This is a genomic window from Pseudomonas sp. TREG-RG-20F-10-E-6-01, assembly GCF_022662455.1.
Classification (GTDB): domain Bacteria; phylum Pseudomonadota; class Gammaproteobacteria; order Pseudomonadales; family Pseudomonadaceae; genus Aquipseudomonas.
The window spans coordinates 54,370-169,018 of record NZ_JAKNQP010000003.1; the positions used below are offsets into that span (position 1 = coordinate 54,370).

Consider the following 114,649-nt stretch of genomic DNA (forward strand, 5'->3'; position numbering starts at 1 on the left):
TGGATGAACTTGCGCCGCGTCGAACTGACGGTGTACGCCGACAACGAAGCGGCGCATAACCTCTATCGCAAGTTCGGCTTCGAGGTCGAAGGCCGGATGCGCGATTACGCCCTGCGTGACGGCGTCTTCGTCGACACCCTGAGCATGGCGCGCCTGCGTCAGTCGGCTTAACCCTGCAGCGCAAACGCCACCGCAGCCTGCGCATGCAGCTCGGTGGTGTCCAGCAATGGCAGGTTGCTGTGCTGCGGTTTGATCAGCAGACCGATTTCCGTGCAGCCCAGAATGATCGCCTGGGCGCCACGTGCGGCCAGCGACTCGATCACCCGCTGATAGACCTGGCGTGACGCGGCGCTGATCACGCCGACACACAACTCCTCATAGATGATTCGGTGCACGGCCTGGCGCTCGTCTGCGTCGGGCACCAACACGGTCAAGCCCTGGGCGGTCAGGCGCGAGGTGAGAAAGTCCTGCTCCATGGTGAATGCCGTGCCCAGCAAACCGACCGTCAGCGTACCGGCCGCTACCGCAGCGGCACCGGCCGCATCGGCGATATGCAGGAACGGAATCGACACGGCCGCCTCGATACGCGGCGCCACCCGATGCATGGTGTTGGTACACAGCACCACGCAGTCCGCACCGCCGGCCTGCAAGCGGCGCGCCGCATCCTCGAGGATCAGCGCGGCGTCATCCCAGCGGCCGGCATGCTGGGCCTGTTCGACCGGGCCGAAATCCACGCTGTACATCAACAGTTGCGCCGAGCGCAGCGGGCCCAGCTGGTCACGCACGCGCTGATTGATAATGCGGTAATACTCGGCGCTGGACTCCCAGCTCATGCCGCCGATAAGGCCGATGGTGCGCATGCGATGCTCCTGACAGGGGATGTCGACTCACCTTACCCATCGGCTGCGCATTAGTCATACGCAGTTGCCGGCCAAATGACCGGTGCAGTTTTAAGCCGCACGCTGAACCGCCGCATCTGCCATGATCACCGTCCGCAACCTGGCCCACCCAAGGAAATCAGCAATGGACGATGTACAGCAATTGGGCGAGATGCTTCGTCATTACGCCGACAGCGAAGCGCACAAAAAACAGCAATTCGACCTGCAGTCCGCGCGCTGGGCGCAGAAGCTCGGTGAGCTGTTCGGGCAGATCGAGCAATGGCTGGAACCCGTCAAGACCACTGGCCTGCTGGAAGTCCATCGTGAGGCCTATGTCGCCAGTAGCCCGAGCCTGCCGATTGAAACGTCGACCTTCAAAACAGAGAAACTGACGGTGCACATCACCGGCAAAACCGTGGAGTTCGTGCCGGACGTGATGGGGGCGGGCGGCTCGATTGCCGTGTCGGTGATGGGCTTGACCGCCGCCCGGCACGGCAGCGTATCGCTGGTGCTGCCGGCTGATAAAAACGACTGGCTGTGGAAAAAAACCAACGGCCTGAAGGACCCGGACACGTTCGCCTTCGACGCTAATTTCCTGGCGTCGCAGTTGCAGAGCCTGATCCCGCGCGATCGCGCTTGAGCGGGCTCGTTCAGCGTCGGGTGCCCCGGCGCAATCCTGCCCAAACGCGCTTGCAGCACAGCCCGTTGCTCAGTTGAGCTGACGCTGGTAGGCAAGCCGCGTGTCTCGGTCAACGCACGCGTGCCTGGCGCTTGTACGCGCCGACGGCAGCCAGGACCGCCACCAGTGTCAGGCCGGCGACGGGCCCGAACCGAGCGCTGATGGCAATGCTCATGGCCGCACCCGGAATCAGGTCGCGCACCGGCAATAATGGCAGGCGGGTGGGGCTCAACCCGCGCGGCAGTTTCGCACCAAGACGTTCATCCAGCACGCGCAGCCAATGCGCCAACGGGCGCCACACCTGCCAGGCCAGTGCGCCAACGGCCATGTAGGCCATCGACCAGGCCAATGCGTCGCCCGCAGCGTCCACTAATGCGCCCGCTTGCCAGGGCGACTGGAACAGCGCTCCGACGAGGCAGCCCAGCACAATCGCGTGCAACAGCGGCAAGGTGTCGAAGGCGGTTTGCCAGCCTGTAGTGCGCCTGCAAGGTGTCAGCGGCCAAGGCCGTCGGCACGGTTACCACTGCCAGCTCGGCGCTGTTGTCTTCCTGCGCCCATTGTTGCCAACTCAACGCGTGTTCGTACGCTTCACGCAGGCGTTGAAAGCCTTGCGGATCATCATCCGGTCGGGTTTTCTTCAGCAGGGTGGCGTATTGGCGTTTGATCGTGCGGCTATCGGCATTCGGGGATAGGCCGAGGACATCCCAGCAAGTCATGTGCGGTACAACTCCATAAATAACGCGCGCACCTTACCCGGTTTCGTGTCCGCTGAACCAGTGGGAGTGAGGGAGGTCGCGGTCTTGCTGGAGTGCTTGGCGCAAGCGCTTGGAAGACCCGGAAGGTGCGTGCCCGGTCGCAAACCGGGGGCGAACGGGCACGTTGCTGTTAGCCGAGGATTATTTGAGCGGCGTCAGCGGTGGCAATTTCCATTGGCCGTTACTCGCTTCAGGCTTGGGCAGGTAAATGCGCAGGACTGCGTAAAACGGGCCGGGCGGTGCCGGTAGCCAGTTGTTCTGTTCGGCTTTCGGTGGCTCGTGGTGCTGCAACGCCAGGGTCAGGCCGCCGTCGGCGTCCAGTTTGAGGTTGGGCAACATCCGCGAATTGATCAGGTAGCGCTTCTTGAGGTTGGGCGCCAGCAGCTTGGTCTTGGCGTCGTACATGGTCAGCGACCAGAACGCTTCGGCGGGCGGCAGTTGGTCCTTGTCAAAGTGCACGGTGTAGCTGTGACGTGCGCCATTGGCCGGTTTGCCTTCGCTGTCGACGAAGTAGCTCAGGTAAATGGCCTCATCGGAGGAGTTGCCGAAAATTCCCAGGTCCGCACCGGCGTAGCGGTACAGATAGTTGTTTTTCAGGCGGTCGCGGCTGCCGAACAGGTCGCCGCTGGTCACTTGGTGGGTGTCGATTTTGTCTTTCTTGAAGGCGGCGAATTCTGCGCGGCCGTCGGCAATCCCGTCTTCCAGGGCTTTGCGTTGTTCTGCGGTCAAGTCCTTGACCTTGAACGGCGCACCCGGGGCGATGCCGATCTTGGCGAAGCGCGCCAGCAGGTCTTTTTCGCTGTCCTGAGGGGCAGCGAAGGCCAACATGAAATTCAGGTAACGAAACAGCTGCGGGCCTTCGGTCATTGTGGCCATCGGCTTGGGCCATTCAATCTTCGGCACCGCAGCCGGCGCAGGCTGTTTCACGTAGCTGCTCAGGGGCTGCACTTTGTAGCCGCTCTGGATCTGCTTGACCTTGTTCAAGTCCTTTTCATCAAACAGCTGCGTGCGGTACAGGGCGTAGGCGATATTGCTTTCGCTGTACACCACGCGGTCCACGTCAACCGGCTGCTGACCTTTCCAGTCCGGGCCGGCGATCATGTAGTGGCCGCCGTTGTTGCCGGTGCTGCGGGTGCCCAGGTAGGCGATGTTCTGCGTATAGAGGTCGATCAACTGCACCGAGTAGTAACGGTTGTCTTCGATCTTGGGCAGGGTCAACACCAACGGCTCTTTGCGCAGGTCCATCCATACGAAAGAGTAGGGCGTGTCCGAATTCGGTGTGGCGAAAGCCGTGTCCTTGGGGGTGAACACCTGCGCGGTGTTGCCGATATGGTTGAACGGCGCCTTGAAATTGGCCCCGCCTTTATCGACGGCCTGGGTGTAGAGCGTCTTGTACATTGCCACGACCGGGTAGCCATACAGGTAGGCTTCCTTGGCAATCGCCCGCGCTTCGGCGGGGGTTGCCGTGAAGTCAGCCCAGGCGCCGGTGCTCATGAATATCGAGAGGCTCGCCAACAGCAGGCGCGTCGGTTTTCCAATCATGTTGTTGCGTCCTTCCAGAGTTCTTTTGACTGACGGGAGTTGAAGGCGACGAGTTTCCAGTTTTATTTCCCGAACGTCACGTTAATCCCTGCAAACCAGGTCAACTGAGGCCAATCATCGCCTTGGCACGCCCCTGTCTGTTGCGGTTCGACACAGGTGTTGACGATGACGCGCTCGGGCCTTCACGGATGATATCGATTGAAGCTAGCAGCAAATCCCTGACGCGCGAGTGGCTCAGTCAAATGAGCGCTGGAGTGCCAAGGGAAGACGAAAGACGCTGAGGCCTCAAGGGCCGCCCGCTTCAGGCGGCCTGAGGCAGATAAGGGACTAGGCGTGGGGCAGCATTGATTTGACTTTGTCGCGCAATTGATCGATCGAGAAGGGTTTGCCAATCACCTGCATGCCGGACGGCACATCAATGCTTTCGGCATAGCCGCTGGCGAACAGGATTGGCAGGTCAGGGCGTAGCTCACGCACCTTGGCGGCCAGTTGTTTACCGTCCATATCGGGCAGGCCAACATCGGTCATCATCAGGTCGATCACCTGAGCGGTGTTTTCGACCACCTTCAAAGCTTCTTCAGCGTCCGCCGCTTCGATTACTGTGAACTCCAATTCTTCGAGTACATCGACGATCAGCATGCGCACGATGGCGTCGTCTTCGACTACAAGGAGGGTGGAGGGGGTGGCGGACATAATCAAAATTCCCGAAAAAATGAAATGGGCAGGTCTTTGGCGGTTGAAAGACCATTCTCTAATGAGTCGCGTCAATCTCGGCAAGTTCCGTAGGTGCAGGCATTGTGAAGGGAATGGGCGCAAATGTCGCGTGCAAGTCCGTGGCACGGGGGATGACGTGATGCGTGAATGGCACCGTTCAACAGTGCCATTCACGCAAGGGCGTCACAGGTGGGTCAGAGCGCTGTATTGAACAGTGCGAACGGGTTGTTGTAAGGAACCGTCGCCAGAAAGTCGAAGTCATTGAAGGTGCTGACGTCGTACTCCGGAATGCCGCGGTTAATGGCGACCGGTTGAAGCGTGCCGGCGCTCCAGCCGCTATTCAAGGTAGCGTCCAGACCCCGACGCATTGAAGCTTCGTCCGGGAACTTCGCCAGGCCAAAGTTGGGATCAAAGAAAAACCATTCCTTCTGGTTGTTATTGACAATGACGCCCGCCAGAAGCCCGTGATTTTGGGTGCTGATCTTGAAGGTGGTTGATGTCGGTCTATTACTGAGGTCAGTAATAATGTCGGTGTACGCTAGTCGGGAAACCGGTTTGGTGCCGTGAAAGTTCACGCTAAGCACTTGGTGCATGCTGTTCAGTTGTCGGCGGAAACCAGCAATGGTGGGGTCGATGGAATTTAAGCTGGCTTTGAAGAAATTATCGATCAGTACACGCTCTTTACCATACTGAATAGCCAACGCCATGGTGTTAGCCAACGCAGCACATTCTCCTGATGACGTAAGGTCGTTTGAAGCCAGGTAGAAGTTTTGCGGCATACCGGTGGCTTTACCGCCTGCCTTTGTTATTTCTTCGCTAAATATCCTGGCGTACTCAAGACTGTTTTTGGTCTGCAGATCTTCTATCAGTTTGGCCAGTGCGCCTGTCTCTTCGGGGGTTCGGCGGGGGAGGATGGCCAACTCTTTAAGGTCAAGCACGTTCATGGAGGGGTCGTAGCCGTCTATGGTTTGGCCCTTTGGGTTTGCGTAGCCACGGTTGTAACCAGCGATATCGTTAAGCTTGACGTCCTCTATGGTCCTCTTAAACGCTTCGCGAAGATTAGGGGTCCGGGGGGTTGGCGCCACCCACGTGGACAACCAGTTAAGAAAGTTGTGGTTTATCTCACCATTCCCAGCAACAGTGACGGGTTTGAAGTCAAGCAGCGGTTGCCCAAAGGGCTTCTGGCTGATGGGGTCAAGTGCATACCATTTATTGTTTTGCAGGGTCGCACCCACGTCCACCCTTTGCTCTAAAAACTTGTAGGTGCCCGTTGCTGTTATACCCTGACTTTTACTCGCGGCTTTAAGCAAGTCATAGTTGCCGGTAGCCCCTTTGAGTTTGTTAACGGCTTCAAGACTTTTGTCCAGTGCGTAACGTCCGCCTTTCAGCAGCAGTTTGCCTCCCTGCGCCGCCAGTTCATTCAAGCCACTGAAAGGGTTAAGTAGGGAAATGGCTTCGGCGCCGATGACTCGGGTGCCGTTCAGTACCTTGGAACCAATGGACAGCGCTGAGCGACCGATCTTGATCAGCTTGCCTGCGACTGCAGCGCCGGCAGTGAGAAAGCCGAATATATCCATTGTGAGGTCTTGGGCTGCCTCACCGTAGTTGCCGCTATTGAAATTGACAATGGCTGATCTGAACGGGATCAGATTTAATAAAAATTCGTCAAGTGGCTTGGGACCGCCTTGTAACTCATCCAGGGTGGTTTGCCCGCGGGCTTCTTCTTTGATGCTGGGGTCATCAAGTTCGAGGTGCTCGACAAATGCGCTGGCAATCAGGTTGGATCGAATGCTGTTAAAGCTATCCATAGGTGCCGCCAGCACGCCACGTTCGGTGCCCAAGTCATGCACGTGGTGGTTGAACGTGATTTCCTTAGTCTCAGACACCAGGTTGGCTGCTCTCGACACCTTGGTTTTTGCCCGGCTCAGATTGATCTGCTTGATCGTGCTGTCATTTAAATTGATTTCGTAGGCTTGAGACTTACCATTCAGTTCTGTTCGGAGTAACAGCCCCGGTTGTTTTTGGTGCTCTGTGTTATTGGGTAAAAAACCCGTGCCCAGCCGATGTGAACTCTCTTCAAATACAGTGACTTTTCCAAACTCCAGGTTTTGTCTGTCTTCGAGTGGAAGCTGCGCGATCATGTGCCTGATCGTCGCGTTAATCCCGGTCTTTTTATTCCAGATGGCTTTGGTGAACTGCTCCTCGAAGGCTTCCTGCACACCCACTATCGGGGTGGCATTCAGCTGCTCCAATGGGATGCTGGGGTCGTCTGACTTGAAAGGTCGTGGATTGGGCATGTCCATCATGGCGATATCCAACATCGAATGTCGGCCGACCAGCCCAGTTTGGTCCGCGGTGCCTCGATAACTATCAGTACCCAGTACTTTCTTTTCGAATACTGGGCCAAGGTCCCCGAAGCGTTCCTTTAATTGGGCCAGCGCAATTTCTTTTCGTGTAGGGATTGCTTCGTAGAGCATTTGGGAACCGGAGAGTCGTTCTTCCAGTTGTTGGTTGAAGCTGGCTTTTATGCTGTCAAGTTGGGCCGGGGTGTAGTTGTCGTCAGCACTTTTTGCGATCACGCCGTTGGCGACAGCCCAATCGACCAGCGCGGTACTTTGGGCGTATTCAGTAGCGGGTGATCGGCCTTTGGAGGCGTTGTACTCCAGCATGACCTCGGCGAACGTCATGTGCCTCACAGCGCCAGGTCGCTCGGCTTCTATAGTTGCCGCTGCAATCGACAGGAAAGCCCACGCCTGGCTGCCGACGGTCAGGTTCTCGGGAATATCTTTAATCAGAAACTGCGGTGCCGTATGGCCTAGCAACAGGTGAGTGGCGAGCTTTGCGGTATCTACCGTTGCTTTTTGGGTGGCGACAAGATGCTCGCCAAGGCTTTCAATGACCGAGGAGGGTGAATGACCTCAATGCTGTGAGTCCGCCAGGTCAAATTCGCCCACGACGTTGCGTTCGCGCGAAACAGACGACTTGGGATCCATTCCAAGGTTGAGCGCGGTCAATAGATAGTCGTAGATACTGGTGTCCGAGGAGGCGCCTTTCATCTGCGTTTGCAGAGTTTCACCCAGCGCCTGGGCCCTGGGCGTGTCGAGCAGTTTTTGCAGGGCCTTTTCCGGGTCCTGCAGATCGCTCGCCGTCAATGCACTGCCTCTGATCAAGTAACCGAGCGTCGCCTGGCTGTCAGGTGACAATGCCCCGCCCGGCGCACCGGGCTCGGCGCTGTAGAGGAAATCCAACATTTTTTGTTGATCGGCTTGCGACATCGGGATTGGCCAGGACAGTGCGCCACCCAGATTGCCCAGCGGGCTCAATAGCGACCGCTGCTCCAATGTGTTCGCCAACGCATTGAGCTCTTCCATGGTCCGCGGAAGAGCAATGCCGAGGTCGTTCAGCGCTACTGCCAATGTTGGCGCCGGGCCTTGCGCCATGGCATATGACGACCCTACGAAAGGGACTAACCGTTCGTTGTTCAAGCTGTATTCGATCTGGGCGGGGGTAGCAGGCTGGCCATCACCCTGGGTGGCCGCGTACCGGAGCTTGACGGCCAAATCGTAAAGGTCTGCCTTGTCTGCTATGAGGTGTTTTACCGTTTTGGTCTGTACCCTGGTGGCTGTGGCGCTGCTGTCCTGGGGTTTGTCGGCATAAAACGTTTCAGCACTTAAACGTTGATCTGCAAGGGCCTGCGCAGAGCGGGTCGCGGCAGGTCGCAACGGGTCGCCTGCAGAGATAGGGCGCAAGCGCTTGGTGGCGATCAATATCTTGATTTCACGTTCTGTCTGAACCTCGTCATCGTCGATGCGCGGTTGGCCATAAAAATCGCCGACCACCGCCAGAGGCACCTTCAGGACGCCATTCTCGAACGACAGGTGCAACGGGGTTTCCGGCGTGGGCGTTATAACGCGCGCCGCTGCCAATATTGGCTCGGCGATAGCTTTCCAGCCCGGGGTGTCGCTCAGGGTAAATCTTCTGGCTACGCCATCGACCGTGGCATGCAACACGCCTGTGCTGGCAACGATGCTGACGGTGGCGGGATCGATGTGCTGCTGGCGCATCCACTCCTGTACAACCGGACGCTCAAGCTGGGTGTGATAGAGGGTCAACCACTGCCCCAACAGCGTGTTTTTTGGCACCTCGATCTTTTCATCGACGCCTTTCAACTTGTTTTGCAGGCCAGCGATATATTCGGCGAGCAGCGTGACGTCATCGTTCGCGGCGCCGTGCGCGGCGTTCAGCGCAGCCGGTATAGGCGCTTTGGCCATCGGCGCCAACTGTGGCCTGAAGGTTTGCTGTACTGCATTCGTGTTGGTCATCTGGTTTACCTTGCTGGGTTAAAAAGACGCCTTCCCAAAAGATCTTCCGTGTTCCTGAGGCGCACACCTGAGTGCTGAAACGAGGAAATTTCGTTCCAGAACGGCGCCACGCACCTGTATTTATTTGTGTAAATGAAATGATGAATTCGGACAGAATCCGTTGGAAATTCACGTCTAGAGCGTAGGAAGTCACCTCAAATCAATGCAGAAACATAGCCTTGGCCGTCGATATTCGGGCAAACTCCCAGTTTTTCCGTTCCTGGCCAAGGCATGCCCATGACTCCCGCGTCGTCTGTCGATGAAAAGAGCTTTCGTAACCTCCTGAGCCGCAACGTGGCCCTACCTTTGAGCGTGGGCGTGGTCAGCGCGGTGTTTTTCGTCGTGCTGATCAGCTACTTGTTGTCGGTGATCCAGTGGGTAGAGCACACCGACCGGGTCATCAATAACCTCAATGAGTCTTCGAAGCTGACGGTCGATCTGGAAACCGGGCTGCGCGGCTTCCTGATCACCGGCGACGAGCATTTTCTGGACCCGTATGAAGTCGCAAAGCCGCGGATCATTGGCGATTTGCGCAATTTGCAGGAGCTGGTGGCGGATAACCCGCAACAGGTGGATCGCCTCAAGCGTCTTGAGGCCATGCAGGTCGAATGGAACAAATACGCCCAATCGATGGTTGACCTGCAGCGCCAGAGCGGTGACTACCGCGCCGCGGTCAAGGCCGGCCGTGGCAAGAGCCTGACCGACGCGATTCGCCAGGAATACGCGAACGCGGTGGACATGGAGCAGCAGTTCCGTGTGACCCGCAACCAGGATGTCACCCGTACTACGATTGTCAGCGTCACGTTGTACCTGGTCTTTGTGCTCGGTCTGAGCGGCTTCCTTGCCTATGTGGGTCGCAAGAATTTAATCGCTCTATCAGACAGTTACAGCGCAAACCTCGCGTCACAGCAGACGATTGCGCGACGCCTGGAACAACAAGCCTGGCTGCGCAACGGCCAGACCGAATTGGCCGAACAAGTGCTGGGGCAACTCAGCCTGAACATGCTGGGCCGTAACATCCTGCAGTTTTTTGCCCAGTACATGGGCTCCGCGGTCGCCGCGCTGTATGTGCGTGAAGAACACGGTGGTCTCAAGCGTGTGGCCACGTATGGTTTTTCCCGCGAACAGGAACAGCAGGAGCAGTCGATCTACAGCGACGAAGGCATCGTTGGGCAGGCCGCCCAGCTCGATCGTCTGATTCGCCTGGACGATGTGCCGGTGGACTACTTCAAGGTCAGTTCCGGCCTGGGCGAAGGGGCCACCCGCAGCGTGCTGGTGATGCCGACCAGCGACGATGACCGTGTCAACGGCGTGATCGAACTGGGTTTCCTGCGCCCACTGGAAGAGCGTGACGTCGAACTGCTGGAGCTGATTGCCGGCAATATCGGCACCTCCATCGAAGCTGCGCGCTATCGCCAGCGCCTGCAGGAAGTGCTGGCCGAAACCCAGCAGCTCAACGAAGAGCTGCAGGTGCAGCAGGAAGAGCTCAAGACCGCCAACGAAGAACTCGAAGAGCAGTCGCGCATTCTCAAGGAGTCCCAGGCCCACCTGGAAACCCAGCAGGCCGAACTTGAGCAGACCAACGAGCAGTTGGCCGAGCAGACGCAAACCCTGGCCGAGCAGCGCGACGCCATGGACCGCAAGAACGTCGAGCTGAACCAGGCCCAGCTTGAACTCGAAGACCGCGCCGACGAACTGCAGCGCTCCAGCAAGTACAAATCCGAGTTCCTCGCCAACATGTCCCACGAGCTGCGCACGCCGCTGAACAGTTCGTTGATTCTGGCCAAACTGTTGGCGGAAAACCCGCAGGACAACCTCAGCGCCGAGCAGGTCAAGTTTGCCGAGTCGATCTATTCGGCGGGCAATGACTTGCTCAACCTGATCAACGACATCCTGGATATTTCCAAGGTGGAAGCCGGCAAACTCGAAGTGCGCCCGGAAAACTCCAGCGTTGTACGCCTGGTGGACGGCCTGCGCGGCATGTTCGAGCCGCTGGCTGCCGACCGCAAGCTGGGTTTCCAGGTGGAGGTTCAGGCCGATGCGCCGACCCTGATGTTCACCGACCGCCAGCGTTTGGAGCAGATCCTCAAGAACCTGCTGTCCAACGCGGTCAAGTTCACCGAGCAGGGCGAAGTCAGCCTGTCGGTGTCCCGCGCGCCGGGCGAGGGCATTGCCTTTACGGTGCGCGACTCCGGCATCGGCATCGCCCCGGATCAGCAGGAAAGCATTTTCGAAGCGTTCCGCCAGGCAGATGGCACCACCAACCGCCGTTACGGCGGCACCGGGCTGGGCTTGTCGATCTCCCGCGACCTGGCAACGCTGCTCGGCGGCTATATCAGCGTGAGCAGTGAGCCGGGCAAGGGCAGTGTGTTCACCCTGGTGTTGCCAGAGCAGTACGTCGAACGCGAGGAGGGCGCTGCGCCTGTCGAGCACCCGCGCCAGGCCGTGGCCGCCCCTGCGCCCAAGCCCGTGGCGGTCTCGCCGCTGCCGGTGGCTGACGTCAAACAGATCCCGCGGTTTGCCGATGACCGTGACAAAGCGCCGTTCACCACCCGATGCATTCTGGTGGTGGAAGACGAACCGAATTTCGCGCGCATCCTGTTCGACCTGGCCCACGAGCTGGGCTACAACTGCCTGGTGGCGCACGGTGCGGACGAAGGTTACAGCCTGGCCGAGGAATTCATCCCCGACGCGATCCTGCTCGACATGCGCCTGCCTGACCATTCCGGGCTGACCGTGCTGCAACGCCTGAAAGAACACGCCAGTACCCGCCACATTCCGGTGCACGTGATCTCCGTCGAAGACCGCGTCGAAGCCGCCATGCACATGGGCGCGATCGGTTATGCCGTCAAGCCCACCACCCGCGAAGAGCTTAAGGACGTGTTTGCACGCCTGGAGGCCAAGCTGACGCAAAAGGTCAAGCGCGTGCTGCTGGTGGAAGACGACGATTTACAGCGTGACAGCATTGCCCGCCTGATCGGCGACGATGACATTGAAATCACCGACGTCGGTTACGCCCAGGCCGCCCTGGACCTGCTGCGCACCAATGTCTACGACTGCATGATCATCGACCTCAAGCTGCCGGACATGCTCGGCAACGAGCTGCTCAAGCGCATGGCCACCGAGGACATCTGCTCGTTCCCGCCGGTGATTGTCTACACCGGACGCAACCTGACCCGCGATGAAGAGGCCGAGCTGCGCAAGTATTCGCGCTCGATCATCATCAAGGGCGCGCGCTCACCCGAGCGCCTTCTGGATGAAGTGACACTCTTTCTGCACAAAGTCGAATCCCAGCTGTCCCATGACCGCCAGAAGATGCTCAAGACCGCCCGCAGCCGCGACAAGGTCTTCGAGGGCCGCAAAATCCTGTTGGTGGACGACGATGTGCGTAACATCTTCGCCCTGACCAGCGCCCTGGAGCACAAAGGTGCGGTGGTGGTGATCGGGCGTAATGGCCGTGAAGCCATCGACAAACTCAATGAAGTTGACGACATCGACCTGGTGCTGATGGACGTGATGATGCCGGAGATGGACGGTTACGAGGCAACCGCCTTGATTCGCCAGGATCCGCGCTGGAAAAAGCTGCCGATCATTGCGGTCACGGCCAAGGCCATGAAGGACGATCAGGAACGCTGCCTCGCGGCGGGCTCCAACGATTACCTGGCCAAGCCGATTGACCTGGACCGCCTGTTCTCGCTGATTCGCGTCTGGCTACCGAAGATGGAACGTATTTAAGTGGAGCAACGTTTTTTGGATAAAAGCAGCGATATTGAGCTGCGCCTGTTGATTGAGGCGATTTACCTCAAGTACAGCTACGACTTTCGCGACTATTCCGGTGCGTCGGTCAAACGGCGCGTGGCCCATGCTTTGCGCCAGTTCGATTGCGCCACGATCTCGGCGTTGCAGGAGCGCGTACTGCACGACCCGTCAGCGTTCATGCAGTTGCTGCAGTTCCTGACGATCCCGGTGAGCGAGATGTTTCGCGACCCGTCGCACTTCCTGGCGATCCGCCGCGAAGTGGTGCCGCTGCTCAAAACCTACCCGTCGATCAAGGTCTGGATTGCCGGCTGCAGCACGGGCGAGGAGGTGTACTCCATGGCGATCCTGCTGCGTGAGGAGGGGTTGCTGGAGCGCACGATCATTTACGCCACGGACATCAACCCGGCGTCGCTGGACAAAGCCAAGCAAGGTATTTTTTCCCTGGAGAACGTGCGCGCCTACACCGCCAATTATCAGCAGGCCGGCGGACAGCGTTCATTTGCCGACTACTACACCGCGGCCTACGATTACGCGATCTTCGACAAATCCCTGCGTGAGAACGTGACCTTCGCCGACCACAGCCTGGCGACCGATAGTGTATTCTCAGAAACTCAATTAATTTCGTGCCGTAACGTACTGATTTACTTCAATAAAAAATTGCAGGATCGAGCGTTTGGACTGTTCCACGAGTCGCTGTGTCATCGCGGCTTCCTGGTGCTGGGCAGCAAGGAAACCCTGGATTTTTCCGCCTACAGCAAACAGTTCGACCCCCTGGTCAAGCAGGAACGGATCTACCGCAAATCATGACCGACGTTGCAGCCAACCCGATTGTCGGGATTGAAGCCATCGTCGTCGGCGCTTCTGCTGGCGGCGTCGAGGCGTTGCTGACTATTTTTGGCGGATTGCCCCAGGGCTTTGGCTTGCCGATCGTCGCCGTGCTGCACCTGCCGGACGAACGCCGCAGCCAGTTGGCGGAAGTCTTTGCCCGGCGCCTGCGAATCCCGGTGCGTGAAGCGCGTGACAAAGAAGTGATCGAGGCGGGCACCTTGTATTTCGCCGGGCCCGGTTATCACCTCTCGGTGGAGCATGACCGCAGCCTGTCCCTGAGCCAGGAAGACCGCGTACACCATTCGCGGCCCTCGATTGATTATCTGTTTGCGTCGGCCGCCGATGCCTACGGCGAAAGTCTGCTGGCCATTTTGCTGACCGGCGCCAACCAGGACGGTGCCCGCGGGCTGGCGCACGTCAAGCGCTCTGGCGGGACGACCGTTGTACAAGACCCCAAGGATGCACGCATCGCCGTGATGCCGCTGGCGGCCCTGGCCCTGCACACACCTGACTATATTCTGACTCTGAGCCAAATTGGCTCGTTGCTGGCTTTGCTGGAATCTTCCCCATGTTAAGTACCGTCCAGGCCAAACTGCTGATCGTCGACGATCTGCCGGAAAACCTGCTGGCCCTCGAAGCGCTGATCAAGCGCGAGGACCGCCAGGTCTACAAGGCATTGAGCGCCGACGAGGCCTTGTCACTGTTGCTGGAGCACGAGTTCGCCATGGCGATTCTCGACGTGCAGATGCCCGGCATGAATGGTTTCGAGCTGGCCGAACTGATGCGCGGCACCGAAAAGACCAAAAATATCCCGATTGTGTTCGTCAGTGCCGCCGGCCGTGAACTCAACTATGCCTTCAAGGGCTATGAAAGCGGCGCCGTCGACTTCCTGCACAAGCCGCTGGACATCCATGCGGTCAAGAGCAAGGTCAACGTGTTCGTCGACCTGTACCGCCAGAGCAAGGCGATGAAGCTGCAGGTCGAAGCGCTGGAACGCAGCCGCCGTGAGCAGGAACTCTTGCTGACCCGCCTGCAGGCCACCCAGGCCGAGCTGGAGCAGGCGGTGCGCATGCGTGACGACTTCATGTCGATCGTCGCCCATGAGGTGCGTACGCCGCTCAACGGGCTGATCCTGGAGACTCAACTGCGAAAAATGCACCTGGCCCGGGACAACGCCGCCGCGTTCACCCTGGACAAGATGCACGCCATGGTCGATCGCGATGAGCGGCAGATCAAAAGCCTGATTCGGCTGATCGAAGACATGCTCGATGTGTCACGCATCCGCACCGGCAAGCTGTCGATTCGCCCGGCGCGCTTTGACCTGACCCAGTTGGTGCACAACCTGGTGGAAAACTTCGCGCCGCAAGTGGCCGCCGCCGAGTCGTCGATGCACCTGGAGGTTCAAGGGCCGGTAGAAGGCAACTGGGACGAGTTCCGCATCGAGCAGGTGATTTCCAACCTGCTGACCAATGCGCTGCGCTACGGGGCCAAAAGCCCGGTGGAAGTACGGGTGTATACCGAGCATAGTGAGGCAAGGGTTGAGGTGCGTGATCACGGGATCGGCATCAGCGCAGACAACCAGAAGCGAATTTTCCAGCAGTTCGAGCGCGTTTCGGCCAGCCATGTGGCGGCTGGCCTGGGCTTGGGGCTGTTTATTTCCGAGCAGATCGTGGCGGCCCACGGGGGCACCATCGAGGTGGAAAGCCAGATAGGCGAGGGCGCCTTGTTTCGGGTGTGCCTGCCCCTTGAGACACCGGCGTGAAATCTATCGTCAGCTCGACGCAACCTCTGCGTGACCCGATGGTCGTAACTGCAGCAATTGACCGGACAAAGGCTTCCCATGAGTGAAGATGCACAAGATGTTGTTCTGATCGTCGAGGACGACGAATCGATTATGTTCGTGCTGGGTGAATACCTGGCCGGGCTGGGGTATCGAGTACTGAAGGCAATTGATGGGGAGCAAGCCTTCGAAATCCTCGCGACCAAGCCGCACCTGGACCTGATGGTCACGGACTACCGCCTGCCGGGCGGGATTTCCGGGGTGCAGATCGCTGAACCGGCGATCAAGTTGCGACCGGAATTGAAAGTTATCTTTATCAGCGGTTATCCGCAGGAAATCCTCGACTGCAACAGCCCGATCACGCGCAACGCGCCGATCCTGGCCAAGCCGTTTGATCTGGATACGCTGCAGGAGCATATCCAGCGATTGTTGGCTTGAGTACGGGTTGTGCCAGGGACGCGTATCACCGTCCCCGGCAGCATTCACCGGCTTCAGTCGCGCGCCCAGTCCAGAATTTCGTTGATCTTTGCGCGGTCAAAGACGCCCGCACCGTCATCATCGCGCAGCTTGAAATTGCCATCGGGATAGACTTCTACCCCGACGGAGCTGGCATAGGTCACGGACACATCGTTCTTTTGCAGGATCGATAACAACGGCTTGTTACCGTTGCTATCGACTTGGCCTATGACCCTGCCGACCATCAGCGGTGAGCGGGTTGCCGTGCCGCCGACAAAAATGACCTTGCCGCCATTCTCCAATGCGCTGTTCAACTGCTGGAGCAGGGCGAAGGCATTGTCCTCAGACCCCACTGGCGCCTCCAGATTGCTGCCGTTCAAGTGCACCAAGGTGCGTTTGCGGTAAACCCCATTGTGCAGATCGCTCAGCACCACCAGTGCCGAACAGTCACCGAGTCCATGGGTGCTGAGGATGCTGGTGGGGTCATTGAGGGTTTTCGCCTCGGCCATGAACACTTCAACGTTTTGCACGGCGGGCTTACTGGCGCTATTGGGTTTGAGCGGTGGCTGCACAGGCGCATCAGCGACTGAAGGCTTCGCGCCCAGGGCGTCGTCGAGCAGCGACTGAACATGTGTGTCAGCAATATGGTTGGTTTTCTTCCACGCATCACTGTGAGTGCTGACGTTGAACTCCAGCCTGGTCGGGTCGCTGCCCGCGGTTTTGTAGGGCAACGGCAGGTGTTTGTCGGTAAATAGCTTGCCCAGGCTCTTCTTCATGGCGCCAGCGCTCGCAAACTCGGCGAGGCCGTAGTTGGGGTCGTAATAAAAAAACCGCTTCGCGACGCCTTCGCCCTGCGTGCCGATCATCATCGCGTGGTCGGCGGTGCCGATCATCATGATTTTGGGGGCGCTGGCGTCAGCGATTTCATCCATCAGTTGGGCATAGCCCATTTTGCGAACGGGCGCACCGGCATGAAACTGCGTGGGTGTATCCAGTTGCTTTTGAATGTGCGTCAGGTTCGCCACGAACTGCCTGGACTCGGCGGCGGTGGGGTTGGCCGCAGCGCTGAACAAATTGGCGGCGAAACGGGTGTGCTTGCCTTGCTCCATGGCCGTCGCCATGACGCGCGACATTGCCGCACACTGGCCTTTGCTGAGCGGGGTGGTCTGGCTGAGATAGAACAGTTGAGGAACAGGGGTGAACGTGCCGCCGCCCACGCTGATGTGCTGGTAAAACGCATTGACCCCGCTGAAGCTGTGCTGCACCGCCAAACGCTCGCGCTGGCGTACCAGGGCGCCGACCTCGGCCGGTGTGCGGCCAGGCGCGCGCGCAAGCGCCATCACTTCGGCGGATTTCATCCCGGCGTGATAGCCGCTGATCGTCAGCGGGTCGACCTGGGTATACCCATGGTTGAACTGCACGCTGTCTGCACCGTTTTTCTGTTGTTCAACCCAGGCGGGCCAGGCGCTTGCACCGGCCATCTGCTGAGCCTCGTGTAATTCCCCGCTGGCCCTGATCGAGGGTTGAAAATCCTCCAGAGCCTTGCCGTACGGCTGGCCACTCAGCGTATCGAAGGCAAACCACTTGCCACGTTGAAGCACTGCCGGCCCTTCAGCGATGGCGCCACCCAGTTTGAAGGTGCCCACTGCGCTGGCCTCAAAATGTCGACTTGCATGGATCAGGCTGTAACTGTCGGCACTGCCGCGCAGTGTGTTGTAGGCATGCAGCCCGCCTTTTTGCACCCCACGCGCGGTGCGGGAAACCAGGCTGCCCACGCCATCCAGCGGGTTGAGTGCGCCCAGTGCAGCACGGCCCACGATCTTCACGCCCTGGGCCAGCCTGGCCGCAGCGCTGGTACCTGCTTGCAGGGCCTTGGCGCCTTTGGCTGCAACGCCTAGGCCCACGACGAACCCGAAGGCGTCGAACGCCAAATCAAGGATGCCGTCACCCACCGCGCCGGCTCGAAAATTCTGGACTGCCGAGCGCAGGGGAATCAGGTTCAGCATGAATTCGCGGGCTTTTTTGTAGAACGGCACCTCTGTTTCAAACGTCGTCACACCCCGCGCCTCAGTCTCCAGCGCCCGAATGTTCAGGTCTTGCACCAGGGCGTCGGCAATGTAGCGGGTCCTTTCGCTGGCAAAGCTGTCGGGCGTGCCCGCTCGATGGTTTTCCTCAGCGACATGCGCCGAGTAACGGCCGGAAGGTTTAACCTCCAGCAGCATTTTCGAATAGCGCCACTTATCAGCTTCATCGGTCTGACGCCCGATCGGGTGGTCTTTGAGCTCCTCGCGCCGGCGGATGCTGTTGTCTCTTACATTGACTTCATAAACAGTGACGGCGCCGTCGAGCTCTGTTTTGAGCAGCACGCTATTGGGCACTTTGGTTTCGACACGGCTCTGGCTGAAGGCGGTATGAGTGATGCTGTGCTCGGTGAGCAGGGTCACTTTCCCGTACTCGATGGCTTTTCTATCTTCCAGAGGCAGTGTGGCGATCAGGTGTTTGACGTGCGTGCTCGTCGCCTGTTCTGCCGCGTGGAAGTAGCGCTGAAGTTCAGCGTTGAACAGAGCATTGATGTCGGAAAGCTTGTTCACATGGCCCGCAATCGTGCGTGTGTCGACCTCACCGGACGATGACGTCCATGCCGTTGCCTCGAGTTGCCCGTGCAGGTAAAGGTCCAGCACCGAGTACGGGCCGGGGAAGTCGCGACTCTGATCAAGTGGGGTGATGCATTTTTTCTCGAAGGGCAGGTCACCATACACACGCTCGAGTTCCTTCAGCGCCATCTCCCTGCGCTCGGGCATTGCGGTCGAGTGGGCTTGTGAGGCTTGGCCCAATGCTGAAATTCGCGCGCTGTAGGCGACAGAGACGCGGTTGATCTGCTCGTCGGTGTAGTCATCCAGGGTGTTCAGCGCGATCAAGCCTTGGGCAACCCCCCAATCTTTGAGTGCATCGCGCTGCGCCCTGCGTTCAACCTGCCGGTCCTGGTCGGTAACAGGTGCCAGATCGGCTCGCTGCATGACCTGCGCAAAGGTCATACGCGCCGTTGAACCGGGCGCCTGGCGCTCAAGGCGCGCTACCGCCGTGCTGAAGCTGACCCAGGTGTGTGAGCCACACGTCACCTTGTCGGGAATGTCGTTGACCAAAAAAGCAGGGGCTCGGCGTGACAGCAACAGATGGGCCGCAACGGGTGCTAACTCGGCGCTGGCACGGCCCGTGGAAACCAAGTGCGTCACCAGCCCCGCAACCACCGTTGAAGGATGCTGGCCCCAATGTTGATGACCGGCGATATCAAAACCGGCAATGCCGGTTCTGGCTGGCGCCCCGGTGTTTGCTGCCTCGGATTCTTTATCCAGGGTCGCGCCAAGGGCTGCCAGCGTCCAGTCGTTAAGGCTCTGCGGGGTCGAGACGCCATTGAATTTTTCCTGCAGCGCCAGCCCCAGTGCCTGGGCATCAGGCGTAGCGAGAAGATTTTGAATAAACCACCGCGGGTCATGCAGTTCGGACGGGGCAAAACGCTGGTTGCGCGTCAGGTAACCGAGTGCACCGGTACCCTCGTCATAATCTTGCAGACCACTGAGCCCCAGCGTGTTCTGGCGCAGGGAATTTCTCAAATTGTGGCAATCGTCATCACTCAATGGCGTTGGCCAGGACAAGGCTCCGCCGAGATTGCCGTCTGGAAGCTGGGAAAGGGCTGGTGTTGTCAGTAACCGTCCCAGGTTGAACAGTTCGTCACGGCTGCGGGGCCTGTCCCAGCCGTTGTCGCTGAGGTGTGTGTCCAGGCTGACCGTGGGGGCCGCCTGCAACAACCTGATGGGCGAATCGGCATGCAACGTGATGTGGGTGCTGCTCATTTTGTCGCGGATAAGTTGCTCAATCCGGCTTTGAACATACGCGGGTGGCAGGTACAAGCTGTCCAGGGGATCTTTGGTGGTGCGGTATAACAACTGTTCGGATAAGTCGTCGATTTCCTGAATGATAGCGATCAGTTTCAAGGCCACGTTGCTGTGGTCATCGACATTGGCCAGCTTGACGCGTTCTTGTCGCAACACCTGCGCAGAGCGTTCTGGCCTGGACCGGGAAGGGGTGAACGCTTTAGCCGCTTCGAGCTGTGCTGCACGGGCTTCAGCGGATTCCCGGGTTTGCCCAGTGATGGCTTCGCCATAAAAGTCCGCGACTGCCCGGTAAGGCGCCGATGTGCTACTTGAGGGGCTGAGAATATAGCCAGAGTCTGACGTCAGGGCTTTTGCCGCCCGCATGATCGGCGCCATCATCGAGGTCCAGAGATGGCCATGCTCAAAGCCTGAAAAGGGTTTGCGCTGACCGCTAACGAATGCGCTGATGAGGTTGTCTCGGGGATTGATCTCGATAGGCTTTGAAAGATCAATCTGCTGACGCTTTGCCCAACTGACAAAGTGCGGGCTCTTCATCAAATCGTGCAGGTGTGACCACCATTGGCCGAAGGCAGAGGCGGGCGGAAGGTGGTCGATGTCGCCCAGTCGTCCGGTACTTGCCGCGGTGCGCAGCGTTTGCGCCAGATACCCTGCCAGCTCACTGTCGCCTTCGACTTGCGTACGGTCGGCTGCGTGCGGGGCCGCCGGGTTGCTCTGCCGATCCGCCAAGCGTGGCCGGCGTATTGTGGGGGGCTCGGGTGCAGCAGTCAGCGGCCATTGATGCAGGGGATTAACATTGCGCGAAGCGATCATGATGGGACTCGTGAGGTAAGTTTCAGGTTAACCACGGGCAGCTTTCATGCGTCGCGATTTGAAACTTCGTGTCGAATCCCTCAGTACCGGTTCCGGCCTGTCAGCCACCAGATATTGCGGAAACGTGCAGTCACTGGCTTACGCCTGAATCATTTCCCGCACCTTCGCTGTCAACAAATCAAAGGTAAATGGCTTGGTGATCAGCTGCATCCCAGGATCAAGGAAGCCACCGCGCACCGCCGCGTGTTCGGCATAACCGGTGATGAACAGTACCTTGAGCTGAGGGCGGATCTGCCGACCAATTTCCGCCATTTGCCGGCCGTTCATGCCCGGCAGGCCAACGTCGCTGATGAGCAAGTCGATACGCTGGTCGGACTCGATGATCGGCAGCGCTGTGTCCGCATCACCGGCCTCGACAAAGGCGTAACCCAACTCTTTGAGCACGGCGCTGACCAGCACGCGTACCGCCGGGTCATCCTCGACGATCAATACCGTTTCACCCGCATTGGCATAGGGCGTCAACGCAGGATTGAGGTATTCCGGCGCCTGCATTTCACCGACAAAACGCGGCAGGAACAGGCTTACCGTGGTGCCTTTGCCCACTTCGCTGTGGATGGTGACGTGGCCATGGGACTGGCGGGCAAAGCCATAGATCATCGATAACCCCAGGCCTGTGCCCTGGCCGATGGGCTTGGTGGTAAAAAACGGATCGAACACGCGTCCCATCAGGTGTTCTGGAATGCCGCAGCCGGTATCGCTGACGCTCAGCTCTACATAGTCGCCGGGCTTTAAAGTGCCGTAGGCCGCAGTAAACACGTTGTCCAGGTGGCGGTTGGAGGTTTCAACCACCAACTTGCCGCCGCCCGGCATGGCGTCGCGCGCGTTGATCACCAGGTTGAGCAGGGCGCTTTCGAGTTGATTGGGGTCAGCTTCGGCGGTCCAGAGCTGAGCGTCCAGGCGCATGTCGAGGGCAATGCTTTCGTTGATGCTGCGTTGCAGCAGCTCACCCATGGAGGTCACCAGTTGGTTGATCCCCACGGGCTTGGAATCCAGCGATTGGCGACGGGAGAACGCCAACAGGCGATGGGTCAACCCGGCCGCGCGGTTGGCCGAGGTCACGCCCAGGTCGATAAGGCCGTCCAGATCATCGAGTTTGCCGCGCGCAATGCGTCGTCGCAGCAGCTCCAGGCTGCCAATAATCCCGGTGAGCATGTTGTTGAAGTCATGCGCGATGCCGCCGGTCAATTGACCTACGGCCTCCATCTTCTGCGATTGGCGCAAGGCTTCTTCATTGCTGCGCAGTTGCGCGGTGCGCTCCTCGACTTGTTGCTCAAGGGTTTCCATGGTGCGTTGCAGGCGCAGTTCACTCTCGCTCAAGTCAATCAAGCGGTCGCGGGCGTCGTACTGCCGGCGTCGGCCGCGCAGGGCCGCGCTCACCAGGCTGATCAAGGTGACGGGATGGAAGGGGCGCTCCAGAAAGGTCACGTTGCCCAGCAGCTCGCTCAGGTGCGACGAACCGTTCTGCTCGCTGCCGCCGTGATGGGTCATCAGCACGATCGGCAAGTCGGACCACGCGGGCTGCTGATGCAGGTGCTCCAGCAACGGCTCCAGATCCACGCCGCGCAACGCTTCCGCCGCGATCACCAACAAGCCGGCGCCTTCTTCCAGCAATTCGCACAGGTTTGCCAGGTTGCTGGCAACAATGCCGCTGTAGCCAGCTTCGTTCAGCATCATCAGCGCCAGTGAGCCGTCGCGACCCATTGGCGCCAGGATAATCGCGCGCTCGGAGGCAGAGGAAACGCTGATCACGATCCCTCTTCCTTGAGCAAAGGTGAGCCGCTGCCGTTGAATGTCGGAATGCCGCGCAGCACGCCCTGGAAGTTGTCGAGCGGCTCGCCCACCGTCATGCCACGGCTGCCAATGCGGTACTCGCGAATCGTCGACTCATGGGTGCCGGTGCGTTTTTTGATGATCGAAATGGCCCGGCGCACTTTGCCCAGTGCTTCGAAGTAACGCAGCAAAATCACGGTATCGGCCAGGTAGGTAATGTCGACGGGCGCTTGCATGTCACCGACCAGCCCATGCTGGGCGACGGTCATGAAGGTGGCGGCGCCCCGGCGATTGAGGTACAGCAGCAGTTCGTGCATGTGCAGGATCAGCGCGTTTTCTTCCGGCATGGCCGCCTGGTAGCCGTTGATGCTGTCGATGACCACGGTTTTGATCCCGCGCTCGTCAACACAACGGCGCACTCGGTGCGAGAACTCGCCGGGCGACAACTCGGCCGCGTCCACCTGCTCGATCAGCAGGTTGCCGGTGTCCTGCAGGGCGGCGAGGTCGATGCCCATGTTTTTCATGCGCTCGAACAACAACCCCAGTTCTTCGTCGAAGATAAACAGCGCCGCTTTCTCACCACGGGCCACAGCCGCTGCGGCAAAAATCATGGAAATCAGGGATTTACCGGTGCCCGCTGGGCCAAGAATCAAGCTGCTGGAGCCGGTTTCGACGCCGCCGCCCATCAGCCTGTCCAGTTCTACAATGCCGCTGCTCAGGGTCTGGCGGACATACCCGCCGCGATGCTCGGCCGCGACCAAGCGCGGGAATACATGCACGCCGTCGCCCATGATGGTGAAGTCGTGAAAGCCGCCGCGGTATTTTTGGCCGCGGTATTTCACCACCCGCACGCGGCGGCGTTCGGCGCCGTAGTTGGGGGTCAGTTCTTCCAGGCGGATCACGCCGTGCGCCACGCTGTGTACGGTTTTATCCAGGGATTCGGTGGTCAGGTCATCCAGCAGCAGCACGGTGGCGTCGTAGCGCACGAAGTAATGCTTGATTGCCAGGATCTGCCGACGATAACGCAGTGAGCTTTGCGCGAGCAGACGGATCTCCGAAAGGCTGTCGATGACCACTCGGGTTGGCTTGACCCGCTCCACCACTTCAAAAATCTGCCGCGTGGCTTCGCCCAGCTCCAGGTCGGAGGAGTACAGCAGGCTTTGCTGATGATTGGCGTCGAGCAGGCTCTCTGGCGGGGTCAGCTCGAAGATGTGGATATTGTCATCCAGGTCCCAACCATGGGACTTCGCACCCTGGCGCAATTCGCGCTCGGTTTCGGAGAGGGTGATGTACAGGGATCGCTCACCGTTTTTCGCGCCGGCCTGCAGAAAATGCAGCGCAACGGTGGTTTTGCCCGTGCCGGGTTCGCCTTCCAGCAGGAACAGGTGGCTGCGCGATAACCCCCCGGAAAGAATGTCATCAAGACCTTCAATGCCGGTGGCCGCCTTTTCACTGAACAGCTCGTTGGATGTAGACAAGAAGTGCCCTCAGGTCACGTACAAATAGAGGAACGCGCCGCCTCGGACGCGCCATATTCACTTGACCGTGGAGGCCCGTAGCGGTTCAACGTTTCGCGAAAATTGTACAAGCCCCAGTATCGATTACAACTTTTTGCAACGCCCTACAGGCCTTGCTGCAACGCCGGGTCATCCGGGTTCTGTTGCTCAAGTTGCGCAAGCAATACCTGCACGTTTTGCAGCTGGCCGCTTTCTTTCCAGTAATTGACCAGCAGCACCCGCGCCTTGCGGTTGGCCGGGTGGCGCTGAATGATGTCTTCGAGCTGACGCTGGGCGGCTTCCAACTCTTCCTGGGCGTGCAGGGTCGTGGCGAGGTCGTAACGGTAATCCTGATTGTCCGGCTCAAGCTCTACCGCTTTGGACAAACCAAGCAGGGCGTACGGGCGCTCGCCATGGTGCAACAGCCACATGCCCAGCGCATGCTGCAGGTAAGCCGAGTCGGGATGGGCCGCCAACTGACGTGCCAGCAGTTGTCGCGATTCATCGGTCTTGCCTTGTTTGTCCAGCAGTTCGATTTGCGCGACCACCGCCTGCAGGTTGTCCGGTTGCAAGCGCATGGCCTGTTCGAGGGCATTTTGTGCGTCTGGCAGCAGCGCACTGTGTATATAGAGGCGCGCCAGTTGAATCCAGCCTTCGGCCGTTTCCGGCTGACCCTTGAGGGTTTTCACAAACTCATCGAGCACTTGCTGCAACGGCCCGAAGTACAGCCCCAGGGTGTCCGGCGACAGACCGAGCAAGGCATTGGCGGCAGCAAAGCGCACCGCCTGTTCGGGATCGTCGAGCACCGGCCCCAGCAACAAGACGCGCTGGCCGCTGGGCACCAGGCCGACAATGCTGTGGATCGCCGCCTCGCGCACCACTGGCGAATCATTGGCCAGGTCTTTGTCGGCGAGCTTCAGCGCCTGCGGGCTTGGGTAGTTGGGCAATTCGGCGTGCAAGGCCGCGCGACGTTCAGGCGACAGGTCCGGCCGGCCAAGCTGTTGGTACAGCACGCGCGCGGCGCCGGGTTCGCCGTTATGCGCCTGCTTCAAGGCTTTGGCGTAACCATGGGCAATCGCCGGCGGCACGGCCACCGGGGTTGAGCGGGAGAAAAACCAGGTGAGCAACACAATCAACAACAAGGCGCACAGGCCGATGATGGAGTAACGGCGTGACTTTGACATGCAGGCGTCCAAAAGCTGGTGGCAGCTAGTGCAAAGCCATCAGCTTCGGTCAGACCACGGCGAGTGTCAAACCCGCATCAGCTCAGCACGTAATCAATGGGTTCCAGGGCTGGCGGCAAGTCGCTTTCGCCCAGAGCGGCAAGGATCTCGCGCTCCAATGTGCGCACGATGGCATTGCACGGCAGGTCGTTTTCATCAAAGCCGAACGGGTCTTCCAGGTCGTCGCCGATTTCGTCCAGGCCAAAGAAGGTGTAGCTGACGATGGCGGTGAACACCGGCGTCAGCCAGCCCAACGGCTCGGCCATGGCAAACGGCAACAGAATGCAGAACAGGTAGATGGTGCGGTGCAGCAGCAGCGTGTAAGGGAAGGGCAGCGGCGTGTGCTTGATCCGCTCGCACGAAGCCTGCACCTGGCTGAGGCTGACCAGTCGGGTTTCCAGCTGGGTGTAGCGCCATTCGCTGATGACGCCTTGCTCGGCCAGCCCGCAAAAGCGCGCGCCCAGTTGTTGCAGCACAGCGTCAGGCAGGTTCGGGTGCGCGCGATCAACGCCGATCCACGGCGTTATGGCGCAGGCCTCGTCTTCATGGCGAAGGCGGGCAATCAGGCCATGGGCAAAACCGCACAAGCCGCGCAGTAACCCACTGCGCTCAACCGGGTCAGTCAGCACCTGGGTTTCGCGGATCAGCGAGCGCACATCGATGATCATTTGCCCCAGCTGCTTGCGGCCTTCCCACCAGCGGTCATAGCAGGCGTTGTTGCGAAAGCTCATGAAGATCGACAACGACAAGCCCAGCAAGGTGAACGGCGTGGCGTTGACCTTGGAAAAGTACGCCGGGTGCAGGGTTTCAATCAGCACGATCACCGAGGCCAGCAAGGTCACCAGCAGGCTGCGCAGCGCGATGCGCTTGGCAATCGAGCCCTTGAGGGAAAACAGGATACCCAGGAGGTTGGGTTTGGGACGAACGATCATTGCAGGCAAGCTTCTTCGGTGGCGCAGGCCCCAAGGTTAGAAGCAACCCCGGCGAGCGTCCAATCACTTGAACTGACCGGCTGATCAGCGCGATCAATGATTGGCCAAACCAGTCAGCCAAGTTGAAGGCTTTGACCATTGCTGCTGTAACGCTGCAGAGCGACTATTTCCACGGTTTACGTGCTCAAAAACGTCCTGAAAATAAAAACCACAAGGATTTGAAGCGATGCGTGAGTATTTGGCTGCCACTACCGAGTTTGATTACCAGCACACCGTCGACGCCGCACTGGCCGGCAACCTGCAGGCGCTCAATGCCTGCGTGGAATGCTGCGACCGGCACGCACTGCCGGGCCGCATCGCGCTGTTCTGGGAAGGCAAGGACGGGCGCAGCGCCACGTCCACCTTCACCGACTTGCAGGACCAGGCCACCCGCTTCGCCAATTTCCTCCTGGCCCAGGGCGTCAAACCCGGCGACAAGGTGGCCGGCCTGCTGCCGCGCACCGCAGAATTGCTGGTGGTGGTGTTCGCCACCTGGCGCATCGGCGCGGTCTATCAGCCGCTGTTTACCGCTTTCGGGCCCAAGGCCATTGAACATCGCTTGAGCAGTTCCGGCGCCGCGCTGGTGGTCACCGACGCGGTGAACCGGCCCAAGCTTGTCGAAGTGGAAGGTTGCCCGACTATCGTCACCGTCGCCGGGCCCAAAGGCGAAGGCATCGTGCGCGGCGACTACAGCTTCTGGGCTGAATTGCCGAATTACTCCAACGCCTGCGAGCCGGTGATGCTGGACGGTGACGCGCCGTTTCTGCTGATGTTCACCTCGGGCACCACCGGCCCGTCGAAAGCCCTGGCGGTGCCGCTCAAGGCCATCGTTGCCTTTCAGCGCTACACCCGCGACGCAGTAGACCTTCGCCCCGAAGACGCGTTCTGGAACGTTGCCGACCCGGGTTGGGCTTACGGCATCTATTTTGGCGTGACCGGGCCGTTGTCCATGGGCCACCCGATCACCTTTTACGATGGGCCGTTCACCCTGGAGAGCACCTGCCGGGTGATCAACAAGTACGGCATCACCAACCTGACGGGCTCGCCGACCGCGTACCGCCTGCTGATTGCCGGCGGCGAGCAGTTCGCCCGCGCGATCAAGGGCAAGCTGCGCATTGTCAGCAGCGCCGGCGAACCCCTGAACCCGGAAGTGATCCGCTGGTTCGCCGATAACCTGGGCGTGACCATCCACGACCACTATGGCCAGACCGAACTGGGCATGGTGCTGTGCAACCACCACGGCCTGGCGCATCCGGTGCATGTCGGCTCAGCCGGGTTTGCCTCGCCGGGGCACCGCATCGTGGTGCTCGATGACAACCATCAGGAACTGCCCGCCGGCCAGCCGGGCATTCTCGCCATTGACCGCGAACAGTCGCCGATGTGCTGGTTTGCCGGTTACGACGGCGTGAAGACCAAGGCCTTTGTCGGCAAGTACTACCTCAGCGGCGACACCGTGGAGCTGAACCCGGACGGCAGCATCAGTTTTGTCGGGCGCAGTGATGACGTGATCACCACCTCTGGCTACCGCGTCGGGCCCTTCGACGTGGAAAGCGCGTTGGTCGAGCACCCGGCCGTGGTCGAAGCCGCGGTGGTCGGCAAGCCGTGCCCGGAACGCACCGAGCTGGTGAAAGCCTTTGTGGTGATCAACGAGCAATACCGCGCCACGCCTGAGCTGGCCGAAGAGCTGCGCCTGCACGTGCGCAAGCGCCTCGCCGCGCATGCCTACCCGCGAGAAATCGAATTTGTCAGCGACTTGCCGAAAACCCCGAGCGGCAAGCTGCAACGTTTTATTTTGCGTAATCAGGAAATCGCCAAGGCTCAAGCAGCCTTGGCGTGATCCCTTTCAAAGGAAATCAAGATGCAGATTGAAAACAAGGTATTCCTGGTCAGCGGCGGCGCTTCGGGCCTCGGCGCGGCCACCGCTGACATGCTGGTAGCCGCCGGCGCCAAGGTGATGCTGGTGGACCTCAACGCCGAAGCCGTCGCGGCCAAGGCCCGGCAGTTGGGCGATAACGCCCGCAGCGCGGTGGCGGACATCAGCCAGGAAGCCGCTGCCGAAGCGGCCGTGCAAGCCGCCGTCGCCGCGTTCGGCGGTTTGCATGGGTTGGTGAACTGCGCCGGTGTGGTGCGTGGCGAAAAAATTCTCGGCAAGAACGGCCCGCACGCGCTGGCAAGCTTTGCCCAAGTGATCAACGTCAACCTGATCGGCAGCTTCAACCTGCTGCGCCTGGCCGCCGCCGCCATCGCTGAAACCGAGGCGAATGCCGACGGCGAGCGTGGCGTGATCATCAATACCGCGTCGGTGGCCGCCTTTGACGGGCAGATCGGCCAGGCGGCGTATGCCGCGTCCAAAGGCGCCATCGCCAGCCTGACGCTGCCTGCCGCTCGCGAACTGGCGCGTTTCGGCATCCGGGTCATGACCATCGCCCCGGGCATTTTCGAAACGCCGATGATGGCCGGCATGACCCCAGAGGTGCGCGATTCCCTGGCCGCCGGTGTGCCATTCCCGCCACGCCTGGGCAAACCGGCCGAGTACGCCGCGCTGGTGCGACACATCATTGAAAACAGCATGCTCAATGGCGAGGTCATCCGTCTCGACGGCGCCTTGCGCATGGCCGCCAAGTAAGGAGAATTTTTCATGCACGATCCGATTGTTATCGTCAGCGCCGTCCGCACGCCCATGGGCGGTTTCCAGGGCGACCTCAAGGGCCTGACTGCGCCGCAACTGGGGGCCGCCGCGATTCGCGCCGCCGTCGAACGCGCCGGCATCGCCCCGGACGCGGTGGATGAAGTGCTGTTTGGCTGCGTATTGCCCGCAGGCCTCGGCCAGGCGCCTGCGCGTCAGGCAGCATTGGGCGCCGGGCTGGACAAGGCCACGCGCTGCACCACGCTGAACAAAATGTGCGGTTCGGGCATGGAGGCGACCATTCTCGCCCACGACTCACTGCTGGCCGGCAGCGTCGAGGTAGTGGTGGCCGGTGGCATGGAAAGCATGTCCAACGCGCCGTACCTGCTGGACCGCGCGCGCAGCGGCTACCGCATGGGCCACGGCAAGGTGCTCGACCACATGTTCCTCGACGGCCTCGAAGACGCCTACGACAAGGGCCGCCTGATGGGCACCTTTGCCGAAGACTGTGCCGAGCACAACGGCTTTACCCGTGAAGCCCAGGACGCCTTCGCCATCGCCTCGCTGACCCGTGCCCAAGAGGCAATCACCCACGGCAGCTTCGCCGCCGAAATCGTCCCGGTGCAGGTCACCGTCGGTAAAGAGCAAAAAACCATCCTGCATGACGAACAGCCCCCCAAAGCCAAGCTGGACAAGATCTCCAGTCTGAAACCGGCTTTCCGCGAAGGCGGTACGGTGACGGCGGCCAACTCCAGTTCGATCTCCGACGGCGCGGCGGCGCTGCTGCTGATGCGTCAGTCTGAAGCGCAAAAGCGTGGGCTCAAGCCGCTGGCAATCATCCATGGGCACGCGGCGTTCGCCGACGAGCCGGGACTGTTCCCGGTGGCGCCGGTGGGGGCGATTCGCAAGCTGATGAGCAAGACCGGCTGGCACCTTGGCGACGTGGATTTGTTCGAGATCAACGAAGCCTTTGCGGTGGTTAGCCTGGTGACCATGAGCAAGCTGGAAATCCCCCACAGCAAGGTCAACATCCACGGCGGCGCCTGCGCGCTGGGGCATCCGATCGGCGCTTCGGGCGCGCGCATCCTGGTGACCTTGCTCTCGGCGCTGCGCCAGAAAGGCCTCAAGCGCGGCGTTGCGGCCATTTGTATCGGCGGCGGTGAAGCCACGGCCATGGCCGTCGAATGCGTGTATTAAGGATTTTTTATGCTGCCCAATGACGAACAACTGCAAATCAGCGACGCGGCCCGGCAATTTGCCCAGGAGCGCTTGAAACCTTTCGCTGCCGAGTGGGACCGCGAGCACCGCTTTCCCAAGCAAGCCATCGGCGAAATGGCCGAGCTGGGCTTTTTCGGCATGCTGGTGCCGGAACAGTGGGGCGGCTGCGACACCGGCTACCTGGCCTATGCGATGGCGCTGGAAGAAATCGCCGCCGGTGACGGCGCCTGCTCGACCATCATGAGCGTGCACAACTCGGTGGGCTGCGTGCCGATTCTGAAATTCGGCAACGATCAGCAGAAAGAACAGTTCCTCAAGCCGCTGGCCAGCGGTGCCATGCTCGGCGCCTTTGCGCTGACCGAACCGCAGGCCGGTTCCGATGCCAGCAGCCTGAAAACCCGCGCGCGCCTGGACGGCGATCACTACGTGCTCAATGGCTGCAAACAGTTCATCACCTCCGGGCAGAACGCCGGGATCGTGATTGTGTTTGCGGTCACCGACCCGGCCGCCGGCAAGCGCGGGATCAGCGCGTTTATCGTGCCCACCGATTCCCCCGGTTACACCGTGGCGCGGGTCGAAGACAAACTCGGCCAGCATGCGTCCGACACCTGCCAGATTCTGTTTGAAGACGTGAAGGTGCCGGTTGCCAACCGATTGGGCGAGGAGGGCGAAGGCTACAAGATCGCCCTGGCCAACCTTGAAGGCGGCCGCGTCGGCATCGCTTCGCAATCGGTGGGCATGGCGCGCGCGGCATTTGAAGCCGCGCGTGACTATGCACGCGAGCGCGAAAGCTTCGGCAAAACCTTGATCGAACACCAGGCCGTGGCGTTTCGCCTGGCGGACATGGCCACGCAAATTGCCGTCGCCCGGCAGATGGTGCATTACGCCGCCGCCCTGCGTGACAGCGGCAAGCCTGCCTTGGTCGAGGCCTCGATGGCCAAGCTGTTCGCCTCGGAAATGGCCGAAAAAGTCTGCTCGGCCGCCTTGCAAACCTTGGGCGGTTACGGTTACCTGAGCGACTTTCCCTTGGAGCGGATCTACCGCGATGTGCGGGTCTGCCAGATTTACGAAGGCACCAGCGATATCCAGCGCATGGTCATCTCACGCAATCTTTAAGGAGCCATTACATGAGTTACGAAACCATTTTGCTCGAGGTCCAGGACCGCGTCGGGCTGATTACCCTTAATCGCCCGCAAGCCCTGAACGCCTTGAATGCGCAACTGGTCAGCGAGTTGAACCAGGCGCTGGACAGCCTGGAAGCCAACCCGCAAATCGGCTGCATTGTGCTGACCGGCTCGAAAAAAGCCTTCGCCGCCGGGGCCGACATCAAGGAAATGGCCGAGCTGACCTACCCTCAGATTTACCTGGATGACCTGTTCAGCGACAGCGACCGCGTGGCCAACCGCCGCAAGCCGATCATTGCCGCCGTCAACGGCTTTGCCTTGGGCGGCGGCTGTGAGCTGGCGTTGATGTGCGACTTCATCCTCGCGGGCGACGGCGCCAAGTTCGGCCAGCCGGAAATCAACCTCGGCGTGCTGCCGGGCATGGGCGGCACCCAGCGCCTGACCCGCGCGGTGGGCAAGGCCAAGGCCATGGAAATGTGCCTGACCGGGCGCTTTATCGATGCGGTGGAAGCCGAGCGTTGCGGGATTGTGGCGCGTATCGTGCCGGCGGATGAGCTGCTCGAAGAGGCGCTGAAGGTGGCGACGCTGATCGCCGGCAAATCCGTGCCGATCAGCATGATGGTCAAGGAAAGCGTGAACCGCGCGTTTGAAGTGAGCCTTTCCGAAGGCGTGCGCTTTGAGCGCCGGGTGTTCCATGCGGCGTTTGCAACGCAGGATCAGAAGGAAGGGATGGCAGCGTTTGTGGCCAAGCGCGCGCCGGAGTTCAAAGATAAGTAACCGGCTTCAGGACTACTGAAACGCAACTTGTGGGAGCGGGCTTGCTCGCGAATGCGCTGGATCAGTCGATCCATTCGCTGACTGATACGCCGTATTCGCGGGCAAGCCCGCTCCCACTTTGGTTTGCGGCGTGTTGATTAGCCTGGTGAGCGCTTGATGTGGGAGCTGGCTTGCCTGCGATAGCCTCACCTCGGTCCCGCAGGTGAACCGAGGTGCCTGCATCGCCGGCAGGCCAGCGCCTACACAGCCGGTATTGGCTTAGAGCTGGTAGTTTTTCAGCTCGCGCGCGATCACCATCCGCTGAATCTCGCTGGTGCCCTCGTAAATCTGCGTGATCCGCGCGTCCCGGTAGTAACGCTCCACCGGATAATCCTCCAGATACCCATACCCACCGTGAATCTGCATCGCGGAGGAGCAGACCTTTTCGGCCATTTCCGAGGCGAACAGCTTGGCCTGGGACGCCTCCGACAGGCACGGCTTGCCGGCACTGCGCAGGCGCGCGGCGTGCATGATCAGCAACCGTGCGGCATTCAGGCGGGTTTGCATGTCGGCCAGCAGGTTGGCGACACTCTGGTGCTCGATAATTGCCTGGTTGAACTGCACGCGATCGCGCGCATACCCCAGCGCCGCCTCAAAGGCCGCGCGGGCGATGCCCAGGGCCTGGGCGGCAATGCCGATGCGCCCGCCCTCCAGGTTGGACAGGGCAATGGCCAAGCCTTTGCCACGCTCACCGAGCAAATTGGCTTCGGGCACCGTGCACTGGTTGAGGGTGACGGCGCAGGTATCCGACGCGCGAATGCCCATCTTGTGTTCTGTGCGGTCAACCACGAACCCTGGCGTACTGGTGGGCACCAGGAACGCGGAAATGCCGCGTTTGCCCAAATCCGGATCCGTCACCGCAAACACAATGGCCAGCTTGGCGCGTTTGCCGTTGCTGACAAACTGCTTGGCGCCATTGATCACCCACTGGCCATCGCGCAGTTCGGCGCGTGTGCGCAGGTTATGGGCTTCGGACCCCGCCTGGGGTTCGGTCAGGCAAAAGCAGCCGATGGCCTGGCCACTGGCAAGGTCGGGCAGCCAGGCTTCTTTCTGCGCTTGTGTGCCGTAGTTGAGGATTGGCCCGCAACCGACTGAATTATGGATACTCATCAGCGCACCGGTGGCGCCGTCGCCGGCCGAGATTTCTTCAACCGCCAGGGCGTAGGCGACGTAATCGACATAGGTGCCGCCCCATTCTTCGGGCACCACCATCCCCAGCAGGCCCAGTTCGCCCATCTTGGCGACCAGGGCATCATCGATCCAACCGGCTTTCTCCCACGCTTGGGCATGGGGCGCGATTTCACCGCGGGCAAAGTCGCGCGCCATGTCGCGAATCATCACTTGTTCTTCAGTGTATTCAATATCTTGCATGGCTTATCTCCCAAACTGCTTGAAGTCGTGGAAGAAGCTCTCCACATGGCTGGCGTCCAGGTCGTGGATCGTGGCTGGCCGCCAGCGCGGCGTTTTGTCCTTGTCGATGATCAACGCGCGCACCCCTTCGATCAGGTCGCCGCGCTCGAACCACTGGCGATCCAGGTGCAATTCCAGCGCGAAGCACTGCTCCAGCGGCAGGCGGCGGCCACGGCGCAACATTTCCAGGGTAACGGCCATCGCCAGCGGTGAGCGGGTCTGCATCAGGGCGACGGTGTTCAGCGCCCACTCATGGGTGTCGGCGACGGTGACTTGCTGCAACTGCTCGACGATGCTTGGCACGTCCGGCAGGGCGAAGAAATGGTCGATAGCCGGGCGCAATGCTGCCAGCGGCGCGTCGGGCAATTGCTGGACGGCCAGTTTGGCGAGCACGCCTTGCAAGTCCTTGAGCGGCGAGTCCTGCCATTGCAGGTGGTCGAGTTTCTGGTCCAGGTCAGTGAGCCGGGTGCTCTCCAGATACCAGTCCGCCAACCCGCAATACAACGCGTCGGCCGCGCGGATCTGTACGCCGGTGACGCCCAGGTAAATCCCCACCTCGCCGGGTATGCGCGGCAGGAAGTAGCTACCGCCCACATCCGGAAAATATCCAATGGCCGTTTCCGGCATCGCCAGGCGGCTGCGCTCGGTGACCACGCGCAGATCAGCGCCTTGCACCAGGCCCATGCCGCCGCCGAGCACAAACCCGTCCATCAGCGCCAGGACGGGTTTGCGGTAATGGTGGAGGGCCAGGTCGAGGGCGTACTCCTCGACGAAGAAGTCGGCGTGCAGGCTGTCGCCGTTCTTGAAGCTGTCGTACAGCGAACGGATGTCGCCACCGGCGCAAAAGGCTTTTTCGCCAGCCCCGCGCAGCACCACGGCGTAGACCTGCGGGTCATCCGCCCAGGCCTGTAACTGCGCCGTCAGGCTGCGAACCATGTCCAGAGTGATGGCATTCAAGCCAGCGGGGCGATTGAGGGTAAGGTGGCCAATGTGGTTGCGAACGTCGGCCAGCACTTCGTCCTGAAGAATTTCGGCGCGGCTTGCTTCGGATGAAACCTGAGCAGTCATCTGTAACTCCCTGCTTTTATTGTTCTTTATCAAGATGTTCGCGGAGGAACCATCTCGCGATCGTACCAGTGCAAATTTGCCCAGTACAACCCGGAATCATGCAGGTCGTTTTTGCATTTATGCACGCAGGCTCAGGCGGCGCGACGGGCCAGTACTTCGCCGATGCTGCGGCGTCGTGCATGGCCTTCTGCGGCATGGATCAACTGTTCGAGTTCGCTCGGTTGCACATCGTAAAACTGCTCCATCTCGGCCAGCGCCAGCTTCAAGTCGGCCGCCGTGATTGCCGGGTCTGTTGCGGCCGCCGCACTGCCAATGACCGCCGCAGGCGACTCGACCGCGCCTCTGGGATAGCGCGTGCGCGTGGCGTTGTTATACGCCAATGCACACGTCAGCAGCGCACCCGCGCCGAGCATGACCGGCGCCAGTTCCTGCCATCCAAGGGCCATGGAGGCCGGGTCTGCCAGTACCAGCGTCATCGCCAGGCCACCGGCCGGCGGGTGCAGGCAACGCAGCCAGCAAATCAGGATAACGGTCATGCCCGCCGCCAGGCACGCGCTGCCCAGCGTACGCCCCAATACACGGGCGACCAGCAGTGCCACCACGCCCGCGCACAAATAGCTGCCGATGATCGACCAGGGTTGAGCCAGCGCACCGGAAGACACCGCAAACAGCAACACAGCCGAGGCACCCAGCGGGCCGAGCAGGTGCAGCGCGACCTGCATGCCAAACACTTGGGCGCACAGCCAGACACTGAACAGCGTGCCCAAGGCCATGCCGATCGCGGCACGGCTCCATTCAGCAGGGCGGGTATTGATTGCAGCAGGTAACCAACGGGTAAGCATTCAAAGGGTCCTGAACGTGCGGGCGAAAAAAAAGGCTTGCCTGGTTGCCCGGAAAAGCCCTTTCCAACGTTTGGGGGAGGAACCTGCACAGTGTGCCGACCTTTGCTGATGGGCTCCACTGCATATTAATGAGGGTTGAGTGCAAGCTTATTGAACTCAAATCGCTTTGCGTGAGCTTAAATGACTTCGCCGAAAGGAATCAGGCGCGTCATCTGCGCAAAGGGTGGGCTGATATGGCCCAGTACGCGCCTGTCGATCTCTTCATTGAACAGCTGTTTTTGCAGGTTTTGCTGCAGTGTCAGGTCGCTGGCCAGTGGCCCCTTCAACGCCACCAGGGCGTCGCGCAGTGCCATCAACCGATCCAGCCTCGGCACGGGAATTGACATCGGATCTTCCGCCACGGCATTGCCCTCGTATGCGTACGCCGCCGTGTGTATGGGCAGCCTACTGCGTCCTTGTTATCCAGGGTGCGCCAGCCTCGAGCTGGCGAGATAAGCCACACGTTGGGGCTGTAATGGGTTACCGCACCTGGCAAACGAGTCTACATTTGGGTTCCAGGCGCCGGAAGACAAAGTGCACCAGCCATTACGCATAGCTGTGTAGGTGCTTTCTCGGTTGCAGCAACGAAAACGCCCACTCTTGTTGAAGTGGGCGTCGTCTTGTACACGGGGCCAATACTGCGATCAGGGCGCCGGGGTTTTCTCCAGATGCAGCAACACATAAGGGTCTTTGTCGAACTCCCCGGTGAGCGTCGGCGTAACCGATTTCAAGCGCGGATCCTGCAGGTTTTCGAAATCCTGCGCGCTCATCACCAGCCAGGCAGGCCCTTGCAGCGGCGCCAGGTCCGCTGAGGAATGGGTAAACAACGGCACCTTGTCACAGTTGAAGTTGACCATGAACTTGATGGCTTTCGCATCCTTGCCCAACCCGTGCAGTACCACAGGCGCCGGCTGCTGCGTGATCTGGTCTTTGACCGCAAGGGTGAAGGTGCGCGTGTCGTAAAGCGCACGCTCCAAGGGTTCAACCACCACGATGTAAGTCGTCCAGAGCGCCAGCACCGCAGCGAAGGCCGGCCCCGTCGCGCGTAACCGCACGTTGAAGACCGCCAGCAGCGCCACTACCTGAAGCACGCCCAGTACGCTAAAGACCAACCCCAGGCTGCCCAGTTGCTCTGCGTAACGTCGGCGCGCTACCACCAGCCCGACGGCCAGCAGTGCCGGCATCAGCGTCCAGATGCCCAGCATCAAGGCGCGCAGCCCTGCAAACAGCCGCCCCTGGGTGACCTGGAACGGGTAGGCCGCCAGGATCGCCGCCATCGGCAACATCGGCAGGATGTAGCGCGCCTTTTTTGCCTGAGGCACCGACAAGCCCAGCATCACCAGCAACCCGGCCGCTGCGCAATACAACACCAGCTGCAAGGCCGGGTCTGGCGTGCGGCGCCCGCCGATGGCCACCGCCACCAGCACCAACAGTGCCAGTGGATAGGCCAGGGCGTAATTGCCCAGGGAGCTGGTGAAGTAATACAGCGCGCCGCTGGAACCTTCGGTGCCATCCATGCGCCCCAGGAACTGCATGCGGATCACGTCCTGCATGAAGTCCTCGCCACCGCTGAGCTTGGCCAGCAGCAGCAACAGGCCCACACAGGCCGCCAGCAGCGCCAGGGCAATCAGGCCGAAGGTGAACAGTTGGCGCCACTGCCGGTTGAGCAAGTAATAGCTGCACAGCACGCCCGTTGGAATTACCAGGCCGATCGGCCCACGGATGGCGAAGCCGATGATCAGCAACAGGAACAACCAGTGCAGGCGTTTCGGGCTGGCGAAATGATCATGCGCATAACCCAGGTAAAACACCGCCAAGGCTACCGCCGCGAGCATCTGGTCGAGGGACACCGCCCGGGTTTCACTGATGAACGTGCTGCTGAGCAGCAACATCGCAATACTCAGCAGGCCCCAACGCACGGAGTAGGGCGCCGTCAGCCGATACACCAGCACCACGATCAGCGCCGAAGCGATGGCCGTGGGCAACCAGGCGGTCAAGCTGGTGACCTGGCCCAGGGGCAACGAGAACAGCCACGTCAACACGGTCGAGGTGGCCAGGTAATCGGCGTAGGGCTGCCCGTAGGTCGTGGGGAAAAAACTCGGCCCATGACGCAGCATTTCCTGGGCAAACACCACGAAGCGCGAGTCAAACCCGATAATCGCCTGGTGCCAGTTGCCGGCAATAAACAGCACCAGCGCCAGGAGCCCAAGCCCCAGCGACTGGTGACGGATCGTTGCAGTGAGCAGGGGCGGATAAGCTTTGTTCACGTATCAGGCTTCCTTGACCTGCTCTACCCAGTTTTGCTGAGGGATCGGCAGTTCACACGAGTCGCCACGGCCCATCGGGAAGTACTTGAAGCCTTTGCGTGCCAGGCGTTCGCCGTCATACAGGTTGCGACCGTCGAAGATCACCGGGTTTTTCAGGCGAGCGTGGATCAGGTCGAAATCCGGCGCCTTGAACTGCTGCCATTCGGTGCAGACGATCAGCGCATCGGCGCCGCTCAAGGCCGATTCCGGTGTGCCCAGCAGCGTCAGGCGTGACTCGTCGCCGTAGATGCGCTGGGTTTCCTGCATGGCTTCCGGGTCAAATGCACGGACATTGGCGCCGGCGGCCCACAAGACTTCCATCAGCACGCGGCTCGGTGCATCGCGCATGTCATCGGTGTTGGGCTTGAATGCCAGGCCCCACAGGGCAAAGGTCTTGCCCTGCAGGTTGCCCTTGAAGTAAGCGTTGATGCGCTCGAACAGCTTGCTCTTCTGGCGCTGGTTGATGGCTTCCACGGCTTCCAGCAAGTCACTGGAGCAGTTGGCTTGCTTGGCGCTGTGGATCAAGGCGCGCATGTCCTTGGGGAAGCAGGAGCCGCCGTAGCCGCAACCGGGGTAGATGAAGTGGTAACCGATCCGCGAGTCGGCACCGATGCCCAGGCGCACGGCTTCGATGTCCGCGCCCAGGTGTTCGGCCAGCTCGGCGATCTGGTTGATAAAGCTGATCTTGGTCGCCAGCATGCAGTTGGCGGCGTATTTGGTCAGTTCGGCGCTGCGCAGGTCCATGAAGATGATGCGGTCATGGTTGCGGTTGAACGGCGCGTAGAGGTCGCGCATCACTTCACGCACTTCCTCGCGCTCACAGCCGATGATGATGCGGTCCGGACGGCGGCAGTCGGCAACAGCCGAGCCTTCCTTGAGAAATTCCGGGTTGGAGACGATATCGAACTCCAGGTGCCGGCCGGCGGTGCGCAGGTTCTTTTCGATGTGCGCACGCAGGGTGTCGCCGGTGCCGACGGGAACGGTGGATTTTTCCACCAGGATCACCGGCTCCACGCGGTGGCGGGACACGGCATCACCCACCGACAGCACGTATTTGAGGTCGGCCGAGCCGTCCTCGTCCGACGGCGTGCCCACAGCAATAAACAGCACTTCACCGTGTTCGACCGCGAGCTTTTCATCGAAGGTAAAGTGCAGGCGCCCGCTTTCCAGGTTTTCCTTGACCATGGCCGCAAGCCCCGGCTCGAAGATGGTCACATGGCCTTTCTGGAGCGACTCGACCTTGCTCTTGTCCACGTCCATGCAGATCACATCGTGACCGACTTCGGCCAATACGGTGGCCTGCACCAGACCGACGTAACCGCTACCAAATACACTGATTTTCATGGGGCATTCCTGGGGCTTGCAACGCTAGCACGACGAGAGTTAATAACCAGAACACCGAGGATGACCAACGCCACCCCCAGGGTTTTTGAAAGCGAAAAAGCTTCGTTGAACACCGGCAGGCTGGCAGCCAGCAGGTAGACCAACGCGTAGCTGATGCTGAGCAGCGAATAGGCGCGGCCCAGCGGCAAGTGCTTGAGTGCGCCGAGCCAGCAGAGCATCGACAGCGCATAGGCGATGATCGCCAGGATCACCACGCCCAAGGCGCCAAGGTCGATGGCATTGCTGTTGAACGCGTTCAGCCAGTCGGCTGGCAGCGGCAGGCGCGTCATGCTCCAGCGCATGCCCAATTGGGCGGCGCTGACCAGGCCGACACTGCCAAGGGCCAGGGCAAAGCCTTGAGCCCGGCTCATACGTGACGCCCCAGCAACACCACACCGCCGATCACCAGCGCCACGCCCAGCCAGTGCCGGCCGTCGATGTGTTCATGAAAAACAAAGCGCGCCATCAGCGTGACCAGTACAAAATTCAGGCTGAGCATCGGGTAGGCGATGCCCACTTCCAGGCGCTGCAGCACCAGCAGCCAGACCAACAGGCCCAGGCCCAGGCACACCAGCGCCGACCACAGCCACGGCGAGCGCAATTTGTGCGCCCAACCGTCCGGCTGGTCGCGCCAGCTTTCCACGGCAAACTTTTGCGAGACCTGGCCCATGCACGTCAGCAGGCATGCGCCCAGCAATAGAAGCAGGGTGATCATTGCGCGGCCTGTGGGAAAATCAGGATCACAATGTTGCCTTGCTCATAGCGTTTACCGTCCTTGGGCAGCAGGTTGACTTCGGCGACTTCATCGTCACCCTTGACCCGCATCACCACACCGACAGAACCTTTCTTGCGCGCCTCGCTCATCCATTGCTGGACTTCGTTGGTGTCGATCCTGCGGTGCGCAGTGTCCGGGTAGGCGATGCCGTATTTCACTTCGCCGACCGTGTTGTAGAGGCTGACGTCCGGACGCCCCATGCGCCACGACAGCGCCGATGCTGCGCCAAGGTCATTGCTGAGCAGGGAGGCAGTGGGTTGCAGTTCGTCCAGGTGATCGATGATGAACTGGTCCGGGGTCTTGTTGTAAACCACCGAATGCGGCAACGCGGCGGGCACCAATGCCACCAGCAACCAGCTGCCGATTACCGGCGCGGCCCACAGCTTCAGCGGTCGCGCCGCCTGGAGCAGGTTGACCACGATCCAGCCGAACAGGAAGGTGAACAGCAGCACCAGGCTGAAGGTTTCTTCGCCGTGTTCATACACGGGCTTTTTCAGTTGGAACCAGCTGAGCGCCAGCAACGCCAGCACACCCAGCGCCAGGTTCAACCCGCCGTTGATGCGCAAGGCGCGGCCGTGGCCCAGGGCAAGCTTGTCGCTCAGGGTCGAGCCCATCAACAAGGCCAACGGCAGCAGGCACGGCATGATGTAAGACGGCAGCTTGCCTTTGGCCAGGCTGAAAAATGCCAGGGGCATCAGCAGCCACAGCAACAGGTAGGCGGTCTGCGGCAGGCGCTTTTGCAGCCACGCCTGTTTGATTGTGGACGGTAACAGGGCAATCCACGGCAGCGAGAACGCGACCATCAGCGGCAGGTAGAACCAGAACGGCTCGGCGTGCTGGGCGTCGTCACCGGCAAAGCGCTGGATATGTTCGTGCCAGAAGAAGAAGTTCCAGTAATCCGGCTCTTGCAGGTGCACGGCCAGTGCCCAGGGCAGGCTGACGATAATGGCGACGACCACGGCAACCACGCCGTACCCGAGCAGCTCACGAAAACGCTTCTGCCAGATCGCATAGGGCAGGGCGATCAACACCGGCAGCAACCAGGCCAGAAACCCCTTGGTCATGAACCCCATGCCGCAGGCAAAACCCAGCAACGCCCAGGACCACAGGCGGCCCTGGCGGGTGTGGCTGTCAAAGCAGAACCACAGCGCAACGCCGGTCAGGTTGACCCAGAAGGTGAATTGCGGGTCCAGGTTGGCGTAGCCACCCAGCAAGGCCACGCTGACAAAGCTCATGTACAGCACGGTGCTGACCAGGCTTTTTTGCGGGTCATTCCACAAGCGGCGCGACACCAGGTAAACCAGCACAATGCTCAGCCCGGTGCTCAAGGCCGAGGCAAAGCGCACGCCGAACAGGTTCTGACCGAAGATCGCCTGGCCCAGCGCGATCATCCAGTAGCCGGCAGCGGGTTTCTCGAAGTAGCGGATGCCCATGAAATGCGGCGAGGCCCATTTGCCGGTCAGCAGCATTTCCTGGCTGATCTGCGCATAACGGGTCTCATCGGGAATCCACAGGCCGTGGCTGGCCAGCGGTAACAGGTAAAACACACCAAACGCCAACAGGAGCAGGGGCAATGCCCAGCGCCGGATCATGCCTGCTGCACTCCGAGCCAACCCTCGCGGCCGCTCAACGCGCCGCGCACCAGGTGTTGCTGGGGCAGGGTGGTCACATCCGCAGGCAGCAGCTCGCCCAGGGGTTGGAAGTCGATGCCGCGCTGCCCGGCCTGGGCAAGCAACTGGCGAAAATCATCAGCCATCAGAATCCCTTCTACTTCTGCGTGGATCGTGTAGACGTTCAGCTTCGACGCGCTAAACCGGTCAAGAATGAAGCTGTTGAAGTCTTTGGCAGCCACTACCGGCCCGACGACTTCGTCGAAGGTCGGCAGGTCTACCGGAATTTGTGGGGTGCCCGCACTGCCATCGGCCAAAGTCGGACGAAACAGGCTGGTGCCCCGGCAATCGCTGTTGTAGCGAAAATTGAACGCTTGTTTGGCTTGCACCACGCGCTCATCGGCACGCCAACCGGCGGCAGCTGAACAGTCGATGCGTTCACCCAGGATGTCGCTCAGGGTGTCAACGCCACGACGGATCTGCTCGATGAGTTGTGCCTCGCTCCAGCGCCCGGTGTTGGCCTGCCAGCCGTGGTGATCCCACGCGTGCAGGCCGACTTCATGGCCGGCAGCCTTGGCCTGGCGCATCAAGTGCCCCAGGTCACGGCCAATCGGTTTGCCCGGCCAGGCGGTGCCGGCCAGCAAAATATCCCAGCCATACAGCCCGGCGGCATTGGAACGCAGCATCTTCCACAGAAATTGCGGGCGGATCAGGCGCCACAAGTGGCGCCCCATGTTGTCCGGCCCAACGCTGAAGAAGAACGTCGCTTTAACCCCGGCTTCATCCAGGGATTCGAGCAACCGCGGCACACCTTCACGGGTGCCACGGTAGGTGTCGACGTCAATGCGCAAGCCTGCCTTCATTACTTCTTGTCCGCGATTTCGAGCATGGCTTCTTTGAGGAAGAAGTCCAGGGTGTTGCCGATGGTTTCGCTCATCTCAACGGTAGGCTCCCAGTTCAGCAGACGCTTGGCGTTTTCGATGCTTGGCTTGCGGTGTGCCACGTCCTGGTAACCGGTGCCGTAGAACGCCTTGCTCTCTACGTCGCGGAAACCGGCAAACGGCGGGAAGTTGCTGCGCAGCGGGTGAGCTTCGAACTGACGCAGCAGTTCTTCGCCCAACTGACGGATGCTGGCTTCGTTTTCCGGGTTACCGATGTTGATGATCTGGCCGTTGCAGTTGTCATTGTCGTTATCAATGATGCGCGCCAGGGCTTCGATGCCGTCGGCGATGTCAGTGAAGCAGCGCTTCTGCTCGCCACCGTCGAACAGACGGATCGGCGTGCCTTCCACCAGGTTGAGGATCAACTGGGTGATGGCGCGGGAGCTGCCGATACGCGCAGAGTCCAGACGGTCAAGGCGCGGGCCCATCCAGTTGAACGGACGGAATAGGGTGAACTTCAGGCCTTTGTCGCCGTAAGCCCAGATCACGCGGTCCAGCAGTTGCTTGGAGACCGAGTAGATCCAGCGTTGCTTGTTGACCGGACCGACGACCAGGTTGGAGGTGTCTTCGTCGAAGTACTGGTCCTGGCACATGCCATAGACTTCGGAGGTCGACGGGAAGATCACGCGCTTGTTGTACTTGACGCAGTAGCGAACCAGTTTCAGGTTCTCTTCGAAGTCCAGTTCGAACACGCGCAGCGGGTTGCGGGTGTATTCGATCGGCGTGGCGATGGCCACCAGCGGCAGGACCACGTCGCACTTCTTGATGTGGTACTCGATCCACTCGGAGTGAATGCTGATGTCGCCTTCCACGTAATGGAAGTTCGGGTGGCTGCGCAGGCGCTCGATGGCGTCGGAGCCGATGTCCAGGCCGTAGATTTCGTAACGGTCGTCACGCAGCAGGCGCTCGGACAGGTGGTTACCGATAAAGCCGTTCACACCCAGGATCAGTACACGGGTACGGCGTGGCTTGCGGCCGGACTCGGCGCCGCGCAGCACGGAACCGTCCACCAGGCCCAATTCATCGGCCAGGGAAGGGCCGGCCAGGTACAGGCCGTTTTCGTTGCGCTGGCCGAACTTGACCACCAGCGAGTCTTCGCCGCAGGCAATACGCAGCGGGTTGACGCTGATCACGCGGCCTGGTGCCAGGCCTTCGTTGCCCTTGACCACTTCAGCGTGCCAAACGATCAGTTTGTGCTCGCCCACAGCGCAGAAGGCGCCCGGGTACGGTTGGGTGACGGCGCGAACCAGGTTGAACAGCTCTTCAGCCGGTTTTTTCCACTCCAGCTTGCCATCGGCGGCGGTGCGACGGCCGAAGTAGGTGGCCTTGGTCTCGTCCTGTGCGGTTTCAGCCAGTTTGCCCTGGGCCAGTTGCGGCAGCGCGTCGCGCAGCAGGCTGGTGGCGGCGTCACGCAGCTTGGCGTGCAGGGTCAGGCCGGTGTCGGTACGGTCGATGACGACTTTCTGCTGGGCCAGGATCGGGCCGGCATCGGCGCGCTTGACCATACGGTGCAGGGTCACGCCGGTTTCGGTTTCGCCGTTGACCAGCACCCAGTTGGCCGGCGCACGGCCACGGTATTGCGGCAGCAGGGAGCCGTGCAGGTTGAACGCGCCTTTTTTGGCGGTGGCCAGCAAGGCTTCGCTGAGCAGGTTGCGGTAGTAGAACGAGAAGATGAAATCCGGGTTCAGCTTGGCGATGCGCTCGATCCACAGCGGGTGGTTGGCGTCTTCCGGTGCGTGCACCGGGATGCCGTTGCGGGCGCAGAGTTGGGCGACGGAACCGTAGAAATTGTTTTCCTTGGGGTCGTCGGCATGGGTGAACACGGCAGCAATGTCGTAGCCGGCGGTCAGCAGGGCTTCAATGCCTGCACAGCCAATATCGTGGTAAGCGAAGACAACAGCTTTTGAATTCATGACGAAACCTGATCGGAAGGAGAAGTAGAAGTGGAGGTATGGGAGGACACCAGGCCGTCAACAACGACCACGGGTGCCGGTGCTGCCGGTTGGTTGCGCAGCACTTTTTCAATGAAGAAACGGGGACGGGCGCGCACATCACTGTACATGCGACCCAGGTATTCACCCAGCAGGCCCATGCCGATGAACTGGCCACCGGTGAACACGAACAGCACCGCGAACAGCACGAACATGCCATCGCCGGCCCACTGAGCACCAAAGGCCAGGCGCAGGACGACCAGTGCAAAGGCGAACAGCACGCCCAGGGCGGCCAGGCTGAAACCGACAATCGACAGCAGGCGCAGCGGCGTGGTGGTCATGCACGTCAGCAGGTCGAACATCAGGCTGATCAGGCGCATGGCGCTGTATTTGGATTCGCCGTGCTCACGCTCAGCGTGATGCACCAGGATTTCCGTGGTGTGGCGGGCAAAACCGTTGGCCAGGATCGGGATAAAGGTGCTGCGCTCGCGGCAGGCAAGCATGGCGTCGACGATGGTGCGCCGGTAAGCGCGCAGCATGCAGCCGTAGTCGGTCATGGCCACGCCGGTGGAACGTTGCACGGCCAGGTTGATCAGGCGCGAGGGCCAGCGACGGAAGGCCGAGTCCTGGCGGTTGTTGCGTACGGTGGCGACCACGTCGTAGCCCAGAGCGGCTTGCTCGACGAGACGCGGGATTTCTTCCGGCGGGTTTTGCAGGTCGGCGTCGAGGGTAATCACCACCTCGCCACGGCACTGCTCGAAGCCGGCCATGATCGCCGCATGCTGGCCGTAGTTACGGTTGAGGATCACCGCCACTACATGGCTGCCTTCTTGCGCGGCAGCGTCTTCCAGCAATTGGGCCGAGTTGTCGCGACTACCATCATCCACCAGGATGATTTCGTATTCGTAGGCCAGTTGCTTGCAGGCTGCGCTTGTGCGACGCAGCAATTCAGGCAGGCTCTCTTGTTCGTTGTAGACCGGGATGACGATCGACACGCAATGAATAGGGTAGGGTTTCAAAGATTCATGACCTCGGGGCTAGAGCAGGTTGGCGCGTGAAAACAGCAGTCATCAGCGGCTGAAGGTTCAGAAAACTGATTAAACATAGCGTGGGTTTGCGGTGTTCATTCGACCTTCCTGAGACTGGCAATAATTTCTTCCATGGGCAAGCGTAGTAAAGACGAAATGTCTCAAAGGTAAAGCGTAATCAACAAGTTAGTTCGATAACACGCGCCTCGTTCTCAAGTCCTGGGGCCAAGATTAAGCGGAAAAATGTTGAACGAATATGAAAGGCGGATGAAAAACTCGTTTATTTGACAGGTAGACAGCTAGGGTTCAGCTAACTAACTGAGGCGTCAGGGGATACCTTGAACAGGTAAAACCGCGGCGTTTTTTGCAGCTTGCAGTGTGCGGCCTGTTTTATTCAACAAACTGCTCTGCATTGCCCCTCAAGTGCCGGTAAAGTAAGCCATCTCTTGCCAGGGTACTCGGATGAATAGCGTGCAGCTTTTACGCGGCCAATTGCGGCCCGCGTTGATGGGATTGTTGATGGCTGTGGCCTGCGTCACAACCGTACGCGCCGACGATGGCGTGGCGCTCACCTCGGTCGATCAGGTGCCCGAAGGCGTCGAAGTGCGCGGCAAACAGGTCGCGGCCTACACCTGGGACGACAGCCAGGGCAAGAACCTGCTGGTGCTCGCCGAGCAGGTCAGCGAACGCGATGACGATGGCACCCAGTCGGCGTTCGTCTACGCGGCGCAATACCTGCTCGCTGGCGACCATCCCAAGCGCGTGTGGATGCTCTACGACGATGTGCAGCATTGCCAGTTCGACGCCGCGCTGCGCTTTGACATGGCCGCCACCAAAGTCACCGACCTCACCGGCGACGGCATCACCCAGGCCACTGTGGGCTATTCGCGTACCTGCACCAGCGATGTCAGCCCGAACGAATTCAAGCTGATCATGCACGTCGGTAAATCCCAGAAGTACCGCCTGCGCGGCGTCGATCGCGTTGGCGCGAGCTGGTGGGACGAGGAAGCCGGCGCCTTGCGGGGCATGCCGCTGCCCAAGGATTGCAGCGTGGCGGCGCAACAGGCGCTGGTCAGTCAGTACAAGGAGCAGGGCACCGAGTTACCTCTGCCGGGCTGCTATGGCGATGAAAAGGACTTTGCCAAGGCGCCGGACAGCTACCTGGCGTTCATGCGCCAGCATTGGTTCGCGCTCATGCAGAAGCAAGACACCGAGTGGAGTCAATCCCAGACCCAGCCTCAGCCCGACGACCCTACCGGGGATGACGAAACGGCCCCGTGATTTTGTGCCAGCGCCGGTCCTGCGCTAGACTCGGCCCTCGCCAATTCACTAAATACCTCTATTAAACAATGGCTTGATCGAGGTATTTAATCCAAAGGCTGATCTCCCTTGACTGAGTCTATCCGCAACCCGCTGACCCTTTATCTCACCCGCCTGGCGCCCTCCAGCCAGCTGACCATGCGTTATGTGTTGCAGGACGCCGCTGACCGCCTGGGCTTCGAAGACATCAACCTCGAAGACATTGACTGGCACCTGCTGCAGCCTGAACACGTGATTGCCCTGGTCGCCGCACTGCGCGAGGACGGCTACGCGCCCAACACCTCTTCGCTGTATGTGAATGCCGTGCGTGGGGTGATGAACGAGGCCTGGCGCATGAGCCTGATCAGCCAGGATCACCTGCTCAAGATGCGCTCGGTCAAGGCGGCACCCGGTACCCGACTGGGCCAGGGGCGCAATTTGCGCCGCAGCCTGATCCGCGAACTGATGGAAGTCTGCGCCGCCGACCCACGCCCACAGGGCCTGCGGGATGCGGCGGTGATCGGCATTTTGTATGGGTCGGGCATGCGCAAGTCGGAGTCGGTGAACCTCGACCTGACGCAGATCAACTTCCAAGAACGCAGCCTGCGCGTGACCGGCAAAGGCAACAAGGCGTTGATCAAGTACGCGCCCGCTTGGGCATTTGAAAAGCTGACAGCCTGGCTGGACTTTCGTCGCGAGCAGCTCAAGGACGGCGAGCAGGACGACACGTTCCTGTTCAACCGCATTCGCCGGGGCAGCCATATCACCCGTGAGCGCATTACCAAACACGCGATTTATTACATCGCCCGTCAACGCGGCGAACAGGTTGGCGTGAAAATCATGCCGCATGACTTCAGGCGTTCATTCATCACCCGGGTGATTGAAGAACATGACCTGTCAATTGCGCAGAAACTGGCGCATCACAGCAATATCCAGACTACCGCCAGCTATGACGTACGCGACGACAATGAACGGCGGCGGGCCGTGGACCGGTTTGATTTATAACTTCAGCCAAAAATGCGAGAGGGTGCTTGCTCCCGAAGACGCAGGGTCAGCGACTCACTGACTGACCCTCCGCTATCGGGAGCAAGCCCCCTTCTTTACTTGGTTGTGTACCGGGTTTAAAGGATTGGCTTACCGCCGGTGACCGCGTAGCGCGAACCGGAGATATAGCTGGCTTCATCCGAGGCCAGCAACACATAGATCGGCGCCACCTCTACCGGCTGGCCGGGGCGACCCAGCGGGGTTTCGCTGCCAAAGCTCTGCACGTCTTTGTCAGTCATGGTCGACACGATCAGCGGTGTCCAGATCGGGCCCGGCGCCACGCTGTTGACGCGGATGCCTTTGTCACCCAGCAATTGCGCCAGGCCGCCGGTGAAATTGGCGATGGCGCCCTTGGTGGCGGCATAGGCCAGCAGCGTCGGCTTGGGCATGTCGGAATTGACCGAACTGGTATTGATGATCGAACTGCCGGCTTTCATGTGGGGCAGGGCGGCCTTGCAGATGCGAAACATCGCGGTGATGTTGATATCGAAGGTGCGTACCCATTCCTCGTCTTCGATCTCTTCCAGGGTTTCGTGAGTCATCTGGAACGCGGCGTTATTCACCAGGACGTCAATGCGCCCGAACTGCTCGACAGTCTTGTCGACCAGCGCCTGGCACGTGGCCTTTTGCGCAATATCGCCGGGCAGCAGCAGGCATTGGCGGCCCGCTTCTTCAACCCAGCGTGCGGTCTCCCTGGCGTCCTCATGCTCGTCCAGGTAAGCGATGGCCACATCGGCGCCTTCACGGGCAAACGCAATGGCGACTGCGCGGCCAATGCCGCTGTCGGCACCGGTGATCAGCGCGATTTTGTTGGCCAGCCGGCCCGCGCCCTTGTAGCTCTTCTCGCCGCAGTCGGGGTACGGGTCCATTTTTTTCTGGGAGCCGGGTACGGATTGGGCTTGTGGGGCGAAGGGTGGGCGAGGGTAGTCAGTCATCTCAGTCTCCATAGGTCTTTAAGGGTGCTATGGAGTTAGTAGTTTTGCCGGCGGCGATAGTTGTAGTGAATGTCGGCCGAGCCCGACGAATGGTTTCAGCCAGCCGCAGGCAAGAACTCAAGGCCTGGCAAATCCAGGGTTGGAACGAGCGCGGTCAGGCACTCGTACAGTTCACGCAACTTGGGTGAGTGGCGGCTCTCTCTGGGCCAGACCAGATAGTAGCCATCGCCCGAGGCGACGGCCGCTGCACAGGGCAGCCTGATCAGGCCGTCGCGCACATCGTTGGCCACCAGGTGCAGGTCGCCGATCGAGACACCATGGCCGCGCATGGCCGCCGAGATCGCCTGGTCGAGCGTATCGAAGACCTTGCCACGGTCCAGGTCGATACGCGCGTCAGACGGCTGGGCGGCCAGCCAGCGTCGCCAGTCCCGGCGATCGGCAGTGGGGTGGATCAGTTCGGCCTCGGCCAGGTCAGTGCCAACCCAGCCGGGCGCGCAAATAGGGATCAACCATTCATCAAACAATTTGTGTGCGTGCACATCGGCGCCGAACTGACCGTTGCCGAGCAAAATCGCGCAGTCGTAAGGCTCTGCGTAAAAATCCACACTGTCGAAATCCATCCAGACACTGGCCAGCTGTATCGTCAGTTCAGGCGCGCTGAGCTTAAGGAGGTCCAGCGTGTGCAGCAGCCAGCGCATGGTCAGCGTCGATGGGGCCTTTAAACGTAAATCGCCAGTGCCTGCGCGGAAGGGCGCGCACGCTTGCTCGATGATGCGAAAGCCGACCTTGAGTTCCTGCGCGAGCCGTTCGCCCGCAACGGTGAGTTTCAGCCGAGGCCCATGGCGTTCGAACAAGCGGCAATCGAGGAGGCTCTCGAGGGTTTTGATATGGCGGCTAACCGCACTTTGAGTCAATGACAGGGCTTGCGCCGCGCGTGTAAACGAAGACGTGCGAGCCGCCACTTCAAAGGCGCGCAGGGCATACAGCGGTGGAAGGCGTTCGGCCATGGGCGTCATTCATTGTGATTAATACTCATAGTAGGGCACAGGCTTTTACATTTTTCAACGCGCGCGGCCTGGCGCAAGCTCGCACGCCTTACCTCACGAGGCGTTTTAGCGCGATGAATAGCTCGTTACTTCTGATTTACGTCTTCAGTGTGTTGGCTCTGATCGTCACGCCCGGGCCGGTGGTGGCGCTGATCATCAATACCAGCCTGCAATCCGGAAGCCGGTGCGCGCTGTTGACGGCAGCGGGCACCAACCTGGCATCGCTGATGCTGGCCCTGGTGGCGGTACTGATTTTGTCGGGGAGTTTTTCCGTCAGTCCAGGTGTGCTGAGCGCGATCAGCTTTCTGGGCTGCCTGTTCATTTTGTACCTGGCGGTCCAGGGGCTGCGTTATCCACCTGGGCAAGTTCCCCAGGCCCGCCGCGCGCGAAGCGGTATCAGCACGGGGTTTGTGGTGGGGATTTCCAACCCCAAGGACATCATTTTCTTCGTCGCCTTCTTCCCTCAATTCATCCACGTGGCTGACTCGTTCAGCGCCAGCGTGGCGTGGTTGACCGGGCTGTAGGTGCTTATCGACTTTATGGTGCTGGCGGGGTACATCGCCCTCGCGCGCCAGGCATTCGCGCTCAAATACCGCGTGGGTATCAATCGCGTGGCATGCCTGGTGCTGCTGGCCGTGGCCCTGATGGGAATCGTGCATTCAGGGCGTTGGCTGCTGGGATGACGAGGCGTATCAGCGCCGTGGAGAAGGCTGTAGATGTGCGGGCAAACGGCGCAGTGTCCACCAGGTGGTCAGCATTGCCGCGACTGCGCAGAGGGCGATGCCGATCAGCATCGGTGCCGGCGTGTGGTCGGCGTACAGCCCGATCAGGGTCATGGACACGGCAGCGGTGATCATCTGGATGGCGCCCAGCAGGGCTGACGCGGAGCCCGCGACGGCGCCGTGGTCCTCCAGGGACAATACGCCGGCCGCTGGCAACAGCAGGCCGAGAAAGCCGAAGCCGATAAACAGCAGCGTCATCATCACCGCCAGGTGATTGCCCCACAGCGTGGTGGCGGCCAGCAGCACCATGATCGCCGCCACCGCCATGACCGACCAGCGAATCACCGGCGCCAGACCAAAGCGCGCGCTCAGGCGTGCGGTCATTTGGCTCATGGCGAAGAACGACGCGGCATTGAGCGCAAAGCACAGGCTGAATTGCGTCGGCGTCAGGCCGAAATATTCGATGTACACAAACGGCGCGCTGCCGATGAACACAAAGAAGGTCGCCAGTCCAAAGCCGCTGACCACCGCCAAACCGATAAACACCGGGTCGCGCAGCAGTGCGCCGTAGCTGCCGATGGCGTCGCCCAGGGTCTTGCCCAATCGGCGTTCGGCCGGGTGGGTTTCCGGCAACTGCACAATGGTCATCACCAGGCACAGCACGGACACCACAGCCAGTACGGCAAACACTTCGCGCCAACTCCAGAGTGAAATCACCACGCTGCCGGCCAACGGCGCCAGGATCGGCGACACGCTCATCACCAGCATCAGCAAGGCCATCAGGCGCGCGGCTTCGTGGCCTGTGTACAGGTCACGCACAATCGCCCGCGGGATGACCATGCCGGCGCACGCGCCGAAGGCTTGCAGGGCGCGAAAGCCAATCAGCACTTCGATGCTCGGTGCCAGGGCACAGCCGACACTGGCCACGGCGAAAATCACCAGGCCGGCATAGATCGGCGGCTTGCGCCCGTACACATCGCTGAGCGGACCGTAGAACAGCTGGCACACGCCGATGATCATGAAAAACACTGTCAGGCTCATCTGCACCGCCGCCGGCGAAGCCTGCAGGCTCGCGCCCAGGGTGGGCAAGGCGGGCAGGTAACTGTCGATGGCGAAAGGGCCGATGGCGGTGATCAACCCCAGCAACAGGGCGAGGTGGGCGATGCTTCGAGACATGGGGTGTTCCGGGTGACGGCGAAAGACCGGCCAGCTTAGAGAGCCGCCCGAGGGGTTACAAGGTGGCGTTTACACAGGCGCTACATTTTTTGGCAGTGAACCTGTCGCGACGGCCCATTCGAGCTGACCATTGATCTTTGCGCTGAAAAATAGATTGAATATTCACACTTAATGTTATTTAAATAACAAAACAAAAGCGCCACGACCTGCCTGGTCGTGCTGCAACAAGGTGGGATAGCAATGAGCAAGATCGCAGTCATCGGCAGCAATATGGTGGATCTGATTACCTACATCGACCGCATGCCGGCCCAGGGCGAAACCCTCGAGGCGCCGGGATTTGCCCTCGGGTGTGGCGGCAAGGGCGCCAATCAGGCGGTGGCGGCAGCCAAGCTTGGGGCCGATGTATTGATGCTGAGCAAGGTCGGCGACGACATGTTTGCCGACAACACCCTGGCCAACTTCCAGCGCTTTGGCATCGACACGCGTTATGTGCAACGGGTGCCTGGCGTTTCCAGTGGTGTGGCGCCGATTTTTGTGCGGGCCGACTCCCACAACAGCATCTTGATCGTCAAAGGCGCCAATGCGTATTTGTCGCCGGCGGACATCGAGGCGGCGGCGGCTGATTTGCGTGACTGCACGCTGATTGTGTTGCAGTTGGAGATCAACCTGCAGACGGTCTACTACGCCATCGAATTCGCCCACCGACATGGCATTGCCGTGCTGCTCAATCCAGCGCCGGCGCTGCCTGGTCTGGAGGCCGACTACTTGGCAAAACTGGATTTTCTGATCCCTAACGAGTCGGAGCTTGCGCTGATCACCGGCCTGACCGTGGACTCACCGGACTCGGCCCGCGTCGCCGCGCAAACCCTGGTGGCCAGCGGCATTCGCCACGTCATCGTCACCCTCGGCGAGCAGGGGGCGTTGTACGTAGGCGAGGAGGGCACGTTCCAGGTGCCGGGCCAGCGGGTTGTCGCCCGTGACACCACCGGTGCCGGCGACGCCTTTATCGGGTGTTTCATTCAGCACTGGACCCTTGACGGCGATATTCGTCATGCCATGGAGCAGGCTGTGGCGTATTCCGCGTGCTCGGTGACGGCGCTGGGTACGCAGACCTCCTATCCCGACAGCGAAGCGTTCACGCGCTTCCAGCAACAGCGCTAAGCCGTCTAACTCGGCTCCTTAATCCAGCCCGGAGAACAATAATGAACAAACCTGCGCTGCAACAGACACCCGATGGGTTCTACCTGAACCGCACGCCCTGGTTCGCGTTTATTCTGCTGTGCAGCATCTTCGCGTTGTGGGCCGCGGCGGCGAGCATGAACGACGTGCTGATCGCACACTTCAAGAAAGCGTTTTTGCTCAGCGATTTCCAGACCGCCTTTGTGCAATCGGCGTTTTACCTGGGCTACTTTTTTGTGGCGATTCCGGCAGCGATGGTGGTGCGCCGCCTGAGCTACAAAAGTACGATCCTGATCGGCCTGTCGCTGTACATGCTCGGCTGTTTGCTGTTTTTCCCGGCGGCGTCGACGGCCAAGTACGGCATGTTCTTGCTGGCTCTGTTTGTGATCGCGGCCGGGCTGTCGTTCCTGGAAACCGCGTGCAACACCTACTCGACGTTGATGGGCCCACGGGAAACCGGGACGCGGCGCTTGAACATCTCGCAGACATTTCACCCGTTCGGCGCCATGGCCGGGGTTTACGTGGGCAGCTTTGTGATGTTCAAGGACACCGATGCCACCACTGCACAGCTCAATCAGATGAGTGCCACCGATGCGGCGGTGCAGCAGTTGCAAATGATCCAGTCCACGCTGTTGCCTTACAAGTGGATGATCGCCGTGCTGGTGTTGATGTTCATCCTGATCGCCATTACCCGTTTCCCGGCCTGCAAAGGCAACGCACCCGTCGACAACACCTCGGGCAGCTTGCGCAAAAGCCTGGGGCGGCTGTGGCGTAACCCGCGGTTTACCTTTGGCGTGCTGGCGCAATTTCTGTATGTGGGTGCCCAGGTGGGCGTGTGGAGTTTCACCATTCGCCTGGCCATGCAAATGGGCGGCATGAATGAGCGCAGCGCTTCATGGTTTCTGCTGACCACCTTTGCCGCCTACTTTGTCGGCAAGTTGATCGCCAATCTATTGATGCGGCGCCTGCACCCGGCCAAGGTCTTGGCGATCTACGGGGTGCTGTGCATTGTGCTGCTGGCCTACACCATTCTGGTGCCGAATATTTCCGCGGTGTACGCCGCCGTCGGCGTGAGTATTTTTCTCGGTCCGTGCTGGCCGACCATTTACGGCCTGACCATCGATGGCCTGGGTGAAGACACCGGTGTCGGCGGTTCATTGCTGGTGATGAGCATTGTTGGCGGCGGGGTGATTCCGATCTTCCAGGGCCTGTTGTCCGACGCCAGCGGTGGCAACATGCAATTGGCCTACAGCGTACCGCTGCTGTGCTTTATCGTGATTGTGATGTACGCGGTCAAATGCCTGCGCCAGCCGGGCGCGTTGCCCTCAAATGCAGCCGCGGCGGTGGCCTCATGAATACGCGTATCCCGTTGTACCGGGCGGTGTTTGCCGAGCAGGAAAGGGTGCTTTTGCAGTCTGAGGATTTCAAGGTCAGCGCCTGGACTTATCCGTCCGGCGTGCTGGCGGTGAGCATGGAGAACAGCCGTGGACGTCTGGTCGTGTTGCCGTATCAAGGGCAGATGATCTGGTCGGCCGTATTTGACGGCTGCGACCTGACCATGCGCAACCTGTTCGACGAGCCCCGGCCAAGCCCGACGGTCATCGACACTTACGGCTGCTTCATGTTTCACAGTGGCCTGTTGCGCAACGGATGCCCAGCGCCGGATGACACGCATGCCTTGCACGGCGAAATGCCCTGCGCGCCCATGGACACGGCCTGGCTGGAACTCGGCGAGGGCTTTATGCGCCTGGGCGGCTCGTATCAATACGCCAAGGGATTCGGCGATCGCTACCGGGCGAGCCCCAGTGTGACGCTGCGCGCCGACTCAGCCTTGTTCGATATCGACATGGACGTGACGAACCTGGCCGGCAAGCCGATGGACCTGATGTACATGGCCCACATGAACTACGCATACGTGGACGGCGCGCGATTCGTCGAGCCACTGGGCATGCAGCGCCTGCGCCTGCGCACCAGTGTGCCGGACCACGTCAAGCCGACGCCGGACTGGAGCGCCTACATGGCGCAACTGGCCGAGCATCCAACCCAGTTGGCCAGCCTCGACACGCCTGCGCTGTACGACCCTGAGGTCGTGTTTTTCTTCGACGACGTGGGCACAGACGCCACGGGCTATGCGCATTTTTTGCTGGACCATCCGGCGGGCACGGCGTTCTACACCCGTTACCGCCCCGAACAATTCGCGCACGCGGCACGCTGGATTCTGTACACGCCGGATCAGCAAGTGGCGGCGTTCGTGCTGCCATCGACCTGCGAACCCGAGGGCTATAACGCCGAGAAAGCCAAAGGCCACGTGCGCTGCCTGGCGGCCGGGGCCAGCGCCTCGTTCAGCGTGACCACCGGCTTCTTGAATGCGCAGGAACGCCAGACATTATTGGGTTAGATCAGCAGCTGCGCGCCGCTGGCCTGGATGACTTCTTTATAGGCGCGCGGGATTTTCTTGTCGCTGACCACGTACTGGAAGTCTTCCAGGTTGGCGAAGTGAGCGGTGCGCACCGTGTCGAACTTGCTGAAGTCGGCCAGCAACACGCGTTGCTGGGCCTGGCGCAGAACCTTTTGTTTGACCTCGACTTCATTGAAGTTGAAGCACGTCACGCCGAACGCCTGGCTGACGCCGGCGGCAGTCACGAAGGCCCAGGTCAGGCGCACGCTGTCGAGGATGCTGCTCTCGGCGCTGCTTTCAAAGACCTGGTTCTTGCGGTGAAAAGTACCGCCGCACAGCACGATGTGGCAGTTGGCTTTGTTCTGCAGCCTGAGCAGCACGTTCAACGAACTGCACACGGCGGTGAACTCCAACTCATCGGGGATGAAATCAATGACAAAGGGCGAGGTGGTGCCGCAGTCGAAAAACACCGTGTCGCCGGGCTGTATCAGCCGCGCGGCGAGTTTGCCGATACGGCGTTTCTCTTCGACGTGGCGCGTGTCCTGGTCGGCTACGCGGTAATCGCTGGCCTCGCTGCTGACCCGGGTGATGTAGCCGCCCAACAGGCGCACATGCTCGGAGAAGTGGTTGAGGTCGCGGCGCAGGGTCATCTCGGACACTTCCAGCAGCGCAGCCATTTCCCGCAGGTGGATGGCGTTCTGGTCCTGCAAAGCTTGTTGGATAAGCTTGAGTCGCTCGGCTTTTTTACTGTCCACGCGTATTCCAGGGCTTGATTGTTGGTGTTAGATAAGTAACATTTAATGATATTATTGTAACGTATTAATGTGGGCATTGTGACAACCGCGTCCCACGATCATTGGCAACATACAGGCAAGGGCACGTTAAATGAACTCTCTTCAACCCGCAGCATTGGCCAAGTACATCGATCACACCTTACTGGCGCCCGACGCCTCCCGTGAGCAAATCCGCACCTTGTGCGAGGAGGCCATGGAGCACGGTTTTTATTCAGTGTGCCTGAACTCCGCGCAAGTGCCTTACGCCGCCTCATGGCTGACTGACAAGAACGTGGTGATCTGTGCGGTGGTGGGCTTTCCACTGGGCGCCGGCTTGAGCGACACCAAGGCCTTTGAAGCTGAACGGGCGATTGCCGCCGGGGCAGGGGAGATCGACATGGTGCTCAATATTGGCTGGCTGAAAGAAGGGCTGCTCGAGGCAGTGCGTGAAGACATCGCCGCGGTCCATAGGGCCTGCGGCGCCGTGCCGTTAAAGGTCATCCTGGAAACCTGCCTGTTGAACGACGAACAGAAAGTCCAGGCGTGTGAAATCTGCCGGGACCTGGGTGTGGCCTTTGTCAAAACGTCCACCGGGTTCAGCCGTAGCGGCGCGACAGCAGAAGACGTGGCGCTGATGCGCAAAACCGTGGGCGCCGGCGTTGGCGTAAAAGCATCCGGTGGCGTGCGTGATTATCCGACGGCGGTGAAGATGATTGAGGCCGGGGCTACACGCCTGGGCAGCAGTTCGGGCATTGCGATAGTCGGTGGGGCAACGACGGCGGCGAGCGGTTATTGAATGCTTTTAATATAACTCAACTAAATAGATATTTAGTTGAGTTATGCTCTTTAATTATATTTAGGGGCGACTTTCAAGACGGGCGAGGGCAGCCATTCGACGCTCGCTGATGCGTTCAACCGCGTCCATGTGTTCTGTTCCCCACACACACAGCGCCCCCAGTGCCGTGGCCAGCGAGCGCCCGAACGGCGTCAGCGAGTATTCAACCTTCGGCGGGATTTCCTGATAGTCGACGCGCGCGATGATCTCATCACGCTCCAGCTCCTTGAGTTGCTGGATAAGTACCTTATCAGTCACGCCACCGATCGCACGCCGTAGCTCACCATAGCGGTGAACGTTCTTTGCCAGATGATAAAGAACCAACGGCTTCCATTTCCCGCCAATCACCGCCAGGGCCGCAATCGGCCCTGAAGCCATTGCCATTCAGGGCGATATTTCAAACCTGGACGACCTGGATCGCATCTTCACATAAGTCAAAGCTGCAAAAGGCCGAATTGACGTGTTGTTCGCCAATGCGGGCCTGGGGGATTTCCAGCCGATTGGATCGATCACGGAGGAATCGTTTGACCGTACGTTCGGCATCAACGTCAAAGGCACCTTGTTCACCGTGCAAAAGGCCTTGGCATTGATGGGCGCCGGAGGCTCGGTAATCTTGACGGGTTCAACCACAGGCACCATGGGCACACCAGCGTTCAGCGTGTATAGCGCCACTAAGGCCGCGCTGCGTAATTTCGCCAGAAGCTGGGCGCTGGACCTCAAAGGCACCGGCATTCGCGTCAACGTACTTTCGCCCGGACCGATCGCGACGCCTGGCCTGGACCTGGCGTTGTCAGGCACTGGTCAGAAGGATGCGATCATTGACGGCATGACTGCACAGGTTCCCCTGGGGCGCATCGGCCAGGCAGAAGAAGTTGCGGCTGCAGCGTTATTTCTGGCATCGGATGAAAGCAACTTCATGACCGGCAGTGAAATGTTCGTGGATGGAGGGTTTGCTCAGGTTTGAAACCAATAGGGGTTTTGCCCGTTGAAATCTGACGGGCACTGCCCATGATTATGTAACATGATATTACGCATAATGTATATTATGTTAAATTATATGTCATGCCTTGTGAGTCTCTGCGTCGGCGTACCCCCTATGCCGCAGTCCGACGCTAGTTAGCTTGTGACTTTGATAAGGCCGCGGACAATATGCGTAACGAGGGTCGAGCCCTTCATGAGTTGGAAAGCCTGCGTTGCGCTTCGGCTCATTGGCTTCAGTCGAAATGCAGTCGATCGGTTTTGCGAAAACCTTCAAACCACCTGATTTAGAAACCCAAGACCACCCAGCTTTAGTGGACTGTCAGGTGCAACGCCAATCCCCACACCGCCTCCTCATCGGCAGTGCAGGTAACTTGGCAAGCTGGAGGTGGCTTCAGTGGCGCAGCAGTTTGCGCAGGGGCACGCCGTCCTTGAGCACGGGCGACTTGATGACGATATAGCTGAAATACTTGGAGATACCAATGTTCTTGTCCAGCAGGCTCTCCACCACTTCCTGGTAATGCTGGATGCTGCGGGTCATGAAGCGCACCAGGTAGTCGTAGCCACCACTGATCAGGTGGCATTCGAGCACTTCGTCTACCAGACGGATATTGGATTCGAACTTGGCGAAGTCTTCGCGCTTATGGTCGCTGAGGGTGATCTCGGTGAACACCGTGACCGAATCGGTAATCTTGGCCAGGTTCAAGTGCGCCTTGTAGCTGGAAATATACCCCGCCGACTCCAACCGCTTGACCCGTTGCAAACACGGGCTGGCAGACAAGCCCACGGCGTCGGCGAGACTGACATTGGTCATCCGGCCGTCCTTTTGCAGTTCAACCAGAATACTGATATCGATCCGGTCCAGTTTCACTTGCCCTTCCATTGCGTACCTCTTGACTGCCGTTTGTAAGACAATCTTCTAGCAAAATCAGCGCCGTAAAGACAGCTGATGCTGAGCCACCAGATCCGCCATGCTGCTGATGCAGTAATCCGCCGCGCACCGCGAAGGCTGCCGGGGCCGCTGGCGGCCGATCAAACAGCGGTCCAGCCTCCCGTGCGCCGCGACCGACGGTCGTGTCACATGCAGCACGGGATGCACATCCTCCGCTTGCTCGCTGAGCCATTGCAGGTCATCGGCCAGGGAAATGAAATCTTCCGGTGCAATACCCAGCCGCTCACACAACACACCACGATCCTCTGCGTCACGGTCGCCACGCACCAGTAGCCGATAGAACTTGCGCAAATACAGCATAGCCCCCGGTGCATCCTCGAACAGCGCCCAACTGCCGGCGCTGCGGGCAAAGCTCATGCCCTCCTCCCAACTGGCGTGGAGCCCCCAGCGTTCGGCGAGTTGGCGGTGGGCAAAACACAGCAGGCCACTGAAGCCCAACTCGGCGAAGCGCGGGTAGAGATTCGCGACCACCGTGTTGTACTCGGCCAGCACCTGCTCCCTGGGCGGCTGCCCGCTACGGCTGTCGAGCAGCGGTTGCAAGGCGGCCAACACACCCGAGTCGCGGTCCACCAGCACTTCATCGCAATCGATCAGCAGCGCTCGATAATCTGTCAGTCCCATGTGGGGTCAAGTCTCCAATGATGCAGTCCACCCTGAACAAGCAAAGGCTCAGTTCAAGACCCGTGCCAAGGCGCCGTCGAGTATCTGCAAGGCTTCGTCGACCTGGGCCTCGCTGGCCACCAACGGCGCGAGAAAGCGCAGCACGTTGCGATGCACGCCGCATTTGATCACCAGCAACCCGCCAGCGCGGACTTCATCGATCAGCCGTTGGTTGAGGTCGGCATCCGGCGTGCGCGCCGGGTCATCCTGGATCAGCTCGATCGCCAACATGAAGCCGGTGCCGCGCACATCACCGATACGCGGGTAGCGCGCCTGCAAACCAAGCAGGCCTCGGCGCAGGCGTTCGCCCAGCCGTTGGCCGCGTTCGAGCAGTTGCTCCTGCTCGAACGCGCTGATCACCGCCAGTGCCGCCGCGCACGCCAACGCATTACCGCCGTAGGTTCCGCCCAGGCCGCCAGGCAGCGGTGCATCCATGATGTGCGCCTTGCCGACTACACCGGACAACGGCAAGCCACCGGCCAGGCTCTTGGCCACGGTGACCAGGTCAGGCTGGATGCCCGCATGCTGGTAGCCGAACCAGGTCCCGGTACGGCCGAAACCGGTCTGAATCTCATCCAGGATCAACACGATGCCGTGCTTGTCCGCCAACCCACGCAGTGCCTGGAGAAACTCCACAGGCGCGGCAAGGAAGCCGCCGTCACCCTGCACCGGTTCGATGATGATTGCCGCGATCCTCTCTGGCGCCACCTGGGTCGCCAGCAGTTCATCCAGGGCTTTGAGTGCCAGCTCGCTGGTCACCCCGCGATAAGCATTCGGATACGGCGTGTGGAACACCTCCGGTGCAAACGGCCCGAAGTTCTGTTTGTAGGGTTGGCTCATACCGGTGAGCGTGGTGCCAAGCAGCGTACGACCATGGAAGCCGCCCCGAAAGGCGATCACCGCCGAGCGATTGGTGTGGGCGCGGGCGATCTTCACCGCATTTTCCACAGCCTCGGCGCCGGAGGTGAAAAACGCGGCCTTATAGGCTTCCTGCCCGCCGACCATTTCGCACAGCCGCTGTGCCAGGTCGAGGTATGGCTGGTAGGCCACCACCTGGAAGCAGGCGTGGGAGACCTTCTGCAACTGGGCCTGCACCGCAGCCACCACCTTGGGATGGTTATGCCCGATGTTCAGCACGCCGATCCCGCCGACGAAGTCCAGGTAACGCTTGCCATCCACGTCCCACAACTCGGCGCCCTGGGCACGGTCGATCACCAGCGGGTGAGCGGTCACCAGGCCACGGGGAACGAATTGATCGCGCTGACGGAGCAAATGAGGGGTTTCGTCGACCTTGCTATTCATGGCAGTTCCCATCGTGAATGCAGCAACCCGGAAAGTGGTTGCGATGTGGTTCAGAGTAAGGCTTGCAGGCAACCAACTACGCCGAACTTGGCCCGTGAGAAATTCGGATCGACTGTTTTGCCCCCACCTTTCAACAGATCCTGCGCCGGGCTTGGGGGATGATGAGGGCTACCCAAACCCTGCAGGAAATGCCCATGGCCTTGCTCTACAAAGCTGACCCGGTGCGCGGCCAACATTGGCAGGCACTGTTCGCCGCACACGCGCCGCAGATTGAATGGCGCGCCTGGCCCGACATCGGTAATGCCGAAGACGTGGACTACCTGGCCGCCTGGCAGGCGCCCGACAACCTCATGCAATTACTGCCCAACCTGAAAGTGCTGTTTGCTTTGTCGGCCGGGGTCGACCAACTGGACCTCTCCCGCCTCCCGCCCGGCCTGCCCGTGGTGCGCCTGCTCGACCCGGGCATCACCCGCGGCATGTGCGAATACGCCAGTTGGGCGGTGCTCAGCCTGCACCGCGATATGTTGCGCTACCGCCAGCAGCAAGCAGCGCGCTGCTGGCAGGCACACCTGTTGCAACCGGCCGTGAATCGCAGGGTCGGCGTGATGGGCTTGGGCACCCAGGCCCAGCAGATTCTGGCAACGTTGGCGCCGTTGGGGTTTGCGCTGTCGGGCTGGGCGCGCAGCGCTCATCAGTTGCCAGGTGTGGACTGCTACGCCGGTGAACACCAATTGCCGTCGTTTCTCAGCCAGTGCGATATTCTGTTGTGTGTGCTGCCGTTGACCGAGCAGACCCAAGGCATTCTCGACCGGCAGCTGTTTGCACAGTTACCGCGTGGGGCGGCGCTGATCAACATGGGCCGTGGCGGGCACCTGGTGGAGGAAGACTTGCTGGAGGCATTGGGCAGTGGGCAACTGAGCGGTGCAGTGCTGGATGTGCTGCAGGAGGAACCTGCGCCAGCGGATCATCGATTCTGGGATCACCCGCAGATTGTGCTGACGCCCCATATCGCAGCGATGACCCAGCCGGCGAGTGCGTTTGGGGTGTTGCTGGAGAATATCCGGCGTTATGAACGTGGGGAACAGATGGTGGGTGAGGTGGATCGGCGCAAGGGTTATTGACGCGTGGAGGTCCAAATGCGGGAGCACCTGTCTTGATGTGGGAGCCGTCGAGCTTTAGCGAGGCCGCGATAGCGGTGGGTCACGCAACATCGATGTCGATTGTGCCGACGTCATCGCAGCTTCGCTGGGGCTCGGCAGCTGCTACGGTGTTAGTGCCAGGCCGCGCTCCTCCAGCAACCGCACAAAACTGTTCAAACTCGGCGACGCCTTGCACCGGCGCCAGATCAACCGAATGCGGGGGGTCAGCCAAAGATATTTCAACTGCCCCCTGCATTCGCGAGCAAGCCCGCTCCCACATTTTCGAGCTTGCTCGCTTTAGATCTGAAGCCTTTGGGCAATCGCCAGCCCGACATCCTGAGTAGAGCCCTTCCCGCCCAGATCTGGCGTCACCACGCCCTCGGCAATGACCGCCTCAATCGCCCGCAAGATCCCGTCATGGGCCGCCCGATACCGCGCCTCCCCATTGCCAAGGAAATCCAGCATCAACGCCCCCGACCAGATCATCGCTATGGGATTTGCAATGTTCTGCCCATAAATATCCGGCGCCGAACCGTGCACCGGCTCGAACAACGACGGAAAGCGCCGCTCGGGGTCGAGGTTGGCCGAAGGCGCAATACCGATCGTCCCGGCGCACGCCGGCCCGAGGTCGGAGAGGATGTCACCGAACAGGTTCGACGCCACCACCACATCAAACCGGTCCGGTTGCAGCACAAACCGCGCACACAGGATGTCGATGTGCTGCTTGTCCCAGCTCACTTCGGGGTAGTTGGTGGCCATCAATGCGGTGCGCTCATCCCAGTAGGGCATGCTGATGGAAATGCCATTGGACTTGGTCGCCGCCGTGAGCTTTTTGCGCGGGCGGGACTGGGCCAGGTCGAAGGCAAACTTGAGGATGCGGTCGACGCCGCGCCGGGTGAATACCGACTCCTGCAGCACGAATTCATGCTCGGTGCCCTCGAACATCTTGCCGCCCACTGACGAATATTCGCCCTCGGTGTTTTCGCGGATCACCACAAAATCGATGTCCCCCGGCTCGCGCCCGGCCAAGGGGCACGGCACCCCAGGGAACAGCCGCACCGGGCGGATGTTCACATACTGGTCGAAGTCGCGGCGGAACTTGAGCAACGAGCCCCACAGGGAAATATGGTCGGGCACCTTGTCCGGCCAGCCCACGGCGCCGAAGTAAATCGCGTCAAAGCCCTTGAGCTGCTCAAACCAGTCCTCAGGCATCATCTGCCCTTGCTCCAGGTAGTAATCGCAGTGAGCCCAGTCGAGCACCTCGATGCTCAGGTTCAAGTTCCAGAGACTGGCCGCCCGTTCCAGTACCCGCAGCCCTTCGGGCAGCACTTCCTTGCCAATGCCATCGCCGGCAATCGCGGCGATTCTGAATGCCTTGCTCATGGTGCATGCCTCGTGGGAATTCAGTTGAGCCCGCCGATGTGGAAGGCTTTGACTTCAAGGTACTCATCCAGGCCATATTTGCTGCCTTCACGGCCCAGGCCCGATTGTTTGATACCGCCAAACGGCGCCACTTCCATGGAGATGATCCCGGTGTTGAGCCCGACCATGCCGAACTCCAACGCCTCGCCAAAACGCCACGAGCGCTGCAGGTCCTGGGTGAAATAGTAGGCGCCCAGGCCATACGGCGTGGCATTGGCCAGGGCCAGCGCCTCGGCCTCATCCGTAAAGCGCATCAGCGGGGCCACCGGGCCGAAGGTTTCTTCATTGGCCAGCAACATGCCGGCGTGGGTGTCACTCAGCACCGTGGGCTGCACAAACTGGCTGTCACCCGTGGGGATCGCGCCACACAACAGCTTCGCGCCCTGGCTCAGGGCATCGTCGATATGCCGTGCGACCTTGTTCACCGCCGCCAGGTTGATCAGCGGGCCGATGCTCACGCCCTCCTCCAGACCGTTACCGACCTTGAGCTTGCTCACCTCCTCCACCAGGCGCGCGGCGAAACGCGCGTAGATACCGGCCTGTACCAAGATGCGGTTGGCGCACACGCAGGTTTGCCCGGCATTGCGGAACTTGCTGAGCATCACCCCGGCCACGGCCTTCTCCAGGTCGGCGTCGTCAAATACGACAAACGGCGCATTGCCGCCCAGCTCCAGGCTCAGGCGCTTGATGTGCTCGGCGCTCTGGCGCATCAGCAAGCGGCCAACGGCGGTGGAACCGGTAAAGGAGATCTTGCGCACCGCCGGGTTGCCGGTCAGCGCCTCGCCGATGCCGGCAGGCAACCCGGTGATCACGTTGAACACCCCGGCCGGAATGCCGACTCGCTCAGCCAGCACCGCCAGGGCCAATGCCGACAACGGGGTAAGATCCGACGGCTTGACGATGATCGGGCAACCAGCGGCTAACGCCGGTGCGCATTTGCGGGTGATCATCGCGTTGGGGAAGTTCCACGGCGTAATGGCAGCGCACACGCCCACCGGCTGTTTGAGGGTCAGCAGGCGTCGGTCGCCGCTGGGCGCCGGCATGGTTTCGCCATAGACCCGGCGCGCTTCCTCGGCGAACCATTTGACGAAACCGGCACCGTAGCGAATCTCGCCCTTGGCTTCAGCGAGCGGCTTGCCCTGTTCCCAGGTCATGATCAGCGCCAGGTCATCGAGGTTGTCGAGCATGGCCTGGAACCAACGTTCCAGCAGTGCCGCACGCTCTGCTGCCGGGCGTGCGCGCCAGGCGGGCCAGGCCCTTTCGGCGGCGGCGATGGCGCGGTGGGTATCCACGGCGTCCATGGCCGGCACCCGCGCCAGCAGGTGGCCGGTGGCAGGGTCGCGGATGTCCAGGGTGGCGCCGCTGTCGGCAGCGATCCACTGGCCATCCACATAGGCGAGTTCAGCCAGGAGGCTGGGGTCTTGCAAGCGATTATTGAGCATGGTCGAGTCCTGATCCGAGACACGCTCCAGTCTAGGGAGGTGCCGCGAATCAGGATGCCGAAAGCGCAGATTAAGCAGCGTCCCGTGCTGAAATTGGCCCCAGGACGGCAGGCTCTGCTAGGCCGTAAGCGAACCCAGCAAACCTTGCAAAAAGCGCTCACCGGCGTCCATTTGGCTGATCTCGATAAACTCGTCGGGCTTGTGCGCCTGCTCGATCGAACCCGGCCCGCACACCACCACCGGCACATCCAGGCGCTGCTTGAACAGGCCGCCCTCGGTACCGAACGAGACCTTGGAAGTGCCGGTGCCTGGCGCGGCGAATTGCTTGAGAAAACGCACGGCTTCTACACTGGGGTGGGTGTCGAGGCCGGGATACACGTTAACGGTTTCGATCTCGATGGCCGCCACGCTGGACAACTTCTGTGCCTCGCGCACGATCACTTCAGCGCGCTCGCGCATCTGCTCCAGGAATTGCTCCAGATCGTCGGCCGGCAGGTTGCGCACTTCGAAATCCAGGGTGCACAGGTTAGGCACGATATTCAGCGCCTTGCCGCCGATGATCTGCCCCACATGCACGGTGCTGTAGGGCACGTCGTAGTCGCTGTCCTGTGCGCCATGGCGTTGCAGTTGCTGCTGGCTCTCGCGCAGGGCAGCGATAAAGTCGCACGCCACATGAATCGCATTGACCGAGCGTGGCGCCAGGGACGAATGGGCTTCCTGGCCCCGGCAATACGTGCGGTAAGAGCCCTTGCCCTTGTGGCCCAGCACAAACTGCATGTTGGTGGGTTCTCCGATCACGCACAGAAACGGCCGCACCGGCGCCAGGTGCAGCACGTCGAGCAGGCGCCGTACGCCGACGCAACCGATCTCTTCGTCATGGGAAAGGGCCAGTTGCAGCGGGCGGTTCAGGCGGTGGTCGGCGGCATCCAGCATGGCGTCGATGGCCAGGGCGATAAAGCCCTTCATGTCGCAACTGCCGCGCCCATAGATGCGCCCGTTCTGCACGGTGGCGGCGAAGGCGGGAAAGGTCCAGGCCTGCCCCGCTGCCGGTACCACGTCGGTGTGCCCGGACAGCAACACTCCTGGCTGCTCCTTGGGCCCGGTGCTGGCGAACAGGTTGGCCTTCTTGCCGCTCTGGTCTTTGACGATCAGCGACTCGATGCCTTTGGTCAGCAGCAGGTCGCGCACGTAGTCGATCAGGGCCAGGTTGGATTCCGACGACACGGTGTCGAAAGCCATCAGCTGTTTGAGAATCTCGAGAACCCGGGGTTTCATGAGGCTTGGCTCCGTTGCTCGACAGGTGGGGCGAACCGGGAGATGGAGAACGGTTCGATCGGGGTACTGGTGCTCCCGGTGCCAAGCAGTTCGGCCATCACATCGCCGACGCCCGGGCCGAGCTGGAAGCCGTGGCCGCAAAAACCGAAGGCATAAAACAGGCCGTCGACGGTGCCGCTGGCGCCCATCACCGGCAGCGAGTCCGGCAGGTAGCCCTCGATGCCGCTCCACACGCGGATGATATTCAGGTTACCCACGCCCGGCAGCAGGCGGCGCATCTGGCTGACTTGGTTGAGGATGCTGCGCGGTTCCACATAGGCACGGCGGTTGAGCATGTCGGGCTTGCTACGGTAACCGCCGCCGATGACGATATTGCCCCGGGGAATCTGACGGAAGTAGATCACTTCTTCCGGGATCTTGGTGTAGACGCCGATCACTGTCGGCAATGCGTAGGGCACCGGCTCGGTCACCGCCATTTGCGGGCCGTGGGTGTCCAGCGGTACCGGTTCACCGAACTGCGCCGAGAGTTTCTGACCCCAGGCGCCGGCGGTGATCAACAGTTGCGCGGCGTGGAACTGGCGACCGTCGGTGGTGGAGACATGAAAGTCAGCGCCGACCTTCTGCACCTCAGCGACTTCAGTGCGTTCTTCAATTTGCGCCCCCAGGCGTCGTGCAGCCCGGGCAAAGGCTGGTGCGGCCAGGCGCGGGTTGGCGTGGCCATCGTGGGGCGCATAGGAGCCGCCCTTGACGTCCGGGCCGAGGAAGCCGAAGCGTTGATGCAGCTCGGCGCCACGATAAATTTTCAGGTCCAGCTGTTCAGCTTCCGGCGCGGCCGCGTAGGCTTCCAGCTCGGCGATTTCATCTTCGCGATAACACACGCGCATGTGGCCACTGGGAATGAACTCCAGGTCATCATCGATCAGCTCCGGCAGGCGCTTCCACAGCGCCCAGGAGCGGTTGGCCAGGGCCAGTTGACCAAGGAAGCGCCCTTGCCGGCGCACGTTGCCGAAGTTGACGCCACTGGCGTACTGGCCGATCTGGTCGCGCTCCAGCAGGATCACCGACAGCCCGCGACGCCGCAGAAAAAACGCGGTGGCCGAGCCCATCACGCCGCCACCGACAATCACTACATCGGCTTTTTGTACACTCATGAAGGCACCTCCTCGGTGATCAGCATCGACAAGGGTTTGACCGGCGCCTGGCCGCGCTGGCGCCCCACCTCCTGGACCTGCACGCCGGCAGCGGCGGCGATCACTTCAGCCCCGGCTTGGGAGCAATAACGCCCCTGGCAACGGCCCATGCCCACGCGGCTGAACGCCTTGGCGCGATTGACCTCGCAGGCGCCCTTCTCCTTCACCGTGCGGCGCAACTCGCCGGCACTGATCATCTCGCAGCGGCACACGATGGCGCTGTCTGGCAGGGCCCTGGCCTGTTCACTGGGCCAAGGGAACGCCTGGGCCAGGCCGAGGCGGAACTGGTCCATCACTGCCAAGGCCTGTTGTTGTTCATCACGCAAGCCGGTGTCCACCGGTTGTTGCTGGTCTTCCAGCAGTGCCAACGCCACCAGGCGCCCGGCGTGCTCGGCGGCATCCGCGCCGCGAATCTTCGAACCGTCACCGGCTGCATACACGCCCTTCACCGAGGTGCGTCCGGCGTCATCGGTGGCCAGCCACCATTGGCTGGAGGCTTGATCAAACGCCATGGCGCACCCGGCCAGATCACCCAATTGCGTCTCGGGGCGCAGGTGATAACCCAGCGCAACGGCGTCCGCCTGCACCGTGACCACCCGCCCACTGCCCGTGGTGAACCGCACGCCCATTACACCCTTGGCGGCGTCGCCCATGACTTGCAGCGGCTTGATCCCCAGGTGCACCGCCACCTTGGCACGGTACAGTTGCGCCAGCAGCTTGATCCCGGTGAACAGCACGCCAGGCCGCGCCAACAGTTTGGGCATGGCTTTCAGGCGCAGGCTCAGTGGCGAGGTATCAAGCACGGCCGCCACCTCGGCGCCGGCCTTCACGTATTGGCTGGCAACCAGGTACAGCAACGGCCCGCTGCCCATGAACACCACGCGATGACCGATGGACACGGCCTGGTTTTTCAAGGCGATCTGCGCCCCGCCCAAGCTATAGGTGCCCGCCAGTTGCCAACCCTCGACAGGCATCAAGCGGTCGGTGGCGCCGGTGCACAGGATCAGCGCGTCATACTCCACGGTGGTATGGCGGCCCTGGCTCACGCAGCACAGTTGCCCCGGCGTGAGGTTCCACACCAGGGTGTCGGGGCGGTAGTCAATGGCGCCGCGCAGGCGATCGAAACTCTGGTGCAGGTCCTGGGCCTTGGCGGCCTCGCTGCCGTACAAGGTGGTGTAGTCGCGGGTGAACCCGTCTGGCTGGCGGCGGTAGATCTGGCCACCGTCACGGCGATTTTCATCAATCAGGATCGGCTTTATACCCGCCGCCAACAGGGTTTCGGCGCAGCGCACCCCGGCAGGTCCGGCGCCCACAATAACTACCCGTGCAGTGGCCATGTCGCCTCCGGTTGTGTGGTAACGATGTCCAGCCCGTCACGGACTTCATTGGAGCAGGCACGCAGGCGTTCACCGCTGCGGGTCCATACCCAGCAGTCCTGGCACGCGCCCATCAGGCAGAAACCGGCGCGGCGCCCGCTGTCGAATTCCGACTGGCGCAGCGCATTGCCCTGGGTCAGCAGCGCCACCATCAAGGTGTCGCCGTGCAAGGCCTCGATGGCTGCACCATCCACGGTCAGGCTGACCGTCGGCCGGCCCTGTTCGGCCAACCTCACAAAACGCCCCTTCATGCCTAGGCTCCCAAGCTGGTGGTGGTGACGCCCCGCTGGGTATTCAGCAACTGGGCGCTGTCGTGATGGCAAAGGATTTCACCGCCGTTGTCGAGGGCTCGGCGACTCGGCGCAGTGCGGTTGCACAGGCCGTCGACGCGTACCGGGCAGCGATTGAGGAAGGTGCACAGCTCCGGCACATTGGCCCGCTCGCCAATCGCTGGCAGCGTTTCGCACGTGGTGCCGCAGGTTTCCAGCCAGCCCTGGCGCAACTCGGGCACCGAGTGAATCAGCAGGTCGGTGTAGGGGTGGAACGGTGGCTCGGCAAACGACTGGCGGTTGCCGGCCTGCACCTTGTGGCCGCTGTACATCACCACAATGTCATCGCACAACGCACGCACGGTGGAGATGTCATGGCTGATAAACAGGTACGACACCCCCAGTTGCTGGCGCAGGTCCCGCAGCAGTTCGAGGATCGCCGCGCCCACCACCGTGTCGAGGGCCGAGGTCACTTCATCACACAGGATCAGGTCGGGCTTGGCCGCCAGCGCGCGGGCCAGATTGACCCGCTGCTTTTGCCCGCCGGACAGCTCGTTGGGACGACGTTCAGCCAGGGTGCGCGGCAGGCGCACCAGGTCCAGCAACTCACCGACGCGCGCCTTCAAGGCAGCGCCCTTGAGACCGAAATACATCTTCAGCGGGCGGCTGAGGATGGTCGCCACGCTGTGCATCGGGTTAAGCGCGGTGTCGGCGTTCTGGAACACCATCTGGATCCGCCGGAACTGCTCCGGCGTGCGCTCAGACAGGTGGCCGCCCAGCGGCTGGCCATCGAACGTCAGCCCCCCCAGGGCCGGGGTCAACAGCCCCGCGACCACACGCGCCAAGGTGGACTTGCCGGAGCCCGACTCACCGATCACACCGATGGCCTGGCCACGACGCACGGTCAGGTCGATATCTTCCAGCACCCGAATCGCCGGCATGCCTTGCATGTTCTTGTTGCCGTAGCCGGCGGTGAGGCCGCTGATGGTCAGCAGCGGCACGTCTTCGGCAATCCCGCTGGGCGGGCGGATGGTCGTGTCGGGCCGTGCGGCGGCCAGCAAACTGCGGGTGTATTCGTGGGCAGGGGTCTTGAGCAGCGGCGCGGTGGCGCTCTGTTCGAGGATTTGCCCAGCGTTGAGCACCACGATCTGGTCGGCCATTTGCGCAACCACCGCCAGGTCGTGGGACACATACACCGCCGTGGCGCCACGCTCGCGCACCACGCGTTTGAACGCGCGCAACACATCGATCTGGGTGGTCACGTCCAGGGCCGTGGTCGGCTCGTCGAGTACGACCAGCACCGGGTCGCTGATCAGCGCCATCGCCGCCATCACCCGCTGCAGTTGCCCGCCGGAGACTTGATGCGGGTAACGCCGGCCAATGCGTTCGGGATTGGGCAGGGCCAGGTCGCGAAACAAGCCGATGGCCTTGGCTTCCAGCTCGACCCGGGTGCCCAGGCCATGAATCAACGCGCCTTCCACCACTTGGTCGATGAGTTTCTTGGCCGGGTTGAAAGCCGCTGCGGCGCTTTGGGCGATATAGGACACGCGATTGCCGCGCAGGCCCTGCAGCTGTTTTTCGCTCAAGGCGAGCATGTCGTGTTCACCGACCTGCACCACCCCGCCGGACAGGCGACAGCCGCGCCGTGCATAGCCGAGCAACGCCAGGGCGATGGTGGTCTTGCCCGAGCCGGACTCGCCAATCAGCGCCAGCACTTCACCTTTTTCAAGGGAAAAGCTCACGCCTTTGACGATTTCCACCTCGCCGCGCTCGTCTCCAGCAACGACACGCAGGTCTTCGACGCGAATCAATTGGGTCATTTCAATGGCCTCCCGTGCGTCGACTGCGTCGTGATGACAAGTAATCAATCAGCAGATTCACACCGATGGTCAGCGTGCCAATGGCCAACGCCGGAATGATGATGGCCAGCGCACCCTGATTGAGGCCGCCGATGTTTTCGCGCACCAGCGAGCCGAGGTCGGCGTCTGGCGGTTGTACGCCGAGGCCGAGAAAACTCATGCCGCTGAGCAACAGCACGATGTAGCCGAACCGCAGGCCCAGGTCGGTCAATACCGGGTTGAGTATATTCGGCAGGATTTCCATGCACGCCACGTACAAACGGCCTTCGCCGCGAGTGCGCGCAACCTGCACGTACTCCAGGGCCTCGATATTGACCGCCATGCTGCGGGCGACGCGGAACGAGCCTGGGATATAACTGATAACCGCCGTGCAGATCAGCAGCGTCACTGACGAGCCAAACGCCGAGACCATGATCAGCGCAAGCATTTTGCTTGGGATCGAGATAAAGGCATCCATGATGCGGCTGATGATCTCGTCCAGCCACTTGGGCGAGACCACTGACAGCAGCGCACACCCGGTGCCGAAGGTGCTGGCCAACAGCGCCGCCACCAGCGCCAGCCCGACGGTGAATCGCGCGCCTACCAATACCCGGCTGAGCATGTCACGCCCCAGGTAGTCGGTGCCGAACGGATGAGTGAGGCTGAAGCCTTCGAAGATGTTATCGGACACCACTTCACCCACCGGGTGGGGTGCCAGCCAGGGGCCGAACAGCGCCACCAGCAACCAGACGACGCACACAACGGCGCCCACCAGCCCCAACCACGACGGGCCGCTGGAAACCTTGGCAAGGGCCAGCGCGGAAGACACAGGCTTGGATTTCGCAATGACCGGGTTCATTGGTTTCTCAGCCTCGGATTGGACAGGATTGCGCACAGGTCGGCGATCAGCACCAACCCCAGGTAGGCCGCGCAGAACAACATGGTGCACGCTTGTACCAGCGCCATGTCACGGTTGGTCACGGCATCGACCATCAAGCTGGCAATGCCGGGATAATTGAAGATGGTTTCGACGATCACCACCCCGCCCAGCAGGTAGGACAGGCTGAGGGCGATGGCATTTGCGATCGGCCCGATCGCATTGGGCAGGGCATGGCGCAGCACAATGCGAATGGGGCTGACGCCTTTGAGTCGGGCCATTTCCACGTAGGCGCTGTCGAGCTGGTCGATCACCGCGGCGCGGGTCATGCGGGCCATTTGCGCGACGATCACGCAGCACAGCGTCATCACCGGCAAGGCATAGGTACGCATGAATTGCAGCGGTGAGGTGATGTCGCTGGCGTAAGACAGTGCCGACAACCAGCCGAGGTTGACCGCGAAAATCAGCACCGCCAGGGTTGCCACCAGAAACTCCGGCACCGCGACCATCGCCAGGGTAATAAAGCTCAGGCAGCTGTCGATGCGCCCGCCACGGCCCATCGCCGAGCCGATACCCAGTACCAGTGCCACCGGCACCGAGACCAGCGCCGTGGCGCCCGCCAGCATCAGGGTGTTGGGCACCCGGCCCGCCATCAGTTCACCCACCGGCATGGCGTTGGACACTGACACGCCCAGGTCGCCGGTGAGCAGGCTCATCAACCAGTGCAAATAACGCAATACACCGGGCTGGTCCAGCCCCAGCTTCAGGCGCAGTGCCGCCACCTGCTCAGGGGTCGCGAACTGGCCGAGGGATTGCTGCGCCGCGTCCCCCGGCAGCACCGCCGTGATCGCAAACACGACCATGGACACAATCAACAAGGTCACGGCCCCGGCGCCGAAACGCCGGGCGATCAACCACAGTGTATTGCCATTCATCGCACTGCCCTCCTCACGCGTCCAACCACACCTGCTCGGCAAACATGTAGCCCATGAAACCGCCCAGCGGGTTGGTGCCGTATCCCTTGACGCGCTGGTCCACGCCGTCAATGTTGCTGATGAACACCGGCACGCCGATACCGCAGTGGTCGTGCACCAGGGTCTGCATGTCGCCATACATTTTGGCGCGCTTGGCGTCATCGTTTTCGCCACGGGCCAGCATCAACAGCTGGTCGAACTGATCGTTCTGCCAGCCGGATTCGTTCCACGGCGCCTTGGACTGGAAGAACTGCGAGAACATCACGTCGGCATTCGGCCGAGGGTTGATGTTGCCGAAGCTCAACGGGTGCTTCATCCAGTGGTTGGACCAGTAGCCGTCGCTCGGCAGGCGGTTCACGTCCAGCTTGAGCCCGGCCTGTTTCGCCGATTGCTGCAACAGCACGGCGATGTCCACCGAACCGGTGGCGGCAGGCGATGCCATGACCGGCATGGTGATGCTTTCCATGCCGGCTTTCTTCAGCAGGAACCTGGCTTTTTCCGGGTCGTAGACCGTCTGCGGCAGATCGGCGTTGAAGTAACGCGAACCCGGCGCGATCGGGTGGTCGTTGCCCACCACGGCAAACCCACGGAACACCGCAGACTTGACCTGCTCACGGTCGAGCAGCAGCTTCATGGCCTGGGTGAATTCCGGGCTTTTGCCGGGTAACTGGTCCTGGCGAATGATCAAGTCAGTGTAGTTGCCCGACGGCGCATCCACGACTCGGTGCTTGGTACTCGCGGCGATGCGCGTGGTGGAACGCGGGTTGACCTCGTTGATCATGTGCACGTCGCCCGACAGCAACGCGTTGACCCGCGATGGCTCGTCGGCGATGGCAATGAACTCGATCTCGTCGAGGTACGGCAAGCCCGGTTTCCAGTAGTTCTTGTTGCGCACGGCAATCGAGCGCACACCCGGCTTGAACTCACCGACAGTGAACGGGCCGGTGCCGATGCCTTTGTTGAAGTCGGTGGTGCCCTCGGGAACGATCAACAAGTGCGACACGGCGAGGATCGAAGGCAACTCGGCGTTGGGCGCGCTAAGGCGAATTTGCACCTCGTTCGGCCCGCTGGCCTTGATCTCGGCGAACTGCTCCATCAGCGGCATGACTTTGGAGCCGGTAAGCGGGTCTTTGTGGCGGTTCAGGGAGAACACCACGTCGGCGGCGGTCAGGGCCTTGCCATTGTGAAAGGTCACGTCTTTGCGCAGGGTGATGGTCCACACCGTGGCGTCGGTATTGTCGATGCGCTCAGCCAGTTCCAGTTGCGGCACCAGGTGCTTATCGAAACGGGTCAGGCCGTTGTAGAACATGTACTGGCGTGCATAGTCGGTGGACAGCGCGCCCTTGGCCGGGTCGAGGGTGTCGGCGGTGGAGCTGGACATGCCGGCCACGCGGATCTTGCCGCCCGGCTTGCCTTTGCCCTCGGTGGCCGCTTCATCGGCGAACAATTTGCCGGCGGCACCGAACAGGCTGCCCGCACAAGCGGCGGCGACGCCCGCAACGCCGAGCATTTGCAGGGCATTGCGGCGCGACATGCCACGGTTGAGACTTTCGAACACCCGCAGGCTTTCCTGGCCGGAGATGAGCTCGGGTGTGTTTTTGTTGTCAGTCATAGCAAGGCTACCTGTCGATAATCGGAAGAATCGAGTGCTCACGGATGTCCGGAGCGTCCTGGAAACGCAAACGACGGTCACGCAACAACGGCAACTCAGTGCAAATAGTCCTGGAAACGGTAATAGGCGCCCACGAACGGCAGGAACCAGGGTTTGCCGAAATGCCCGGGAATCGCCGGCCATTCCAGTTCACCCCACGGGTTGGCCGCCGCGTTGCCCGCCATGACGTCAGCCATGACCTGGCCCATGTGCACGGACATCTGCACGCCATGGCCGCTATAGCCCATGGAATGGAACACGCCGCCGTGCTGGCCGGCGCGGGGCAGGCGGTCGGACGTCATGTCCACCAGGCCGCCCCAGCAGTAGTCGATCTTCACGTGCGCCAACTGCGGGAACATGTTCAGCATCGCCGCCTGCAGCACCTTGCCGCTCTTGGCGTCGGAGACGCTGTCAGACATGGCAAACCGGGCACGCCCGCCAAACAGCAGGCGGTTGTCCGGGGTCAAGCGAAAATAGTTGCCGATCATGCGGCTGGTCACGTAGGCGCGGCGCAGCGGCAGCAACTGATCGATCAACGCTTGGGGCAAGACTTCGGTGACGATGACAAAACTGCCCACCGGCACAATGCGCCGACGGTACCAACCGAGGTCGCCATGCTGGCAGGCGCCGGTGGCCAGCAGCACTTGCCCGGCGTGCAGCGAGCCTTTGGCGGTATTGACCTGATAGCCACCGGCCTGGGCCTTCCAATCCTTGACGGTAGTGTGCTCGTAGATCATCGCGCCGCGCCGCGCGGCCGCCTCGGCCAGGCCAACCCCGAAGCGACCGACATGCATCTGCACGCCGTTGCGCTGCAGCAAGCCGCCGTGGAACTGGGTCGAGTTGACTTCTGCACGGGTCTGTTCGGCGCTGAGCAACGCGACATCGGCATCCACCTCCTGGCGGATCAGCTCACAGGTGCGGGCCAGGCCTTCGTAATGCAGGGGCTTGGCCGCCAGCTTGAGCTTGCCGTTGCGCACCAGGTCGCAGGCAATCCCTTCCTGCTCGACCAACGAAACGACGGTCTGCACCGCGCTTTCATAGGCCTGGTAATAGGCGCGCGCCTTGGCGGCACCGAGGCTGGCGTGCAGCCCGGCATAATCCTGGGCCACGCCGGTGTTGCATTGGCCACCGTTGCGCCCAGAGGCCTCGCCGATCAAACGGCCGGCGTCGAGCACCACCACACTCGCCCCTTTGCTCGCCAACGCACGCGCCGCCGCCAGGCCAGTGAAGCCACCACCTACCACAGCCACATCGACCTGCCCGGGCAAGCTGCCCAGTTGGGCACCGGTGAACGCCGGTGCGGTGTCGAGCCAATAGGATTCACTGCCCATGCTTTACCCCTTGGTGTGCTGTTACAGACCGACCAACGCTGGCAGCCCACCGATATCGGTGATCTGCTGGTAACCGTAAAACGCATTGCCTGGCACTTCGTGGCCACGGGCAACGAACGCTTTGTTTTTGATCTTCATGTCATGGGCCGGCATCAGGTCATAACGGAAGCTGGAAGACACATGCAAGATGTCGTCCGGGCCGCAACCCAGGTTATCGAGCATGAATTCGAAGGCGGCCAGGCGCGGCTTGTAGGCCTGGGCCTGTTCGGCAGTGAATACTTTGTGGAATGGCGCGCCGAGCTTGTCGACGTTGGACATGATCTGGCTGTCGCTGGCATTGGAGAAGATAACCAGGGGAATCTTGTCGGCAATCTTCGACAGGCCGGCCGGCACGTCCGCGTGGGGGCCCCAGGTCGGCACGGCGTCGTAATACAGCTGGCCTTCCTCGCGATACTCGATACCCCAGCGCTTGCAGGTACGGGCCAGGGCGGTCTTGAGAATTTCGTCGTAGGGGCGCCAGTCGCCCATAACCTGGTCGAGGCGGTAGGCCGAGAAGTCCTTGACGAATTGGTCCATCTGCTCAGGGGTGACACGATCGGCGAAGAGCTCGCGGGTCATGGTGCCCATATGAAAGTTGGTCAGCGTACCGTAGCAGTCGAACGTAATGAATTTGGGACGAAGAAAGCTCATGGAGTGCAGTCCTGAAGTTCGTTGAGTGTGACAAGCGTTCACTGCCCTGGCGGCGGCTCCGCCTCGTTGCAGCACAGGTTCATTACACCACTGTGAAATCAGCATATGCCGTCTAAAAAGACCTTCGCTCAATACAAACCACCGTTTTGGTGGCCGGGCTCAGCAGACTTTGCGGTGCGCGCCAGGCTTGGGCAGGGCCTGTGTTTGTGCGCTTTTTGGGGGCTTTGAGGGGCAGAAAGGCTTAAGGACGGGGGTGGGGGCGGCAGAAAGTGTGGCTGGCCGGGATTGCTTGCGTGGCCGTGACCGCGCTATGGAGATGTACCCGGAAAACACCCTTGGCATTTGCTGCTGCCCCCCTACCCCAATTAAGTAGTAACTGTGGCCGCGCAACACACAGCCCAAGGAATCTGCCGAATATTCCCGACCCACTTGCCAGCCTCTAAAACAGGTGGGATACAAGCATCCTCGTGCTGAACAATACGCTCTATGGAGGCTCGCCATGTCCGCCCTGCCACACCCTGCTTATGTATACCGCCCCATGACCGCGGCCGACCTGCCGGCCGCCCATACCTTGTCGGTGCAACTCAAATGGCCGCACCGCCTGGAAGACTGGGCCATGTTGCAACGTGTCAGCGACGGTTTCGTGGTGATGGATGGCGAGCGCCTGATCGGCAGCGCCTTCACCTGCCCCCAGGGCGACTACGCCACCATCGGTTTGGTGATCGTGAGCAATGACTACCAGGGCCAGGGCATCGGCCGTCGTTTGATGGAAAAAGCCCTCGCCGCCTGCGATGCGCGCACGCCGGTCCTCAACGCCACCCTCGCCGGCGCCCCGCTGTATACCAGCCAGGGGTTCGTCGAATTTGGGCGAGTGCAACAGCATCAGGGCCAGGCGTTGGTGCCCGCCCTGCCGGGACTGGCCGATGGCGAAACCTGCCGCGCCCTGCACGCCGACGACCACCCCGGCCTGCTCGCGCTGGCCAAAGCCGCCAGTGGCCTGGACCGCCGCGAAGTACTGCGCGACCTGCAGGTGGAGCACGCGGTGGGCATCGAGCGCGATGGCCAGCTACGCGGCTTCGCCCTGCTGCGGCCGTTTGGTCGTGGGCGCTGCATTGGCCCGGTGGTTGCCGAAAACATCGATCAGGCCAAGCACTTGATCACGGTACTGCTGGCCCAGGTGCCGGATGCCTTTGTCCGCATCGACATTCCCGTCGCCTGCGGCCTCAGCGACTGGCTCGAATACGCCGGGCTGAAGAACATCGACACCGTCGCGCAGATGGCTCTGGGCACGCCGCCCCGGGCCAGCCACGGCGTACACCCCTTTGCCCTGATCACTCAGGCGATCGGCTGACTTTCCTCCCGGAGCATTCCCCATGTCATCTCCCCGTATCCTGCTGTTGGCTCGCGCCGACGGCAGCCGCGTTGCCACGTCTTTCAATACCGGCGCCTTGAGCGCGCTGGACCCCTTCGGCGACACCCGCCAACTCGCCTGGCTGGGCGATGATGGCGTGTCCGCAGGGCTGGTGACATTCAGCGGCGAAGCCGTGATCGAAGGCTTCCCCCACAGCGAAACACTGGTGGTACACGCAGGCCATGTGCTGCTCGGCAGCGCAGACCAGACACTGGAGCTGGGGGTCGGCAGCAGCGCCGTGATCGGTCGTGGCACACGCCTTACAGTGCAGGCGAGCGCAGGCAGCCAATGGGCGTTCTGCGCCGTCGACCAAGCCGATGCTCCGGCGCGTCCGGGCCTGACCTTGCTTGCCCCGCATACCCTGCTCAATCCCTCCGCCGCGCCCGAACCACAGATCCTGATCGGCCCTACCCCGCAGTGCCGCGCGTTCAACCTGTTCGATGATGAGGTCACTGAGCTGCGCATCGGCATCTGGGACTCGACGCCCTACGCCCGCCACGGCCGCCCGCACAAACTGCATGAATTGATGCACCTGCTCGAAGGCAGCGTCACGCTGCAAGACGACGAGGGAGTTGCGGTGACGGTCAACCGTGGCGACACGGTATTCGTGGCCAAAGGTGCGCCGTGTGCCTGGAACAGCACGGTGTATGTACGCAAGGTCTACGCCGTGAAATAAGGCGCAAATCAGGCTTTCAGCGCCTCCTCCATAAACGCCACCAATGCCTGGACGCGCGGGCTGCGAAGCTTTCGCGACGGCACCAGGAGGATGATCGGCGCACTGTCAAAACTCCAGTCCGCCAGCACGCGCACCAGGCTGCCGCTGGCAACGGCGTCGCTGACATCCCACTGCGAACGCAACACCAACCCCAAGCCTTGCTCGGCCCATCGCCGGGCAACGCTTCCATCATTGCTCAGCAACGCCGGCTCCACGCGCAGCGTCTTGCGGCCCTGCCCCTTGCGCAGGTGCCAGAGCGTAACGTCCTCATCATTTTCACGAATGCAAATGCAGCGATGGGACGCCAGTTCGTCCGGTGATGACGGTACACCGTGGGCTTGCAGGTAGGCTGGGCTCGCGCATAGCCAACGCTCGTTTGGCGTGAGCGACCGCGCCGTCCACAGGCTGTCGTTGAGATGGCCGATGTGAATCACCGCATCGCTGTCATGACGATCAGGCCAGGGGGTCTCGCGCAGATCCAGGTGCAGGCACAACTGGGGGTGCATCCTGGCAAAACGCGCCAACAGCGGTGCGATTCGCTGCCGACCATAGCCAAATGGCGCCGCCAACCTCAAGGTGCCCACCAGCGTTTCGTCCTTTTGCCTGAAGGACTCCGGCAGCGCTTCGAGCTGCTCCAGCAGCAGCGCACTTTCTCGCGAGAACCGCTCGCCATCTGCCGTAAGGCTGAGGCGTCGGGCGTCGCGATTGGCCAGGGTCAGCCCCAGGAAGGTCTCCAGTTTACGCAGGCGCATGGAGAGCGCCGGCGGAGTGACGTTCAGGGCTCGGGCCGCAGCGCTCAGTGATTCAGAGCGCGCAAGGGTGACGGCCAGACGCAGGTCTTCGATAGAAATCATTCAGTTTTACTTAATGATTGATTAGTCATGATTGAACCACAACTTAAGGACAGCTGAGTAGAGTGCCGCCTGTACCCAGTCACTCGAGTTCCGCCATGTCCATGCAGATTGCCTCCCTAGACACACCTGTCGCACTCATCGACCTTACGCGAATGCAGCACAACATCCAGCGTATGCAAGAGCGCATGGGCACCCTTGGCGTACGTTTGCGCCCGCACATCAAAACCAGCAAGTGCTTGCCGGTGATCCAGGCACAGATTGACGCAGGCGCCAGCGGCGTCACGGTTTCCACCCTCAAAGAGGCCGAGCGTTGTTTCGCCGCAGGCATCAGCGATGTGTTCTACGCCGTTGCCATAGCGCCGGGCAAACTGCCTCAGGCCCTGGCCCTGCGGCGCAGAGGCTGCAACTTGAGTCTGCTCACCGACAGCGTCTCAGGCGCTCGCGCCATCGTCGCGTTCGCACAGCAACATGACGAACGCTTCGACGTATGGATCGAGATCGATTGCGACGGCCATCGCTCAGGCCTGGCCGCGCAAGACCCTGTGCTGATTGAGGTGGCGCACCTGCTCAACGACGGCGGTATGCGCCTGCGGGGGGTGATGACCCACGCGGGCTCCAGTTACGAGTTGGACACCCTCGAAGCCCTGCAGGCGCTGGCCGAACAGGAACGTGCCCTCTGCGTCAGCGCCGCCCGCACCATCCGCGAAGCCGGGCTGGCGTGCGCCGAGGTCAGTATCGGCTCAACCCCCACGGCCCTCTCGGCCCTGAACCTGGACGGTGTCACCGAAGTGAGGGCGGGCGTGTATGTGTTCTTTGACCTGGTGATGCGTAACATTGGCGTGTGTCAGGCCGACGAGTTGGCACTCAGCGTACTGACCACGGTGATCGGCCATCAGCCGGACAAAGGCTGGATCATTACTGACGCCGGCTGGATGGCCATGAGCCGTGACCGTGGCACACAGCGCCAGCGCCAGGACTTCGGTTATGGCCAAGTGTGTACCGAAGCCGGCGACTGGATCGACGGTTCGCTGGTCACGGGCGCCAACCAGGAACATGGCATCGTCACCCTGGGCACCGCCGCCATTGACGACCTTGTTACGCGCTTCCCCATCGGCAGCCGGCTGCGCATCCTCCCCAACCATGCCTGCGCCACCGGCGCGCAGTTCCCGGACTATCACGCCGTGGACGCCAAAGGCGGCGTACACATCTGGAGCCGCCTCCATGGCTGGTAATCAATCAGGTTCGAAAAGCCAGGTGCTGATTATCGGTGGCGGCATCATGGGCGCCTCGTCGGCGTTTTTCCTGCGGCGGCGCGGCTGCTCGGTCACGCTGCTGGAACGCGACCAGATCGGTCAGTACGCCAGCGGTGTGAACTTCGGCAACGTGCGCCGCCAGGGCCGCTACCTGGGGCAACTGGAGCTGGCCAATCGTTCTTGGGCGCTGTGGAAACGCCTGCCCGAGCTGATCGATGACGACCTGGAGTTCATCCCCAGTGGCCACATGCGCGTGTGCTATCGCGAAGATGAAATCGCTGAACTTGAGGCCTACGCCGCCGCGTCGGAAGCCGCGCAACTGGACTTGAAAATCTATCGCGGCGCCGAGCTGCACCGGCGCTTTGGTTTCCTCGGCCCAGAGGTGAAAGGCGGCTCCTATGCGCCTCACGATGGTCACGCCAACCCGCGCCTCGCAGCGCCGGCGTTTGCCCGTGCAGCCCGGCGTCTCGGGGCACGAATCGAGGAAAAGACCGAAGTCGCCGACGTGGAAAAGGTCAATGGTTTATTCCAGGTCACCACCACCGACGGGCAGTTGTTCGTCGCCGAGCAGCTGTTGATTACAGCCGGTGCCTGGGCTGCCCGCTTGTCCGAGCGCTTTGGTGAGCCGGTACCGCTGGAGCCCAACGGCCCGCAGATGTCGGTCACGGAACCGGTGCCCTACGCCTTGCCGACCGTGATCGGTGTGTTCACCAAAATCAAGGAAGAGGTGATCTACTTCCGCCAGATCCCGCGCGGCAACATCATCATCGGCGGCGGCAACCGCTGTACGCCGGACATGATCAACCGACGGGCGTTTTTCAAACCCGAAAGCCTGCTCAACCAGATGCGCCAAATGCGGCGACTGTTACCGGGGGCCGAGAAGCTGAACATCATTCGTGTGTGGAGCGGTATCGAGAGCTACACCCCGGACTCCCTACCGGTGATGGGCCCGAGCGGCAGCGTGGACGGGTTGTTTTATGCCTTCGGCTTCTGTGGGCACGGCTTCCAGCTCGGCCCGGGCGTGGGGGATGTAATGGCCGAGCTGATCAGCACCGGCAGCACCAGCACCTTGATCAGCCCCTTCGATATCCGGCGGTTTACCCAACCTTCTACGGTGCCTGCAAACGCCCCCACTACAGGAAAACTGATATGAGCCACTCCTACGTTTATCGCACAGTCACCGCCGCCGACATGCCCGCCGCCCACGCACTGTCCGTGCACCTGAAATGGCCTCACCGCGAGGAAGACTGGGCGATGGTGCAGCGCACGTCCGAAGGCTTTGTCGCCGAACATGAGGGTAAGCTGGTGGGCGTGGCGTTCGCCTGCCATCAGGGGGCTTATTCCTCCATCGGTCTGGTGATTGTGAGTGATCAACACCAAGGCAAAGGCATCGGGCGCCAGCTGATGAACCTGTGCCTGGACGCTACGGGCCCGCGTACGCCGATCCTCAACGCAACCGAATCAGGGGCGCCGCTGTACACCAGCCTGGGCTTCGTCGACTTTGCGCACATTCAGCAACATCAGGGCGTACCGCACGCTCCGGCACCAATGCCGTTGACCCGGCATGCGCACTGTCGCGTATTGAGCCTGGCTGATTACCCCACGGTGATCGAACTGGCCAATGCCGGCAGCGGCCTGGACCGCACCCAGGTACTCAACGACCTGCTGTCTACGGCCGAGCACGTGGTCGGCATTGAGGTCGAAGGGCAACTCAATGGTTGCGCCCTGCTCCGCCGATTTGGTCGGGGCCATATCGTGGGTCCTGTCGTTGCACACAATCAGGAACAGGCCCAACAGTTGATCACTCACCTGCTGCGGTTGATCCCGGGTCAGTTCGTGCGCTTCGACATTCCCACCGCCTGCGGATTGGCCGACTGGCTGGAGAGCCTGGGGCTGCCATGCGTCGACAAAGCGCCGCGAATGGTACGGGGTGTGCCCCCGCAATCAAGCGGCGGCATCAACCAGTTTGCGCTGGTGACGCAAGCAATCGGCTAGGTCGCAAAGCCAGCCTGCCAGATTCAGCAGATTATCCCTTGCAGCGTTGAATAACGGCATCTTCGGGCTGAAACCTTTTGCTAGCTTAGCGAGACACCGGGCCTTGCTGTTCGCAGCGCCTATTGCCGCTCCAGGGAGCCAGTTGGATGACCATACACGCTTCGAACAAAACGTCTCAGCAGCTTTATATCGACGGCTGCTGGGTTTCCCCGACCATTGCCACCAGTTTGCCGGTGGTCAACCCGGCCAATGAGGAGGTGGTTGCACAGGTCGCAAGCGGGTCTGCCGAGGATGTGGATCGTGCCGTTGCGGCAGCACGTGCGGCGTTCGCCGGTTGGTCTGCAACGCCCGCGGCGTCCAGGGCGTTGGTGCTTGGGAAAATCCACGAGCTTATCCTTGAGCGCAAAGAGCAGCTTGCACAGGCGCTCTCCTTGGAAATGGGCGCCGCCATCGGCTTCGCTCGGGCAATGCAAGTGCCGTTGGCGGCCGAACACGTTCGGGTCGCTCGTGATTTGCTGTCCAGCTATCGCTTCCAGACGGTGGAAGGCGGTACCGCCATCCAGCGCGAGCCCATAGGCGTCTGCGGTCTTATCACGCCGTGGAACTGGCCGTTGTATCAGATCACCGCCAAAGTCGCCCCGGCCATCGCCGCAGGCTGCACCGTGGTCTTGAAACCCAGCGAACTGTCGCCGCTGAGTGCCCTGCTGTTTGCACAACTGGTGCATGACGCAGGCCTGCCGCCCGGGGTGTTCAACCTCGTCAATGGAAGCGGTGCCCAGGTTGGCGCAGCCATGGCGGCACATCCGGATATCGATATGATCTCAATCACCGGCTCCAACCGCGCAGGCGCGCTGGTTGCCCAAGCGGCAGCCCCTACGGTGAAACGCGTCACCCAGGAACTGGGGGGCAAGTCGCCGAATGTGTTGCTGCCCGACGCCGACTTCGCCAAGGCCGTACCGCTGGGGGTGATGTCCGCGTTTCGCAACGTCGGGCAATCGTGCAGCGCTCCGACCCGCATGATCGTGCCAAAAAACCGTTTGGCCGAGGTCGAAGCCCTGGCGGCGGCGACTGCAAATGCGCTCATCGTTGGCGACCCGCAATCGGAAGACACGCAATTGGGGCCCATCGCCAACGAAGCCCAGTTCAATCGCGTCCAGGCGATGATCCAGGCAGGCCTCGACGAGGGTGCGAAACTGGTGTGCGGTGGGCCTGGGCGTGTGCTGGGTTTTGACAAGGGTTTTTATACCCGCCCCACGGTTTTCTCCGACGTGAACAGCGCCATGCGCATTGCCCAGGAAGAAATCTTCGGCCCGGTGCTGTGCATCATTGCGTATGAGACGGTGGATGAAGCCGTCGCCATCGCCAACGACACGGTATACGGTTTGGGCGCCCACGTTCAGGGCCACGACTTGACGCAGGCACGTGCCGTGGCGTCGCGTATTCGTGCGGGCCAAGTGCACCTGAACTACCCCGCGTGGAATCCGATGGCGCCGTTTGGTGGCTACAAGCGCTCAGGGAATGGTCGGGAGTATGGCGTGCAGGGGTTTGAGGAGTATTTGGAAACCAAGGCTATTATTGGATTTGGTGAATGAGTCATGGGCCTGTGGCGAGGGCTTAATTTTGCAGGCATGGAAAAGCCCAAGCGTTACCGTTTGGGCTAAGTCATTGAGCTATATGGTTGGGACGGAGTGATTCGAACACTCGACCCCTGGCACCCCATACATGGCGTAGGCAGATATGCACCTGGCCAAGGCGGCGATACTCTAAGAGTTGAGATCCTTGGCGCGGCCCAGGTTGCCAAATTCCTGTGCTTCGCACGCAGTGATCGCATAGGGGCCGAAACCGACCAACTCCGATTAGGCTTGTTGCACCTCACCGCTCATGCCGACGTCATTGTTGAAAGCCCGGAGTACTTGGGGAATGGCGAGATTAGCGAACGTACAGGTTTGTCCAAGTCCACGACCAGTCGCCTGACCCAGACGCTTATCCGCAGCGGCATGCTGGTGTACGAGGAAACGGAGATTGCTTACGCCTGCGAAAGCGTGCGACTCCGAGGGTATTGCGCTGCTTCCTGGCAGGCCGAAGTTGTGGCCATTTCCACGCCACTTGGCATACGTAATTATCAGGACCACATATTGAATATCAGCGTATCGACCCCTAAGTCGATTGAAGCAGTGATCGCTCAATATGCCAAACCATTGATGGCGCTGGCTGACAAAATTCGAGCCAGTTTCTTCGATAGCGACGGACGCTAATCACGGGCTGAACAGCCTGGCCAACAAGCCGAATTCAGCCTGCAATAAAAAAGAACGCGGTCAATGGCGGTCGACGGGTGGTGTTCATTTCGCACAAGAAACGGTTCCAGCGGATACTTGAAACGCGAAGGCGCGTTCTCAATACTTTTCAACAAAACGGCTTCAACTCAGAAGTCCGCCACCTTACCCCAGGCGGACGTCTGAAAACGGTCTGGGTGATAAGGACGCGGATCAACAATGGGGGTCATACCGCTGACGATATCGGCAATCAGATGACCCGCGCCCGGACCAATACCAAAACCATGCCCGCTGAACCCTGCCGCGATCACCAACCCTGGCAGGCTGGCCATTTCGCCGATACCGGGAACACCGTCCGGCGTACTGTCCACATAGCCGGCCCAGGACGCCTTGATCGACGTTCCTTGCAAAGCCGGCACCAATTGCACCGCGCGCTTGTAAGTCAACGCAACTGTCGAGGCATCAGCGCTTGGATCGAGAATTCGCATTCTCTCCATCGGCGTGGGCTGGTCCAGGCGCCAGCGCTTCAAGCTTTCGTGGCCTGCGTGCCAGCCTTCCAGCCCCCCAAGCGCAAGGTTGCGCCAGCGGCGCTGAAACATCGGCAAGAATTGCGTAGAGACCCCCAACAACTGCGGAGTGATGTCGACTCGACCTCGTCCGCTGATCGCCAGCGTGTAACCGCCATCGAAGCGGCGGGTCATGGACGCGCCAGCGGTATGCAGCGCACTGGGAATTTCCTGGCTCGGAGCGGTGACCGAAAGAACGGTCTGACGAATCGTCGCTTGCGGGAACCGAATACCGTATTGGCGGCAGAACGACGAAGCCCAGGCGCCGGCGGCAAGCACCGCGAGCCGGGTGCGTATGGTGCCTTTTTCGGTGATCACCGCCGACAATCGACCGCCTTCGGTCTCGACGCCCCGCACGGCGCAATCCTGGTGCACGCTACTGCCCAGTGCCATGATCGCGCATGCGACCGCGGGGGCTGCGCGGGAAGGGTCGGCTATGCCATCGGTGGGCGCAAACACCCCACCCCTCCAAGACGTGCCAGTCGCCCTGCCACGCTCTGCGGCCTGCTCGGCGGTGAGCATCTGGGTTTGCACGTTGACCGTACGCGCAAACTCGCCCCAGCGCGCCCACCCTTCCAGCTCCTCGTCGTTGTTGCTTAGGTAAAGTAAGCCGCACCGCGTAAAACCGGTCTGCTCACCGGTTTGCGCGGCGAATTGCTCCCACAGTTCAAGGCTTTTGGTGGCCATCGGCAACTCACGCGCATCGCGATTCTGCTGACGGCACCAGCCCCAGTTACGGCTTGATTGCTCGGCGCCTATGCGGCCCTTTTCGACCAGGGCGACCTTCATGCCGCGTCTGGCAAGATAATAGGCGGTAAAGGCGCCGATGATACCGCCGCCGATCACGACCACATCAGCCTCTGCCGGCAGATCGGCAGAGGTATGCACGGGAATTAAGGGTGCTGGCATGTTCTAGTTATCCAAATGGGATCAGAAGAGTGACCTGTTGCTAAAGCCCGACCAGTCCGGCCAGCCCGCCGATATCCGGGATCTGGTGGTAGCCGAAGGCTGCATTGGCCGGCTGTTCATGCCCCCGGGCCACGAAGGCTTTGTGCTTGATCTTCATGTCGTGGGCCGACATCAGGTCATAGCGAAAGCTCGATGAAACATGCAGCACGTCCTCCGGCCTGCAGCCCAGGTTATCGAGCATGAACTCGAAAGCCGCCAGACGTGGTTTGTAGGCCTGGGCCTGCTGGGCGGTGAAGACCTTGTGAAACGGTGCGCCGAGCTTGTCGACGTTGGACATGATTTGTTCGTCCATGGCGTTGGAAAAAATCACCAGGGGAATCTTGCCGGCGATTTTCGCCAGACCCGCCGGCACGTCGGGATGCGGTCCCCAGGTCGGCACGGCGTCGTAGTACACCTGGCCTTCGTCGCGGTATTCGATGCCCCAACGCTTGCACGTGCGCGCCAAGGCTATCTTGAGAATCTGGTCATAAGGCAGCCAGTCACCCATGACCTGGTCCAAGCGATAGGCCGCGTAGTCCTTGATGAACTGGTCCATTCGCTCAGCCGGGATGCGATCGGCAAACAGATCGCGCGTCAGGGCTGCGGTTTTGAAGTTGGTCAATGTGCCGTAGCAGTCGAAGGTAATGTACTTGGGGCGAAGAACGCTCATGAATGCGGTCCTTAATCAGTGCTGAGGTCATTACGGCGCAAGCCGCTGTGGGGTGCCGAGCATCCGGCCCTCATGAATTTATTACATCACCATGAGGCCGTGCATAAGCGCTTAAACGCTGGGTTACTTGGTACAAACTACCGTTTTAAAGGCACGCCCCAGCAGCTTTATCGAGACACCGGGGTGGGCTTTACAACTCGGCAAAAGCGCTTTCCAAGGCGTCCAGCAGCCGACCCGCCTCCCTTGCTGTCCAGATCAAGGGCGGGCGAATTTTCAGAATGCTCGCATCGGGTCCGGTCGCAGAAATGAGCACGCGTTTGTCCCGCAGATGGTTGACCAGGCGCAAAGCGGTCTGCATGTCCGGCGTTTTGTTGGCCCGGTCCTTTACCAGCTCGACCGCGAAGTACATGCCGGTGCCTCGCACGTCGCCAATCTGCTCGTACCGGGCAGCCAGGTCGTTGAGACCCGCCATGATCAGGCTGCCCACACGGTTGGCGTTGGCCATCAACTGCTCTTCGGTAATGACATCCAGCGTCGCCTGAGCGGCCGCGATCGCGACGCTGTTGCCGCCAAACGTATTGAAATAGCGCATGTCGCGACCGAAACTTGCGACCACTTCCGGACGCACCATCAATCCCGCCACTGGGTAGCCGTTGCCCATGGGTTTGCCCATGGTGATGATGTCCGGCACCACCGCGTGGCGTTGATGCCCCCAGAAATGCGTGCCGCTGCGACCAAACCCCGACTGGACCTCATCGGCGATGAACAGGCCTCCCGCCTTGCGCACCACCTCGGCGATCGGCCCGAATACATCGACCGGATCACAGAACAGGCCATCGGACGAAAACAGGCAGTCGGCAATGAACGCCGCGACTCCCCCCCCATGGCGTTGGATATCGCGGATCTGCGCCGCCACTTGGTCGGCCATATAGCGGCCCAGTGCTTCACGTGGGATGCGATAGGAGTCCGGAGCAGGCACCCGGCGCACGAACGGGTCGAGCTTGGCATTGATACCCAGCGACGGCGAAAAGGCTGCCACGGTCGCCGAGTTGCCGTGGTAGGCCTCGGCGGTGACGATGACGCCCGTATTGCCGGTGTGATGCCGTGCAATGCGGATGGCAAGATCGTTGGCTTCCGAACCACTGCAGGTGAACATCAAGTGCCCTTCGGCGGCCATCTCTCCGTCCGCCGTGGCGCGCAGCTGTTCGGCGTAGTCAAGAATGCCGTCCTGCATGTACCGAGTGTGGCTGCACAGCTTATTCATCTGTTCAGTGACCGCAGCGATAACGCGCGGATGGCAATGCCCCAACGACACCACGTTGTTGTAGGCGTCCAGGTACTCGTTGCCGTCCTTATCGTACAGGTAAGCCCCTTCGCCACGCACAACCCCCACCGGCTCGTTGTAGAACAACCGATAGGCGGGCCCCAGCAAATCGATCCGACGCTGAATATGTTCACGTGCAGCAGGGTCCAGGCGATCGGCGTTGGCAGGGTTGAAGCCGTTAGGCATGTCACCACGGACAGCCCGGATATTTGAGTTGCTCATTTAAACCCCCCCTAAGCTATGGATGAATCAGTCGGCGAAGTGCATCAAAAGCGCTGACATCTGTGACGGTGACCGGTTAAGCATCCAATCCAACTGGCCCCATCCCGGCGCGGCATTCCTTAAGATGTAGGCGCTGTTCTGCGGGAAAAGCTGCGAGCGCCAGGTGGTAATCAACGCTCTGGCAACCAGGCGTGCCATGGCCAGGTGCGGGATAAGGGCCAGCTCCTCTGGCGTCAGGTCGGCGACCCGCAGGTAACCTCTGAGCAGATCCTTGGCGGGGGCAAAAATATCGAGGTCCTGGCCGGGTTGCACCGCGAGCAACTGGTTCATCATGGCTGTAGACACATCGATGGCAATAGCGGTCTTGACCGTGTCGCCGAAATCGATGATCGCTCCGACACATTGCGGGCGATGCGCATCGATGACGATGTTCGAGGTATTGAAGTCGTTATGCAGCACTTGTTGTCGGCACCCAGCGATCAAGCCCTCTACCTCGCCAAAGCGTTCGAGTGCCCGCTCCAGCGAGTGCCGGCGCGCGGGCTCGACGACACCGTTGAGCATCGGCTCAAGCATCCGCAGGTGCTGCACATCCCAGCAGACCTTGCGCGATTCTGCCGGGTGGGTAAAGTCGGCAGTGGCCAGCCTCAGGTGCGCAAGCAATTGGCCGATCTGCTCGCGCCCCAGGGAGTTGAGGGTGGTTTTATCCAATGGTGTGCCTGGCATAAAGCTCAGAAGCCTCACCTGCCTTGACTCACCACTTTCAGTTACTACGGTGGTCAGGTACCTGTCGTCCAGTGCGGGGTAAACCCTGGGGATCGGTAACTGAGGCGCCCTGCGCCCAATATGCTGCATCACTTCGATTTGCAGCGAGAGCTCAACGGGCGCTTCCTGCGGGTTGGCGATCTTGAGCACGTAGGATTGGCCGCTTGAACAATCGCAGCGAAACGTATCGTCTTTTTCCGTGGCAAATCGCGTCAACTGCGCGCTGATACCAAACTGCTCCAGCACAATACGCCGACCTTCCTCAAGCGACACTGGCGTGAAAGGCGCCGCCAAATCTCCCTGTAAGGCGACAAGGCTTTCGCTGGACTCATCTTTCCCAATTACTTGCATTGCCGGACTCCTGGGCGTGGAAAGCCATGCATGGCACGACATCGATGCAAATATATTGTGCTACAATTATTTTAATTGGAAGGAAATATTTCGAGCTTCTAGCTGGCTTTCAGATAAGACATTTAACAAAATCAATAATAATCAAAAGCTTATAATGATTTAAAAAATCAAAAAAAACTCAAAAAAAATATAGTTGTTGCACAATTTACAAGAAGACCAGCGACCTCGCTGGCGAGCGTCACCGCGGGCGTATTAGAATCGCTCGCTCTACCGAGCCCCAACCCTCGTCGTGGTTAACATGATTTTTTCCAGCACGAACATTGAAACATCCCCAGTCAAGCTCTCAGCGGTCGAAGCACTGGCTGCAAAGCTCAAGGCCAGGATCCTGAACGGTGACTTCGAGCCAGGCGAATTCCTGCGAGACGTCAAGATGGCGGATGAGTACGAAGTGGCGCGCAACACGTTTCGCAGCGCAGCACAGCTGCTGGTGTCATTCGGCTTGTTGCTGAAAGTACCTCATCGCGGGTTCTGCATACCCGAGTTCGGCCCGGATGACATCGTCGATATTGCTCGGCTGCGCGGGGTACTGGAAACTGAAGCGGTGCGCATGATTATCCTCAATGGCACGGTTCCAGCTGACGCGCTGGACGCCGTTGAAAGATTGCGCAATGCCGCACCCGACACTCCACGCTCAGACATTGTCACCGCCGATGGTGACTTCCACCGAGCCATCATCCGCGCCAGTGGCAGCGCACGCCTGCAGCGCAGCTATGCCATGCTGGAGAGCGAGATTGAGCTGCTGCTAGTACTGCAACAGCCCTGTTATGAGGACCCCAAGCAAATCGTCGAGGACCATGAGCACTTGATAGCCTGCCTTCGCAGTCGCGACTTCGAAACAGCCCGCACAGCGTTTGTCGAGCATTGGGAGGATTTGAGCGCCAAGCTATTACGCGCACAGTTCGAGCGACGACAATCGCTTTGAACAACAATAAAAGTGCAGAATGTGGCTGGAATGCTTGATGCAGTACTCAGTGATGATACTGCTGAAGGAGGAGTTCTGCGTGCAGAGCTGGTCAACCAAGCGCGCTTGTCTTCAAGGGAATGGAACCCTCTTTGCTATCGAACAGTCCGCTTCGCCCGAGCAGCTTCCTCACGAGCCCCTTACCCTGCTAACCGACTGAGAGCTCCTGCAACAACCACCTCCATTGAGCAGCTCATTACGGCAACCAGGCCATGCCCATCCACGACAGGACCATGGCTCTGTGAGCCAACCTTCAACAAGCGCCCCCCCCTTAAAATGTGGTGGCGGCGCGAAGGATCTATTGATAATTAGGCGCGAAGAGCCAACGCGACCAATTCCTTCATCGGTATCGATGGACGGCCAATCAACGTTGATAAAACACCTCCGTCATCAAACAGCGCTCCGCGGGACGCCGCGGCATCTGCGTCAGCCAGCAAGGCGGCAAGATCAGCAGGAAGCCCAAAATCAACCAGCAATTTTGCGTAGTCCTGCTCAGGAAGATCGTTGTAGACCACAGGCTTGCCGGACTGGCGGGAGACCTCAGCCGCCAGTTCGGCCAGGGTGAAGGCCTGATCGGCTGCCAGCTCATATATTTCGCCTGCATGGCTGCCTTTAGTCAGGACCGCCGCTGCCGCCGCTGCGTAATCTTTACGCGCCGCCGAGGAAAAGCGTCCGTACTTTGCAGAGCCTACGAACGCACCATGCTCAAGTGCAGCAGGCAACGCGTATAAGTGGTTTTCAGTGTACCAACCGTTGCGCAGGATGACGGACGCAGCGATCGCTTCTTCAGTTTGTCGGTGTTCTATCGCGAGCTGAGCGGTCGATGAATCGGCGTGTAACATACTGGTGTAAGCCAGCAGTGAAACGCCCGCCTGTTTCGCCGCATCAATGACGGCGCGGTGTAAAGGCAGCCGCCCGTTTACTTCGCTAGAGGAAATCAAAATAAGCTTTTCCACTCCCTCAAACGCGCGGGCTAATGTTTCAGGCCTTGCGTAGTCTGCCTCGCGTACAACCACTCCGCGTTCAGCCAGATCTTGTGCCTTCGCAGGATTGCGGACCGCCGCGATAATGCGAGAACCCGGCACGCTCTTCAAAAGCTGACCAACATCCGGGAATATGTTGACACGCAGGCGCTGGCACGGGCCTCAGAGGGCGTCGCGAGCCCCAAACACTGAGCCCCAGGGACCACCATTAACGGAGGCGACCCGCAAAGGGCTTATATATTGGTGTTGAGCTTGCCGCCATTCGACGATTACTTGCGTGCACTCCAGTTTAGATTGAACCTCCGTTGCTCAGGTGGACTCCCAACTCTAAATCTAGGAGGAACTCATGAGCCAAACAGCTTTAGTCGTCGGCGCCAGCGGCATCGTTGGCAGCGCCATCACTCAATTACTGATCGACAACAAGTGGCAGGTCGCCGCGCTATCAAGGCACCCGTCGCAATCGCAAGGCGTGATCCCCATCGCGGCAGACCTTCAGGATCCTGCCTCGCTGGAACATGCGCTTGCGGATCTGAAACCTACTCATGTGTTCATCACCACATGGTCGCGGCAAGCCACGGAGGCGGAAAACATTCGCGTTAATGCCGCCATGGTTCGCAACGTGCTGGCCGCCGTTCGACCCGCCAAGAGCGTTGAGCACGTAGCACTGGTTACTGGCCTGAAACACTACCTCGGCCCGTTCGAAGCCTATGGTAAAGGCAGCCTTCCGCAAACACCGTTTCGCGAAGAGCAGGATCGTCTGAATGTCGAGAATTTCTATTACGCCCAGGAGGACGAACTTTTCGCCGCGGCTGAAAAGGACGGCTTCACCTGGAGCGTTCATCGCCCGCATACCGTCACCGGGGTTGCCGTAGGCAACGCGATGAATATGGCGACCACCCTCGCCGTCTACGCCTCGGTTTGCAAACAGACGAATCGCCCTTTTGTATTTCCGGGATCAAGAGTGCAGTGGGACAGCCTCACCGACATGACGGATGCACGGCAGTTGGCGAAACAACAACTGTGGGCGGCCACCACGCCGGCGGCAGCCAACCAGGCATTCAATGTCACTAATGGCGATGTGTTTCGCTGGAAATGGATGTGGGGCCGAATTGCCGAATACTTCGACGTGCCTGCTGCCGATTATCCTGCCTCACTCTCACCGCTCGAGCAGCAAATGGCTGACGACCAAGCGGTGTGGACGCAAATAGTCGCGGAGCACGGCTTGAAGGAAGCTGATATTGGTCGCCTGATATCCCCATGGCATACCGATGCAGACCTTGGTAGACCCATCGAAGTCGTGACTGATATGTCGAAAAGCCGTGCAATGGGCTTCACCGCCTACCAGGCGAGCGATCAAGCATTTTTCGATGTGTTCGACAAACTCCGCGAGATGCGCTTGATCCCCTAGGTCGTGCCACAACGGATAGGCTTAAGGGCATTCGCTTAAGCCTTCTGTAGCACAAACACCAAGCAAAAGCGTGTACCTGCTCCAGTGCTCTCAACGGTTACCCGCCCGCCATGCAATTGCATAATTGAACGGACGATTGCTAATCCCAAGCCACCAGAATCGTCCGGCTGATTGCGTGACGGGTCGCACCGGTAGAAGCGCTCAAACAACCGAGGTAGATGTTGCGCCGAAATCGGCGGGCCTTGGTTGTGCACAGTGACTTCGATCCTGTCCTCCCACACCACACTGCTAATCGTCACTGCGCTAGCAGTAGCGCCATAACGCAGCGCGTTGGACAGCAGGTTAGCCAATGCTCGACGGACCAAGGCCGGATCAGCACGCACGTGGTCATGGGCCTGATTGATCAGCGTGACGTCACGCTCTTGCGCCACGCCTTCAAAATACTCACACAGTTGCTCGACTAGATCGTGCAGGTTGATGAGCTCATCACTCACCGATGCATGCGACTGCTCGTTACGAGCGAGAAACAGCATGCTGTCGATCATTCGCGCCAGACGCTCATATTCTTCCTGATTGGAAACCAGCAGGTTCTGGTAGTCCTCAATTGAACGACCATGCCTGAGCGATTGTTGGGTATGCCCCATCAGGTTGGTGAGCGGGGTACGCATCTCATGGGCGAGATCCTCTGAGAATCGTGAGAGCTGGGCGAAGCCCTCTTCGAGGCGCGCAAGCATTTGATTAAGCGCCTGGCTGAGCATTTGCAGTTCACTGAATTCGTTGAACTCATCCAGCCGCAGATGCAGATGGTGTGCATCAATGGCGGCAGCGCGCTTGGCCAGCAGGCGCACAGGTCGTAAGCCTCGCTGACTGACCCACCCGCCGAGTACAAAAGCCAGCAATGCGCCGACCGACATCGCGAGCCAGAGCTTGAGTCGGTAAGCCCCCAGCATTTGCTCGCGCTCGCTCAACAACTTGCCAGCAATCAGGGTCAAGCCGCGATCACCCTGCATGACATGCTGCCAGGCAAGCCGCACCGGCACCGAAGTGTCACCGTCACCCACCTGAGCCTGGGCTGCAGCCGGTAACCTGGGCAAGCTCATGCTGACGGGGTTGATTTCGATCAGCACCTGGCCTGTGTCATCGACAATCCACAGCAGGTTGTCGCGATTGCCCAGCATGTTTTCGTATAGCTTGGGCCGATTTCTGAGTTGCTCGACGCTGACACTGTCGTTGATCAACACCTGCATGCGCTCCAGGCGCCCGAGCAGGGCCTGGTCATCGCGCCAGGCGATTTCTCGCTGTAACGACTGATAAAGATAAAAACCAATGGAGCCCAGCAGCAGCGCGCTGACCAACGCGAACATGACCGCCAGGCGCAAGCTCAGGGCGCGCGGAAACAGTTTCAGGATTGCACCTCAAGCATGTAGCCGATGCCACGCACTGTCTGTATCAACTTGAGCGGGTAAGGATCGTCAACCTTGGCGCGCAGTCGCCGGATTGCGACGTCGACCACATTGGTATCACTGTCAAAGTTCATCTGCCAGATCTGCGAAGCAATCAACGAGCGCGATAGCACCTCCCCTTCACGGCTGACCAGCAGGTGCAACAGGGCAAACTCCTTGTTGGTCAAGGTGAGGCGCTCTCCCCCGCGCGTAACTTTACGCCGCAACAGATCCAGGCTCAGGTCTGCAGCCAGGAACTGCTCGACCTCACGTGGCGGCCCCCTGCGCAGCAGAGTACGTACGCGCGCCAACAACTCGGCATAGGAAAAAGGTTTGACCAGGTAATCATCGGCCCCTGACTCAAGCCCCTTGACCCGATCCTCCACAGAGTCCCTGGCAGTCAGAAAAAGCACCGGGGTTTGCCACTTGCGCCGAATAATCTGCAGCAATTGCCATCCGTCCAGGCCCGGCAGCATGACGTCCAGGATGATCAGGTCGAACTCACTTTCCTGCGCCAGATACTGGCCCTCCAGGCCATCCAGGGCGACTTCCACCACGTAACCCGATTCAGTCAGGGCTTTGTGCAGGTAATCCGCTGTTTTCGCTTCATCTTCTACAACCAGGATACGCATCTTTTCCTCCGGAACTGGCGCATAGGCTAGCGCGCCCGCGCGTTTTGGCACATTACATCTTGGTAATCATCAGGCAATCATTCTGACGGAGTGCACGGGGCATCATGCCTGGCTATGACTCAGCCAGACCAATCAAAGGACAAAGCATGCGTATACGCCTATCGACCTCATTGCTGATGTCACTCGCAATGAACTCAGCGCTCGCCATTGCAGCCCCGGATCAAGTGCTGCAGCGCAGCGATGTCTCACTGGCAATGGCCAATGATTTGCTGAACGCCGCGCTGACAGCCTGTCATGCCGATGGCCGTACAGGTGTTGCTGCCATTGTCGACCGTGGGGGCAATCTGGTCGCCTTGCAGCGTGACGATAACGTGGGCCCACACAACACATTAGCCGCCCAACGCAAGGCCTATACCGCCCTATCGACCAAGACGCCAACACGACTATTGGCAGAGCGTGCCCGCAGCACCCCCGATGCGGAAAACCTCAACACCCTGCATGAGCTATTGCTGCTGGGCGGCGGCGTGCCGTTGCTGTTTGAAGGGCAAGTCATTGGCGCGATCGGCGTGGCCGGTGCCGGTGGTGCAGCAAACGATGAAGGTTGCGCATTGGCCGCTATCAACAAAATCTTACCTACCGTCAAAAACTAAGGACATCATCATGACTGGATTAAAAACGTTCTTCGCGGGCCTTGTATTGAGTGTCGTATCGTCACTGGCGTTAGCGGCAGGAAACCCGCTCAGCGTGCATGTACTCAACTTACAAGATGGTCTGCCCTCCCCTGGCGTCAATGTCACGCTGGAAAAACAGGACGGCGAAAGCTGGAAAATGCTCAACAGCGCCGCGACAAATGAGCAAGGGCGTATTCCCGGGTTGTACCCCGATGGTCAGGCGCTGGAGAAAGGCACCTACCGTGTCACCTTCAAAACCGGGGAGTGGTTCAAAGCGCACCAAGTTGCAAGTTTCTTTCCGGAGGTACCGGTCATTTTTGAGGTAGACGGGACACTTTCGCACTACCACATCCCATTACTGCTCAGCCCCTACGGTTTCTCTACCTACAGAGGCAATTGAGCGTCGACCCGACAGAGCAACAAGGCCGCCCCTGATCTCATGGGCGGCCTTTCTTTTTGATTATTTTGCATCACCACCCACCTTGATATCGAAGGCGCAGGCGATCCGTTCATGACAGCAGGCATGACCGTACGCAGCACAGCAAAAAAGTTACCTCGCCCAGACAGTGGCCGCCGCTGTGTCGATAGCCGTTGCGCGGTGCCTGCTTCCAACCCCGGCTCAGACGAGCAGCCCACATCGAAAAAAAAGCACACCTGGAACGCTTTGCTTGGTCATGGGCCGACGAAGAGCCTGGATGACCACTCCCTCAGCGGTGCAACGCCTTGGTCCGGCGGCGCAAATACCGCACCAGCGCCGCAAGGGCTACAAGTGCTACCACCCCGATAAAGATTGGCAGGCGATACGGTCTCAGGTCGCCAAAAAAATGCTGCAGTGCTTCGCCAGCCCAATAGCCGGCGCTGACGAACAGGGTGGCCCAGATCGCCGCACTCAGCACATTGATCAGCGCGAAACGCCAGGGTGCCAGACCGCTTGCACCGATCACCATAGGCCCCACCAAGCGCATTCCGTAGAGAAAGCGCACAGCGAATACAGACGTCATGGGGTAGCGATGGATAAGGCGCTCCACCCGTTGAATGGCAGACTGGTGACGCTTCAGTTTGGGCAGCAGGCGACTCCCGGAATAACGTCCGGTCCAGAACAGTAACTGATCGCCGAGTATGCCGCCCAGGGTGGCCCAGCCGATCACATGCAGCCATTGCAGAGTGCCCTGGTGTGCAGCCATACCGCCGAGAAGCAAAACTGTTTCGCCTTCCAGCAGGCAGCCCACGAAGATGACCCAGTAGCCGTAGACGGCAATAAGCGCGTTGAGGTCGAGATGTTCGAACATGGGCATTCCTGGATGCGGTGGAGGCAATGGCGGCATCATTGCATTTGTTTGACCCAGCATTAATGCGCATAAACAGATCTGTTCCTCGATCGATTCACGCCAATGCTTTTGTAGGCACGTTCAACGCCTTGGCGAGCCGGGTATGCGTCCCGCCGAGCCATACCTCGGTGATTGACCTAAGGTCGGTGGCCAGTTGATCCGAGTGATTGTCTTATCCATTGCGCTGCGCCTTACCAATAAATAGATATGGGTAGGCTTGCAGGCCTATAAGCACTTGGGAATATCAGGTCCTCGCACTGCCAAAGTAGATGCCCTGGGCAGTGCGAGGGAAAGCTGTAGAAGCCCTCTCCTTGCGGCTTAGCGGCGCAAGAGACGGTCAAGTACAAGCAGGGCTATTGCGCCGATGGCCAGTGCAGCAACCGGTTTTTCCTTAACGAACGTAGACACGCTGTCGAGTGCATCGCCATAGGTTTGGGTCAGCTGGCCAGAAGCTTGACGTCCAGCGCCTTCAGCTTGCAGCTTCGAATCACCCATCAGTTTTCCGACCGCGCTCTGCGCCTTGCCGGCCAGCTTCTCTGCAACACCTTCAACCTGTTCACTCTTCATATTCATAAACCTTCGTGTCAGTGGGACGCTCAAAAAAACCCACTGCGATGGCGCCACGTTAAACACCATCGCAGCCAAGGGATGTGGACAGAAAAGTTGACCGGTGGTGAAGAGTCGGAGTTCCACTTTTAATGACCACCGCTCGTCAGTGACGCCCCGAACGCGCTCAACCGCCAAGTTGTCCTAGAATGATCTGAATTTCGCCGAGGCGCTGAAAATGATCGATGCAGAACTGCTGAAACTGATGATTGAAACCTCGGACGATGGCATTGTCATTGCGGAGCAGGAAGGCGATGAGCATATCCTGATCTACGCTAACCCCGCCTTTATGCGCCTTACCGGCTACAGCACTGACGAAACGCTGTACCAGGACTGCCGCTTCCTGCAGGGTGACGACCGAGACCAGGCGGGCTTGGTCGCGATCCGCGAGGCGATCAAGTCGCATCAGCCCTGCCGGCAGATCATTCGCAACTACCGTAAGGACGGCAGTGCCTTCTGGAATGAGCTATCGATTACTCCCATGTTTAACAAGGCGGATCAGCTCACCTATTACATCGGCATCCAGAAGGATGTCAGCGTCGAAGTTGCGGCTAGCGAACGCGTGCGCGAACTTGAAGCGCAAGTCGCCAGCTTGAAAGCTCAACTGGATCAATCGCATGGGCTGTCATAGGGCAAGGCACCCTCACGGCTGCTGGCGTAGTTGACGATCACGCCGGCGCCGTCCTGGGCCAATTGCTCGGCAATCGCCGCGCCGATACCCTTGGAAGCGCCGGTCACAGGCGGGTCAGAGTCGATCCCGCGCGATGCCGCTACGCGTGCGAAGAATATCGGCCAGCACCGCCAACGCGATTTCCGCCGGGGTTTTGCTGCCCAGGTTCAAACCGATAGGCGCATGGATGCGCGCCAATTCGGTCTCGCCCAACCCGCCAATCCTTCGCAGGCGTTCGAAGCGCTTTTGTGAGGTGCGCATCGAACCCATTACGCCGATGTAAAACGCGTCGGTGCGCACCGCCTCCATCATTGCCAGATCATCAATACGCGGATCATGAGTCAACGCGACCACCGCCGTGTCGCTGTGGCAGCCGCCGTCAGCGATGAACACCGACGGCAGCTGGCGTCGGATCTCGACGTTGTGCAGCACCACGCCCTCGAGTACCTCGTCGCGGGGATCGCACAAAATCACCTCAAACCCCAGGCCCACGGCAAACTCGGCGCAGGCCTGGGCGACACTGGAATAGCCCGCCAGCAACAAACGCTGCGCCGCGCCGACCCGCACACGGACCCGGTCAATCTCGCGCTCGATGCGCGCGCCCTGCTCGCTGTCTGCACACACGCGGCGCGCACCGCTGGCCAGCTCGACTTCGCGGATCAATCGGCGCTGGCCCAGCAACGCGCACTCCAGCTCGCGCAGATGGGCCTGAACCTCGCAGTCCGGCGCAAGCTTTTCCACCAGCACATCAAGCACGCCGCCACAGGGCAGGCTGACTCGCGAGCGCGGGTCCTCGCCTTCGCCGTAACGAACGACGTTGACCGCCTGTTCAAACGCGCCTTCGGCTACCCGCTCAAGGAAGTCTTCCTCAACGCAGCCGCCCGACAGCGAGCCGATCCATTGCCCGCTCGCGTTCACTGCCAGCAACGAACCCGGCGCACGGGGCGCCGAGCCGTAGGTGGCGAGCACCGTGCACAGCCAAACCGGCTGGCCGGCCGTCGACCATTCCAGCGCACGGCGAATGACTTGCAGATCCAGATGCTGCATGTCAGTGCGCCTTGTGCTCGGCTGGTGGTGCATCGGCCTGTAGCTTCTGCACGTCGCTGACCGCCAGCTCACTCGACTGACCGCCCCAACCCTGGCGCAGATAGTTGAGCAGATCGGTCAGCTGTGCCTGATTGAGCTTGTCGGCAAAGCCCGGCATCTGTTGCATGCGTTCGAACCCGGTGAATGTCTGCTCGCCGATGCCGTCCTCGATCACCCGCAACAGGTTGCGCGGATCGTCCAGGCGCAGCGTGGTGTTGCCGCGCATGGCCACGGCGATGTGCGGTTTGCCCTCGCCGTTCGGCGCGTGGCAACCGGCGCACACGTTCAGGTAATCCTGACGACCGCGTTGGGCGCTTGGGCTCATTTTGTCGAGCGGCACTTCGGTCAACACATTGGCGGCTGGGGCTGGATCGCCGAGCAGGTAGGTGGCCATCGCCGCCAGGTCCGGGTCACTCAGGCCCTGGGTGCTGTTGTGGAACACCGGGAACATCTCGTTGAACATCGTGCCCTGAGCGCTCATGCCGTGCTTGAGGAAGGTGCTCAGGTCTTGTTGATTCCAGCCGCGAGCGGCCAGGTCAGTGGCCAACAGGCTCGGCGCCAAATAGCCGTTGAGCAGGCCGCCGGTCAGGCGTTTATCCTGCTGCATGGCGCCAGGCAAGCCGCGTGGGGTGTGGCATTCGCCGCAGTGCCCGAGCACTTCGACCATGTATTCACCACGCTTGAAGGTTTCGCTTTTGCCCTCGGCCGGCGCGAGTTTCACGTCTTTGGCGTAGAGCAGGTTCCAGCCCATCAGGCCCAGGCGCACGTTGAACGGGAAACTCAGGCGAGTGACCGGCGCTGCACGTTCAATCGGCTCGATGGTTTTCAGGTACGCATGGATCGCGTCCGAATCTGCGCGCGGCATCAGGTGATAGGAGGTGTACGGCATCGCCGGGTACAGGTTCGCACCATCGCGGCGTTTGCCTTCGGTCAGCGCGGCGAAGAATTCGTCATCGTTGTACAAACCAATGCCGTGCGCTTTGCTCGGGGTAATGTTGGTGCCATAGATGGTGCCGAACGGCGACACAATCGGCAGGCCGCCCGCAAACGGCGCGCCGCCCGGTGCGGTGTGGCAGGCCATGCAGTCAGCGGCGCGGGCGAGGTATTCGCCGCGCTTGACTTGATCATCCGCGTGCGCCAACAACACCGGCGCAGCCAGACCAGCCGCCAATGCCAGGCGGGACAGTAGAGGCTTCATGCTTAACCCTCCTTGACCAGGCCGAGATCGGTGAGCACGTTACGGGTCGCGTTGTAGTAACGCACGTAGCCGGTGCAACGGCAGATGTGGTGACCGAGGCTGTCCTCGATGACTTTTTCCAGCTGACTGTTGACGATGGGCTGACGCTGCAGCTTCTCGACCAGTAAGGTCGCGGCATTGACGAAACCCGGCGCGCAATAGCTGCACTGGAAGGCGAATTCATCGACGAAACGCTGCTGGATCGGGTTCAGTTCAGTGACGTTGCCCTGCTCGTCGCGGGTCGCGTGGCCTTCGATGGTCCGCACTTTTTTGCCTCCAAAATAGTGGGCGCCGGTGATGCAGGTGCGCACTTCTTCGCTGGTGCCGTCCGGGTTGTCGACGATCACCACGCAGGCGTGGCAAATGCCCTGGCCGCAGCCGAGCCGCGAGCCGGTGAGGTTTTTGTATTCGTGCAGGTAGTCGATCATCGGCAGGTCATCAGGGATGTCCACCGGGCCGACGGATTGACCGTTGAGGGTCAGTTGAAACGGACGGTTAGCCATTGAGGGCCTCCTTGATGCGCGCAGAAGTGATAGGCAGGTCGCGGACACGTTCGCCGATGGCGTGGGCCACGGCGTTACCGATAGCGCCGACGATCGGGATCATCACCACTTCTGCGATGCCCTTGGACGGGTCGCTCGGCGACAACGGCGGCAGGATTTCAGCCGTCTGGTTCCACACGGCAACGTGTCGGGCCATCGGCAAGCGGTAACGGTTGAAATTCCAGTCACCCTCCCCCGGCCCGCCTTCGTACAGCGGCATCTCTTCCATCAACGCATGGCCGATGCCCATGGCGATCCCGCCTTCGAGCTGCCCCTTGACCAGCTTTTCCACCAGCACCCGACCGCACTCGACCCACGAATGGTGGTTAAGCACTTGCACTTGGGCGGAGCCCTTGTTCACTTTCAACTCCACCAGCGTCGCAACCGGGCTGTAGTAAGTCACCGCCGCGTTGTTCAGCTGGGTGTCCGGGTAGTGGACGTTCTGGCGATCCAGCAAGTGGAAACCGTTGCTGGTCATCTGTGCCCGTTTCGCCTGCGGCGCGCCGTCACCGTACTTCACCGCCAGACCATCCAGGGGCAGACGCTCGCGCACGCCGTCGATGCTGTACTCGGCCTCGGCCCAGCTCCAGCGGTTGAAGCCGTGCACGGTAGCACCGGTCACCAGGCCCTTTTCGTGCGCGTGCCTGGCCAATTGCTCAAAACTCAGCGGCTGCATGCCGTTGGCGGTGAGTTTGCCGTCGACCCAGTGCGCATCTTCGCGACGCACCACGTACGGGTTGGCCTGGCCGCCGTAAGGGCCCTGGCCCCAGATCTGCAACGCCGCCGGCCACAAGCCGTGGTTGAACAGCACTCGGGAGGCTTCACGGGTGGCGTGGCTGAAGTAGTACGCGGAGTTGGTCGCCGACGAGGCCGACGCCAGTTTGCCGACCCAACGCGGGTTGCGCAGAAAACCATCCTGTTCGGCCTGGCTCATGGTGTACGGGTTGCCGCCCGTGATCAGTTGCAACTCTTTCCATTCGGTTTCGCCGGTCTTCACTTGCGTGGCCGGTATGCCGATGAAATCCGCCACCACCAGCGCTTGCGAGGTGGACATGCCGGTGCCGATTTCAATGCCGATATGGCGCAACGTCACGTGCCCTTCGGCGGTGAATTCGATGCTGGCCATCGGCGCTTCGGAACCGGTGCCGAAGTCTTTTTGGCAGATGGCAAAACCGACGCCATACCAGTTATCCGGGTCAGCGGCTTCGCGCGTCTTTTTGATCTGGTCGCGGTTTTTCCAGACGTCGTGGGCAGCCGCTTTGTCGAGAATTTCGTGTAAGCGCAACGCACCGGCCGGCACCGCGCCCTGGGTGTTTTTCATGCCCGACAGCATCGCGTTTTTCTTGCGCAGGTCGATAGCGTCGATACCCAGACGATCAGCAATTTCGTCGACCATCATCTCGGTCGACGCCATGCTTTGCAGGGTGCCGTAACCGCGCATCGAGCCCGCTTCCACCGCGCGCGAATGGTAGGCCGTGACCTGCAGATCGTTCTGCGGCATGTAGTAGATCGACTGCGCTGCCGTGGCGCCAACCGCGGCCACCGAAGGGCTGTAGTTGATGCGCCCACCGCCATCGACGTTCATCTCGGCGCGAAAAATCTGGAAGCTGTGATCGTTTTTGTCCACCGCCAATTGGTAGCGGATATCGAACGGGTGACGCTTGATGCCGCTTTGAAACTGCTCGTAGCGGTCGTTGGCCAGGCGCACTGGCACACCCGCGCCGTACAACGCGGCGAGGGCTGCGTAGTAGACAAAAATGTTGTGGTCCTTGGAGCCGTAACCGACGGTGTAGCCCGGGTGCATGTTCAGATTCGCCAGACCAAAGCGCGATGGCGCGATCATCTTCGCGGTTTCGGTGGCGGCTTCCAGCGGGCACTGGGTGGCGACGACAAAGTGCAAGGTCTTGGTGGCCGGGTCGTACCAGCCGTTGCCGTTGTCCGGTTCCATCGCGGCCGGCTCAATCGACGGGGTTTTGTAGCGCTCGTCGAACACCAGCCAATGGTCGGGTGGCGCGTCGATCTGCTGCTTCATCCGGTCGGCGTAAAACAGCCCGCGCTCGGTGAGATTGCCGTGCAGGTCCGGCTGGGAGTGCCACACCGGGCGACGGTTTTTCAGCATCGGAAACAGAATCGAATCCTTGAGGCTGGCGAATTCATCTTCGTCCGCCGAGGTCGCACCGCCGACGCGTACATAGCGGAAGCTGCCATATGGATCACGCTCGTAGTACGGCGCTGGGGCACCGTAACGGATCGCTTTGTCATTGAATTTGAGTTTGGCCTTGGCCTGGCGGAAACGCTCGAAGTCATTCCAGATCAGGATCGCCACGGGGTGACCGATGAACATCGGCACCTGGCCTTGCGGCAACAGCGGATCCGGCGCGTGCTCTTCCGGGAAGACGATGCCGTCTTTGTCCAGGTCGGCGGCCGTCACGATGCGGTCAGGTTGCAGGTCGGCGCCAAGCCACGACAGATCGTAGCCGGCGTAGATGCGGTCGGCCTTGGTGATTTTCAGCAACATGGCGTGACCCTGTTGCTGCGGCCAGCCCGGCATGTCTTTGGAACGGATGTCGCGGGCAAAGACTTTGCTGCCGCAGACCTTGGACAAGGCATCGTTACGCGAGCGCGCCTTGCCATTGCTGCCGAGCCATTGCTCGGACGGCACGGTCACGCTGTTTTCCATCAACGCAGCCAGCGCCTGGGTGCTGAGCGGTGTAAGCGTCACGCTCACACCCGCCACCAGCCCGCCCTGAAGGAACGAGCGCCGGGAGATATCACGGTTGGACATGGATCATCCTCTGGGCGGTTATAGGTCCGCCCTTATGGTTATGTTCTGGGGATCTCGGGTCTGGCAGAAGCGCTTTTGCCGGAACAAAAGGCTGTGTGTGGCAGTGCAAAGCTGACCGAAAGGTTAACTTTATAGGTTTATGCGTCAGCCGCAAACAAGCTGTTACAAAAAACTGACCGAGGAATCAAACCAGCGAACCGCGTGCCAACGCGGCCTACAAGATCTTGTAGGTGCCAAGCCTGAACAAGTCCTCTATAAAACCCCGCACTTCCCCCATCCCCCAGGAACTCCCAGCCATGCACATGGAAGAGCACACGCTGAGCGCAATGAGCGACGAGCTCAAACTCAGGCTAGGCCGCTTTCGGCACGAGCAATTTGTCGAGAAACTCGGCTGGCGGCTGCCTGGCCATCCGCACCCGGCGGGTTGTGAATGGGATCAATACGACACCGAGCATGCGCGCTACCTCTTGGCGTTCAACGAGTACTGCGACATCGTTGGCTGCGCGCGTCTGATACCCACCACATTGCCAAACCTGCTGGAAGGTGTTTTCAGCCATACCTGCGCTGGCACGCCGCCCAAGGATCCTGCCATCTGGGAAATGACACGCTTCACCACCCGTGAACCGCAATTGGCCATGCCGTTGTTCTGGAAAAGCCTGAAGACCGCCAGCCTGGCAGGCGCCGATTTCATTGTCGGCATCGTCAACAGCACGATGGAGCGCTATTACAAAATCAACGGGGTCAACTACGAGCGATTGGGACCGGTCACCGTGCACCAGGACGAAAAAATCCTTGCGATCAAGCTCTCGGCTCACCGTGAACACCATCGAGGCGCCCGCCCGCCTTCAGCCTTCATGCCCGCCGCATTGTTGAAAGACACCGCTTGATACCGGCCGAGTCATCCTTTTGGGAGGGCTCGGCGGCAGTCGATGAACCTCAGATATACCCCAGCGCAACCGCGTAAGACACCGCCTGCACACGGTTGCTGGCGCCGATTTTGCGTTGGATGTTGCGGTGATGGTAATTCACCGTGTCGGTGCACACGCCCATGATCACGCCAATTTCCTCGGAGGTTTTGCCGTCTGCGGTCCAGCGCAGCACATCACACTCCCGTTCGCTGAACTCGACATCCGTATTGAACACACGCGCGTCACTCTCCAGCTCAGAAATTTTCTGGTGGGCCGCCGCGGCAAACGCTTTGGTCACCGGCTTCAAGGCTTCGAACTCCTGAAGGCTAATGACCTTGTCCTTGCGTGCGATGCTCAACACCCCTACCCGGCCCTGGACGTTGAATGAAGGCTGCGCCAGGCCATGGCACAGATTCGAATCGTTGGCCTCGGACCACAGGGCCGGGCACCCCTTGAACAGCTCATTGCTCCACAAAATGGGGGCGGACGAGACTTTGCTGTGTTTCACCGTGGGGTCGATCGCCGCGTAGTTCGCTGCCTGATATCGCGCTATCCAGTCCTTGGGATAATTGCTGTACATATAGGTTTTCGGTCGCATGAACGGCGTCGCACTGCACATGCCGTAGGCGAAAAAATCAAACTGCAGTTCACGTAAAGCCCTCAATGCAACAGCAGTAAACTCCTGCATGTTCATAGTTTGCGCAAAGATACTGTAAAAATAAGCATCCCATCCCAACAGCTGTCCTAATTCCATTTGAACACCACTAGAGTTGGAAACGAGTCGTGAGACTAGACCAACCTGAACTCATGTCAATACACAAAATTCAACGGTTATAGACCACTTCGCAATAGCGAAGGGTTTATTGTGCCTAACCAACTAACTAGCCATAGGCCATTGATAGCCAGGCGATGTTAGCGGGCCATCGTTGCGGCTTGGCCGACGAATGAACCTGCTGATTCATAATAGTGCAACACACTACCCGATGGACCGTATCCGCCCCCTCCATGGCGGAACCGCTACAAGATCTGGTAGTTCCTGCCGCGAGAAGTGCAGGTGTATAAACAACACGCCTCAGCACGCTCTCAATATACAAAGTTAAACCTGTAAGTGCTGGTGCGCCCAATTAACTAAATATTTACTTGATTTTCGAAAAACCTTAATTCAACTAAGGAGGATACGGCTTATGTCGGTTTCGCTTTGCGCCAGCGGCTTTAATGATCAGCTTGAACTTCGCCGTAAAAACCGCGCCACCGTCGAACAGTACATGCGCACCCATGGCCAAGATCGCCTGCGTCGGCATGAACTGTTCACCCCGGATGGCAGCGGCGGTTCGTGGAACACCGAAACCGGTGAACCCCTGGTATTCAAGGGCCACGCGAAACTTGCCGCCCTTGGCGTGTGGCTGGAGCAGTGCTTTCCAGACTGGCAGTTTCACAACGTGCGGGTGTTTGAAACCGACAACCCCAACCACTTCTGGGTCGAAAGTGATGGCCGTGGCAAGACCCTGGTCCCCGGTTACCCGGAAGGGTATTGCGAAAACCATTACATCCATTCCTTCGAATTGGACAACGGCAAGATCAAGCAAAACCGTGAATTCATGAACCCCTTCGAACAACTGCGCGCCTTGGGCATTCCGGTGCCACGCATCAAGCGTGAAGGTATTCCCGCCTCATAAGCCCTTTCATTATTGGAGAGTGAACATGCCTACTCATGCAGCCCGACAACTAACCGCTGACGACAGCAGCGAACTTCGCCGCAAAAACCGCGCCACGGTCGAGCAATATATGCGCACCAAAGGTCAGGATCGCCTGCGCCGCCATGAACTGTTTACCGAGGACGGGTCGGGTGGCTTGTGGACCACAGACACCGGCGCACCCATTGTAATCAGTGGCAAAGCCAAGTTGGCCGAACATGCTGTTTGGTCACTCAAGTGCTTCCCGGATTGGGAATGGTACAACGTCAACGTATTTGAAACCGACGACCCCAACCATTTTTGGGTCGAGTGCGATGGCCACGGCAAGATCCTCTTTCCAGGTTACCCGGAAGGGTATTACGAGAACCACTTCCTGCACTCCTTCGAGCTGCAAGACGGCAAAGTAAAACGCAATCGCGAGTTCATGAACGTCTTTCAACAACTGCGCGCCCTGGGCATTCCCGTGCCGCAGATCAAGCGTGAAGGCATTCCTACTTAATCCTTTTGGGAGAGTAATCGCATCATGGAAGACTTACTGAAACGGGTTCTAAGTTGTGAAGCGTTCCAGCAGCCTCAATGGAGCGAGACCTCACAATTGCATGACGCGCAGGCCTACCTCAGGGACAGCGCATCACTGATTCGCGTCGAAGACATCCTGGTGCTGCGTGCCACCTTGGCCAGGGTGGCGGCCGGCGAAGCGATGATCATCCAGTCCGGTGACTGCGCCGAGGACATGGATGAAAGTGCTCCCAGCCACGTGGCCCGCAAGGCCGCGGTGCTGGACATCCTGGCCGGTGCGTTCCGGCTGGTGACCCAGCAACCGGTGGTGCGCGTCGGGCGGATTGCCGGGCAGTTCGCCAAGCCGCGTTCCAACAACAGCGAACGCATCGGCGATGTCGAGTTGCCGGTGTACCGCGGAGACATGGTCAACGGCCGCGAAGCGGTCTGCAACCATCGCCAGCATGACGCACAACGCCTGGTACGAGGCTATCGCGCCGCGCAGGACATCATGCACCACCTGGGCTGGAAGGAACCGGCCAGCAAGGAACAGCTCAGCGGCTCTCCCGCCTGGACCAGCCACGAAATGCTGGTGCTCGATTACGAACTGCCGCAAGTGCGCAAGGACGAACAGGGCCGGGTGTTTCTCGGCTCAACCCACTGGCCGTGGATCGGCGAACGTACCCGTCAGTTGACGGGCGCTCACGTGGCACTGCTCAGCGAAGTGCTCAACCCGGTGGCCTGCAAGGTCGGCCCGGACATCACCCAAGACCAGTTATTGAGCCTGTGCGAGCGCCTGGACCCACGACGCGAGCCCGGCCGACTGACCCTGATTGCGCGCATGGGCGCCCACAAAGTCGCTGATCGCCTGCCACCGCTGGTTGAAGCGGTGCGCCATGCCGGCCACAAGATCATCTGGCTCAGCGACCCGATGCACGGCAACACCATCATCGCGCCCTGCGGCAACAAGACCCGCATGGTGCAGACCATCACCGAGGAAATCACCGCGTTCAAACATGCCGTGACCTCGGCCGGTGGCGTGGCTGCCGGCCTGCACCTGGAAACCACCCCCGATGACGTCAGCGAGTGCGCCTCCGATGCCGCCGGCCTGAGCCAGGTGGCCAGCCACTACAAAAGCCTGTGCGACCCGCGCCTGACCCCTTGGCAAGCCATCACTGCAGTGATGGCCTGGAAAAACCTGCCCTCCTCCACCCTTGCTTACCTTTGACTGGAGTTTGTCGCCATGACTGGCATTCCATCGATTGCCCCGTACGCCCTGCCTACAGCCCGCGACCTGCCCGTCAACCTCGCGCAGTGGCGCGTCGACCCCGAGCGCGCCGTGCTGTTGGTGCATGACATGCAGCGCTACTTCCTGCGGCCCTTGCCCGATGCCCTGCGTGAAGCCGTCGTGGCTAATTCCGCGCGCATTCGCCAGTGGGCTGTCGACCACGACGTGCCGGTGGCTTACACCGCCCAGCCAGGCAGCATGAGCGAGGCACAGCGCGGGCTGCTCAAGGACTTCTGGGGCCCTGGCATGAAGGCCAGCCCCGCCGACCGCGAGGTGGTCGACGCGCTGACGCCCAAGCCGGGTGACTGGCTGTTGACCAAATGGCGCTACAGCGCGTTCTTCAACTCCGACCTGCTGGAGCGCATGCACGCCAACGGGCGCGATCAGTTGATCCTGTGCGGGGTGTATGCCCATGTCGGGGTACTGATTTCTACCGTGGATGCCTACTCCAACGATATCCAGCCCTTCCTGGTTGCCGACGCGATTGCTGACTTCAGCAAGGCGCACCACTGGATGGCGATCGAATACGCCGCCAGCCGTTGCGCCATGGTGGTCACCACCGACGAGGTGGTGCTATGAGCCAAGCTGCCGCCCGCCTTATGGAACGCATTCTGCAACCGGTGCCCGAGCCGTTTGCCCTGTTGTATCGTCCGGAATCCAGCGGCCCGGGGCTGCTGGATGTGCTGATTGGCCAGATGTCGCAGCCGCAGGTCCTGGCCGATATCGACTTGCCTGCCCCCTCAATCGGTGCCCCGCGCCTGGATGTACTCACGCTGATTCCCTACCGCCAGATCTCCGAACGCGGCTTCGAGGCGGTGGACGATGAGTCGCCGCTGCTGGCGATGAACATTACCGAGCAACAATCCATCGGCATTGAACAGTTGCTGGGGTTGCTGCCAAACGTGCCCATCCAGCTGAACGGCGAACGCTTCGACCTCAGCGACGCCCGCTATGCCGAGATCGTCAGCCAGGTGATCGCCAACGAAATCGGCTCTGGGGAAGGCGCCAACTTCGTGATCAAACGCACCTTTATGGCGGAAATCAGCGAGTACGGCCCCGCCAGCGCGCTGTCGTTCTTTCGTCATCTGCTGGAGCGCGAGAAAGGTGTTTACTGGACCTTCATCATTCACACCGGCAGCCGCACCTTCGTGGGTGCCTCGCCCGAGCGGCACATCAGCGTCAAGGATGGGCTCGCGGTGATGAACCCCATCAGCGGCACTTACCGCTACCCGCCGGCTGGCCCCTGTCTGACGGACGTCATGGCCTTTTTGGCCGACCGCAAGGAAGCCGATGAGCTGTACATGGTGGTTGATGAAGAGCTGAAAATGATGGCGCGCATTTGTGAAGACGGCGGCCACGTCCTCGGCCCTTACCTCAAGGAAATGACGCATCTGGCCCACACCGAGTACTTCATTGAGGGCAAGACCCGTCGCGACGTGCGCGACATCCTGCGCGAAACCCTGTTCGCCCCGACCGTCACCGGCAGCCCGCTGGAAAGCGCCTGCCGGGTCATCCAGCGCTATGAGCCGCAAGGCCGCGCGTACTACAGCGGCATGGCGGCGCTGATCGGCAGCGATGGCAAAGGTGGACGCTCCCTGGACTCGGCCATCCTGATTCGCACCGCCGACATCGATAACAGCGGCCAGGTACGCATCAGCGTGGGCTCGACCATCGTGCGTCATTCCGAGCCCATGACCGAAGCCGCCGAAAGCCGCGCCAAGGCCGCCGGCCTGATTGCTGCCTTGAAAAACCAGGCGCCCTCGCGCTTTGGCAGCCACCTGCAGGTACGCGCAGCGCTGGCCAGCCGCAACGCCTACGTCTCGGACTTCTGGTTGATGGACAGCCAGCAACGCCAACAGACCCAGGCCGATTTCAGCGGGCGCCAGGTGCTGATCGTCGATGCCGAAGACACCTTCACCTCGATGATCGCCAAGCAGCTGCGGGCCCTGGGCCTGATAGTCACGGTGTGCAGCTTCAGCGATGAATACAGTTTCGACGGTTACGACTTGGTGATCATGGGCCCTGGCCCTGGCAACCCGAGCGATGTCCAGCTGCCGAAAATCGACCATCTGCACGTGGCCATCCGTTCCTTGCTCAGCCAGCAACGGCCATTCCTCGCGGTGTGCCTGAGCCATCAGGTGTTGAGCCTGTGCCTGGGCCTGGAGCTGCAACGCAAGGCCATTCCCAACCAGGGTGTGCAAAAACAGATCGACCTGTTCGGCAACGCTGAGCGGGTGGGTTTCTACAACACCTTCGCCGCCCAGAGTGCCAGTGACCGCCTGGACATCAACGGCATCGGCACCGTCGAGATCAGTCGCGACAGCGAGACCGGCGAGGTGCATGCCCTGCGTGGGCCGTCGTTCGCCTCGATGCAGTTTCATGCCGAGTCGCTGCTCACCCAGGAAGGCCCGCGCATCATCGCCGACCTGCTGCGCCACGCCCTCATCCACACACCGGTCGACAGCAACGTGTCGGCGGCGGGGAGATAACCATGCACAACTACGTGATCATCGACGCCTTCGCCAGCGTCCCGCTGGAAGGCAACCCGGTTGCGGTGTTCTTCGACGCCGATGATTTGCCGGCGCCGCAAATGCAACGCATCGCCCGCGAGATGAACCTGTCGGAAACCACCTTCGTGCTCAAACCACGCAACGGCGGTGATGCGCTGATCCGGATTTTCACCCCGGTCAACGAACTGCCCTTTGCCGGCCACCCGTTGCTGGGGACGGCCATCGCGCTGGGGGCGCACACCGACAATCACCGGCTGTACCTGGAAACTCAGATGGGCACCATCGCCTTTGAACTGGAACGCCAGAACGGCAGCGTGATCGCCGCCAGCATGGACCAGCCGATACCGACCTGGACGGCCCTGGGCCGGGATGCCGAATTGCTTAAGGCCCTGGGCATCAGCGATTCGACCTTTCCCATCGAGATCTATCACAACGGCCCACGCCATGTGTTTGTCGGCCTGCCGAACATCGCCGCCTTGTCGGCCCTGCACCCTGACCACCGTGCGCTGTCGAACTTCCACGACATGGCGATCAACTGTTTCGCCGGCGCCGGGCGGCGCTGGCGCAGCCGCATGTTCTCACCGGCCTACGGCGTGGTCGAGGATGCGGCCACCGGCTCGGCTGCCGGGCCGTTGGCGATTCATCTGGCGCGCCATGGCCAAATCGAGTTCGGCCAGCAGGTGGAGATTTTGCAGGGCGTGGAAATCGGCCGCCCTTCACTGATGTTCGCCAGGGCTGAGGGCCGCGCCGATCAACTGACGCGCGTAGAAGTCTCCGGTAATGGCGTCACCTTCGGGCGGGGGACCATCGTGCTATGAACCTTTCAGTACAAGGCAAGCCGCTGCTGGGTAAAGGCATGTCCGAATCGCTCACCGGCACACTGGATGCACCGTTCCCCGAGTACCAGACACTGCCCGCCGACCCCATGAGCGTGCTGCGCAACTGGCTGGAGCGTGCACGGCGCGTGGGCATCCGCGAACCCAGGGCGCTGGCGCTGGCCACCGCCGACGGCCGGGGCCGGCCCTCGACGCGCATCGTGGTGATCAGTGAGATCAGCGACGCCGGACTGTTGTTCAGCACCCATGCCGGCAGTCAGAAAGGCCGTGAGCTGAGCCAAAACCCGTGGGCCTCAGGCGTGCTGTATTGGCGCGAAACCAGTCAGCAGATCATCCTCAATGGCCAGGCCGTGCGCTTGCCGGACGCCAAGGCGGATGAGGCGTGGCTCAAGCGCCCGTATGCCACGCATCCGATGTCGTCGGTGTCTCGCCAGAGCGAAGAACTGCAGGATGTTCAGGCCATGCGCAACGCCGCTCGCGAACTGGCCGAAGGCCAAGGTCCGCTGCCGCGTCCCGAGGGCTATTGTGTGTTTGAGTTGCGCCTTGAATCGCTGGAGTTCTGGGGGAATGGGCACGAGCGGCTGCATGAGCGGTTGCGCTATGACCGCGGCGATACGTGCTGGAGGGTGCGGCGTTTGCAGCCCTGATCGTACAAAGCTACGCACATCGAAGGACGCTGTAGATCTCAGAAACCACTTGCGCCGTGGCGTCCTCGATCGTTGTTTCATTGCGGCATAAAACCCAGCCGTGATCGCTAATCGCGCGCTCGAACGCCTGAGTACACGCGACATGTTCTTCCAGCTTATGCATCACCGTACTGCTCAGCCCACGCCGTCGTTCGGCTGCTCTGGCCCATGAAATATCAGGGGCGGTGACCACGCCGACATGCAGGTCGGGCATTTGCACGTTTCGATCAATGTTTAACTGCAGGATGTCTGCAAACCCGACGATCCGGCGAAACGCTGCATCAGAGGGGTACCAGCGATCAATCAAGATGATGCTACCGGCTGGCTGTTTGGCCAGTACGTGCCGGGAAATCCAGGCACGGCTATCAGCAAAGCGCTCACACACCCTCAACTCCAACTCCCGGCTGGGGTTTCTGACGAGAGTGTTAACGAGGGCCATTGTTTCAGCCCTATGGGGATCGCTTTTTTGCTCGCTGAGCCGGATCACCTTTTGCTTGTCTACCCTCAGCACTTGGGTCACGGCCTCCAAAAGCGTGGTTTTACCCGTTCCCTTGGGGCCATCGAGAGATACAAAGAGTGGACGACTCATACTTCACATCATGATTGGTAGCGGTTCATTGGGCGTTGCTCTTCGCTGGAGTCGCCTGGCGCGACGATGCGAATCGAGTGCAGCGCCCATAGGAACAGACATTACTGAAGGCGTCGATCAATGATGCTCCCTGAGCAGAAAAGAACTTCCCCACGCCAACGGCGCCACGCCCAAATGCGCCGCCAGTGTCTGGCCGATATCGGCAAAGCTGCCGCGCTCGCCCAGCCAGCCGGGCGCAATGCCTGCCCCGTAAGCCAGGACCGGCACATGCTCACGGGTATGATCGCTGCCCGGACGCGATGGGTCGCAACCGTGGTCGGCGCTGATGATCAGCAACGTCTGCGGGTCCATCAACGCCAATAATTCCGGCAGCCTGCGGTCGAAGGCTTCCAACGCGGCAGCGTAGCCGGCCAGGTCTCGGCGGTGTCCGTAAAGCATGTCGAAGTCGACGAAATTGGCGAACACCAGGCTGTTGTCTGGCGCTTGCTGGTAGGCCTTGAGCGTGGCATCGAACAGCGCGTCGTTGCCGTCGGCCTTGTACAACCGGCTGATGCCGCGGTGCGCGAAGATATCGCCGATCTTGCCCACCGCATGCACGCTGCCGCCGGCTTCGCACAGATGATCCAGCAGCGTCGGCGACGGCGGTGGCACGGTGTAGTCGCGGCGATTGCCGGTGCGGCGAAACTCGCCCGCGTGCTCGCCGGTGAACGGCCGGGCAATGACCCTGCCGACCGTGTATTCATCACACAAATCGCGCGCGATTTCACACACCCGGTACAGCTCATCAAGCCCAAAATGGCTTTCATGGGCGGCGATCTGCATCACACTGTCGGCCGAGGTGTAGCAAATCGGCTGCTGGCTGCGGATGTGTGCTTCGCCCAACTCGTCCAGCACCGTAGTGCCAGAGGCATGGCAGTTGCCCAGGACACCCGACAACCCTGCCCGCTCAATCAGGTCGGCCAGCAACCTGGGCGGAAAGGACTCAACCGGCCGCTCGAAATAACCCCAGTCGAACAACACCGGCACGCCCATCATTTCCCAATGCCCGGACGGTGTGTCCTTGCCTGAGGATTGTTCGCGCGCATGGCCGTAGGCGCCGACCGGTGCAGCGTCGCCCCAGTGGCCCGGCAACGGTCCGTCACCGCTGGCTGCCGCAGCGGCGCCCAGGCCCAGACGACCCAGATTTGGCAGCCACAGAGGCCCCCGGCGCAATGGCCCATCGGCCTCACCGCGGGCACACGCCTCGGCGATATGGCGCAAGGTGTCGGCGCCGGCATCGCCAAAAACAGCAGCGTCGGCACTGGCGCCGATGCCCAACGAGTCCAGCACCAATACGATGGCTTTGCTCATAGGATGTCCTGGATCAAATCACGTGCGGCCAGGCTCGAACCGCCTAATCGATAGGCTGCGCGCAAAGCGGATGCGCCCTGCCCGGCCTGCTCTGGGTTGCGTGCGTGCACCCAGCCCAGAGGCCGTTGCGCGTTCACCTGTTCACCCACAAAGGCCAACTCGCTGAAGCCCACGGACAAGTCCAGCACATCGTCGGGATGACTGCGTCCGCCGCCCAATGCCACCACCGCCAAGCCCACCGCCCGGGTATCGATGTCGGTAACGCAGCCCTCTTCCTCGGCCCACACCGGCACCGACACGGCGGCCTTGGGTAAATACGCTTCAGGGTCTGCCGTAAAGCCCGGCGGGCCGCCCAGAGCGACGACCATTTGCTCGAAGCGCTGCAAGGCTGCCCCGCTCTGCCAGGCCTGGAGTAATTGATCACGGGCCTGGGCGTCATCCCGCGCCAAACCGGCCATCGTCAATGCTTGGGTGGCCAGCGCCAAGGTCACCGCCCACAAGCGCTCACTGCGCACCTCGCCCTTGAGCAAAGCGACTGCTTCGCCAACCTCCAGGGCGTTGCCGGCACTGCGGGCCAGCGGTTGGTTCATGTCGGTGATCAGCGCGCGGGTGTTGACCCCGGCACCATTGGCCACCGCGACGATGCTGGCGGCCAGCTCGCGCGCCTGTT

General features: G+C 60.7%; 100 protein-coding genes and 4 pseudogenes (2 of these 104 running past the window's edge). 41 read left to right on the forward strand and 63 right to left on the reverse strand.

Going from position 1 to position 114,649, the window contains the following annotated elements; translation table 11 throughout:
* Positions 1-171, forward strand: partial view of a GNAT family N-acetyltransferase gene (locus tag L8K08_RS10730; protein WP_145160848.1) — the final stretch only. It extends 342 nt beyond the left edge of the window; the window shows 171 of its 513 coding nt (coding positions 343-513); its start codon lies off the left edge, out of view; it ends in the stop codon at positions 169-171.
* On the opposite strand, the gene L8K08_RS10735 is transcribed toward L8K08_RS10730, so the two are convergent.
* Positions 168-860 carry an aspartate/glutamate racemase family protein gene (locus L8K08_RS10735; protein WP_145160846.1) on the reverse strand — a complete coding sequence of 231 codons (693 nt, stop codon included), beginning with the start codon at positions 858-860 and terminating at the stop codon, positions 168-170. The genes L8K08_RS10730 and L8K08_RS10735 overlap by 4 nt on opposite strands.
* Positions 861-1,023: 163 nt before the next feature.
* Here L8K08_RS10735 and L8K08_RS10740 point away from each other — a divergent pair, with 163 nt between their 5' ends.
* Positions 1,024-1,518: a hypothetical protein gene (locus tag L8K08_RS10740; protein ID WP_242196550.1), complete on the forward strand. Its 495-nt coding sequence runs from the start codon at positions 1,024-1,026 to the stop codon at positions 1,516-1,518.
* A gap of 109 nt (positions 1,519-1,627) precedes the next feature.
* On the opposite strand, the gene L8K08_RS10745 is transcribed toward L8K08_RS10740, so the two are convergent.
* The 6 genes and pseudogenes from L8K08_RS10745 to L8K08_RS10770 all read right to left on the reverse strand — a co-directional run bounded on the left by L8K08_RS10745 (position 1,628) and on the right by L8K08_RS10770 (position 8,890).
* Positions 1,628-2,005 (reverse strand): hypothetical protein, encoded by a 378-nt coding sequence (locus L8K08_RS10745; RefSeq protein ID WP_242197933.1) that lies wholly within the window; start codon positions 2,003-2,005, stop codon positions 1,628-1,630.
* A gap of 106 nt (positions 2,006-2,111) precedes the next feature.
* Positions 2,112-2,273, reverse strand: a pseudogene (locus L8K08_RS10750) (J domain-containing protein); the annotation flags it as partial.
* Positions 2,274-2,453: 180 nt separating this feature from the next.
* Positions 2,454-3,854, reverse strand: a complete 1,401-nt coding sequence (locus L8K08_RS10755; RefSeq protein WP_242196554.1) for a DUF1254 domain-containing protein — start codon at positions 3,852-3,854, stop codon at positions 2,454-2,456.
* A gap of 327 nt (positions 3,855-4,181) precedes the next feature.
* On the reverse strand, positions 4,182-4,547 hold the full coding sequence (locus L8K08_RS10760) for a response regulator (RefSeq protein ID WP_145160837.1): 366 nt from the start codon (positions 4,545-4,547) through the stop codon (positions 4,182-4,184).
* Positions 4,548-4,762: 215 nt separating this feature from the next.
* Positions 4,763-7,255 carry a hypothetical protein gene (locus tag L8K08_RS10765; RefSeq protein WP_242196557.1) on the reverse strand — a complete coding sequence of 831 codons (2,493 nt, stop codon included), beginning with the start codon at positions 7,253-7,255 and terminating at the stop codon, positions 4,763-4,765.
* 231 nt (positions 7,256-7,486) lie between these two features.
* Positions 7,487-8,890 carry a hypothetical protein gene (locus tag L8K08_RS10770; RefSeq protein WP_242196560.1) on the reverse strand — a complete coding sequence of 468 codons (1,404 nt, stop codon included), beginning with the start codon at positions 8,888-8,890 and terminating at the stop codon, positions 7,487-7,489.
* A 276-nt stretch (positions 8,891-9,166) separates the two neighbouring features.
* Between L8K08_RS10770 and L8K08_RS10775 the strand changes: the two genes are divergently transcribed.
* The 5 genes from L8K08_RS10775 (at position 9,167) to L8K08_RS10795 (ending at position 15,734) form a co-directional block, all read left to right on the forward strand.
* On the forward strand, positions 9,167-12,664 hold the full coding sequence (locus tag L8K08_RS10775) for a response regulator (protein ID WP_242196563.1): 3,498 nt from the start codon (positions 9,167-9,169) through the stop codon (positions 12,662-12,664).
* On the forward strand, positions 12,665-13,495 hold the full coding sequence (locus tag L8K08_RS10780) for a protein-glutamate O-methyltransferase CheR (RefSeq protein ID WP_242196566.1): 831 nt from the start codon (positions 12,665-12,667) through the stop codon (positions 13,493-13,495).
* The gene (locus tag L8K08_RS10785) at positions 13,492-14,091 is read left to right on the forward strand and encodes a chemotaxis protein CheB (RefSeq protein ID WP_145160831.1); all 600 of its coding nucleotides are present in this window, start codon (positions 13,492-13,494) and stop codon (positions 14,089-14,091) included. Before L8K08_RS10780 ends, L8K08_RS10785 begins: the two co-directional genes overlap by 4 nt.
* The gene (locus tag L8K08_RS10790; RefSeq protein ID WP_106579185.1) at positions 14,085-15,278 is read left to right on the forward strand and encodes a hybrid sensor histidine kinase/response regulator; all 1,194 of its coding nucleotides are present in this window, start codon (positions 14,085-14,087) and stop codon (positions 15,276-15,278) included. Before L8K08_RS10785 ends, L8K08_RS10790 begins: the two co-directional genes overlap by 7 nt.
* 78 nt (positions 15,279-15,356) lie before the next feature.
* Positions 15,357-15,734 (forward strand): response regulator, encoded by a 378-nt coding sequence (locus L8K08_RS10795; RefSeq protein WP_003217591.1) that lies wholly within the window; start codon positions 15,357-15,359, stop codon positions 15,732-15,734.
* 53 nt (positions 15,735-15,787) lie between these two features.
* Here L8K08_RS10795 and L8K08_RS10800 read toward each other — a convergent pair whose 3' ends face one another.
* The 5 genes from L8K08_RS10800 to L8K08_RS10820 form a co-directional block, all read right to left on the reverse strand.
* Positions 15,788-20,455, reverse strand: a complete 4,668-nt coding sequence (locus L8K08_RS10800) for a hypothetical protein (RefSeq protein WP_242196569.1) — start codon at positions 20,453-20,455, stop codon at positions 15,788-15,790.
* Positions 20,456-20,593: 138 nt separating this feature from the next.
* Entirely contained in the window at positions 20,594-22,264 is a 1,671-nt protein-coding gene (locus tag L8K08_RS10805; RefSeq protein ID WP_242196572.1) for an ATP-binding protein, read from the reverse strand.
* Positions 22,261-23,763 carry an ATPase domain-containing protein gene (locus L8K08_RS10810; RefSeq protein ID WP_145160825.1) on the reverse strand — a complete coding sequence of 501 codons (1,503 nt, stop codon included), beginning with the start codon at positions 23,761-23,763 and terminating at the stop codon, positions 22,261-22,263. The genes L8K08_RS10805 and L8K08_RS10810 overlap by 4 nt, the downstream gene beginning before the upstream one ends.
* 143 nt (positions 23,764-23,906) lie before the next feature.
* Complete coding sequence (locus L8K08_RS10815; RefSeq protein WP_145160823.1) at positions 23,907-24,965, reverse strand: tetratricopeptide repeat protein; 1,059 nt, start codon at positions 24,963-24,965, stop codon at positions 23,907-23,909.
* A 77-nt stretch (positions 24,966-25,042) separates the two neighbouring features.
* Positions 25,043-25,936 (reverse strand): bestrophin family protein, encoded by an 894-nt coding sequence (locus L8K08_RS10820; RefSeq protein WP_242196575.1) that lies wholly within the window; start codon positions 25,934-25,936, stop codon positions 25,043-25,045.
* A 226-nt stretch (positions 25,937-26,162) separates the two neighbouring features.
* On the opposite strand from L8K08_RS10820, the gene L8K08_RS10825 reads away from it, so the two are divergent.
* The 5 genes from L8K08_RS10825 to L8K08_RS10845 are packed head-to-tail and all read left to right on the forward strand — an operon-like array spanning position 26,163 to position 31,720.
* Complete coding sequence (locus tag L8K08_RS10825) at positions 26,163-27,812, forward strand: AMP-binding protein (protein ID WP_242196577.1); 1,650 nt, start codon at positions 26,163-26,165, stop codon at positions 27,810-27,812.
* A gap of 21 nt (positions 27,813-27,833) precedes the next feature.
* Positions 27,834-28,601: an SDR family NAD(P)-dependent oxidoreductase gene (locus L8K08_RS10830; protein ID WP_242196579.1), complete on the forward strand. Its 768-nt coding sequence runs from the start codon at positions 27,834-27,836 to the stop codon at positions 28,599-28,601.
* A 12-nt stretch (positions 28,602-28,613) separates the two neighbouring features.
* Complete coding sequence (locus L8K08_RS10835; protein WP_242196581.1) at positions 28,614-29,798, forward strand: acetyl-CoA C-acyltransferase; 1,185 nt, start codon at positions 28,614-28,616, stop codon at positions 29,796-29,798.
* Between the two features lie 9 nt (positions 29,799-29,807).
* Complete coding sequence (locus L8K08_RS10840) at positions 29,808-30,935, forward strand: acyl-CoA dehydrogenase (protein WP_145160813.1); 1,128 nt, start codon at positions 29,808-29,810, stop codon at positions 30,933-30,935.
* 11 nt (positions 30,936-30,946) lie between these two features.
* A complete protein-coding gene (locus L8K08_RS10845) occupies positions 30,947-31,720 on the forward strand; it encodes an enoyl-CoA hydratase (protein ID WP_145160811.1) in 774 nt (257 codons plus the stop codon).
* Positions 31,721-31,978: 258 nt separating this feature from the next.
* Here L8K08_RS10845 and L8K08_RS10850 read toward each other — a convergent pair whose 3' ends face one another.
* The 12 genes from L8K08_RS10850 to arnC form a co-directional block, all read right to left on the reverse strand.
* Positions 31,979-33,130, reverse strand: a complete 1,152-nt coding sequence (locus tag L8K08_RS10850; protein WP_242196583.1) for an acyl-CoA dehydrogenase family protein — start codon at positions 33,128-33,130, stop codon at positions 31,979-31,981.
* A 3-nt stretch (positions 33,131-33,133) separates the two neighbouring features.
* The gene (locus tag L8K08_RS10855) at positions 33,134-34,237 is read right to left on the reverse strand and encodes an enoyl-CoA hydratase/isomerase family protein (protein ID WP_242196585.1); all 1,104 of its coding nucleotides are present in this window, start codon (positions 34,235-34,237) and stop codon (positions 33,134-33,136) included.
* 131 nt (positions 34,238-34,368) lie between these two features.
* Positions 34,369-35,079, reverse strand: coding sequence for an HPP family protein (locus tag L8K08_RS10860; RefSeq protein WP_242196588.1), 711 nt, complete (start codon positions 35,077-35,079; stop codon positions 34,369-34,371).
* Between the two features lie 176 nt (positions 35,080-35,255).
* Entirely contained in the window at positions 35,256-35,465 is a 210-nt protein-coding gene (locus L8K08_RS10865; protein ID WP_277933606.1) for a type VI secretion system contractile sheath small subunit, read from the reverse strand.
* Positions 35,466-35,762: 297 nt separating this feature from the next.
* Complete coding sequence (locus tag L8K08_RS10870) at positions 35,763-37,385, reverse strand: glycosyltransferase (protein ID WP_242196591.1); 1,623 nt, start codon at positions 37,383-37,385, stop codon at positions 35,763-35,765.
* Positions 37,386-37,388: 3 nt separating this feature from the next.
* Positions 37,389-38,768 carry a UDP-glucose/GDP-mannose dehydrogenase family protein gene (locus L8K08_RS10875; protein ID WP_242196594.1) on the reverse strand — a complete coding sequence of 460 codons (1,380 nt, stop codon included), beginning with the start codon at positions 38,766-38,768 and terminating at the stop codon, positions 37,389-37,391.
* A complete protein-coding gene (arnF, locus tag L8K08_RS10880; protein ID WP_145160797.1) occupies positions 38,765-39,178 on the reverse strand; it encodes a 4-amino-4-deoxy-L-arabinose-phosphoundecaprenol flippase subunit ArnF in 414 nt (137 codons plus the stop codon). Before arnF ends, L8K08_RS10875 begins: the two co-directional genes overlap by 4 nt.
* Complete coding sequence (arnE, locus tag L8K08_RS10885) at positions 39,175-39,522, reverse strand: 4-amino-4-deoxy-L-arabinose-phosphoundecaprenol flippase subunit ArnE (protein WP_242196597.1); 348 nt, start codon at positions 39,520-39,522, stop codon at positions 39,175-39,177. Before arnE ends, arnF begins: the two co-directional genes overlap by 4 nt.
* Positions 39,519-41,174, reverse strand: coding sequence for a lipid IV(A) 4-amino-4-deoxy-L-arabinosyltransferase (gene arnT / locus L8K08_RS10890; RefSeq protein ID WP_242196600.1), 1,656 nt, complete (start codon positions 41,172-41,174; stop codon positions 39,519-39,521). The genes arnE and arnT overlap by 4 nt, the downstream gene beginning before the upstream one ends.
* Positions 41,171-42,055 (reverse strand): 4-deoxy-4-formamido-L-arabinose-phosphoundecaprenol deformylase, encoded by an 885-nt coding sequence (gene arnD, locus L8K08_RS10895; protein ID WP_145160792.1) that lies wholly within the window; start codon positions 42,053-42,055, stop codon positions 41,171-41,173. Before arnD ends, arnT begins: the two co-directional genes overlap by 4 nt.
* The gene (gene arnA / locus L8K08_RS10900; protein ID WP_242196602.1) at positions 42,055-44,046 is read right to left on the reverse strand and encodes a bifunctional UDP-4-amino-4-deoxy-L-arabinose formyltransferase/UDP-glucuronic acid oxidase ArnA; all 1,992 of its coding nucleotides are present in this window, start codon (positions 44,044-44,046) and stop codon (positions 42,055-42,057) included. The genes arnD and arnA overlap by 1 nt, the downstream gene beginning before the upstream one ends.
* Positions 44,043-45,083, reverse strand: coding sequence for an undecaprenyl-phosphate 4-deoxy-4-formamido-L-arabinose transferase (gene arnC, locus L8K08_RS10905; protein WP_145160790.1), 1,041 nt, complete (start codon positions 45,081-45,083; stop codon positions 44,043-44,045). The genes arnA and arnC overlap by 4 nt, the downstream gene beginning before the upstream one ends.
* Before the next feature lie 471 nt (positions 45,084-45,554).
* Between arnC and L8K08_RS10910 the strand changes: the two genes are divergently transcribed.
* Positions 45,555-46,373, forward strand: a complete 819-nt coding sequence (locus L8K08_RS10910; protein WP_242196605.1) for a hypothetical protein — start codon at positions 45,555-45,557, stop codon at positions 46,371-46,373.
* A gap of 108 nt (positions 46,374-46,481) precedes the next feature.
* Positions 46,482-47,396 (forward strand): tyrosine-type recombinase/integrase, encoded by a 915-nt coding sequence (locus L8K08_RS10915; RefSeq protein WP_242196608.1) that lies wholly within the window; start codon positions 46,482-46,484, stop codon positions 47,394-47,396.
* A gap of 116 nt (positions 47,397-47,512) precedes the next feature.
* Here the strand turns inward: L8K08_RS10915 and L8K08_RS10920 are convergent, their stop codons facing one another.
* Together L8K08_RS10920 and L8K08_RS10925 are read right to left on the reverse strand one after the other, a co-directional pair.
* A complete protein-coding gene (locus L8K08_RS10920; protein ID WP_242196613.1) occupies positions 47,513-48,370 on the reverse strand; it encodes an SDR family oxidoreductase in 858 nt (285 codons plus the stop codon).
* 95 nt (positions 48,371-48,465) lie between these two features.
* Positions 48,466-49,377, reverse strand: coding sequence for a LysR substrate-binding domain-containing protein (locus tag L8K08_RS10925; RefSeq protein ID WP_242196616.1), 912 nt, complete (start codon positions 49,375-49,377; stop codon positions 48,466-48,468).
* Positions 49,378-49,490: 113 nt separating this feature from the next.
* Between L8K08_RS10925 and L8K08_RS10930 the strand changes: the two are divergent.
* Positions 49,491-50,099, forward strand: a pseudogene (locus L8K08_RS10930) (LysE family translocator).
* A gap of 9 nt (positions 50,100-50,108) precedes the next feature.
* Here the strand turns inward: L8K08_RS10930 and L8K08_RS10935 are convergent.
* Positions 50,109-51,314 carry a multidrug effflux MFS transporter gene (locus L8K08_RS10935; protein WP_145160777.1) on the reverse strand — a complete coding sequence of 402 codons (1,206 nt, stop codon included), beginning with the start codon at positions 51,312-51,314 and terminating at the stop codon, positions 50,109-50,111.
* 240 nt (positions 51,315-51,554) lie between these two features.
* Here L8K08_RS10935 and rbsK point away from each other — a divergent pair, with 240 nt between their 5' ends.
* The 3 genes from rbsK to L8K08_RS10950 are packed head-to-tail and all read left to right on the forward strand — an operon-like array spanning position 51,555 to position 54,891.
* Entirely contained in the window at positions 51,555-52,475 is a 921-nt protein-coding gene (gene rbsK / locus L8K08_RS10940; RefSeq protein ID WP_242196619.1) for a ribokinase, read from the forward strand.
* Between the two features lie 41 nt (positions 52,476-52,516).
* On the forward strand, positions 52,517-53,848 hold the full coding sequence (fucP, locus tag L8K08_RS10945; RefSeq protein ID WP_242196622.1) for an L-fucose:H+ symporter permease: 1,332 nt from the start codon (positions 52,517-52,519) through the stop codon (positions 53,846-53,848).
* A complete protein-coding gene (locus tag L8K08_RS10950; RefSeq protein WP_242196625.1) occupies positions 53,845-54,891 on the forward strand; it encodes an aldose 1-epimerase family protein in 1,047 nt (348 codons plus the stop codon). The genes fucP and L8K08_RS10950 overlap by 4 nt, the downstream gene beginning before the upstream one ends.
* Here the strand turns inward: L8K08_RS10950 and deoR are convergent.
* Positions 54,888-55,646 carry a DNA-binding transcriptional repressor DeoR gene (deoR, locus tag L8K08_RS10955; protein ID WP_145160769.1) on the reverse strand — a complete coding sequence of 253 codons (759 nt, stop codon included), beginning with the start codon at positions 55,644-55,646 and terminating at the stop codon, positions 54,888-54,890. The genes L8K08_RS10950 and deoR overlap by 4 nt on opposite strands.
* Positions 55,647-55,776: 130 nt before the next feature.
* Here deoR and deoC point away from each other — a divergent pair, with 130 nt between their 5' ends.
* Positions 55,777-56,460 (forward strand): deoxyribose-phosphate aldolase, encoded by a 684-nt coding sequence (gene deoC / locus L8K08_RS10960; protein WP_242196628.1) that lies wholly within the window; start codon positions 55,777-55,779, stop codon positions 56,458-56,460.
* A 60-nt stretch (positions 56,461-56,520) separates the two neighbouring features.
* On the opposite strand, the gene L8K08_RS10965 is transcribed toward deoC, so the two are convergent.
* Positions 56,521-56,877 (reverse strand): helix-turn-helix domain-containing protein, encoded by a 357-nt coding sequence (locus tag L8K08_RS10965; RefSeq protein WP_242196631.1) that lies wholly within the window; start codon positions 56,875-56,877, stop codon positions 56,521-56,523.
* On the opposite strand from L8K08_RS10965, the pseudogene L8K08_RS10970 reads away from it, so the two are divergent.
* A pseudogene (locus tag L8K08_RS10970) lies at positions 56,861-57,463 on the forward strand (SDR family oxidoreductase); the annotation flags it as partial. The gene L8K08_RS10965 and the pseudogene L8K08_RS10970 sit on opposite strands and share 17 nt — an antisense overlap.
* A gap of 408 nt (positions 57,464-57,871) precedes the next feature.
* Here L8K08_RS10970 and L8K08_RS10975 read toward each other — a convergent pair.
* From L8K08_RS10975 to gabT, 3 genes are read right to left on the reverse strand one after another with little or no spacing between them, the layout of a single operon-like run.
* On the reverse strand, positions 57,872-58,360 hold the full coding sequence (locus L8K08_RS10975) for an Lrp/AsnC family transcriptional regulator (protein ID WP_010449292.1): 489 nt from the start codon (positions 58,358-58,360) through the stop codon (positions 57,872-57,874).
* Positions 58,361-58,405: 45 nt separating this feature from the next.
* Positions 58,406-59,050, reverse strand: a complete 645-nt coding sequence (locus L8K08_RS10980) for a 2-haloalkanoic acid dehalogenase (protein ID WP_242196634.1) — start codon at positions 59,048-59,050, stop codon at positions 58,406-58,408.
* A gap of 48 nt (positions 59,051-59,098) precedes the next feature.
* Positions 59,099-60,391, reverse strand: a complete 1,293-nt coding sequence (gabT, locus tag L8K08_RS10985; protein WP_242196637.1) for a 4-aminobutyrate--2-oxoglutarate transaminase — start codon at positions 60,389-60,391, stop codon at positions 59,099-59,101.
* A gap of 194 nt (positions 60,392-60,585) precedes the next feature.
* Here gabT and L8K08_RS10990 point away from each other — a divergent pair, with 194 nt between their 5' ends.
* A complete protein-coding gene (locus tag L8K08_RS10990) occupies positions 60,586-61,512 on the forward strand; it encodes a glyoxylate/hydroxypyruvate reductase A (protein ID WP_145160758.1) in 927 nt (308 codons plus the stop codon).
* A gap of 315 nt (positions 61,513-61,827) precedes the next feature.
* Here the strand turns inward: L8K08_RS10990 and L8K08_RS10995 are convergent, their stop codons facing one another.
* From L8K08_RS10995 to L8K08_RS11050, 12 genes are all read right to left on the reverse strand, one after another.
* A complete protein-coding gene (locus L8K08_RS10995; protein WP_242196640.1) occupies positions 61,828-62,913 on the reverse strand; it encodes a tartrate dehydrogenase in 1,086 nt (361 codons plus the stop codon).
* Between the two features lie 20 nt (positions 62,914-62,933).
* Positions 62,934-64,394, reverse strand: coding sequence for an NAD-dependent succinate-semialdehyde dehydrogenase (locus L8K08_RS11000; RefSeq protein WP_242196643.1), 1,461 nt, complete (start codon positions 64,392-64,394; stop codon positions 62,934-62,936).
* A 117-nt stretch (positions 64,395-64,511) separates the two neighbouring features.
* A complete protein-coding gene (argE, locus tag L8K08_RS11005) occupies positions 64,512-65,669 on the reverse strand; it encodes an acetylornithine deacetylase (RefSeq protein WP_242196646.1) in 1,158 nt (385 codons plus the stop codon).
* Positions 65,666-66,820, reverse strand: coding sequence for an FAD-binding oxidoreductase (locus tag L8K08_RS11010; RefSeq protein ID WP_242196649.1), 1,155 nt, complete (start codon positions 66,818-66,820; stop codon positions 65,666-65,668). Before L8K08_RS11010 ends, argE begins: the two co-directional genes overlap by 4 nt.
* Positions 66,817-68,196 (reverse strand): FAD-dependent oxidoreductase, encoded by a 1,380-nt coding sequence (locus tag L8K08_RS11015; protein ID WP_017478863.1) that lies wholly within the window; start codon positions 68,194-68,196, stop codon positions 66,817-66,819. The genes L8K08_RS11010 and L8K08_RS11015 overlap by 4 nt, the downstream gene beginning before the upstream one ends.
* On the reverse strand, positions 68,178-68,486 hold the full coding sequence (locus L8K08_RS11020; protein ID WP_242196652.1) for a (2Fe-2S)-binding protein: 309 nt from the start codon (positions 68,484-68,486) through the stop codon (positions 68,178-68,180). Before L8K08_RS11020 ends, L8K08_RS11015 begins: the two co-directional genes overlap by 19 nt.
* A gap of 2 nt (positions 68,487-68,488) precedes the next feature.
* Positions 68,489-70,324, reverse strand: a complete 1,836-nt coding sequence (locus L8K08_RS11025) for an ABC transporter ATP-binding protein (protein WP_242196655.1) — start codon at positions 70,322-70,324, stop codon at positions 68,489-68,491.
* Position 70,325: 1 nt separating this feature from the next.
* Positions 70,326-71,201 (reverse strand): ABC transporter permease, encoded by an 876-nt coding sequence (locus L8K08_RS11030; protein ID WP_145160744.1) that lies wholly within the window; start codon positions 71,199-71,201, stop codon positions 70,326-70,328.
* Complete coding sequence (locus L8K08_RS11035; protein ID WP_242196658.1) at positions 71,198-72,154, reverse strand: ABC transporter permease; 957 nt, start codon at positions 72,152-72,154, stop codon at positions 71,198-71,200. Before L8K08_RS11035 ends, L8K08_RS11030 begins: the two co-directional genes overlap by 4 nt.
* Positions 72,155-72,167: 13 nt before the next feature.
* Positions 72,168-73,805, reverse strand: coding sequence for an ABC transporter substrate-binding protein (locus L8K08_RS11040; protein ID WP_242196661.1), 1,638 nt, complete (start codon positions 73,803-73,805; stop codon positions 72,168-72,170).
* A 95-nt stretch (positions 73,806-73,900) separates the two neighbouring features.
* Positions 73,901-75,175 carry an FAD-binding oxidoreductase gene (locus tag L8K08_RS11045; protein ID WP_242196664.1) on the reverse strand — a complete coding sequence of 425 codons (1,275 nt, stop codon included), beginning with the start codon at positions 75,173-75,175 and terminating at the stop codon, positions 73,901-73,903.
* A 21-nt stretch (positions 75,176-75,196) separates the two neighbouring features.
* Positions 75,197-75,865 carry a haloacid dehalogenase type II gene (locus L8K08_RS11050; protein WP_242196667.1) on the reverse strand — a complete coding sequence of 223 codons (669 nt, stop codon included), beginning with the start codon at positions 75,863-75,865 and terminating at the stop codon, positions 75,197-75,199.
* A 499-nt stretch (positions 75,866-76,364) separates the two neighbouring features.
* Here L8K08_RS11050 and L8K08_RS11055 point away from each other — a divergent pair, with 499 nt between their 5' ends.
* Entirely contained in the window at positions 76,365-77,216 is an 852-nt protein-coding gene (locus tag L8K08_RS11055; protein WP_242196670.1) for a GNAT family N-acetyltransferase, read from the forward strand.
* Between the two features lie 22 nt (positions 77,217-77,238).
* Entirely contained in the window at positions 77,239-77,952 is a 714-nt protein-coding gene (locus L8K08_RS11060) for a cupin domain-containing protein (RefSeq protein ID WP_242196673.1), read from the forward strand.
* Between the two features lie 8 nt (positions 77,953-77,960).
* Here L8K08_RS11060 and L8K08_RS11065 read toward each other — a convergent pair whose 3' ends face one another.
* On the reverse strand, positions 77,961-78,845 hold the full coding sequence (locus tag L8K08_RS11065; RefSeq protein WP_017478853.1) for a LysR family transcriptional regulator: 885 nt from the start codon (positions 78,843-78,845) through the stop codon (positions 77,961-77,963).
* A gap of 95 nt (positions 78,846-78,940) precedes the next feature.
* On the opposite strand from L8K08_RS11065, the gene L8K08_RS11070 reads away from it, so the two are divergent.
* The 5 genes from L8K08_RS11070 to L8K08_RS11090 all read left to right on the forward strand — a co-directional run bounded on the left by L8K08_RS11070 (position 78,941) and on the right by L8K08_RS11090 (position 84,348).
* Positions 78,941-80,077, forward strand: a complete 1,137-nt coding sequence (locus L8K08_RS11070) for a DSD1 family PLP-dependent enzyme (protein ID WP_242196676.1) — start codon at positions 78,941-78,943, stop codon at positions 80,075-80,077.
* The gene (locus L8K08_RS11075) at positions 80,067-81,251 is read left to right on the forward strand and encodes an FAD-binding oxidoreductase (RefSeq protein WP_242196679.1); all 1,185 of its coding nucleotides are present in this window, start codon (positions 80,067-80,069) and stop codon (positions 81,249-81,251) included. The genes L8K08_RS11070 and L8K08_RS11075 overlap by 11 nt, the downstream gene beginning before the upstream one ends.
* Entirely contained in the window at positions 81,248-82,093 is an 846-nt protein-coding gene (locus L8K08_RS11080) for a GNAT family N-acetyltransferase (protein ID WP_145160727.1), read from the forward strand. The genes L8K08_RS11075 and L8K08_RS11080 overlap by 4 nt, the downstream gene beginning before the upstream one ends.
* Positions 82,094-82,239: 146 nt before the next feature.
* Positions 82,240-83,685, forward strand: coding sequence for an aldehyde dehydrogenase family protein (locus L8K08_RS11085; RefSeq protein ID WP_242196682.1), 1,446 nt, complete (start codon positions 82,240-82,242; stop codon positions 83,683-83,685).
* A gap of 270 nt (positions 83,686-83,955) precedes the next feature.
* Positions 83,956-84,348 (forward strand): helix-turn-helix domain-containing protein, encoded by a 393-nt coding sequence (locus L8K08_RS11090; protein ID WP_242196685.1) that lies wholly within the window; start codon positions 83,956-83,958, stop codon positions 84,346-84,348.
* Positions 84,349-84,515: 167 nt separating this feature from the next.
* Here L8K08_RS11090 and L8K08_RS11095 read toward each other — a convergent pair whose 3' ends face one another.
* From L8K08_RS11095 to L8K08_RS11110, 4 genes are all read right to left on the reverse strand, one after another.
* Positions 84,516-85,841, reverse strand: coding sequence for an FAD-binding oxidoreductase (locus L8K08_RS11095; protein ID WP_242196688.1), 1,326 nt, complete (start codon positions 85,839-85,841; stop codon positions 84,516-84,518).
* Positions 85,842-85,881: 40 nt separating this feature from the next.
* Complete coding sequence (locus L8K08_RS11100) at positions 85,882-86,550, reverse strand: haloacid dehalogenase type II (RefSeq protein ID WP_145160721.1); 669 nt, start codon at positions 86,548-86,550, stop codon at positions 85,882-85,884.
* 190 nt (positions 86,551-86,740) lie between these two features.
* Positions 86,741-88,096, reverse strand: coding sequence for an aspartate aminotransferase family protein (locus tag L8K08_RS11105; protein WP_242196691.1), 1,356 nt, complete (start codon positions 88,094-88,096; stop codon positions 86,741-86,743).
* A gap of 27 nt (positions 88,097-88,123) precedes the next feature.
* Positions 88,124-89,251, reverse strand: a complete 1,128-nt coding sequence (locus tag L8K08_RS11110) for a phosphotransferase (RefSeq protein ID WP_242196694.1) — start codon at positions 89,249-89,251, stop codon at positions 88,124-88,126.
* 256 nt (positions 89,252-89,507) lie between these two features.
* Between L8K08_RS11110 and L8K08_RS11115 the strand changes: the two genes are divergently transcribed.
* The gene (locus L8K08_RS11115) at positions 89,508-90,191 is read left to right on the forward strand and encodes a GntR family transcriptional regulator (RefSeq protein ID WP_145160716.1); all 684 of its coding nucleotides are present in this window, start codon (positions 89,508-89,510) and stop codon (positions 90,189-90,191) included.
* A 347-nt stretch (positions 90,192-90,538) separates the two neighbouring features.
* Here L8K08_RS11115 and L8K08_RS11120 read toward each other — a convergent pair whose 3' ends face one another.
* On the reverse strand, positions 90,539-91,360 hold the full coding sequence (locus L8K08_RS11120) for an NAD(P)H-binding protein (protein WP_242197895.1): 822 nt from the start codon (positions 91,358-91,360) through the stop codon (positions 90,539-90,541).
* A 199-nt stretch (positions 91,361-91,559) separates the two neighbouring features.
* On the opposite strand from L8K08_RS11120, the gene L8K08_RS11125 reads away from it, so the two are divergent.
* On the forward strand, positions 91,560-92,621 hold the full coding sequence (locus L8K08_RS11125) for an SDR family oxidoreductase (protein WP_145160711.1): 1,062 nt from the start codon (positions 91,560-91,562) through the stop codon (positions 92,619-92,621).
* A gap of 35 nt (positions 92,622-92,656) precedes the next feature.
* Here L8K08_RS11125 and L8K08_RS11130 read toward each other — a convergent pair whose 3' ends face one another.
* The gene (locus tag L8K08_RS11130) at positions 92,657-94,027 is read right to left on the reverse strand and encodes a heavy metal sensor histidine kinase (protein WP_242197897.1); all 1,371 of its coding nucleotides are present in this window, start codon (positions 94,025-94,027) and stop codon (positions 92,657-92,659) included.
* Positions 94,024-94,695, reverse strand: a complete 672-nt coding sequence (locus L8K08_RS11135; RefSeq protein WP_242196697.1) for a heavy metal response regulator transcription factor — start codon at positions 94,693-94,695, stop codon at positions 94,024-94,026. Before L8K08_RS11135 ends, L8K08_RS11130 begins: the two co-directional genes overlap by 4 nt.
* Positions 94,696-94,841: 146 nt before the next feature.
* Between L8K08_RS11135 and L8K08_RS11140 the strand changes: the two genes are divergently transcribed.
* Positions 94,842-95,345: a heme-binding protein gene (locus tag L8K08_RS11140; RefSeq protein WP_242197899.1), complete on the forward strand. Its 504-nt coding sequence runs from the start codon at positions 94,842-94,844 to the stop codon at positions 95,343-95,345.
* Between the two features lie 10 nt (positions 95,346-95,355).
* Positions 95,356-95,766: a hydroxyisourate hydrolase gene (uraH, locus tag L8K08_RS11145; RefSeq protein ID WP_242196702.1), complete on the forward strand. Its 411-nt coding sequence runs from the start codon at positions 95,356-95,358 to the stop codon at positions 95,764-95,766.
* A 307-nt stretch (positions 95,767-96,073) separates the two neighbouring features.
* On the opposite strand, the gene L8K08_RS11150 is transcribed toward uraH, so the two are convergent.
* Together L8K08_RS11150 and L8K08_RS11155 are read right to left on the reverse strand one after the other, a co-directional pair.
* Positions 96,074-96,655 (reverse strand): DedA family protein, encoded by a 582-nt coding sequence (locus L8K08_RS11150; protein ID WP_242196705.1) that lies wholly within the window; start codon positions 96,653-96,655, stop codon positions 96,074-96,076.
* Positions 96,656-97,012: 357 nt separating this feature from the next.
* Positions 97,013-97,261: a CsbD family protein gene (locus tag L8K08_RS11155; protein ID WP_145160703.1), complete on the reverse strand. Its 249-nt coding sequence runs from the start codon at positions 97,259-97,261 to the stop codon at positions 97,013-97,015.
* Positions 97,262-97,478: 217 nt separating this feature from the next.
* Here L8K08_RS11155 and L8K08_RS11160 point away from each other — a divergent pair, with 217 nt between their 5' ends.
* The gene (locus L8K08_RS11160; protein ID WP_242196708.1) at positions 97,479-97,931 is read left to right on the forward strand and encodes a PAS domain-containing protein; all 453 of its coding nucleotides are present in this window, start codon (positions 97,479-97,481) and stop codon (positions 97,929-97,931) included.
* A gap of 5 nt (positions 97,932-97,936) precedes the next feature.
* On the opposite strand, the pseudogene L8K08_RS11165 reads toward L8K08_RS11160, so the two are convergent.
* The 5 genes and pseudogenes from L8K08_RS11165 to L8K08_RS11185 all read right to left on the reverse strand — a co-directional run.
* A pseudogene (locus tag L8K08_RS11165) lies at positions 97,937-98,038 on the reverse strand (SDR family NAD(P)-dependent oxidoreductase); the annotation flags it as partial.
* A 7-nt stretch (positions 98,039-98,045) separates the two neighbouring features.
* On the reverse strand, positions 98,046-99,017 hold the full coding sequence (locus tag L8K08_RS11170) for an XdhC family protein (RefSeq protein ID WP_242196711.1): 972 nt from the start codon (positions 99,015-99,017) through the stop codon (positions 98,046-98,048).
* A 1-nt stretch (position 99,018) separates the two neighbouring features.
* The gene (locus tag L8K08_RS11175; RefSeq protein ID WP_242196714.1) at positions 99,019-100,254 is read right to left on the reverse strand and encodes a cytochrome c; all 1,236 of its coding nucleotides are present in this window, start codon (positions 100,252-100,254) and stop codon (positions 99,019-99,021) included.
* Between the two features lie 2 nt (positions 100,255-100,256).
* On the reverse strand, positions 100,257-100,796 hold the full coding sequence (locus L8K08_RS11180; protein ID WP_242196717.1) for a (2Fe-2S)-binding protein: 540 nt from the start codon (positions 100,794-100,796) through the stop codon (positions 100,257-100,259).
* Positions 100,789-103,620 carry a xanthine dehydrogenase family protein molybdopterin-binding subunit gene (locus L8K08_RS11185; protein ID WP_242196721.1) on the reverse strand — a complete coding sequence of 944 codons (2,832 nt, stop codon included), beginning with the start codon at positions 103,618-103,620 and terminating at the stop codon, positions 100,789-100,791. Before L8K08_RS11185 ends, L8K08_RS11180 begins: the two co-directional genes overlap by 8 nt.
* Positions 103,621-103,916: 296 nt before the next feature.
* Between L8K08_RS11185 and L8K08_RS11190 the strand changes: the two genes are divergently transcribed.
* Positions 103,917-104,507, forward strand: a complete 591-nt coding sequence (locus L8K08_RS11190; RefSeq protein ID WP_145160691.1) for an acyl-homoserine-lactone synthase — start codon at positions 103,917-103,919, stop codon at positions 104,505-104,507.
* A gap of 49 nt (positions 104,508-104,556) precedes the next feature.
* On the opposite strand, the gene L8K08_RS11195 is transcribed toward L8K08_RS11190, so the two are convergent.
* Positions 104,557-105,282, reverse strand: coding sequence for an autoinducer binding domain-containing protein (locus L8K08_RS11195; protein ID WP_242196723.1), 726 nt, complete (start codon positions 105,280-105,282; stop codon positions 104,557-104,559).
* Positions 105,283-105,712: 430 nt separating this feature from the next.
* Between L8K08_RS11195 and L8K08_RS11200 the strand changes: the two genes are divergently transcribed.
* From L8K08_RS11200 to phzG, 7 genes are read left to right on the forward strand one after another with little or no spacing between them, the layout of a single operon-like run.
* Positions 105,713-106,204 (forward strand): PhzA/PhzB family protein, encoded by a 492-nt coding sequence (locus tag L8K08_RS11200; RefSeq protein ID WP_242196727.1) that lies wholly within the window; start codon positions 105,713-105,715, stop codon positions 106,202-106,204.
* Between the two features lie 25 nt (positions 106,205-106,229).
* On the forward strand, positions 106,230-106,721 hold the full coding sequence (locus tag L8K08_RS11205) for a PhzA/PhzB family protein (protein WP_242196730.1): 492 nt from the start codon (positions 106,230-106,232) through the stop codon (positions 106,719-106,721).
* A gap of 24 nt (positions 106,722-106,745) precedes the next feature.
* On the forward strand, positions 106,746-107,948 hold the full coding sequence (locus L8K08_RS11210; RefSeq protein WP_242196733.1) for a 3-deoxy-7-phosphoheptulonate synthase: 1,203 nt from the start codon (positions 106,746-106,748) through the stop codon (positions 107,946-107,948).
* A gap of 15 nt (positions 107,949-107,963) precedes the next feature.
* A complete protein-coding gene (locus L8K08_RS11215; RefSeq protein ID WP_242196738.1) occupies positions 107,964-108,587 on the forward strand; it encodes an isochorismatase family protein in 624 nt (207 codons plus the stop codon).
* Entirely contained in the window at positions 108,584-110,497 is a 1,914-nt protein-coding gene (locus tag L8K08_RS11220) for an anthranilate synthase family protein (protein WP_242196741.1), read from the forward strand. The genes L8K08_RS11215 and L8K08_RS11220 overlap by 4 nt, the downstream gene beginning before the upstream one ends.
* Positions 110,498-110,499: 2 nt before the next feature.
* Positions 110,500-111,336: a PhzF family phenazine biosynthesis protein gene (locus L8K08_RS11225; protein WP_242196744.1), complete on the forward strand. Its 837-nt coding sequence runs from the start codon at positions 110,500-110,502 to the stop codon at positions 111,334-111,336.
* Entirely contained in the window at positions 111,333-112,001 is a 669-nt protein-coding gene (phzG, locus tag L8K08_RS11230) for a phenazine biosynthesis FMN-dependent oxidase PhzG (protein WP_242196747.1), read from the forward strand. Before L8K08_RS11225 ends, phzG begins: the two co-directional genes overlap by 4 nt.
* A 10-nt stretch (positions 112,002-112,011) precedes the next feature.
* Here phzG and L8K08_RS11235 read toward each other — a convergent pair whose 3' ends face one another.
* The 3 genes from L8K08_RS11235 to deoA all read right to left on the reverse strand — a co-directional run.
* On the reverse strand, positions 112,012-112,629 hold the full coding sequence (locus L8K08_RS11235) for a dTMP kinase (protein WP_242196750.1): 618 nt from the start codon (positions 112,627-112,629) through the stop codon (positions 112,012-112,014).
* Between the two features lie 117 nt (positions 112,630-112,746).
* Positions 112,747-113,979: a phosphopentomutase gene (locus L8K08_RS11240; protein ID WP_242196753.1), complete on the reverse strand. Its 1,233-nt coding sequence runs from the start codon at positions 113,977-113,979 to the stop codon at positions 112,747-112,749.
* Positions 113,976-114,649, reverse strand: partial view of a thymidine phosphorylase gene (gene deoA / locus L8K08_RS11245; RefSeq protein WP_242196756.1) — the 3' portion only. 634 nt of this gene lie beyond the right edge of the window; 674 of the gene's 1,308 nt are visible here — the last part of the coding sequence; its start codon lies beyond the right edge, outside the window; its stop codon occupies positions 113,976-113,978. Before deoA ends, L8K08_RS11240 begins: the two co-directional genes overlap by 4 nt.

What these genes read in the sequence shown, in the direction of transcription:
- L8K08_RS10735 (WP_145160846.1), bottom strand. Translation starts at nt 860, where the DNA reads ATGCGCACCATCGGCCTTATCGGCGGCATGAGCTGGGAGTCCAGCGCC.
- L8K08_RS10740 (WP_242196550.1), top strand. Translation starts at nt 1,024, where the DNA reads ATGGACGATGTACAGCAATTGGGCGAGATGCTTCGTCATTACGCCGAC.
- L8K08_RS10755 (WP_242196554.1), bottom strand. Translation starts at nt 3,854, where the DNA reads ATGATTGGAAAACCGACGCGCCTGCTGTTGGCGAGCCTCTCGATATTC.
- L8K08_RS10760 (WP_145160837.1), bottom strand. Translation starts at nt 4,547, where the DNA reads ATGTCCGCCACCCCCTCCACCCTCCTTGTAGTCGAAGACGACGCCATC.
- L8K08_RS10765 (WP_242196557.1), bottom strand. Translation starts at nt 7,255, where the DNA reads ATGACGTTCGCCGAGGTCATGCTGGAGTACAACGCCTCCAAAGGCCGA.
- L8K08_RS10770 (WP_242196560.1), bottom strand. Translation starts at nt 8,890, where the DNA reads ATGACCAACACGAATGCAGTACAGCAAACCTTCAGGCCACAGTTGGCG.
- L8K08_RS10775 (WP_242196563.1), top strand. Translation starts at nt 9,167, where the DNA reads ATGACTCCCGCGTCGTCTGTCGATGAAAAGAGCTTTCGTAACCTCCTG.
- L8K08_RS10785 (WP_145160831.1), top strand. Translation starts at nt 13,492, where the DNA reads ATGACCGACGTTGCAGCCAACCCGATTGTCGGGATTGAAGCCATCGTC.
- L8K08_RS10790 (WP_106579185.1), top strand. Translation starts at nt 14,085, where the DNA reads ATGTTAAGTACCGTCCAGGCCAAACTGCTGATCGTCGACGATCTGCCG.
- L8K08_RS10795 (WP_003217591.1), top strand. Translation starts at nt 15,357, where the DNA reads ATGAGTGAAGATGCACAAGATGTTGTTCTGATCGTCGAGGACGACGAA.
- L8K08_RS10800 (WP_242196569.1), bottom strand. Translation starts at nt 20,455, where the DNA reads ATGATCGCTTCGCGCAATGTTAATCCCCTGCATCAATGGCCGCTGACT.
- L8K08_RS10815 (WP_145160823.1), bottom strand. Translation starts at nt 24,965, where the DNA reads ATGTCAAAGTCACGCCGTTACTCCATCATCGGCCTGTGCGCCTTGTTG.
- L8K08_RS10820 (WP_242196575.1), bottom strand. Translation starts at nt 25,936, where the DNA reads ATGATCGTTCGTCCCAAACCCAACCTCCTGGGTATCCTGTTTTCCCTC.
- L8K08_RS10825 (WP_242196577.1), top strand. Translation starts at nt 26,163, where the DNA reads ATGCGTGAGTATTTGGCTGCCACTACCGAGTTTGATTACCAGCACACC.
- L8K08_RS10830 (WP_242196579.1), top strand. Translation starts at nt 27,834, where the DNA reads ATGCAGATTGAAAACAAGGTATTCCTGGTCAGCGGCGGCGCTTCGGGC.
- L8K08_RS10835 (WP_242196581.1), top strand. Translation starts at nt 28,614, where the DNA reads ATGCACGATCCGATTGTTATCGTCAGCGCCGTCCGCACGCCCATGGGC.
- L8K08_RS10840 (WP_145160813.1), top strand. Translation starts at nt 29,808, where the DNA reads ATGCTGCCCAATGACGAACAACTGCAAATCAGCGACGCGGCCCGGCAA.
- L8K08_RS10845 (WP_145160811.1), top strand. Translation starts at nt 30,947, where the DNA reads ATGAGTTACGAAACCATTTTGCTCGAGGTCCAGGACCGCGTCGGGCTG.
- L8K08_RS10850 (WP_242196583.1), bottom strand. Translation starts at nt 33,130, where the DNA reads ATGCAAGATATTGAATACACTGAAGAACAAGTGATGATTCGCGACATG.
- L8K08_RS10855 (WP_242196585.1), bottom strand. Translation starts at nt 34,237, where the DNA reads ATGACTGCTCAGGTTTCATCCGAAGCAAGCCGCGCCGAAATTCTTCAG.
- L8K08_RS10860 (WP_242196588.1), bottom strand. Translation starts at nt 35,079, where the DNA reads ATGCTTACCCGTTGGTTACCTGCTGCAATCAATACCCGCCCTGCTGAA.
- L8K08_RS10865 (WP_277933606.1), bottom strand. Translation starts at nt 35,465, where the DNA reads ATGTCAATTCCCGTGCCGAGGCTGGATCGGTTGATGGCACTGCGCGAC.
- L8K08_RS10875 (WP_242196594.1), bottom strand. Translation starts at nt 38,768, where the DNA reads ATGAAAATCAGTGTATTTGGTAGCGGTTACGTCGGTCTGGTGCAGGCC.
- arnF (WP_145160797.1), bottom strand. Translation starts at nt 39,178, where the DNA reads ATGAGCCGGGCTCAAGGCTTTGCCCTGGCCCTTGGCAGTGTCGGCCTG.
- arnE (WP_242196597.1), bottom strand. Translation starts at nt 39,522, where the DNA reads ATGATCACCCTGCTTCTATTGCTGGGCGCATGCCTGCTGACGTGCATG.
- arnT (WP_242196600.1), bottom strand. Translation starts at nt 41,174, where the DNA reads ATGATCCGGCGCTGGGCATTGCCCCTGCTCCTGTTGGCGTTTGGTGTG.
- arnD (WP_145160792.1), bottom strand. Translation starts at nt 42,055, where the DNA reads ATGAAGGCAGGCTTGCGCATTGACGTCGACACCTACCGTGGCACCCGT.
- arnA (WP_242196602.1), bottom strand. Translation starts at nt 44,046, where the DNA reads ATGAATTCAAAAGCTGTTGTCTTCGCTTACCACGATATTGGCTGTGCA.
- L8K08_RS10910 (WP_242196605.1), top strand. Translation starts at nt 45,555, where the DNA reads ATGAATAGCGTGCAGCTTTTACGCGGCCAATTGCGGCCCGCGTTGATG.
- L8K08_RS10920 (WP_242196613.1), bottom strand. Translation starts at nt 48,370, where the DNA reads ATGACTGACTACCCTCGCCCACCCTTCGCCCCACAAGCCCAATCCGTA.
- L8K08_RS10925 (WP_242196616.1), bottom strand. Translation starts at nt 49,377, where the DNA reads ATGGCCGAACGCCTTCCACCGCTGTATGCCCTGCGCGCCTTTGAAGTG.
- L8K08_RS10935 (WP_145160777.1), bottom strand. Translation starts at nt 51,314, where the DNA reads ATGTCTCGAAGCATCGCCCACCTCGCCCTGTTGCTGGGGTTGATCACC.
- rbsK (WP_242196619.1), top strand. Translation starts at nt 51,555, where the DNA reads ATGAGCAAGATCGCAGTCATCGGCAGCAATATGGTGGATCTGATTACC.
- fucP (WP_242196622.1), top strand. Translation starts at nt 52,517, where the DNA reads ATGAACAAACCTGCGCTGCAACAGACACCCGATGGGTTCTACCTGAAC.
- L8K08_RS10950 (WP_242196625.1), top strand. Translation starts at nt 53,845, where the DNA reads ATGAATACGCGTATCCCGTTGTACCGGGCGGTGTTTGCCGAGCAGGAA.
- deoC (WP_242196628.1), top strand. Translation starts at nt 55,777, where the DNA reads ATGAACTCTCTTCAACCCGCAGCATTGGCCAAGTACATCGATCACACC.
- L8K08_RS10965 (WP_242196631.1), bottom strand. Translation starts at nt 56,877, where the DNA reads ATGGCTTCAGGGCCGATTGCGGCCCTGGCGGTGATTGGCGGGAAATGG.
- L8K08_RS10975 (WP_010449292.1), bottom strand. Translation starts at nt 58,360, where the DNA reads ATGGAAGGGCAAGTGAAACTGGACCGGATCGATATCAGTATTCTGGTT.
- L8K08_RS10980 (WP_242196634.1), bottom strand. Translation starts at nt 59,050, where the DNA reads ATGGGACTGACAGATTATCGAGCGCTGCTGATCGATTGCGATGAAGTG.
- gabT (WP_242196637.1), bottom strand. Translation starts at nt 60,391, where the DNA reads ATGAATAGCAAGGTCGACGAAACCCCTCATTTGCTCCGTCAGCGCGAT.
- L8K08_RS10990 (WP_145160758.1), top strand. Translation starts at nt 60,586, where the DNA reads ATGGCCTTGCTCTACAAAGCTGACCCGGTGCGCGGCCAACATTGGCAG.
- L8K08_RS10995 (WP_242196640.1), bottom strand. Translation starts at nt 62,913, where the DNA reads ATGAGCAAGGCATTCAGAATCGCCGCGATTGCCGGCGATGGCATTGGC.
- L8K08_RS11000 (WP_242196643.1), bottom strand. Translation starts at nt 64,394, where the DNA reads ATGCTCAATAATCGCTTGCAAGACCCCAGCCTCCTGGCTGAACTCGCC.
- argE (WP_242196646.1), bottom strand. Translation starts at nt 65,669, where the DNA reads ATGAAACCCCGGGTTCTCGAGATTCTCAAACAGCTGATGGCTTTCGAC.
- L8K08_RS11010 (WP_242196649.1), bottom strand. Translation starts at nt 66,820, where the DNA reads ATGAGTGTACAAAAAGCCGATGTAGTGATTGTCGGTGGCGGCGTGATG.
- L8K08_RS11015 (WP_017478863.1), bottom strand. Translation starts at nt 68,196, where the DNA reads ATGGCCACTGCACGGGTAGTTATTGTGGGCGCCGGACCTGCCGGGGTG.
- L8K08_RS11020 (WP_242196652.1), bottom strand. Translation starts at nt 68,486, where the DNA reads ATGAAGGGGCGTTTTGTGAGGTTGGCCGAACAGGGCCGGCCGACGGTC.
- L8K08_RS11025 (WP_242196655.1), bottom strand. Translation starts at nt 70,324, where the DNA reads ATGACCCAATTGATTCGCGTCGAAGACCTGCGTGTCGTTGCTGGAGAC.
- L8K08_RS11030 (WP_145160744.1), bottom strand. Translation starts at nt 71,201, where the DNA reads ATGAACCCGGTCATTGCGAAATCCAAGCCTGTGTCTTCCGCGCTGGCC.
- L8K08_RS11035 (WP_242196658.1), bottom strand. Translation starts at nt 72,154, where the DNA reads ATGAATGGCAATACACTGTGGTTGATCGCCCGGCGTTTCGGCGCCGGG.
- L8K08_RS11040 (WP_242196661.1), bottom strand. Translation starts at nt 73,805, where the DNA reads ATGACTGACAACAAAAACACACCCGAGCTCATCTCCGGCCAGGAAAGC.
- L8K08_RS11045 (WP_242196664.1), bottom strand. Translation starts at nt 75,175, where the DNA reads ATGGGCAGTGAATCCTATTGGCTCGACACCGCACCGGCGTTCACCGGT.
- L8K08_RS11050 (WP_242196667.1), bottom strand. Translation starts at nt 75,865, where the DNA reads ATGAGCTTTCTTCGTCCCAAATTCATTACGTTCGACTGCTACGGTACG.
- L8K08_RS11055 (WP_242196670.1), top strand. Translation starts at nt 76,365, where the DNA reads ATGTCCGCCCTGCCACACCCTGCTTATGTATACCGCCCCATGACCGCG.
- L8K08_RS11060 (WP_242196673.1), top strand. Translation starts at nt 77,239, where the DNA reads ATGTCATCTCCCCGTATCCTGCTGTTGGCTCGCGCCGACGGCAGCCGC.
- L8K08_RS11065 (WP_017478853.1), bottom strand. Translation starts at nt 78,845, where the DNA reads ATGATTTCTATCGAAGACCTGCGTCTGGCCGTCACCCTTGCGCGCTCT.
- L8K08_RS11070 (WP_242196676.1), top strand. Translation starts at nt 78,941, where the DNA reads ATGTCCATGCAGATTGCCTCCCTAGACACACCTGTCGCACTCATCGAC.
- L8K08_RS11075 (WP_242196679.1), top strand. Translation starts at nt 80,067, where the DNA reads ATGGCTGGTAATCAATCAGGTTCGAAAAGCCAGGTGCTGATTATCGGT.
- L8K08_RS11080 (WP_145160727.1), top strand. Translation starts at nt 81,248, where the DNA reads ATGAGCCACTCCTACGTTTATCGCACAGTCACCGCCGCCGACATGCCC.
- L8K08_RS11085 (WP_242196682.1), top strand. Translation starts at nt 82,240, where the DNA reads ATGACCATACACGCTTCGAACAAAACGTCTCAGCAGCTTTATATCGAC.
- L8K08_RS11095 (WP_242196688.1), bottom strand. Translation starts at nt 85,841, where the DNA reads ATGCCAGCACCCTTAATTCCCGTGCATACCTCTGCCGATCTGCCGGCA.
- L8K08_RS11100 (WP_145160721.1), bottom strand. Translation starts at nt 86,550, where the DNA reads ATGAGCGTTCTTCGCCCCAAGTACATTACCTTCGACTGCTACGGCACA.
- L8K08_RS11105 (WP_242196691.1), bottom strand. Translation starts at nt 88,096, where the DNA reads ATGAGCAACTCAAATATCCGGGCTGTCCGTGGTGACATGCCTAACGGC.
- L8K08_RS11110 (WP_242196694.1), bottom strand. Translation starts at nt 89,251, where the DNA reads ATGTCGTGCCATGCATGGCTTTCCACGCCCAGGAGTCCGGCAATGCAA.
- L8K08_RS11115 (WP_145160716.1), top strand. Translation starts at nt 89,508, where the DNA reads ATGATTTTTTCCAGCACGAACATTGAAACATCCCCAGTCAAGCTCTCA.
- L8K08_RS11125 (WP_145160711.1), top strand. Translation starts at nt 91,560, where the DNA reads ATGAGCCAAACAGCTTTAGTCGTCGGCGCCAGCGGCATCGTTGGCAGC.
- L8K08_RS11135 (WP_242196697.1), bottom strand. Translation starts at nt 94,695, where the DNA reads ATGCGTATCCTGGTTGTAGAAGATGAAGCGAAAACAGCGGATTACCTG.
- L8K08_RS11140 (WP_242197899.1), top strand. Translation starts at nt 94,842, where the DNA reads ATGCGTATACGCCTATCGACCTCATTGCTGATGTCACTCGCAATGAAC.
- uraH (WP_242196702.1), top strand. Translation starts at nt 95,356, where the DNA reads ATGACTGGATTAAAAACGTTCTTCGCGGGCCTTGTATTGAGTGTCGTA.
- L8K08_RS11150 (WP_242196705.1), bottom strand. Translation starts at nt 96,655, where the DNA reads ATGTTCGAACATCTCGACCTCAACGCGCTTATTGCCGTCTACGGCTAC.
- L8K08_RS11155 (WP_145160703.1), bottom strand. Translation starts at nt 97,261, where the DNA reads ATGAAGAGTGAACAGGTTGAAGGTGTTGCAGAGAAGCTGGCCGGCAAG.
- L8K08_RS11160 (WP_242196708.1), top strand. Translation starts at nt 97,479, where the DNA reads ATGATCGATGCAGAACTGCTGAAACTGATGATTGAAACCTCGGACGAT.
- L8K08_RS11170 (WP_242196711.1), bottom strand. Translation starts at nt 99,017, where the DNA reads ATGCAGCATCTGGATCTGCAAGTCATTCGCCGTGCGCTGGAATGGTCG.
- L8K08_RS11175 (WP_242196714.1), bottom strand. Translation starts at nt 100,254, where the DNA reads ATGAAGCCTCTACTGTCCCGCCTGGCATTGGCGGCTGGTCTGGCTGCG.
- L8K08_RS11180 (WP_242196717.1), bottom strand. Translation starts at nt 100,796, where the DNA reads ATGGCTAACCGTCCGTTTCAACTGACCCTCAACGGTCAATCCGTCGGC.
- L8K08_RS11185 (WP_242196721.1), bottom strand. Translation starts at nt 103,620, where the DNA reads ATGTCCAACCGTGATATCTCCCGGCGCTCGTTCCTTCAGGGCGGGCTG.
- L8K08_RS11190 (WP_145160691.1), top strand. Translation starts at nt 103,917, where the DNA reads ATGCACATGGAAGAGCACACGCTGAGCGCAATGAGCGACGAGCTCAAA.
- L8K08_RS11195 (WP_242196723.1), bottom strand. Translation starts at nt 105,282, where the DNA reads ATGGAATTAGGACAGCTGTTGGGATGGGATGCTTATTTTTACAGTATC.
- L8K08_RS11200 (WP_242196727.1), top strand. Translation starts at nt 105,713, where the DNA reads ATGTCGGTTTCGCTTTGCGCCAGCGGCTTTAATGATCAGCTTGAACTT.
- L8K08_RS11205 (WP_242196730.1), top strand. Translation starts at nt 106,230, where the DNA reads ATGCCTACTCATGCAGCCCGACAACTAACCGCTGACGACAGCAGCGAA.
- L8K08_RS11210 (WP_242196733.1), top strand. Translation starts at nt 106,746, where the DNA reads ATGGAAGACTTACTGAAACGGGTTCTAAGTTGTGAAGCGTTCCAGCAG.
- L8K08_RS11215 (WP_242196738.1), top strand. Translation starts at nt 107,964, where the DNA reads ATGACTGGCATTCCATCGATTGCCCCGTACGCCCTGCCTACAGCCCGC.
- L8K08_RS11220 (WP_242196741.1), top strand. Translation starts at nt 108,584, where the DNA reads ATGAGCCAAGCTGCCGCCCGCCTTATGGAACGCATTCTGCAACCGGTG.
- L8K08_RS11225 (WP_242196744.1), top strand. Translation starts at nt 110,500, where the DNA reads ATGCACAACTACGTGATCATCGACGCCTTCGCCAGCGTCCCGCTGGAA.
- phzG (WP_242196747.1), top strand. Translation starts at nt 111,333, where the DNA reads ATGAACCTTTCAGTACAAGGCAAGCCGCTGCTGGGTAAAGGCATGTCC.
- L8K08_RS11235 (WP_242196750.1), bottom strand. Translation starts at nt 112,629, where the DNA reads ATGAGTCGTCCACTCTTTGTATCTCTCGATGGCCCCAAGGGAACGGGT.
- L8K08_RS11240 (WP_242196753.1), bottom strand. Translation starts at nt 113,979, where the DNA reads ATGAGCAAAGCCATCGTATTGGTGCTGGACTCGTTGGGCATCGGCGCC.